At 74.2% G+C, this 115,343-nt stretch carries 95 protein-coding genes and 1 riboswitch (1 of these 96 running past the window's edge); of the genes, 29 read left to right on the top strand and 66 right to left on the bottom strand.

Annotated features, from left to right (window positions below):
• On the bottom strand, positions 1-1,631 hold the 5' portion of the coding sequence (locus AC5L3Z_RS27970; protein ID WP_494846216.1) for a Na+/H+ antiporter subunit A. 1,204 nt of this gene lie to the left of the window's left edge; 1,631 of the gene's 2,835 nt are visible here — the first part of the coding sequence; the start codon lies at positions 1,629-1,631; the stop codon falls past the left edge of the window.
• A gap of 440 nt (positions 1,632-2,071) precedes the next feature.
• Positions 2,072-2,458, bottom strand: coding sequence for a hypothetical protein (locus tag AC5L3Z_RS27965; protein WP_494846214.1), 387 nt, complete (start codon positions 2,456-2,458; stop codon positions 2,072-2,074).
• 171 nt (positions 2,459-2,629) lie between these two features.
• Here AC5L3Z_RS27965 and AC5L3Z_RS27960 point away from each other — a divergent pair, with 171 nt between their 5' ends.
• Positions 2,630-7,546, top strand: coding sequence for an Lhr family helicase (locus AC5L3Z_RS27960; RefSeq protein WP_494846213.1), 4,917 nt, complete (start codon positions 2,630-2,632; stop codon positions 7,544-7,546).
• A gap of 497 nt (positions 7,547-8,043) precedes the next feature.
• Here AC5L3Z_RS27960 and AC5L3Z_RS27955 read toward each other — a convergent pair whose 3' ends face one another.
• On the bottom strand, positions 8,044-8,595 hold the full coding sequence (locus AC5L3Z_RS27955) for a hypothetical protein (RefSeq protein WP_334523242.1): 552 nt from the start codon (positions 8,593-8,595) through the stop codon (positions 8,044-8,046).
• Between the two features lie 100 nt (positions 8,596-8,695).
• Between AC5L3Z_RS27955 and AC5L3Z_RS27950 the strand changes: the two genes are divergently transcribed.
• Positions 8,696-9,490, top strand: coding sequence for an SAM hydrolase/SAM-dependent halogenase family protein (locus AC5L3Z_RS27950; protein WP_494846212.1), 795 nt, complete (start codon positions 8,696-8,698; stop codon positions 9,488-9,490).
• Positions 9,491-9,525: 35 nt separating this feature from the next.
• Positions 9,526-9,768: a CPCC family cysteine-rich protein gene (locus AC5L3Z_RS27945; protein ID WP_334523237.1), complete on the top strand. Its 243-nt coding sequence runs from the start codon at positions 9,526-9,528 to the stop codon at positions 9,766-9,768.
• 58 nt (positions 9,769-9,826) lie between these two features.
• On the opposite strand, the gene AC5L3Z_RS27940 is transcribed toward AC5L3Z_RS27945, so the two are convergent.
• Entirely contained in the window at positions 9,827-11,110 is a 1,284-nt protein-coding gene (locus AC5L3Z_RS27940) for a DUF8814 domain-containing protein (protein WP_494846210.1), read from the bottom strand.
• Positions 11,111-11,218: 108 nt separating this feature from the next.
• Between AC5L3Z_RS27940 and AC5L3Z_RS27935 the strand changes: the two genes are divergently transcribed.
• Together AC5L3Z_RS27935 and AC5L3Z_RS27930 are read left to right on the top strand one after the other, a co-directional pair.
• On the top strand, positions 11,219-12,022 hold the full coding sequence (locus AC5L3Z_RS27935) for a DNA-formamidopyrimidine glycosylase family protein (protein WP_494846208.1): 804 nt from the start codon (positions 11,219-11,221) through the stop codon (positions 12,020-12,022).
• Positions 12,023-12,204: 182 nt separating this feature from the next.
• Entirely contained in the window at positions 12,205-15,780 is a 3,576-nt protein-coding gene (locus AC5L3Z_RS27930; RefSeq protein ID WP_494846235.1) for a hypothetical protein, read from the top strand.
• 12 nt (positions 15,781-15,792) lie between these two features.
• Here AC5L3Z_RS27930 and pspM read toward each other — a convergent pair whose 3' ends face one another.
• The 7 genes from pspM to AC5L3Z_RS27895 form a co-directional block, all read right to left on the bottom strand.
• Positions 15,793-16,578, bottom strand: coding sequence for a phage shock envelope stress response protein PspM (gene pspM, locus AC5L3Z_RS27925; protein ID WP_494846206.1), 786 nt, complete (start codon positions 16,576-16,578; stop codon positions 15,793-15,795).
• A gap of 23 nt (positions 16,579-16,601) precedes the next feature.
• Positions 16,602-17,474 (bottom strand): PspA/IM30 family protein, encoded by an 873-nt coding sequence (locus AC5L3Z_RS27920; protein ID WP_494846204.1) that lies wholly within the window; start codon positions 17,472-17,474, stop codon positions 16,602-16,604.
• A gap of 190 nt (positions 17,475-17,664) precedes the next feature.
• Positions 17,665-18,096 carry a helix-turn-helix domain-containing protein gene (locus AC5L3Z_RS27915; RefSeq protein ID WP_334523223.1) on the bottom strand — a complete coding sequence of 144 codons (432 nt, stop codon included), beginning with the start codon at positions 18,094-18,096 and terminating at the stop codon, positions 17,665-17,667.
• 164 nt (positions 18,097-18,260) lie between these two features.
• Complete coding sequence (locus AC5L3Z_RS27910) at positions 18,261-18,818, bottom strand: CinA family protein (RefSeq protein ID WP_494846202.1); 558 nt, start codon at positions 18,816-18,818, stop codon at positions 18,261-18,263.
• A 61-nt stretch (positions 18,819-18,879) separates the two neighbouring features.
• A complete protein-coding gene (gene pgsA, locus AC5L3Z_RS27905) occupies positions 18,880-19,467 on the bottom strand; it encodes a CDP-diacylglycerol--glycerol-3-phosphate 3-phosphatidyltransferase (protein WP_494846200.1) in 588 nt (195 codons plus the stop codon).
• Between the two features lie 71 nt (positions 19,468-19,538).
• The gene (gene rimO, locus AC5L3Z_RS27900) at positions 19,539-21,035 is read right to left on the bottom strand and encodes a 30S ribosomal protein S12 methylthiotransferase RimO (RefSeq protein ID WP_494846198.1); all 1,497 of its coding nucleotides are present in this window, start codon (positions 21,033-21,035) and stop codon (positions 19,539-19,541) included.
• A 76-nt stretch (positions 21,036-21,111) separates the two neighbouring features.
• Positions 21,112-22,035 carry an ornithine cyclodeaminase family protein gene (locus AC5L3Z_RS27895; protein ID WP_494846196.1) on the bottom strand — a complete coding sequence of 308 codons (924 nt, stop codon included), beginning with the start codon at positions 22,033-22,035 and terminating at the stop codon, positions 21,112-21,114.
• Between the two features lie 91 nt (positions 22,036-22,126).
• A riboswitch (guanidine-III (ykkC-III) riboswitch) is annotated at positions 22,127-22,190 on the top strand.
• Between the two features lie 63 nt (positions 22,191-22,253).
• Here AC5L3Z_RS27895 and AC5L3Z_RS27890 point away from each other — a divergent pair.
• Both AC5L3Z_RS27890 and AC5L3Z_RS27885 read left to right on the top strand, forming a co-directional pair.
• Entirely contained in the window at positions 22,254-22,568 is a 315-nt protein-coding gene (locus AC5L3Z_RS27890) for a DMT family transporter (RefSeq protein ID WP_494846194.1), read from the top strand.
• A gap of 111 nt (positions 22,569-22,679) precedes the next feature.
• On the top strand, positions 22,680-22,925 hold the full coding sequence (locus tag AC5L3Z_RS27885) for a hypothetical protein (protein ID WP_494846192.1): 246 nt from the start codon (positions 22,680-22,682) through the stop codon (positions 22,923-22,925).
• Positions 22,926-23,006: 81 nt separating this feature from the next.
• Here the strand turns inward: AC5L3Z_RS27885 and AC5L3Z_RS27880 are convergent, their stop codons facing one another.
• A complete protein-coding gene (locus tag AC5L3Z_RS27880) occupies positions 23,007-25,475 on the bottom strand; it encodes an FtsK/SpoIIIE family DNA translocase (protein ID WP_494846190.1) in 2,469 nt (822 codons plus the stop codon).
• Positions 25,476-25,588: 113 nt separating this feature from the next.
• Here AC5L3Z_RS27880 and AC5L3Z_RS27875 point away from each other — a divergent pair, with 113 nt between their 5' ends.
• Entirely contained in the window at positions 25,589-26,068 is a 480-nt protein-coding gene (locus tag AC5L3Z_RS27875) for a YbjN domain-containing protein (RefSeq protein ID WP_494846188.1), read from the top strand.
• A 230-nt stretch (positions 26,069-26,298) separates the two neighbouring features.
• Entirely contained in the window at positions 26,299-27,846 is a 1,548-nt protein-coding gene (locus AC5L3Z_RS27870) for a YbjN domain-containing protein (protein WP_494846234.1), read from the top strand.
• A 66-nt stretch (positions 27,847-27,912) separates the two neighbouring features.
• On the opposite strand, the gene AC5L3Z_RS27865 is transcribed toward AC5L3Z_RS27870, so the two are convergent.
• The 6 genes from AC5L3Z_RS27865 to AC5L3Z_RS27840 form a co-directional block, all read right to left on the bottom strand.
• A complete protein-coding gene (locus tag AC5L3Z_RS27865; RefSeq protein ID WP_494846187.1) occupies positions 27,913-29,490 on the bottom strand; it encodes a S1 family peptidase in 1,578 nt (525 codons plus the stop codon).
• Between the two features lie 190 nt (positions 29,491-29,680).
• On the bottom strand, positions 29,681-31,369 hold the full coding sequence (locus tag AC5L3Z_RS27860) for a ribonuclease J (protein WP_494846185.1): 1,689 nt from the start codon (positions 31,367-31,369) through the stop codon (positions 29,681-29,683).
• Positions 31,370-31,421: 52 nt separating this feature from the next.
• The gene (dapA, locus tag AC5L3Z_RS27855) at positions 31,422-32,348 is read right to left on the bottom strand and encodes a 4-hydroxy-tetrahydrodipicolinate synthase (protein ID WP_494846184.1); all 927 of its coding nucleotides are present in this window, start codon (positions 32,346-32,348) and stop codon (positions 31,422-31,424) included.
• A gap of 46 nt (positions 32,349-32,394) precedes the next feature.
• Positions 32,395-33,138, bottom strand: a complete 744-nt coding sequence (gene thyX / locus AC5L3Z_RS27850) for an FAD-dependent thymidylate synthase (protein ID WP_494846232.1) — start codon at positions 33,136-33,138, stop codon at positions 32,395-32,397.
• A 161-nt stretch (positions 33,139-33,299) separates the two neighbouring features.
• Entirely contained in the window at positions 33,300-33,950 is a 651-nt protein-coding gene (locus AC5L3Z_RS27845) for a DUF2752 domain-containing protein (protein ID WP_494846183.1), read from the bottom strand.
• A 4-nt stretch (positions 33,951-33,954) separates the two neighbouring features.
• A complete protein-coding gene (locus tag AC5L3Z_RS27840) occupies positions 33,955-35,184 on the bottom strand; it encodes a winged helix-turn-helix domain-containing protein (RefSeq protein WP_494846182.1) in 1,230 nt (409 codons plus the stop codon).
• A 121-nt stretch (positions 35,185-35,305) separates the two neighbouring features.
• Between AC5L3Z_RS27840 and AC5L3Z_RS27835 the strand changes: the two genes are divergently transcribed.
• Positions 35,306-35,857, top strand: coding sequence for a GNAT family N-acetyltransferase (locus AC5L3Z_RS27835; protein WP_494846180.1), 552 nt, complete (start codon positions 35,306-35,308; stop codon positions 35,855-35,857).
• On the opposite strand, the gene AC5L3Z_RS27830 is transcribed toward AC5L3Z_RS27835, so the two are convergent.
• Positions 35,756-37,066 carry a glycosyltransferase 87 family protein gene (locus AC5L3Z_RS27830; RefSeq protein WP_494846179.1) on the bottom strand — a complete coding sequence of 437 codons (1,311 nt, stop codon included), beginning with the start codon at positions 37,064-37,066 and terminating at the stop codon, positions 35,756-35,758. The genes AC5L3Z_RS27835 and AC5L3Z_RS27830 overlap by 102 nt on opposite strands.
• Before the next feature lie 36 nt (positions 37,067-37,102).
• Here AC5L3Z_RS27830 and AC5L3Z_RS27825 point away from each other — a divergent pair, with 36 nt between their 5' ends.
• Together AC5L3Z_RS27825 and AC5L3Z_RS27820 are read left to right on the top strand one after the other, a co-directional pair.
• Positions 37,103-37,684 carry a GNAT family N-acetyltransferase gene (locus AC5L3Z_RS27825; RefSeq protein WP_494846178.1) on the top strand — a complete coding sequence of 194 codons (582 nt, stop codon included), beginning with the start codon at positions 37,103-37,105 and terminating at the stop codon, positions 37,682-37,684.
• Between the two features lie 61 nt (positions 37,685-37,745).
• Positions 37,746-38,711 (top strand): sigma-70 family RNA polymerase sigma factor, encoded by a 966-nt coding sequence (locus tag AC5L3Z_RS27820; protein ID WP_494846176.1) that lies wholly within the window; start codon positions 37,746-37,748, stop codon positions 38,709-38,711.
• A gap of 67 nt (positions 38,712-38,778) precedes the next feature.
• Here AC5L3Z_RS27820 and AC5L3Z_RS27815 read toward each other — a convergent pair whose 3' ends face one another.
• From AC5L3Z_RS27815 to AC5L3Z_RS27800, 4 genes are all read right to left on the bottom strand, one after another.
• Complete coding sequence (locus AC5L3Z_RS27815) at positions 38,779-39,672, bottom strand: carbohydrate ABC transporter permease (RefSeq protein WP_494846175.1); 894 nt, start codon at positions 39,670-39,672, stop codon at positions 38,779-38,781.
• A complete protein-coding gene (locus AC5L3Z_RS27810; RefSeq protein WP_494846174.1) occupies positions 39,669-40,796 on the bottom strand; it encodes a carbohydrate ABC transporter permease in 1,128 nt (375 codons plus the stop codon). Before AC5L3Z_RS27810 ends, AC5L3Z_RS27815 begins: the two co-directional genes overlap by 4 nt.
• An 84-nt stretch (positions 40,797-40,880) precedes the next feature.
• On the bottom strand, positions 40,881-42,128 hold the full coding sequence (locus tag AC5L3Z_RS27805) for a sugar ABC transporter substrate-binding protein (protein WP_494846173.1): 1,248 nt from the start codon (positions 42,126-42,128) through the stop codon (positions 40,881-40,883).
• Between the two features lie 30 nt (positions 42,129-42,158).
• The gene (locus tag AC5L3Z_RS27800; RefSeq protein WP_494846171.1) at positions 42,159-43,151 is read right to left on the bottom strand and encodes a LacI family DNA-binding transcriptional regulator; all 993 of its coding nucleotides are present in this window, start codon (positions 43,149-43,151) and stop codon (positions 42,159-42,161) included.
• A 145-nt stretch (positions 43,152-43,296) separates the two neighbouring features.
• On the opposite strand from AC5L3Z_RS27800, the gene AC5L3Z_RS27795 reads away from it, so the two are divergent.
• Positions 43,297-45,408 (top strand): amylo-alpha-1,6-glucosidase, encoded by a 2,112-nt coding sequence (locus AC5L3Z_RS27795; RefSeq protein ID WP_494846169.1) that lies wholly within the window; start codon positions 43,297-43,299, stop codon positions 45,406-45,408.
• Between the two features lie 80 nt (positions 45,409-45,488).
• Here AC5L3Z_RS27795 and AC5L3Z_RS27790 read toward each other — a convergent pair whose 3' ends face one another.
• The 7 genes from AC5L3Z_RS27790 to truB form a co-directional block, all read right to left on the bottom strand.
• Entirely contained in the window at positions 45,489-45,959 is a 471-nt protein-coding gene (locus tag AC5L3Z_RS27790; protein ID WP_494846168.1) for a GNAT family N-acetyltransferase, read from the bottom strand.
• A 79-nt stretch (positions 45,960-46,038) separates the two neighbouring features.
• On the bottom strand, positions 46,039-46,812 hold the full coding sequence (gene dapB / locus AC5L3Z_RS27785) for a 4-hydroxy-tetrahydrodipicolinate reductase (protein WP_494846167.1): 774 nt from the start codon (positions 46,810-46,812) through the stop codon (positions 46,039-46,041).
• Positions 46,813-47,067: 255 nt separating this feature from the next.
• Positions 47,068-48,438: a M16 family metallopeptidase gene (locus AC5L3Z_RS27780; RefSeq protein WP_494846166.1), complete on the bottom strand. Its 1,371-nt coding sequence runs from the start codon at positions 48,436-48,438 to the stop codon at positions 47,068-47,070.
• A gap of 185 nt (positions 48,439-48,623) precedes the next feature.
• Positions 48,624-51,017 (bottom strand): polyribonucleotide nucleotidyltransferase, encoded by a 2,394-nt coding sequence (locus tag AC5L3Z_RS27775; RefSeq protein WP_494846164.1) that lies wholly within the window; start codon positions 51,015-51,017, stop codon positions 48,624-48,626.
• Between the two features lie 220 nt (positions 51,018-51,237).
• Positions 51,238-51,507: a 30S ribosomal protein S15 gene (gene rpsO / locus AC5L3Z_RS27770; protein ID WP_067302624.1), complete on the bottom strand. Its 270-nt coding sequence runs from the start codon at positions 51,505-51,507 to the stop codon at positions 51,238-51,240.
• 196 nt (positions 51,508-51,703) lie between these two features.
• Positions 51,704-52,633, bottom strand: coding sequence for a bifunctional riboflavin kinase/FAD synthetase (locus tag AC5L3Z_RS27765; RefSeq protein ID WP_494846162.1), 930 nt, complete (start codon positions 52,631-52,633; stop codon positions 51,704-51,706).
• Positions 52,634-52,730: 97 nt separating this feature from the next.
• Entirely contained in the window at positions 52,731-53,615 is an 885-nt protein-coding gene (truB, locus tag AC5L3Z_RS27760) for a tRNA pseudouridine(55) synthase TruB (RefSeq protein ID WP_494846161.1), read from the bottom strand.
• Positions 53,616-53,848: 233 nt separating this feature from the next.
• Between truB and AC5L3Z_RS27755 the strand changes: the two genes are divergently transcribed.
• Positions 53,849-54,178 (top strand): hypothetical protein, encoded by a 330-nt coding sequence (locus tag AC5L3Z_RS27755; RefSeq protein ID WP_494846159.1) that lies wholly within the window; start codon positions 53,849-53,851, stop codon positions 54,176-54,178.
• On the opposite strand, the gene AC5L3Z_RS27750 is transcribed toward AC5L3Z_RS27755, so the two are convergent.
• Positions 54,175-55,497, bottom strand: a complete 1,323-nt coding sequence (locus AC5L3Z_RS27750; protein WP_494846158.1) for an MATE family efflux transporter — start codon at positions 55,495-55,497, stop codon at positions 54,175-54,177. The two genes, AC5L3Z_RS27755 and AC5L3Z_RS27750, sit on opposite strands and share 4 nt — an antisense overlap.
• 122 nt (positions 55,498-55,619) lie before the next feature.
• Here AC5L3Z_RS27750 and AC5L3Z_RS27745 point away from each other — a divergent pair, with 122 nt between their 5' ends.
• Positions 55,620-55,910, top strand: coding sequence for a hypothetical protein (locus AC5L3Z_RS27745; protein WP_494846156.1), 291 nt, complete (start codon positions 55,620-55,622; stop codon positions 55,908-55,910).
• Positions 55,911-56,882: 972 nt separating this feature from the next.
• On the opposite strand, the gene AC5L3Z_RS27740 is transcribed toward AC5L3Z_RS27745, so the two are convergent.
• The 9 genes from AC5L3Z_RS27740 to rimP form a co-directional block, all read right to left on the bottom strand.
• Entirely contained in the window at positions 56,883-57,092 is a 210-nt protein-coding gene (locus AC5L3Z_RS27740; protein ID WP_494846231.1) for a DUF6186 family protein, read from the bottom strand.
• The gene (locus AC5L3Z_RS27735; RefSeq protein WP_494846155.1) at positions 57,092-57,499 is read right to left on the bottom strand and encodes a hypothetical protein; all 408 of its coding nucleotides are present in this window, start codon (positions 57,497-57,499) and stop codon (positions 57,092-57,094) included. The genes AC5L3Z_RS27740 and AC5L3Z_RS27735 overlap by 1 nt, the downstream gene beginning before the upstream one ends.
• A gap of 55 nt (positions 57,500-57,554) precedes the next feature.
• Positions 57,555-58,592 carry a DHH family phosphoesterase gene (locus AC5L3Z_RS27730; RefSeq protein ID WP_494846229.1) on the bottom strand — a complete coding sequence of 346 codons (1,038 nt, stop codon included), beginning with the start codon at positions 58,590-58,592 and terminating at the stop codon, positions 57,555-57,557.
• A 29-nt stretch (positions 58,593-58,621) separates the two neighbouring features.
• Positions 58,622-59,101, bottom strand: a complete 480-nt coding sequence (rbfA, locus tag AC5L3Z_RS27725) for a 30S ribosome-binding factor RbfA (protein WP_494846228.1) — start codon at positions 59,099-59,101, stop codon at positions 58,622-58,624.
• 139 nt (positions 59,102-59,240) lie between these two features.
• Positions 59,241-59,534, bottom strand: a complete 294-nt coding sequence (locus tag AC5L3Z_RS27720) for a DUF503 domain-containing protein (RefSeq protein WP_494846154.1) — start codon at positions 59,532-59,534, stop codon at positions 59,241-59,243.
• Positions 59,535-59,623: 89 nt separating this feature from the next.
• Positions 59,624-62,632 (bottom strand): translation initiation factor IF-2, encoded by a 3,009-nt coding sequence (infB, locus tag AC5L3Z_RS27715; protein WP_494846152.1) that lies wholly within the window; start codon positions 62,630-62,632, stop codon positions 59,624-59,626.
• A gap of 93 nt (positions 62,633-62,725) precedes the next feature.
• Positions 62,726-63,058 carry a YlxR family protein gene (locus AC5L3Z_RS27710; RefSeq protein ID WP_334523116.1) on the bottom strand — a complete coding sequence of 111 codons (333 nt, stop codon included), beginning with the start codon at positions 63,056-63,058 and terminating at the stop codon, positions 62,726-62,728.
• A 16-nt stretch (positions 63,059-63,074) separates the two neighbouring features.
• Entirely contained in the window at positions 63,075-64,118 is a 1,044-nt protein-coding gene (gene nusA, locus AC5L3Z_RS27705; RefSeq protein ID WP_334523113.1) for a transcription termination factor NusA, read from the bottom strand.
• A complete protein-coding gene (gene rimP, locus AC5L3Z_RS27700) occupies positions 64,115-64,843 on the bottom strand; it encodes a ribosome maturation factor RimP (protein ID WP_494846151.1) in 729 nt (242 codons plus the stop codon). The genes nusA and rimP overlap by 4 nt, the downstream gene beginning before the upstream one ends.
• Positions 64,844-65,074: 231 nt before the next feature.
• On the opposite strand from rimP, the gene AC5L3Z_RS27695 reads away from it, so the two are divergent.
• The 7 genes from AC5L3Z_RS27695 to AC5L3Z_RS27665 all read left to right on the top strand — a co-directional run bounded on the left by AC5L3Z_RS27695 (position 65,075) and on the right by AC5L3Z_RS27665 (position 71,563).
• Entirely contained in the window at positions 65,075-65,524 is a 450-nt protein-coding gene (locus tag AC5L3Z_RS27695) for a hypothetical protein (RefSeq protein ID WP_494846149.1), read from the top strand.
• Complete coding sequence (locus tag AC5L3Z_RS27690; RefSeq protein ID WP_494846147.1) at positions 65,521-65,970, top strand: ferritin-like domain-containing protein; 450 nt, start codon at positions 65,521-65,523, stop codon at positions 65,968-65,970. Before AC5L3Z_RS27695 ends, AC5L3Z_RS27690 begins: the two co-directional genes overlap by 4 nt.
• 58 nt (positions 65,971-66,028) lie before the next feature.
• Positions 66,029-66,607: a PadR family transcriptional regulator gene (locus tag AC5L3Z_RS27685; protein WP_494846146.1), complete on the top strand. Its 579-nt coding sequence runs from the start codon at positions 66,029-66,031 to the stop codon at positions 66,605-66,607.
• Positions 66,608-66,677: 70 nt separating this feature from the next.
• The gene (locus tag AC5L3Z_RS27680) at positions 66,678-67,412 is read left to right on the top strand and encodes an ABC transporter ATP-binding protein (RefSeq protein WP_494846144.1); all 735 of its coding nucleotides are present in this window, start codon (positions 66,678-66,680) and stop codon (positions 67,410-67,412) included.
• Entirely contained in the window at positions 67,409-70,129 is a 2,721-nt protein-coding gene (locus tag AC5L3Z_RS27675) for an FtsX-like permease family protein (protein WP_494846142.1), read from the top strand. The genes AC5L3Z_RS27680 and AC5L3Z_RS27675 overlap by 4 nt, the downstream gene beginning before the upstream one ends.
• Before the next feature lie 76 nt (positions 70,130-70,205).
• The gene (locus tag AC5L3Z_RS27670; protein ID WP_494846140.1) at positions 70,206-70,685 is read left to right on the top strand and encodes a nitroreductase/quinone reductase family protein; all 480 of its coding nucleotides are present in this window, start codon (positions 70,206-70,208) and stop codon (positions 70,683-70,685) included.
• Between the two features lie 140 nt (positions 70,686-70,825).
• Positions 70,826-71,563: a nucleotidyltransferase domain-containing protein gene (locus AC5L3Z_RS27665; protein WP_494846138.1), complete on the top strand. Its 738-nt coding sequence runs from the start codon at positions 70,826-70,828 to the stop codon at positions 71,561-71,563.
• A 47-nt stretch (positions 71,564-71,610) separates the two neighbouring features.
• On the opposite strand, the gene AC5L3Z_RS27660 is transcribed toward AC5L3Z_RS27665, so the two are convergent.
• Together AC5L3Z_RS27660 and map are read right to left on the bottom strand one after the other, a co-directional pair.
• Positions 71,611-72,324, bottom strand: a complete 714-nt coding sequence (locus AC5L3Z_RS27660; RefSeq protein WP_494846136.1) for a VIT1/CCC1 transporter family protein — start codon at positions 72,322-72,324, stop codon at positions 71,611-71,613.
• On the bottom strand, positions 72,321-73,178 hold the full coding sequence (gene map, locus AC5L3Z_RS27655; RefSeq protein ID WP_494846134.1) for a type I methionyl aminopeptidase: 858 nt from the start codon (positions 73,176-73,178) through the stop codon (positions 72,321-72,323). The genes AC5L3Z_RS27660 and map overlap by 4 nt, the downstream gene beginning before the upstream one ends.
• Before the next feature lie 95 nt (positions 73,179-73,273).
• On the opposite strand from map, the gene AC5L3Z_RS27650 reads away from it, so the two are divergent.
• Entirely contained in the window at positions 73,274-73,591 is a 318-nt protein-coding gene (locus tag AC5L3Z_RS27650) for an STAS domain-containing protein (protein WP_334523082.1), read from the top strand.
• A 123-nt stretch (positions 73,592-73,714) separates the two neighbouring features.
• Here the strand turns inward: AC5L3Z_RS27650 and AC5L3Z_RS27645 are convergent, their stop codons facing one another.
• From AC5L3Z_RS27645 to AC5L3Z_RS27620, 6 genes are all read right to left on the bottom strand, one after another.
• A complete protein-coding gene (locus AC5L3Z_RS27645; protein WP_494846132.1) occupies positions 73,715-77,374 on the bottom strand; it encodes a SpoIIE family protein phosphatase in 3,660 nt (1,219 codons plus the stop codon).
• A gap of 186 nt (positions 77,375-77,560) precedes the next feature.
• The gene (locus tag AC5L3Z_RS27640; protein ID WP_494846131.1) at positions 77,561-78,112 is read right to left on the bottom strand and encodes a pyridoxamine 5'-phosphate oxidase family protein; all 552 of its coding nucleotides are present in this window, start codon (positions 78,110-78,112) and stop codon (positions 77,561-77,563) included.
• 48 nt (positions 78,113-78,160) lie between these two features.
• Positions 78,161-78,853: a gamma-glutamyl-gamma-aminobutyrate hydrolase family protein gene (locus tag AC5L3Z_RS27635; RefSeq protein WP_494846129.1), complete on the bottom strand. Its 693-nt coding sequence runs from the start codon at positions 78,851-78,853 to the stop codon at positions 78,161-78,163.
• Positions 78,854-79,214: 361 nt separating this feature from the next.
• On the bottom strand, positions 79,215-79,982 hold the full coding sequence (locus AC5L3Z_RS27630; protein WP_334613327.1) for a 3-oxoacyl-ACP reductase: 768 nt from the start codon (positions 79,980-79,982) through the stop codon (positions 79,215-79,217).
• A gap of 5 nt (positions 79,983-79,987) precedes the next feature.
• Positions 79,988-81,343, bottom strand: a complete 1,356-nt coding sequence (locus AC5L3Z_RS27625; RefSeq protein WP_494846128.1) for an aldehyde dehydrogenase family protein — start codon at positions 81,341-81,343, stop codon at positions 79,988-79,990.
• Positions 81,344-81,415: 72 nt separating this feature from the next.
• Positions 81,416-82,780, bottom strand: a complete 1,365-nt coding sequence (locus AC5L3Z_RS27620; RefSeq protein WP_494846126.1) for a glutamine synthetase family protein — start codon at positions 82,778-82,780, stop codon at positions 81,416-81,418.
• Between the two features lie 91 nt (positions 82,781-82,871).
• Here AC5L3Z_RS27620 and AC5L3Z_RS27615 point away from each other — a divergent pair, with 91 nt between their 5' ends.
• Positions 82,872-84,017, top strand: coding sequence for a PQQ-dependent sugar dehydrogenase (locus AC5L3Z_RS27615; RefSeq protein ID WP_494846125.1), 1,146 nt, complete (start codon positions 82,872-82,874; stop codon positions 84,015-84,017).
• Positions 84,018-84,049: 32 nt separating this feature from the next.
• On the opposite strand, the gene AC5L3Z_RS27610 is transcribed toward AC5L3Z_RS27615, so the two are convergent.
• The 7 genes from AC5L3Z_RS27610 to pcaF all read right to left on the bottom strand — a co-directional run bounded on the left by AC5L3Z_RS27610 (position 84,050) and on the right by pcaF (position 92,329).
• Positions 84,050-85,642 carry an amino acid permease gene (locus AC5L3Z_RS27610; RefSeq protein WP_494846124.1) on the bottom strand — a complete coding sequence of 531 codons (1,593 nt, stop codon included), beginning with the start codon at positions 85,640-85,642 and terminating at the stop codon, positions 84,050-84,052.
• 330 nt (positions 85,643-85,972) lie between these two features.
• Complete coding sequence (locus tag AC5L3Z_RS27605; RefSeq protein WP_494846122.1) at positions 85,973-86,653, bottom strand: DUF1345 domain-containing protein; 681 nt, start codon at positions 86,651-86,653, stop codon at positions 85,973-85,975.
• 107 nt (positions 86,654-86,760) lie between these two features.
• Entirely contained in the window at positions 86,761-87,351 is a 591-nt protein-coding gene (locus tag AC5L3Z_RS27600; protein ID WP_494846120.1) for a DinB family protein, read from the bottom strand.
• 95 nt (positions 87,352-87,446) lie between these two features.
• Positions 87,447-87,947 (bottom strand): DUF456 domain-containing protein, encoded by a 501-nt coding sequence (locus tag AC5L3Z_RS27595; protein ID WP_494846118.1) that lies wholly within the window; start codon positions 87,945-87,947, stop codon positions 87,447-87,449.
• Positions 87,938-90,109, bottom strand: a complete 2,172-nt coding sequence (locus AC5L3Z_RS27590; RefSeq protein ID WP_494846117.1) for a putative bifunctional diguanylate cyclase/phosphodiesterase — start codon at positions 90,107-90,109, stop codon at positions 87,938-87,940. The genes AC5L3Z_RS27595 and AC5L3Z_RS27590 overlap by 10 nt, the downstream gene beginning before the upstream one ends.
• 6 nt (positions 90,110-90,115) lie before the next feature.
• Positions 90,116-90,934, bottom strand: coding sequence for an SAM-dependent methyltransferase (locus AC5L3Z_RS27585; protein ID WP_494846115.1), 819 nt, complete (start codon positions 90,932-90,934; stop codon positions 90,116-90,118).
• Positions 90,935-91,123: 189 nt separating this feature from the next.
• The gene (gene pcaF / locus AC5L3Z_RS27580) at positions 91,124-92,329 is read right to left on the bottom strand and encodes a 3-oxoadipyl-CoA thiolase (protein WP_494846114.1); all 1,206 of its coding nucleotides are present in this window, start codon (positions 92,327-92,329) and stop codon (positions 91,124-91,126) included.
• Between the two features lie 110 nt (positions 92,330-92,439).
• On the opposite strand from pcaF, the gene AC5L3Z_RS27575 reads away from it, so the two are divergent.
• The 5 genes from AC5L3Z_RS27575 (at position 92,440) to AC5L3Z_RS27555 (ending at position 101,331) form a co-directional block, all read left to right on the top strand.
• The gene (locus AC5L3Z_RS27575; protein WP_494846113.1) at positions 92,440-93,405 is read left to right on the top strand and encodes a glutathione S-transferase family protein; all 966 of its coding nucleotides are present in this window, start codon (positions 92,440-92,442) and stop codon (positions 93,403-93,405) included.
• Positions 93,398-94,066, top strand: a complete 669-nt coding sequence (locus tag AC5L3Z_RS27570; RefSeq protein ID WP_494846111.1) for a DUF998 domain-containing protein — start codon at positions 93,398-93,400, stop codon at positions 94,064-94,066. The genes AC5L3Z_RS27575 and AC5L3Z_RS27570 overlap by 8 nt, the downstream gene beginning before the upstream one ends.
• A 171-nt stretch (positions 94,067-94,237) precedes the next feature.
• On the top strand, positions 94,238-98,638 hold the full coding sequence (locus AC5L3Z_RS27565) for an FG-GAP-like repeat-containing protein (protein ID WP_494846110.1): 4,401 nt from the start codon (positions 94,238-94,240) through the stop codon (positions 98,636-98,638).
• A gap of 266 nt (positions 98,639-98,904) precedes the next feature.
• Positions 98,905-100,203, top strand: a complete 1,299-nt coding sequence (locus AC5L3Z_RS27560; protein WP_494846227.1) for a dicarboxylate/amino acid:cation symporter — start codon at positions 98,905-98,907, stop codon at positions 100,201-100,203.
• Between the two features lie 63 nt (positions 100,204-100,266).
• Positions 100,267-101,331: an NADH:flavin oxidoreductase/NADH oxidase gene (locus AC5L3Z_RS27555; protein ID WP_494846108.1), complete on the top strand. Its 1,065-nt coding sequence runs from the start codon at positions 100,267-100,269 to the stop codon at positions 101,329-101,331.
• An 18-nt stretch (positions 101,332-101,349) separates the two neighbouring features.
• Here AC5L3Z_RS27555 and AC5L3Z_RS27550 read toward each other — a convergent pair whose 3' ends face one another.
• The 11 genes from AC5L3Z_RS27550 to AC5L3Z_RS27500 form a co-directional block, all read right to left on the bottom strand.
• Positions 101,350-104,850, bottom strand: coding sequence for an ATP-binding cassette domain-containing protein (locus tag AC5L3Z_RS27550; protein ID WP_494846107.1), 3,501 nt, complete (start codon positions 104,848-104,850; stop codon positions 101,350-101,352).
• Between the two features lie 144 nt (positions 104,851-104,994).
• Positions 104,995-106,242, bottom strand: coding sequence for a sugar ABC transporter permease (locus tag AC5L3Z_RS27545; RefSeq protein WP_494846106.1), 1,248 nt, complete (start codon positions 106,240-106,242; stop codon positions 104,995-104,997).
• Between the two features lie 61 nt (positions 106,243-106,303).
• Complete coding sequence (locus tag AC5L3Z_RS27540; RefSeq protein WP_494846104.1) at positions 106,304-107,137, bottom strand: ATP-binding cassette domain-containing protein; 834 nt, start codon at positions 107,135-107,137, stop codon at positions 106,304-106,306.
• Positions 107,138-107,156: 19 nt separating this feature from the next.
• Positions 107,157-108,296: a sugar ABC transporter substrate-binding protein gene (locus AC5L3Z_RS27535; protein ID WP_494846102.1), complete on the bottom strand. Its 1,140-nt coding sequence runs from the start codon at positions 108,294-108,296 to the stop codon at positions 107,157-107,159.
• A gap of 198 nt (positions 108,297-108,494) precedes the next feature.
• Positions 108,495-109,334, bottom strand: coding sequence for a GNAT family N-acetyltransferase (locus tag AC5L3Z_RS27530; protein WP_494846101.1), 840 nt, complete (start codon positions 109,332-109,334; stop codon positions 108,495-108,497).
• 323 nt (positions 109,335-109,657) lie between these two features.
• Positions 109,658-110,833, bottom strand: coding sequence for a flavodoxin-dependent (E)-4-hydroxy-3-methylbut-2-enyl-diphosphate synthase (ispG, locus tag AC5L3Z_RS27525; protein ID WP_494846099.1), 1,176 nt, complete (start codon positions 110,831-110,833; stop codon positions 109,658-109,660).
• A gap of 9 nt (positions 110,834-110,842) precedes the next feature.
• Complete coding sequence (locus AC5L3Z_RS27520) at positions 110,843-112,093, bottom strand: M50 family metallopeptidase (RefSeq protein ID WP_494846097.1); 1,251 nt, start codon at positions 112,091-112,093, stop codon at positions 110,843-110,845.
• Positions 112,093-113,304, bottom strand: coding sequence for a 1-deoxy-D-xylulose-5-phosphate reductoisomerase (gene dxr, locus AC5L3Z_RS27515; RefSeq protein ID WP_494846096.1), 1,212 nt, complete (start codon positions 113,302-113,304; stop codon positions 112,093-112,095). Before dxr ends, AC5L3Z_RS27520 begins: the two co-directional genes overlap by 1 nt.
• Before the next feature lie 42 nt (positions 113,305-113,346).
• On the bottom strand, positions 113,347-113,952 hold the full coding sequence (locus AC5L3Z_RS27510) for a Uma2 family endonuclease (RefSeq protein ID WP_494846094.1): 606 nt from the start codon (positions 113,950-113,952) through the stop codon (positions 113,347-113,349).
• 190 nt (positions 113,953-114,142) lie between these two features.
• On the bottom strand, positions 114,143-114,322 hold the full coding sequence (locus AC5L3Z_RS27505) for a DUF397 domain-containing protein (RefSeq protein WP_494846093.1): 180 nt from the start codon (positions 114,320-114,322) through the stop codon (positions 114,143-114,145).
• 17 nt (positions 114,323-114,339) lie between these two features.
• A complete protein-coding gene (locus AC5L3Z_RS27500; protein WP_494846092.1) occupies positions 114,340-115,146 on the bottom strand; it encodes a helix-turn-helix domain-containing protein in 807 nt (268 codons plus the stop codon).
• Positions 115,147-115,343 lie beyond the last annotated feature (197 nt).

Here is a 115,343-nt window from a genome sequence, read left to right as displayed (position 1 = left end):
CCGGTGACCTCGATCGCCAGCCGGTCGAAGTGTCGGGTCACCCACTCGTACCCCTGGTTGCCGCCGACCGGGGAGCGCAGCCGCAGCAGCGCCGGGGCGAGCGGACCGCGCACCGCGTGCAGCCCCACGCCGCCGGCCACCGCCAGGGCCGACAACCCGAGGGCGGGGGTGAGGCCGTGCCAGAGCGCGAGGTGTTCGTGCGGCGCCCCGAAGAGCTCCGCGTACGGGCGCAGCAGGCCGTCCAGCGCGCCGGCGGCGGGGCCGGCGACCAGGCCGGCCACGGCGAGCAGGGCCGGCGGCGCCAGCATCGCCGCCGGGGGCTGCGCCATCTCGGTCGGCGCCACGTCCGGCCGGCTGGCGAAGGCCCCCCAGAGGAACCGGATGCTGTACGCGACGGTGAGCGCCGTGCCGGCGAGCACCCCGGCCAGCACCACCGGCTGCTCGGCCAGCGCGGCGAAGACCGCCTCCTTGGCGACGAAGCCGAGCAGTGGCGGCACGCCGGCCATGGAGAGCGCGGCGAGCGCGGCGATCCCCGCCAGCACCGGCGCCCGTCGGCCGAGGCGGCACAGCTCGCGCAGGTCGCGGGTGCCGACGTCGTGGTCGATGATCCCGACGACGAGGAAGAGCGCCGCCTTGAACAGGGCGTGGGCGAGCAGCATCGCCACCCCGGCGAGCGCGGCGTCGGCGGTGCCCGCGCCGATCACCACCGCGAGCAGGCCGAGCTGGCTGACCGTCCCGTACGCCAGCAGCAGCTTCAGGTCGCACTGCCGCAGCGCCGCCCAGCCGCCGGCGATCATGGTGACCAGGCCGAGGGTGAGCACCACCGGGCGCCACGGGCCGACGTCGGCGAGCGCCGGCCCGAGCAGCCCGAGGAGGTAGATTCCCGCCTTCACCATCGCCGCGGCGTGCAGGTAGGCGCTGACCGGGGTGGGCGCGGCCATCGCCACCGGCAGCCAGGCGTTGAACGGGACGATCGCCGACTTGGCCAGCGCGCCGGCCAGGATCAGCAGCACGGCGGCGACCTGGGCGCCTCCGGCGGGCAGCGGCCCGGCGGCGATCTCCGACCAGCGGTAGGTGCCGGCGTGCTCGCCGAGGATGAGGAAGCCCAACAGCATGCACAGGCCGCCCAGCGTGGTGACGGTCAGCGCCTGGGCGGCGGCCCACCGGCTGGACCGGCGTTCCGTGCTGTGCCCGATCAGCAGGTAGGAGAAGACCGTGGTCAGTTCCCAGAAGACGTAGAGGAGCAGCAGGTCGTCGGCGAGGACCAGACCGAGCATGGCTCCGGCGAAGGCCACCAGCACCGCCACGAACCGGGGCAGGCCGGCCGAGTCGCGGGAGAAGTACCGGCCGCAGTACACCAGCACCAGCGCGCCGACGCCACCGACTAGCAGGGTCATCAGCCAGGACAGCGTCGTCATCCGCAGCGCCACGTCGAGGTCCAGCTGGCCGATCCAGGAGTACGTCTCGACGACCGCGCCGCCGTCGCGCACGCTCGGGGTACGGACCAGCGCCCAGCCGCACCCGGCGGCCGGGACCAGCGCGAGCGGGTAGCAGGCGCGCGGACCCCACCGCCGGACCAGCAGCGGCGCGACGAGCGCCGCCACCAGGTGGAGGAGCAGCAGTACGAGCACGCGTCCTCTCCCGGTCGAGCTGGCGGCGTGCACCGGGGGAATATGTCCCGGTCAGCACCGATCAGACGTCAGATCACCCGCCGACGGGCGGTTTTGCCGAAATCGCCGCCGGCCGGACCGGCGGTGCCGTCGTTGGACGCTCAAGACCCGAAGTCGCGGACGGCCCAGCCCGTCGGGTCCGACCCACCCGCGGTGCCGTGCTGACGCTTTAGAGCTGATGTCGTTAACGACTCAGCCCGTCGACCGCACCTCCGATGCCCGGGTTCACGCTTTGGAGCTGATGTCGTAGACGACTCAGCCCGTCCGTGCGACGGGCCGGTGTTCACGCTTGCGAGCCGCTGCCCGTAGCCGACTCAGGTTCCGGGAGAGATGCATGATCCCGGGGCCGGCAGCCGTCGAACAGCAGCCTCCGAACGTGGCCGGCGAAAGATCGAGCGGCGTCAGCGCAGCGCGGCGTCGCCGGCGGGGACCCCGGTCTCGCGGGCCGGACGGTCACGCCGGGTCTCGACCAACAGCTCCGGACGACCGAGCTGACGGACGACCTTGTTGACCACGCGCTGGGCGGCGGCGAGGGACCGCACGGAGAGCAGGTTGCCCCGGCTCTCCCGGCGCAGCACGAAGTAGTGCACCGCCGCGCGCACCTGACCCCGGTCGGCGGCGCTGGCCTGGGCGGTGGAGATGACCAGCTCGCGCAGGGAGCGGGCGAGCTGCTCGGCGAGCTCCAGCTCGGGGCCGCGCAGGCTGCCCCGCAGCGCGGTGAGATGACTGTCGACCTTACGGATGAGCACGTCGGTGCCGGGCGCGAAGCCATGCTCCTCGACGGTCATCCGATCCCCTCCACCCGACGTTGCGTTGCGGGTGAAGTTACTTTATGTTGCAGGGCACAAGCAAGCAGTTAAGTGAGACTTAACACGTCAAGTGCCTCTTCCGCCACGTAAGGCTCGCAGCCGGACAGATCAGGCCACGGCCGCGACCGGATGTCGTACCGGCGAGGCAGGATGGGAGGCGTGGCGAGACACCAGGACGGGGCGGACGCGGCGCCGGTGATGGCCGGCTTCGGCGTGGCGACCCGGGAGTGGTTCACCGCCGCCTTCGAGGCGCCCACCGCGGCCCAGACCGGCGCGTGGCGGTCCGTGTCCGCCGGGCGCAACGCCCTCGTCGTGGCGCCGACCGGCTCCGGCAAGACGCTCGCCGCGTTCCTCTGGTCGCTCGACCGGCTGGCCAAGGAGCCGCCGCCCGCCGAGGCCCGGCGACGCTGCCGGGTGCTCTACGTCAGCCCGCTCAAGGCCCTGGCGGTGGACGTGGAGCGCAACCTGCGCACTCCCCTCACCGGCATCCGGCAGGCCGCCACCCGGCTCGGCGTCACCCCGCCGGAGATCACCGTGGGGATGCGCACCGGCGACACCCCCGCCGACGAGCGACGGGCCTTCGCCCGCACCCCGCCGGACATCCTCATCACCACCCCGGAGTCGCTGTTCCTGCTGCTCACCTCCGCTGCGCGGGACTCGCTGCGGGGCGTCGAGACGGTGATCGTCGACGAGGTGCACGCGGTCGCCGGGACGAAGCGCGGCGCTCACCTGGCGCTCTCCCTGGAGCGCCTCGACGAGCTGCTGGAACGGCCCGCGCAGCGGATCGGGCTCTCCGCGACGGTCCGACCGATCGACGCCTGCGCGCGGTTCCTGGGCGGCGCCCGCCCGGTTGACGTGGTGCAGCCGGCGACCCCCAAGACCATCGAGGTGACCGTCCAGGTCCCGGTGGAGGACATGACCCGCCTGGACGAGCAGGAGCAGCCGGAGGACGACCTCGGCGGCCCCGGTCCGCGTCGGGCGTCGATCTGGCCGGCCGTGGAGGAGCGGGTCCTCTCGCTGATCCGGTCGCACCGCTCAACCATCGTCTTCACCAACTCCCGGCGCAGCGCCGAACGGCTCTGCGCCCGCCTCAACGAGCTGGCCGCCGAGGAGCTGGCGGGCGCCGGCGGCCCGGGCGGCGGACGCCCGGCACTCGGCGGGGACTCACACGGCGTACCCGGCGGTTCGCCCTGGGACGACGGCCTGCCGCCCGGCGGGGCGGCGGACGGCGAGGCGACGGACGGCGAGGCGACGGACGGCGACGGATCCACGGCCGGGGACGGCGTGGCGCCCGGCGGCGCGGCAGACGGCGGCCTAGCGGCGGACGGCCGCCCGGCGGACGGCGACACGGCGGACGGCGACGCAGTGACCGGCGGCGCGGCGGACAGCGACACGGCGGACGGCGGCGCAACCCCGGCCGGGGACGGCGGGGCGGCGCGGCGAGCGCGGGGTGGTCCGGTCGGTCCGGTGCGGGCGGGACGGCCGCCCGCCGAGGTGATGGCGCAGTCCGGGGCGGCGACCGGGGCGCCGACGGTGATCGCCCGCGCCCACCACGGCAGCGTGTCCCGGGAGGAGCGCAAGCACATCGAGGAGGCGCTCAAGTCCGGACAGCTCCCCGCCGTGGTGGCCACCTCCAGCCTGGAACTGGGCATCGACATGGGCGCGGTCGACCTGGTCGTGCAGATCGAGGCCCCGCCCAGCGTCGCCGCCGGCCTGCAACGGGTCGGCCGGGCCGGGCACCAGGTCGGCGCGGTCTCCCGGGGCGTGGTCTTCCCCAAGCACCGGGGCGACCTGCTCTCCTGCACCGTGGTGGCCGAGCGGATGGCCGAGGGCGCCATCGAGGAGCTGCACTACCCGCGCAACCCCCTCGACGTGCTGGCCCAACAGGTCGTCGCCATGGTGGCCCTGGAACCGTGGCGGGTCGGCGACCTCGCCGTGCTGGTCCGCCGGGCCGCGCCCTTCGCCGAGCTGCCCGACTCGGCACTGCACGCCGTGCTCGACATGCTCTCCGGCCGCTACCCGTCCACCGCCTTCGCCGAGCTGCGCCCCCGGCTGGTCTGGGACCGCGCCGCCGACGTGCTCACCGGTCGCCCCGGCGCCCAGCGGCTGGCGGTGACCAGCGGCGGCACCATCCCCGACCGGGGGCTCTTCGGGGTCTTCCTGGCCGGGGCGGAACGCGCCGCCCGGGTCGGCGAGCTCGACGAGGAGATGGTCTACGAGTCCCGGGTCGGGGACGTCTTCCTGCTCGGCTCCTCCTCCTGGCGGATCGAGGAGATCACGCCTGACCGGGTGCTGGTCTCCCCCGCTCCCGGTCAGGCCGCCCGGATGCCGTTCTGGAAGGGCGACCAGCTGGGCCGCCCGGTCGAGCTGGGTCGGGCCATCGGCGCCCGGGTCCGCGCCCTGCTCCGGCAGGACGACGAGGCGGCGGTCGCCGCGCTGCGCGCCGGCGGGCTGGACGACTGGGCCGCCGGCAACCTGCTGGCCTACCTGCGCGAGCAGAAGGCCGCGACCCGCTCCCTGCCGGACGACCGGACGGTGGTGGTCGAGCGGTTCCGCGACGAGCTGGGCGACTGGCGGCTCGCCGTGCACAGCGTCCTCGGCGCCCGGGTCAACGGGCCGTGGGCGCTCGCCATCGGTCGGCGGCTGGCCGAACGGTACGGGGTGGACGCCCAGGTGATGCCCGCGGACGACGGGATCGTGGTGCGCCTGCCGGACACCGCCGAGGAGCCGCCCGGCGCCGACGTGGTGGTCTTCGAACCCGACGAGATCGCCCAGCTCGTCGAGGAGTCCGTCGGCACCTCCGCGCTCTTCGCCTCCCGGTTCCGGGAATGCGCCGCCCGGTCGCTGCTGCTGCCCCGCCGCGACCCGCGCCGCCGGCAGCCGCTCTGGCAGCAGCGCCAGCGGGCCGCCCAGCTGCTCGACGTCGCCCGCGAGTACGCCGACTTCCCGGTCACCCTGGAGGCCGCCCGGGAATGCCTTCAGGACGTCTTCGACCAGCCGGCCCTCGCGGAGCTGATGCGCGACCTGGGCAGCCGGAAGGTGCGCCTGGTCGAGGTGGAGACCGAACGCCCGTCGCCGTTCGCCCGCTCACTGCTCTTCGGGTACGTCGGCGCCTTCCTGTACGAGGGCGACGCGCCGCTGGCCGAGCGCCGGGCCGCCGCCCTCGCCCTCGACTCGGCCCTCCTCGGCGAGCTGCTCGGCCGGGTCGACCTGCGGGAGCTGCTCGACCCGGCGGTGCTCGTCGAGACCGAGCGGCAGCTGCGCTGGCGCACCGAGCAGCGCCGTCCCCGCGACGCGGAGGACGTGGTCGAGCTGCTCCGGGTGGTGGGCGACCTCTCCGAGGCGGAGCTGTCCGAACGCGGCGCGCCGGTGGCCTGGCTGGCCGAGCTGGAGGCGGCCCGCCGGGTGCTGCGGGTCCGCATCGCCGGGCAGGAACGCTGGATCGGCGTGGAGGACGCCGCCCGGCTGCGGGACGCCCTCGGCGTGGCGCTGCCCGTCGGGGTCGCCGAGGCGTACCTGGCGCCGGTGGCCGACCCGCTCGGCGACCTGGTGGCCCGGTACGCCCGCACCCACGGCCCGTTCGCGGCGGCGACCTGCGCCGCCCGGTTCGGGCTCGGGGTGTTCGTGGTGGAGCAGGCGCTACGGCGGCTGGCCGCCACCGGGCGGGTGGTCTCCGGCGAGTTCGCCCCGGACACCGTCGGCACCCAGTGGTGCGACGCCGAGGTGCTGCGGCTGCTGCGCCGGCGCAGCCTGGCCGCGTTGCGCCGGGAGATCGAGCCGGTGCCGCCGAAGGCCCTCGCCGCGTTCCTGCCGCGCTGGCAGCAGGTCGGGTCGTCGGCGCGGGGCGTGGAGGCGCTCGCCGCCACGCTCGAACAGCTGCAGGGGGCGGCGGTCCCGGCCTCCGCGCTGGAGCGGCTGGTGCTGCCCGCCCGGGTCGCCGACTACTCCCCCGCCCAGCTCGACGAGCTCTGCGCCAGCGGCGAGGTGCTCTGGGCGGGTTCCGGCGCGATCTCCGGCGGCGACGGCTGGGTGACGCTGGCGTACGCGGACGTCGCGCCGCTGCTGCTGCCCCCACCGGACGAGGCACTCACCCTCACCCCGCTGCACTCCTCGGTGCTCGACGCGCTCGCCGAGGGGCAGGCGCTCTTCTTCCGCTCGCTCTCCGACCGGATCGGCTCGACCGACGACACGGCGCTGACCGCGGCCCTGTGGGACCTGGTCTGGGCCGGTCACCTCACCAACGACACGCTCGCCCCGCTGCGGGCGGTGCTCGGCGGAGGTGGGGCGCACCGGTCCCGGCCGACCGCGCCGCGCACCCGCTACCGCCGCCCCGGCCGGGTCGCGCTGCCCACCCGGGGTGGCCCGCCCACCGTCGCCGGCCGCTGGTCCCGGCTGCCGGAACGCGACACCGACCCGACCCGGCGGGCCGCCGCCCTGGCCGACCTGCTGCTGGAACGGCACGGGGTGGTCACCCGGGGCGCGGTGATGGCCGAGCAGGTGGTCGGCGGCTTCGCCGCGGTCTACCCGGTGCTCTCCGCGCTGGAGGAGCGCGGTGCGGCCCGGCGCGGCTACTTCGTCGAAGGGCTGGGGGCGGCCCAGTTCGCGGTGCCCGGGGCGGTCGACCGGATCCGGGCGCTGGCCGATCCGGCCGACGGAGCGCGGGGCCGGGCGGCCGGTCCGACGCTGGTGCTCTCCGCCACCGACCCGGCCAGCCCGTACGGCGCGGCGCTGCCCTGGCCCGAGCGGGTCGTCGACTCCGGGGACGGCGCCGCCCCGGCGACCGGGCACCGGGCCGGACGCAAGGCCGGGGCGCTGGTCGTACTGGTCGGCGGGGACCTGGTGCTCTACGTCGAGCGGGGCGGACGGACCATCCTCTCCTTCACCGACGACGCCGAGGCGCTCGCCGGGGCGGGCAAGGCCCTGGCCGACGCCGTCCACTCCGGCGCGCTGGGGGCGATGTCGGTGGAGCGGGCCGACGGCGAGGCGGTGCACTCGTCGCCGCTGCGCGACGCGCTGACCGCCGCCGGTTTCCGGGCCACCCCCCGCGGGCTACGGCTACGCGGCTGACCCCGACCGCCCCGCCGCCGACCCCCGGCCCTTCCACTGCCTGACCCCACCACCGCCCGGCCCACGTTTGGGGCGGCCGGGGCCGCCACTGTCGGCGTGGCAGCGTCGGGCCGCCGTGTCCATCCTCGTGGGGCGTAGGTGCGCCGTTGCGCTCCTCGTCGTGGTCCCGCACGTCCCGACGACCGTCGCCGGCAGCGCTGCCCGGTCCGCTGGCCGTTGTCGGGCAGGGCGAAGGCGAGTTGAGCGTGATACCTCACAGTCATCAAGATGCCTCTGCGGTATCACGCTCAAGAAGAAATCGCGCCGGCCGCCGGCAGCCGACAGGGGCACACGAGCAAGGGGCAGCGAACACACGGGCAAGCGGGCAGCGTGGCAGCGGGGCGTCCTGGCCGCCGGCAGCGGGCTAGCGGGCCGCCGGCAGCCGGCCGCAGGTCGCCGGTCGGCCGCGGCCAGGCCCTGCGCAGGGTGAGGCGGCGTGTGGCGGGACCGACGCCGGCTCAGCCCAGCTTGGCGAGTACGTCGTTGTAGCGCTTCCGCTCGGCCGCCGCGGTCCGGGTGCCGAGGTAGTTCAGCACCACCGCCCCCTGCCGGTACGCGTCGGCGCCCCAGACGTCGCTCTGGTTGGTGGCGGTCGCCTCGTCCGGGAAGACGTACACCGAGACGGCGTCGCTGACGAGCAGTTGGGCGCAGCCGATGCCGCCCCCGTTCGGGCCGCAGTCCTTCGACCGGTCGCGGACGTCCGGCGCCTTCAGCCCGGCGGCCTTGAACGCGTCGACCACCTTCCGGGCGGTGGGCGCGCCGGCGGCCTTCTTCGGCATGGTGAAGGGCGGGGTGGACGGGCTTTCCGACGGCTTGCCGGCGGGCCTGCCCTGGGCGGCCTCGTTGGGCGCGTCTGCGGGGGCGGCGGCGCTGGTCGCGGGGGCCTTGGACCGGCCGTCGGCCCACGCCCCGCCGTCGGAGTCGTCCCCGGGGTCGCTGCCGCAGGCGGAGAGCCCGAGAGCGACCAGGACCGACAGGGCGACCGGCAGGGCACGGAGGCGTTTCGTCACCCCGGCAGTCTGCCTGACCGCCTCGGCGTGGCGGCACCCGCCGGTCGGCCAGGCTGCGTTCCCCGGTCAGCGCCGCCGGTACGCCGGCTAGCCTTCCGGCATGACCCCGACCGCGTGGATCTCGCTGACCACCGACTACGGCCTCGGCGACGGGTTCGTGGCCGCCTGCCACGGGGTGATCGCCCGGATCGCGCCGGCGGCGCGGGTGATCGACGTGACCCACCTGGTGCCCGCCGCCGACGTCCGGCGGGGCGCGGCGGTGCTCGCCCAGACCGTGCCGCACCTGCCGTACGGGGTGCACGTGGCGGTGGTCGACCCGGGGGTGGGCACCCCACGGCGCGGGATCGCGCTGGTCACCCCGGGCGGTCTGCTGGTGGGGCCGGACAACGGCCTGCTGCCACCGGCCGCGGCGGCGCTGGGCGGCGTCACCGCGGCGGTGGAGCTGACCAACCCGGAGTGGCTGGCGCCCGAGGTCTCCCGCACCTTCCACGGGCGGGATGTCTTCGCCCCGGTCGCGGCCCGGCTCGCTCTCGGCGCCCGGCCGTCCGACGCGGGACCGTCGGTCGACCCGTCCACCCTGGTCACGCTGCCCGCGCCGGTGGCGCGTCGGGACGGCGACGGGTGGACCGTGGAGGTGCTCACCGTGGACCACTTCGGCAACGTGCAGCTCGCAGCCGGCCCTGACCTGCTGGACGCGCTGGGCGACGCGCCCCGGGTCGCCGGTCGTCCGGCGGTGCGGGGCCGGACGTTCGGTGACGCCCCGGCCGGGGCGCTGGTGTTCTTCGTGGACTCCGCCGGTCGGCCGGCGGTGGCGGTCAACGGTGGTCGGGCGGCGGACCTGCTCGGCGTCGCCCCCGGTGACCTCGTGCGGCTTCGGCCGGAGCGGGACGGGTGAGTGCCGGTTCCGCTCCGGTGTGGAATGCTGCTCCGGTGGGTGAAGTGTGGGTTCCCGTCGCCTGTCCCTGCTGCGCGTCCCGGACCGGTGGCGGCACCTGCCCGGTCTGCTTCTGGACCGACGACGGGCAGGGTGACGCCGACGCCGAGGTGGTGCGCGGCGGCCCGAACGGCGAGCTGAGCCTGACCGACGCGCGGCTGAACTACGCGGTGTACGGCGCCAGCCACCCGCGTTACCAGGAGATGGTCCGCGCGCCCCACCCCGACGAGCGCCCCTGACCGGGACGCCCCGGCGGGCGCGTGACGGCGCCCGCCGGGGCGGCGGTCGGACGGTGGGTCAGCAGGGCGGGACGGTGCCGCCGTAGACGGCGGAGATGTACGCGTGGCTGACGTACTGCCCGCTGGCCAGCCGGTTCCATCGGGTGGTGGTGCGGTACGGCCCAATGATCCGCTGCCCGGTGACGTAGCACTGGATCGGCACGTTGGCCCGTTCCGCGGCGAGGCCCCGCACGCCGTACCCGGTGCCGGCGCCGGCGCGGATGTTGAGCGGGCCGTCGCCGACCACGCCGCGCGGCCCAGTGCCGGTCCACAGGTACGCCACGTCGACCCAGGCGTTGTCGGTCAGCAGCAGCCCGTCCCAGAACGTGCCGTCGGCCAGGTCGATGCCGGCCGGGTTGAGCACGGTACGCCCGAACTGGTCGCGTCCGCCGTTGTAGCCGTACTGGTAGGCGGCCTGCGCCTCGGGGCGGCCCTGCGTCAGGTTCTTCCAGTTCTCCCGCACGGCGCTGGGGTTCCAGTAGTCGTCGCGGGTGTTCCACGGGCCGACGTCCCAGACCGGGGCGTACTCGCAGCGGCTGCCGCTGGTGGTGCAGACCCGCACGGTGTAGTCGCCGGTGTTGATCGGGGAGAGGGACCGCCGGCTGGGCAGCGCCGCGAAGTGGTCGCGGGGCTGGACGGTGCGGCCGTTGGCGGTCACCCCGCCGATCAGGCCGATGCGGGTGGCGTAGACCCGGTAGACCCGGCCGGGGGTGGCGGCCGCGGCGACGGCGGCGGTGTCGGCGGTGAGCGCGACGGCGCGTACCGCCGCGGTGGCCCGCGGGTTGCGGGCGGTGAGCAGCACCCGGGCCTGGACCCGGGTCACCGGCCGGTCGAAGACCGCCGCCGTGGCGGCCTCGCGCCACTCGGTCCAGCCGGCGGCCCGCCAGCCGCGGACCTGGACCTGCGCCGCGCCGCCCCCGGCCAGGTCGGCGGTGACCGCGGCGCGGACCCGGGTGGCCGGGCGGGCGAGGACGCGCGGCGTGCCGAGCAGGGTGCCCTCGGCGACCGGTCCCCCGGCGGCGGCCGGGCGGGTGCGGGCGCCCGGGCGGGAGTCGGCGAGCCGGAGCCGGCCGGCGGTGACCCGGACGTTGACGTCGTCGCCGCCGGCGACGACGAGGTCGACGGACCAGCGTTCGGCGGCGGGGGCGCCGGACCAGGCGTCGGCGGGGGCGGCGGTCGCGGGTCGGGCGGTGGGGGCGGGCCGCGCCGCGGCGGGCGCGGCGGCGGGGGTGAGGGTCGCGGCGAGGGTGACGGTGAGCGCACCGACGAAGACGGATGATCGGGTACGACGGGTACAGGGCATGTCATTCTCCTCAGAACTCCCTGATAGTGCGTTGTCGGGAGATCCAGAGGAAGCGTCATACATATAGCGACACATGCGAATTTCGTTCGGGCGAGAGAGGATGGTGGGGTGCCCGAAGGCGACACCGTCTGGAACACCGCCCGCGTGCTGCACCGTGCGCTGGCCGGGGCGCGGCTCACCGGCAGCGACTTCCGGGTGCCGCGGCTGGCCACCACCGACCTGACCGGCTGGACGGTGCGCGAGTCGGCCAGCCGCGGCAAGCACCTGCTGCTGCGCCTGGCCGACCCCGGGGAGCGGTCCGGCCCGGAGCACTGGACGCTGCACTCGCACCTGCGGATGGACGGCGCCTGGCGGGCGTACGCGCCGGAGGAGCGCTGGACGGCCCGGCCGGCGCACCTGATCCGGGTGGTGCTGCGCAGCGCGGGCGCCGTCGCCGTCGGCTACCACCTGCACGAGCTGGCCCTGGTGCCGACGGCCGAGGAGGAGTCCCTGGTCGGCCACCTCGGCCCGGACCTGCTCGGCCCGGACTGGGATGCCGCCGAGGCGGTCCGCCGGCTCGCCGCCCACCCGGACGTCACGATCGGTGAGGCCCTGCTGGACCAGCGCAACCTGGCCGGGGTGGGCAACCTCTACAAGTGCGAGCTGCTCTTCCTGCGCGGCATCTCGCCGTGGACACCGGTCGGCGCGGTGCCGGACCTGGCCGCCACGGTCGCCCTCGCCCAGCGGCTGCTCGCCGCCAACCGGGGCCGCTGGACGCAGAGCACCACCGGTTCGCTGCTGCGCGGGCGGACCAGCTACGTCTACGGCCGGCGGGCGCAGCCGTGCCGGCGCTGCGGCACCGCCATCCGCAAGGAGGAGCTGGGCGAGCGGGTCACCTACTGGTGCCCGCGCTGCCAGCCCGAGCGCTCCTGACCGCCGTCCGCCGTGGAACTTCCACGAAACGGCAAGTTACCCCCAAGATACGGACGAACAGGTACTTCCCTCCCGGACCCCCGGCGTCGCATGCTGCGGTGAACCGCTCACCGATCGTCAGCAGCGGGTACGCCCACCACGCCGGGGTGGCGGGCGTACCGGCCCCGACCCCGGGGAGAGCCATGGCCCTGTTCCGCATGTTCCGGCCCGGCTGGGCGGGCCGTGCCGTCCGGACCGCCGCGCGCCCACCGTCCGCGCCCACCGCGCGCTCCTCGGAGGAGAACGGTCCCGCCCCGGCCAGCCTCGACCCGGCCGCCGTGCCGCGCTGCTTCGGCCCGGTTCCGAACTTCGCGTCCAGTCCCCTGCCGGCGCTCGACGCGCGCGGCCGGGTGGCCACCGGCACCGGCGTGCGCAAGTTCGTCGACGCGCTGCCGCTGCCCGGCCCGCTCGGCCGCAACGAGCTGGGCAGCCACCTGCCGGTCGCGGTGCCGGACACGATCAGCCACCCCGGCTGCGACTACTACGAGATCGGGCTGCGGGAGTACACCCAGCGGCTGCACCGCGACCTGCCGACCACCCGGCTGCGCGGCTACCGGCAACTCAACCTCGGCACCGACGCGGACGGCCACAACACCGTCGCGCCGCCGGGGCGGCCGTACCACCTGGGGCCGGTCATCATGGCGCGGCGGGGCCGGCCGGTCCGGGTCAAGTTCATCAACCAGCTTCCCACCGGGCGGGCCGGCGAACTCTTCCTGCCGGTCGATCCGACGCTGGACGGCGCCGGCACCGGGCCGCTGGACGGGCCGGCGCCCTACCCGCAGAACCGGGCGGTGCCGCACCTGGCCGGGGCGCACACCGGCTGGATCAGCGCCGGCAACCCGTGGCAGTGGGTCACCCCGGCGGGCGAGATCACCCCGTACCCGACCGGGCCGGGGCTGACCCACGTGCCGGACATGCCGCACCCGGGGGTCGGCGCCACCACGCTGTACTACCCGAACGAGCAGAGCGGCCGGCTGATGTGGCTGCACGACAACACCCTCGGGCTGTCCCGGTTGACCGTCCACTCCGGCCAGGTGGCGCTCTACCTGCTCACCGACCCGGCCGAGGAGCGGCTGGTCGCCGACGGGGTGCTCCCCGCCGACCAGCTGCCGCTGGTGATCCAGGACCGGACCTTCGTGCCCGACGACGCGCAGCTCGCCGCGCAGGACCCGACCTGGGACCGGGACCGGTGGGGGGCCCGCGGCAACCTCTGGCACCCGCACGTCTACCAGCCCCGGCAGAACCCGTACCAGGGTTCCGGGCGCAACCCGACCGGCCGCTGGGACTACGGCCCGTGGCTGCCCGGCCGCCTCGGCGACGCCTCGACCGTGGAGAACCCGCACCACGACCCGGTCGTCGCGCCGGAGGAGCCACCTCGGGCGCCCGGCGTGCCGCACCCGTCGGCGGTGCCCGACGCGTACGGCGACACCATGCTGGTCAACGGGACCGCGTACCCGTACCTGACGGTGCAGCCGAGGGCGTACCGGTTCCGGATCCTCAACGCCTGCGCCGACCGCAGCCTCAACCTGGCGCTCTACCGGGCCCGCTCGGACGGGCCGATGTGGCAGGCCGACGGCGGGCTGGCCGACGCCGGCGCCGGTGAGGTGCGGATGGTGGCGGCGGTGCGGATGCCGGGGCGGCCGGAGGGGTGGCCGACCGACGGACGCGAGGGCGGCGTGCCCGACCCCCGGACGGCCGGCCCCCGCATGATCCTGATCGGCAACGAGTGCGGGCTGCTCCCGGCGCCCGTGGTGGTGCCGAACCGCCCGATCGGCTACCGGTACGACCGCGGCGACCCGACGGTGCTCAACGTGGACGGGCACGCGCTGCTGCTCGCCCCCGGCGAGCGGGCCGACGTGGTCGTGGACTTCTCCACCGTGCCGCCGGGCGGCACCCTGATCCTCTACAACGACTGCCCGGCCCCGCTGCCCCGCTTCGACCCCCGGTACGACCACCACACCGACGCCCCGGACCGCACCGCCGAGGGTGGGCTCGTCGGCACCCGCCCCGGGTACGGCCCGAACACCCGCACGGTGCTCCAGATCCGGGTGGCCGGCGCCCCCGCCGCCCCGTACGACCTGGCCCGGCTGACCGACCGGCTCCCCGCGGCGTACGCGGCCAGCCAGCGGCCGCCGATCGTGCCGCAGCCCGAGTACGACCGGGCCTTCGGCACCCGCACCCCGGTGCGCACGGTGGTGCCGGCGCACGCCACCTCGGTCAGCTTCACCCCCACCGGCGCGCCCGCCCCGGTCACCCTGCCGGTGGAGGTGAAGAGCGTCGGGCAGGTCTTCGAGCCCGGCCACGGGCGGCTCGCCGGGCGGCTCGGCGTCGCCCAGCCGTCCGGGGGCGCGCTCGGTCCGACGGCCGTACCGCTGGATTCGACCGAACCGGCCACCGAGGTCCTCTTCGCGGCCGACCCGACGCTGCCGGTGGGCGGCGCGGCGGACGGCACCCAGCTGTGGCGGCTCTGCGGGACGGGCCGGCAGACCCATCCGGTGCACCTCAGCGGCGCCGACCTGCAGGTGGTCAACCGGGTCGGGTGGGACGGCACGGTCCGGCCGCCGGACCCGGGCGAGCTGGGCTGGAAGGAGACCGTGCGGGTGAACCCGGCCGAGGACGTGATCGTGGCGCTGCGCCCGTCGGTGCCGCCGCTGCCGTTCAAGGTCGGCGACAGCGTACGGCTGCTCGATCCGACCCGACCCGCCGGCGCCCGGGTCGGCGGCCCGCCGGACGGGCGGCCGGTGCTCAACCAGCTGGTCAACCTGGGCTGGGAGTACCGCTGGCAGAGCGCCGCGGCGGGGCTGCGGGACCTGGGCATGAGCCGGCCCCTGGTGCTGCGGGTCTCCCCCAGGGCGCCGACCGGGCTGACCGCCACGCCGGTGCCCGGCTCGGCGACCGCGCTGCCGGCGATCGCGCTGGCCTGGACGGGCAACGGCAGCCGGCCGCCGGCCACCAGCCACCTGCTCCAGCGGGCCACCGACGCCGGTTTCACCGCGGGGCTCACCGCGATCACCGTGGCCGCCACCGCGTCCCGGTACACCGACGCCACGGTGACCCCGGGGACGACCTACCACTACCGGATCCGGGCGGAGAACGCGGTGAGCTGCTCGGCCTGGTCGAACAGCGTGCCGGCCTCGGTCCGCCTCACCGCGCCCACCGGGCTGGCCTCGGCGATCCCGCCGGCCGCCCCGCTGCGGATCGCGCTGCGCTGGGCCAACCGTTCCTTCGCCACCGGCGTCGACGTGCAGCGGGCCACCAACCCGACGTTCACCAGCGGCCCGGGCACCACCGCGATCGGGGTGGCGGAGAACCACCTGGATCCGGTGGTGGCGCCGGACACCACCTACTACTACCGGGTGCGGACCACGTACCTCGGCGCCGCGTCGCCCTGGTCGACGGTCGCCACGGTGACCACCCCGCCCGCCCCGGCGGTGCCGACCGGAGTGGCCGCGGTCGTCAGCGCGCCCGCGCCGGACACCGCGACCGTGGTGCTGAGCTGGGCGGCCGGCAGCCCCGGCGGCCCGGGCTCGGGCGTCATCGTGCAGCGGGCGGTGGACGCGGCGTTCAGCCGCGACGTGGCCACCTTCACCGTGACCGGTCGCGTCTTCACCAACACCGGGCTGGCGCGCGGGGTCACCTACCACTACCGGATCCGCTCGTACAACGTGGTCGGCAGCTCACCGTTCAGCGGCCCGGTGCCGGTCAGCACCCCGCCCTGACCCGAGGTGCGGTCAGCGCGCGGGGAAACGCACCGGGCCCTTGCCGGCGCGCAGCTCCGCGAGGGCGGCGGCCACCCCGTGCAGGAGGTCGGTCGCCTCCGTCAGGCGGGAGGCCGCGACGTGCTCGCCGCTGGGGCGGACGTCCTCGGCGATGTACCCGGCGGCGGCGGCCACCAGCCCCTCGTAGGCGGTCACACCGGTCTCCAGCTGACCGACCAGGGCGCGGTGCGACTCGGCGAGCCGGGGCCGGGCCTCGACCGGCGCCAGCCGGAGGGCCCGTTCCACGCTGGCCACCCGGTTGGCCAGGTCGCGCAGGGAGCGGTCGGCGGCGGCGGCCTCCAGCACCGCCGGCTCGGCCAGCCCGGTCAACCGGGGCGTCATCCCGGCGAGGGTGAGCGCCGCCCGGTCCAGCCGGGCCCAGGACTCGGCGGCGGTGGTGCCGCGCAGGGCCAGCCGGGACCGCAGCCGCCGCGCCTCGGCCAGCACGCCGTGGCCGACGGGGAGCCGCTCGACCGCGGCGACCAGCCGGGCCCGGGAGCGGGCGGCGGCCTCGGCCGGGTCGAGCGCGGGCGGAGCCGGCAGGGCCGCGAGGGCCCGCAGGTCGACCCAGCGCCAGGCGGCCAGGACCACCGCGCTGCCCGCGGCGCCGGCCCAGGCCGCGTCGGGCAGCCCGAGCCCGGCGTACGGGGTCAGCACGGCGGCCGTGCCGCCGAGCCCACCGGCCATTACGCTCCACCGGCGGGCGGATCGCCGCAGCCGGCGCAGCCGTCGGAAGTGTCGCGTCCGCTCGTCCGCCACCCGTACCTCCTCGTGCCGTCGCCTCAGCTGGCGGCGGTGGTGTCTCCGGTGCCCCGCTCGCGGGTCATGCTGGACCGGATCTCGTCCAGCCGGGCCGCGGCGGCCGGGTCGCCGGCCGGTCTGGCCGGCTGGCCCTGCGGCGTCGCGGTCCGGTCCGGCGCGCCGGCGAGCTGCTCACCGGCCATGCTCGCCCGGATCTGCTCCAGCCGGGACGACCCGGCGCTGTCGAGGCTCGACTTCTGGACCTCCAGCATCCGCCCCTCGACGGAGTTGCCGGCCAGCTCCGCCCGGCCCATCGCGTTGGCGTAGCGCCGCTCGATGCGGTCCCGCACCTCGTCCAGAGAGGGGGTGTTGCCGGGGGCGGTCGTCGAGGACATCGACTCCAGGGAGCGGGCCACGCTCTCCTGCATCTTGGCCTGCTCCAGCTGGCTGAGCAGCTTGGTGCGCTCGGCGAGCTTCTGCTGGAGGATCATCGAGTTGTTCTCGACGGCGCGGCGGGCCTGGGCGGCCGCGCCGAGCGCCTGGTCGTGCAGGGTCTTGAGGTCCTCGGTGGCCTGCTCGGCGGAGACCAGTTGGGTGGCGAGCACCTGGGCGGTCTGCTCGTACCGGCCGGCCTCGGTCTCGTCGCCCCGGGCGCGGGCCTGGTCGGCGAGGACCAGGGCCTGCCGGGCCATGCCCTGGAGCTTTTCGACCTCGGACATCTGCCGGGAGAGCTTCATCTCCAGCTGACGCTGGTTGCCGATCACCGCGGCGGCCTGCTGCACCAGCGCCTGGTGCTGTCGCTGCGCCTCCTCGACGGCCTGCTGGATCTGCACCTTGGGATCGGCGTGCTCGTCGATCTTCGCACCGAAGAGCGCCATCAGGTAGTGCCAGCCCTTGACGAACGGGTTCGCCATCTCCGCGGTATCCCCTCAGTAGCGTCGCTGCGCCTCGCCCCGGGCGGACCGGGCCGATCGGCCGGCGCGCCGTGCCCCCATCGTCGCAGCCGGACGCCAACCGGGCATCCGTACCGCGGGAGTCGCCACACGGCCCGCGATCAACCCTACGCGGCGCGGAGCGCACCGGCCACGCGGCGAGGTGAGCCGCTCAGGCGGCGCAGACCACGTCCCGCTCGCTGGGGCGGACCCGGGTGCTGCGCAGGGTGGCCTTGAGCGGGGAGTCCTGGCGGACCTGGACGGCGACCTTGCCGTCCGAGCTCACCTGGCGCACGCCCCGGTTGGCCGGCTTGCGTACCGCGGTCGGCACCGGCTCGTCCTGCACCGGGACCAGCACGCCCGGCATCTGCTCGGCGAGGGCCACGGTGTCGCTGACCTCGCGCAGCAGCTCGGAGAGGCGGGCGCCGAGCGCGTCGCAGATGGCGGCCAGCAGCTCGCTGGAGGGCTCCTTCTGGCCGCGCTCGATCTCGGACAGGTAGCCGAGGCTGACGTTGGCGGCGGTGGAGACCTCGCGCAGGGTGCGGTGCTGACCCTGTCGGCGCGCCCGCAGTGCGTCACCGATGACTCGGCGTAGCAGGACCATGGCACCTCCCCCTGACGGGAAAACCTCCGCTCCGTCGCGCGGACCGGCGTCGGGCGCGGGCTTCCGCGCCGCCGCCGGCGTCGAGCGCCGGAGCCTTCCCGCAACCGTACCCGTTGCCCGGCCCGACGACATCCCACCCCGGCCGTCGGATCGCGTCACCGGGCTCACCGCCGCCCGGCGGGGGCGGCGTCGGCGTCGTCCACCGGACCGAACTCCGGCGCGGCGGCCTCGATCCGCTCGGCGAGCAGCCGGAGCGCCTCGATGACCGCGGCGGCGCGGATGTGGTCCCGCCCACCGTCGAGGTCCAGCCGACGCACCGTCGTGCCCGCCGGCCCGGCCGCCGCGACGTAGACCAGGCCGACCGGTTTGCCGTCCTGCGGCTCCGGCCCGGCCACGCCGGTGGTGGCGAGCCCCCAGTCGGCCCCGCACCGTCGCCGCCCGCCCTCGGCGAGCGCCGCCGCCACGTCGGGGTCGACCGGCCCGCGCTCGGCCAGCAGCTCCGCCGGCACGCCGGCCAGCTCCGACTTCAGCTCGGTGGCGTAGGTGACCAGGCCACCCCGGTAGACCCCGCTCACCCCGGCGATCTCGACGATCGCGGCGGAGAGCAACCCGCCGGTGAGGGATTCGACCGTGGCCAGCGTGCCGTGCCGCTCGTGCAGTTGGTGCACCACCCGGGCCGCCGGGCTGCCCGGTGGCCGTTCCCCGTTCGCGTCCGTACTCATGTCGGAGTTACCTTCCCCGCCGGGCCGCCGTTACTCGTCCTCCGCCCCGGTCGGTCCGGGTTCAGCGGGCGGGACGGCGCAGCCGCAGGGCCTGGGCGACGTAGTCGAAGCCGGTGACCACGGTGACCAGCACCGCGGCCCCCATGATCCAGGGGCCCACCACGGCGAGGGCGGCCGGCATCGGCCAGAGGTACCAGGTGATGGCGAGGATCTGGAGGGCAGTCTTGATCTTGCCGCCGCGGCTGGCCGCGATCACACCGTGCCGGATCACCCAGAAGCGCAGCAGGGTGATGCCCAGCTCCCGGGCGAGGATGACCGCGGTCACCCACCAGGGCAGCCGGTCGTACCAGGAGAGCAGCAGCAGGGCCGCGCCGGTGAGCGCCTTGTCGGCGATCGGGTCGGCGACCTTGCCGACCGAGGTGACCAGCCCGAACCGGCGGGCGATCCAGCCGTCCACCAGGTCGGTCGCCGAGGCGACCACGAAGATCAGACAGGCTGCCAGCTGCCAGCCGGCGTGGGTCATCGCCGAGACGATCACCGACACCGCGAAGACCGGCACCAGCACCAGCCGCAGGGCGGTCAGCGCGTTGGCCGCGTTGACCACCGGCACCCGGGGCACCACCGGCGCCGACTCCGTCGCGCCGGTCACGGCCGCACCGGGATCCGGCCGCGTACCTGGCAGCACACCACGTGCCTCCCCCGCTCCCTCCGGGCCCGCCGTCACCGTTCCGCGCCGGGCGCCGCCGAGATCATCTCATCCGGTACGGCGACCAGGTCGACACCCTCGGTCGCGGTGACCGTGGCGCGCACCAGATCACCGGGGCGCAGCGCGGCCAGGTCGACCCCGCCGCCGTCGGGCGCCACCAGGGTCGTCGAGCCGTCCACCTCCGGAGCCTGGTGGGCGGCCCGCCCCTCGACCACGCCGCCGTCGACCGAGTCGACCAGCACCTCGACCGTGCTGCCGAGCCGCTCCTCGGCCCGCTGCGAGCAGAGCTCGTCGGCGAGGGCGCTGAGCTTGTCGTACCGGCGCTTGATGGTGGCGGCGGAGACCTTGCCGGGCAGGCCGGCGGCCTCGGTGCCGTCCTCGTCGCTGTAGTCGAACATGCCGATCGCGTCGAGCCGCGCCTCGGTCAGGAAGCGGACCAGCTCGTCGATGTCGGCCCGGGTCTCGCCGGGGAAGCCGACGATGAAGTTGCTCCGCGCGCCGGCCTGCGGGGCCAGGGCGCGGGCGCCGGCCAGCAGCTCCAGGAACCGGTCGGTGGAGCCGAAACGGCGCATCCGGCGCAGCACCGGCTCGCTGGAGTGCTGGAACGACAGGTCGAAGTAGGGCGCCACCCCCGGCGTGGTGGCGATCGCCTCGACCAGGCCGGGCCGGGTCTCGGCGGGCTGGAGGTAGCTCGCCCGGACCCGGACGATGCCGTCGATCGCGGCGAGCTGCGGCAGCAGCTTCTCCAGCGCCCGCGGGTCACCCAGGTCCTTGCCGTACGAGGTGGAGTTCTCGCTGACCAGCACCAGTTCGCGGACACCGGTCTTGGCCAGCCACTCCGCCTCGGCGAGCAACTCGTCGGGGGTGCGGGAGACGAAGGCCCCGCGGAAGGCCGGGATGGCGCAGAACGCGCAGCGCCGGTCGCAGCCGCTGGCCAGCTTGAGCGAGGCGACCGGGCCGGTGTCGAGCCGGCGACGCAGCACCTGGCGCAGGTGGGCCGGGGTGTGCTCGTCGGTCTCCACCGCCGCCCGGGTGGGGGTGCCGTGGCCGGGCAACGACACCGCCGCGGCGCGCCGCTTGACCGGGGTGAGCGGCAGCAGCTCGCGGCGGTCGCGCGGGGTGTGCGCGGCCACCGTCTCGCCGGCCACGACCGCGTCCAGCCGGGCGGCGATGTCCGGGTAGTCGTCGAAGCTGAGCACGGCCTGCGCCTCGGGGAGGCTGTCGGCCAGCTCGCGCCCGTACCGCTCGGCCATGCAGCCGGCGGCGACCACCTTGGCGCCGGTGTCGGCGGCGGCGAGCAGGGTCTGGATCGAGTCCTGCTTGGCCTTCTCGACGAAGCCGCAGGTGTTGACGACCACCACGTCGGCGCCCTCGCCGTCGGTGGTGACCTGCCAGCCGTCGGCGTGCAGGCGGGCGGCCAGCTCCTCCGAGTCGACCTCGTTACGGGCGCAGCCCAGGGTCAACAGGGCGACACGGCGGCCGGCGGCAGGGGAGGAGGTGGCAGACACCATCCGAGGGTACCGGGCGGCGCGGCGGGGGCCGGCAACGGCGGGCCGCCGGCATCGGCCGGCTCACACCCCCGGCCGGTCAGAGCGCCGCCGCGCCCACCCGCACCAGCCGGTCGAGGAGGAAGACCTCGGTGCCGGCCAGGCCGGTGGAGCAGAAGAGCGAGACCTGGTCCGCGCCGGTCCGGCCGGGGACCGCCCCGGCCAGCACCGCGCCCAGGTCGCGCAGCCGTTCCGCGTACGGCGCGACGGCGGCGAGCATCGGCGGACGGTACGCCGCCGCCTGGGCCGGCGAGTCGGTGACCAGCACGTCGGCGACGTCGAGCAGGTCGGCGCCGAACTCGTGCCGGTCGGCCTGCTTGAAGCCGACCGCGTTGACGTGGGTGCCCGGGGCGAGGTCGGCGGCGTCGAGCACCGGGGTGGTGCTGGTGGTGGCGAGCACCACCACGTCCCGGTCCCGGGCCGCCTCCCGAGCGGTGCCGACCGCGCGGGCCGGCAGGCCCAGCTCGGCGCGGACCCGGGCGGCGAACGTCTCCCGCCGGGCGGCCGAGCGGCTGTGCACGGTGACCTCGCGCAGCGGGCGTACCGCCGCGGTGGCCCAGAGCTGGGTCCAGGCCTGCCGGCCGGAGCCGATCACGCCCAGGGTGGCCGCGTCGGGGCGGGCGAGGGCGTCCACCGCCACCCCACCCAGCCCGCCGGTCCGTCGGGAGCCCAGCTCCTCGCCGACGGCGACGGCCCGGACCGCGCCGGTACGCCCGTCGTGCAGCACGACCAGTTGCTCGCTCTCCGGCAGCCCGAAAGTGTCGTACGAGCGGAAGCCGTACCACTCGCCGGTGAGGTGGCCGGCGGTGAGGACCATCCGCCCGCCGCCCAGCGACGCGGCGGCCCGGGGCGGGGCGACGAGCCGCCCGGCGTGGGCGGCCAGCAGCGCGTCCCGCATCGCCGCCACGGTCGCGGGGGCGTCCAGGGCGGCGGCGACCTCCCGGTCGGTGAAGAGCAGCGTCATGCCGCCATGCTGCAATCTGAAGTCAACTTCAGCTCAACCCGATGGTGCGCCAGATCACCCCCGGCGCGGACGGGGCGGTGTTAGCGTCGGCGACGGCGGCTCCGGCCGTCCCGGACGAGTGGTGGGCGTACCCGGTCAGGCCAAGACGCCCCGCGACAGGCAGACCGACTCGTCCCGGCCGCGAGGGCCCGGGGCCCGCTCCATCGAGGTGATGACCCGTGGCCTGGATCGTGCTGGTGGTCTCCGGACTGCTGGAGACCGCGTGGGCGGTCTCGTTGGACCGCAGCGCCGGCTTCACCCGACCCCTCCCCTCCGTCGTCTTCCTGGTGACGCTGGTGCTGAGCATGGCCGGCCTGGCGTACGCGCTGCGGGAGATCCCGGTCGGCACCGGCTACGCCGTCTGGGTCGGCATCGGCGCGGTCGGCACCACCGTGGTCGGGATGGTGGCCCTGAACGAGTCGGCCAGCCTCCCCCGGATCGCCTGCCTGCTGCTGGTGGTCGCCGGCGTGGTGGGGCTGAAGCTCTTCCACTGACCCTCGGGCGGGCGCCCGGCGCCGGGCGCATCGACCCGGATGGGTAGCCCGAGGCCGGAGTGGGTAGACACCGGCCGAAGACCCACATCGGCTCTCATCCCGGAGGACGTCATGGCCGACATGCACGCGACCGCCCGCCCGCGCAGCAACGCCGCCCGGATCTGCACGATCCTGGCCTTCGTCTTCGCCGTCATCGCCATCTTCGTGGCGCCGGTGATCTTCGGTCTCGCCGGCCTCGCGCTCGGCATCGTCGGCGCGGTGCTCGGCGACAAGCCCCTCGGCTGGTACGCCGCTGCCGCGAGCGTCGTGGGCGCCGTCATCGGCATCGTCCTCGTCGCCGCCATCCTCAACAACTGACCCCACGACCTACGCGAAGAGGCCCGCCGGGATCCGGCGGGCCTCGTCGCGTCCGGGGGGGTGGAGCGGTGGCCCCGCCCGTCAGTCCTCGCCGCCGCGCAGGCCGGCCAGGACCTCCTCCAGCTCGTCCGGCTTGACCAGCACGTCCCGGGCCTTGGAACCCTCGGACGGGCCGACCACGCCCCGGGTCTCCATCAGGTCCATCAGCCGGCCCGCCTTGGCGAAGCCGACCCGCAGCTTGCGCTGCAGCATCGAGGTCGAACCGAACTGGGAGGTGACCACCAGCTCGACGGCCTGCACCAGCAGGTCCAGGTCGTCGCCGATGTCCTCGTCGATCTTCTTCTTGCTGTCCTGCGCCGGCGCGAGCACGTCCGGGCGGAACTCCGGCTCCCGCTGGTCCTTGCAGAACTTCACCACGTCGGCGATCTCGCGCTCGGTCACCCAGGCGCCCTGGATCCGGACCGGCTTCGAGGCGCCCATCGGCAGGAAGAGCCCGTCGCCGCGGCCGAGCAGCTTCTCCGCGCCCGGCTGGTCGAGGATGACCCGCGAGTCGGCCAGCGAGGAGGTGGCGAACGCCAGCCGGGACGGCACGTTCGCCTTGATCAGGCCGGTGACCACGTCGACCGAGGGTCGCTGGGTGGCCAGCACCAGGTGGATGCCGGCCGCGCGGGCCAGCTGGGTGATCCGGACGACCGAGTCCTCCACGTCGCGCGGCGCGACCATCATCAGGTCGGCCAGCTCGTCGACGATCACCAGCAGGTACGGGTACGGCCGCATCTCCCGCTCGCTGCCCGGCGGGGCCTTGATCTCGCCGTTGCGCACCTTGCGGTTGAAGTCGTCGATGTGCCGGACCCCGTTGGCGGCGAGGTCGTCGTAGCGCATGTCCATCTCGCGGACGACCCACTCCAGCGAGTCGGCGGCCTTCTTGGCGTTGGTCACGATCGGGGTGACCAGGTGCGGGATGCCCTCGTAGCCGGTCATCTCGACCCGCTTCGGGTCGATCAGCAGCAGCCGCACCTCGTCCGGGGTGGCCCGGGTGAGGATCGACACCAGCAGCGAGTTCAGGCAGGACGACTTGCCCGCGCCGGTCGCCCCGGCGATCAGGATGTGCGGCATCTTGGCCAGGTTGGCCACCACGAAGCCGCCCTCGATGTCCTTGCCCAACGCCACCACCATCGGATGGTGGTCGCTGGCGGCGGCCCGCGAGCGCAGCACGTCACCGAGGGCGACGTTCTCCGGGTCGGTGTTCGGGATCTCCACGCCGACCGCGCTCTTGCCCGGGATCGGGCTGAGGATCCGCACGTCCGGCGACTTCACCGCGTACGCGATGTTGCGGGAGAGCTGGGTGATCCGCTCGACCTTGACCCCGTGCCCCAGCTCGACCTCGTAGCGCGTCACCGTCGGTCCCCGGGTGAAGCCGGTGACCGCGGCGTCCACGTCGAACTGCTCGAAGACGCCGGTCAGCGCCGCGATCACCTCGTCGTTGGCCTTGCTCCGGGTCTTCGGCGCGGCGCCGCCGCTGAGCATGTTCGCCGGCGGCAGCGTGTAGTCGCCGTCCATCGCGGTGAGCGCGAGCTGCTCGGCCCGGGTCGGGGGCGGCGAGTGCTCCGGCGGCTCGACCGGCTTGCGGGTGGCGGGCACCTTCGCCGGCGGCTTCCGGGGCAGCACCAGCGTGTCCTGGAGGTTGACGCCGTCCAGCCCGTCCAGCTCGTCCAACTCGTCCGCGTCGAGCGGCGGCGGCGCGGTCCGCCGGGCCGGGCGGCGGCGGGCCGGTTTGCCGGCCCCCTCCTCGGCGTCGGGCTCCCCGGCCTCCGGGGGCGCGACCAGCGTGCCGGCGAGCAGGCCGAGCCGCTCGGGGATCTTGTTGATCGGGGTGGCGGTGACCACGAGCAGGCCGAAGACGAGCAGCAGGACCAGCAGCGGCACCGCCACCCAGGCCGTCACCGCCCGCTCCAGCAGGTCGCCGATCCCCGCGCCGACCAGGCCACCGGCGTAGTCGCGCTGCACCTGGTCCACCGGGTCCTGTCCGATGTGCAGCATCGCCGCGGTGGCGACCAGCATGGACCCCCAGCCCACCAGGCCGCGGCCGCGGTGCGCCGCGTCGACGGGGGTGCGCATCAGCCGCCAGGCGCCGATCATCAGCAGCACCGGCACCACGATCGCGATCGCGCCGAGGAAGAGCCGCACGGTGTCGGCGAGGCGGGCACCGAGCGGGCCGGCGCCGGAGAACCAGATCCCCACCCCGCTGAGGATCGCGAGGCCGAACAGGAGCAGCCCGGCGCCGTCGCGGCGGTGCTCGGGATCGAGGTCGCGGGCGGACGCGGCCTGCCGGCCGGCGGCGCGGACCGCCCAGCCGACTCCGTGCGCCAGCCCCATCCACACCGCACCGACCGCGCGGCCGACGAGGACCGCCGGGCCCGGCCGGGCCGCCGGTCGGCGCCGGGCGGTGGCCCGGGTGGCCTTCTTCGCCGGCTGGCGGGCACGGCTGTTGGTGTTACCGCGCGGCGACGCGCCGCGCCGCCGGCTCGCCTGAGAGGTACGGCCCGCCATAGAGTCACCGTAACGGCGTGGCCCGGAACATCGCCGCTTTTCCGGGTCGTGTCCGCGCGTCGCAGCGTGGATGACGCCCGCAGACGTGTTATTCGCCTCAGAAGGGATGCCCGATGGCGTCGCCTGCTTTCGAGGACGGTCCGCACGACCCCCTGGCCGGGCACCCGCACACGCTGCGGCCGCTGACCGGCGACCTGATCGCCGCGGTGCTGCGCAACCGGGGGTACGCGTACTCCGTGGACGCCGACGGCGACCTGGTCGGTCGCTGGGAGGACAGCCTGATCTGGTTCCTCCGCCCGGGTGCCGCCGGCGAGCTGCTCCAGGTACGCACCCTGGCCGCGCCGACCTTCGGCATCGAGCACGTCCCGGCGCTCTACGGCTTCTGCAACTCCTGGAACCACGACCGGCTCTGGCCCAAGGCGTTCGTGCACGTCGACGACGACGGGCGGGCCCGGGTCTGCGGCGAGGTGATCACCGACCTGGAACGTGGGGTCACCCCGCACCAGCTCGACCAGCTCATCGACTGCGGCGTCTCGACCGGCTGCCAGCTCGCCGCCGCCGTCGGTCGACTGCCGGGCGGGACGACCCCGTGACCGCCGGCGACTTCCTCCCCCACCCGGGCCGCCCCGCCACCGGCCAGGGTGGACGGCCGGGCCCGACGGGCGACCGCGGCGGACCAGGCGGCCCGACGGGCGACCGCGGCGGACCCGGCGGCCCGACGGGCGACCGGGACGCCGGCCGGGGCGGGCAGCCCGAGCCGCCCAGCGGCCGGGGCGGGCAGCCCGAGGCGCCGGCCGCTCCGGTCGGGCGCCGCGATCCGGACCTGGTCGCCGCGCTCGCCGACGCCCGCGACCTACCGGACGGCGAGCCCCGCTTCGCCGAACTGGAGCGCATCGCCGCCCGTGCCGACGCCGTGGGCGACGCGCGGTCGGCGCTGGACGCCCGGTTCGCGCTGGTCGAGGCGTATCTGTCGCACGGGGAGCGGTGGCGGGTGCCCGAGCCGGTGCGGCGCTGCCTCGCCACCGTCGACCGGCACCCGGGACTGCTCGACGCGCGACCGGGCGACGCCGAGCGGCTGCGCCGGCACCAGCGCTACGCGGTCGAGGCGGCCGTCGGCACGCCCCGGGTCGGGCTCGACCAGGCCCGCGCGCTCCTCGACGACCTGGCCGACCGGGCCGGCGGGGAGGCCGGGGTGGTCGCCCAGCTGCGCTGCCGGCTCGCCGACCACCTCGGCGACGAACCCGCCGCCCGGCGCTGGTACGACCACTGGTCCGCCACCGACCCCGACCCGGTCGCCGGCTGCCCCGGCTGCCTGCCCGCCCGACGGGCCGAGCTGCTGGCCGGCTGGGGCGACGACGCGGCGGCCCTGGCCGCGCTGCGCCCGGTGCTGGAGGGGGTGCTGGACTGCACCGACCAGCCGGAGCGGGCCATGGCGGCGGCGCTGCTGCCGTGGCTGCGCACCGGGCGGGCCGAGCGGGCCGGGTCGGCGCACCTGCGGGCGTACCGGCGGCACCGGCGGGAGCGGGCGGCCTTCCCGTACCTCGCGGCGCACCTGCGCTTCTGCGCGCTGGCCGGGCATCCGGAACGGGGGCTGGCGATCCTCGCCGAGCAGCTGCCCCGGCTGGACCACCCGTACGACGACCTCTCCGCGATGGAGTTCGCCGCCGCCGGGGCGCTGGTCTGCCTGCTGGCCGCCGAGGCGGGGCTGGGCGGGCGACGGGTGCCCCGCCCGGCGCACGGCGCCCGGCCGGCGGCCGAACCGGACGTGGAGACCCTCGGCACCGACCTGCTCGCGCTGGCCACCCGGCTCGCCGGCAGCTTCGACGCGCGCAACGGCACCGGGCACCAGTCCGGCCGGATCGCGTCCTGGCTGGCCGAGCGCCCGCTCGCCACGGCGGTGCCGCTGCCCGACGACGACGCCGGGGAGACCGACGACCCGGGTCCGGCCGCCCCCGCGCCGGACGAGCCGGTGCCGCTGACCCTGGCGATGATCACGGCCACCCTGGACCGGCGGGGCGACGTGTACGCGGTGGACGACGACGGCGTGGTGGTCGGCCGCTGGGACGACGCGGTGATCCAGTTCCGGCGGCTCGGGCGGCGCGGGGAGATCCTGCACGCCCGGGTGGTGGCCATCCGGCGGCTGCCGGTGGGGCGGCTGGCCGAGGCGTACGAGTTCTGCAACGCCTGGAACCACGACCGGCTGCTGCCCAAGTCGTACGTGCACGACCTGGGCGAGGGGGAGCTGGTGCTGGCCGGCGACATCAGCACCGACCTGGAACACGGGGTGGCCCCGACCCAGCTCGGCGTCCTGGTCGACGCGACCGTCGCCACCGGCGTCGCGTACGCCGAAGCGGTCGCCGCGCTGCCCTGACGCGGAGCGACCCCCGACCACCGGGCGGTGGTGGTCGGGGGTCGCGGCCCGCGGCGGGTCGCCGGATCAGGTGGCGGAGAACGCCAGGGTGTACGCGCCGGACCCGCTCAGCGCGGTGACCCGGTAGCGGTAGGCGCCGGCGGCGCCGTCGACGGCGAGCCGCGCGACCCCGTCCCGCGTGCCGGCCCGCGCCACCGTCTGGAAGCCGGTGCCGGACCAGCGCTGGAGCTCCAGCACCAGCTGGGCGCCGTCGGGGGCGTCCAGGCAGGCGCTCTGGGCACCGGCCTGGGCCAGGTACCAGCGGCCGTCCGGCTGGGCCTGCGAGCGGCCGGCGGCGATCTCACCGGTCCGGCTGACCTCACCGGTGCACACCGACGCCTCCCCGCCGGCGGCCGGCGGGGCGGTCGGGGCGGCGGTGGCCGGCGGCGCGGTGACGTCCCCACCGGCCGGCGGCTCGGCCGGCGCGGACTGGCCGTCCGCGGTGACCAGGGTCAGGTTGTTGCGCTGGAGGATCTCGGTGACCGGCTGGAAGAAGGTCACCCCGCCCCGGGTGCAGTCGCCGGAGCCGCCGGAGGTGACGCCCTGCGCCTGGTCGCCGGAGAGCCACGCCCCGCCGGAGTCGCCCGGTTCCGCGCAGACGTTCGTCCGGGTCAGCCCGGTGACCGTCCCCTCCGGATAGTTCACCGTGGCGTTCTTGGCCTGGATCACCCCGCACCGGGTGCCGGTGGTGGAGCCCGAGCGACAGATGGACGCGCCGACCGGCGCCTCGACGGAGCCGTTCACCGGCACCACGCCGCCGTTGAAGTCGTTCACCACGCCGGTCGGCGTCCACTCGGCGTTCACCTCGACGAAGGCCCAGTCGTCGCCGGGGAACGACGAGGCCCGGAAGGTGCCCTGCGCGACGCGGTTCGCGCCGGTGGTGCGGTCCCCCACCCCGCCGCAGTGCCCGGCGGTGACGAAGCCGCCCACCACCGAGAAGCCGACCGAGCAGCGGCCGGCGTTGTTGATCAGGTACGCGTCACCGCCGCGCACGTCGAAGAGGGGGCGCGGGGCCTCGGTGGACTCCTTGACCCGGACCGATCCCGCGGGCACGCCGCTGGCGGCGGCGAAGCGGCGGGCGGCGTCCCGGGCGCCGGGGCGGGCGAGCAGCACCACCGTGTTCGCGGCGACGTCGACGTACCAGCCGGCGATGTCGGGGGTGGCCTGCCGGCCGACGGAGTCGAGCCGGCCCTTCACCGCCTCCAGCTCCCTCACGCCCCGGTCGACCTGCTTCGGCACCGCGCCGGCCGCCTTCACCCGGGCCGCCCGGGCCGGGTCGGCGACCGCCACGGTCAGGGTGGCCCCGTCCGCGCTCAACCAGCTGCCGCCGTAGGCGGCGCCCAGTTCGGCGCGGAGTCGGTCGACCGTGCCGACGGCCCGGCGCTCGGCCGCCAACCGCCGCACCGCCTGCTCGCGGCTGAGCGATAGGTCGCGGCTCATCGCGGCCACCACCTCGGGGGCGACGCCGGCGGTCGCCGTCGCGTCGGCCGGTCCACCGGCGCGTGGGCCGGCGTTCTCACCGGCGAACGACGGCAGGGTCACCGCCGCCGTCACGCCCGCCACCGCCACCACCACGCCGATGGCTGTCATCCGTCTGCGGTCCATCCGCCACGCTCCTCCCGGCCGGCGCGGGGTACGCCTGCCGGGACGGAATACGGAGACGACCGCCGATCGGTTGAACGGAATCGCCGATGATCGACGCAGCGTGGTCGTCCGGTCACCGGTTCCGGGCGTACCCGGAGACGACGACGCCGGCCCACCGCGGACGGTGGACCGGCGTGCGGTGCCGGTGGGGTCAGACCTCGACGACCGTCGGGACGATCATCGGACGGCGGCGGTACTTGTCGTTGACCCAGCGCCCGACGGTGCGCCGGACGATCTGCTGGAGCTGGTGCGGGTCGGTGATGCCGTCCGCGGCGGCCCGGGTGAGCGCCTCGGTGACCAACGGGACCACCGGGTTGAACGCCTCCGGGTCCTCGGAGAAGCCCTTCGCCGACAGGGTCGGGCCGGCGACCACCTTGCCGGTGACCGAGTCGACCACCACGGTGGTGGCGATGAAACCGCCGTCGCCGAGGATCCGCCGCTCGGTGAGCAGCGACTCGCTGACGTCGCCGACGGCGAGCCCGTCGACGTAGACGTACCGGCTCTTCACGTGCCCGACCAGGCTCGCCCGGCCCTCGACCAGGTCGACCACGTCGCCGTCCTCGCAGAGCACCACCCGGTCGGGCGCGACCCCGGACTCGATGCCGAGCCGGGCGTGCGCGCGCAGGTGCCGCCACTCGCCGTGCACCGGCATCAGGTTGCTGGGGCGGACCACGTTGAGCAGGTAGAGCAGCTCACCGGCGGGGGCGTGACCGGAGACGTGCACCTTGGCGACGTCCTTGTGCACGACCACCGCGCCGGCCCGGGCCAGCCGGTTGATCACCCGGTAGACCGAGGTCTCGTTGCCGGGGACCAGCGAGCTGGCCAGCACCACCGTGTCGCCGGGGGCGATGGTGATGTGCCGGTGGTCGCCGCTGGCCATCCGGCCCAGCGCGCTCATCGGCTCACCCTGCGAACCGGTGGACATCAGCACGATCTGGTCGGGCGGCAGCGTGGTCGCCTCCTCGATGCCGATCACCAGGCCGGCCGGGATGTTGAGCAGGCCCAGGTCGCGGGCGATGCCCATGTTGCGGACCATCGACCGGCCGATCAGGGCGACCTTGCGGCCGTGCTCGGCGGCGGAGTCGAAGACCTGCTGCACCCGGTGCACGTGGGAGGCGAACGAGGCGACGATGATCCGCCCCCGGGCCTTCGCGAAGGTCGCGTCGAGCACCGGCCCGATCTCCCGCTCCGGGGTGACGAAGCCGGGGATCTCCGCGTTGGTGGAGTCCGACAGCAGCAGGTCCACGCCCTCGGCGCCGAGCCGGGCGAAGCCGGCCAGGTCGGTGATCCGGCCGTCCAGCGGGACCTGGTCCATCTTGAAGTCGCCGGTGTGCAGCACCAGGCCGGCCGGGGTGCGGATGGCCACCGCGAGCGCGTCCGGGATCGAGTGGTTGACCGCGAAGAACTCACACTCGAACGGGCCGAGCCGCTCGCGGCCCCCCTCCCGCACGGTCAGCGTGTACGGCTGGATCCGCCGCTCGGCCAGCTTCGCCTCGACCAGCGCCAGGGTGAACTGGGAACCGACGAGCGGGATGTCCGGTTTGTGGGCCAACAGGTACGGCACCGCGCCGATGTGGTCCTCGTGGCCGTGGGTGAGCACGATCGCCTGGACGTCGTTCAGCCGGTCCAGGATCGGCCCGAAGTCGGGGAGGATGAGGTCCACGCCGGGCTGCTCGACGTCGGGGAAGAGCACCCCGCAGTCGACGATCAGCAACTTCCCGTCGAACTCGAAGACGGTCATGTTCCGACCGATGGCGCCGAGCCCGCCGAGCGGGATGATCCGCAGGCCACCCTCCGGCAGCGGCGGGGGCAGTGCACCCTCGATGTGCGCCTCGGTCACGCGTCCACCTCATTCTGCGACGCCGTAACCCGGCGTCCGTCGTGTCGTTCGATCATTCGGGCAGCTCCAGGCCCGCCGCCGCGCAGTCCGCGCGCAGCTGGGCGATCTCGTCGGGGGTCGCGTCCACCAGGGGCGGGCGCACCGGACCGGCCGGCAGCCCCTTCGCCGCCAGGCCCGCCTTCACCAGGATCACGCCCTGGCTGCGGAAGATCCCGGTGAACAGCGGCAGCAGCCGCCGGTGCAGGGTCAGCGCGGTCGTGGTGTCGCCCCGGTCGTACGCCTCGATCATCTGCTTGGTCAGCGCGCCGGTGAAGTGGGTCGAGGTGCCCACCAGGCCGACGCTGCCGACGGCCAGCGCGGGCAGGGTGAGCGCGTCCTCGCCGCTGTAGAAGGCCAGGTCGCTGCGGCTGGTCACCCAGCTGGTGGCGGTCAGGTCGCCCTTGGCGTCCTTGACCGCGACGATCCGGCCGTGCTCGGCGAGGCGCACCAGCGTGTCGGTGGCGATCTCCACCCCGGCCCGGTGCGGGATGTCGTAGAGCATGACCGGCAGGCCGGTGGCGTCGGCGACCGCGGTGAAGTGTCGCAGCAGACCGCTCTGCGGCGGCTTGCTGTAGTACGGGGTCACCACCAGCAGGCCGTGCGCGCCGGCCTTCTCCGCCGAGGCGGCCAGCTCGATGGTGTGCCGGGTGTCGTTGGTGCCCACCCCGGCGACGATCCGGGCCCGGTCGCCGACCGCCTCGACCACCGCGCGGATCAGCCGTTCCTTCTCCGCGTCGGTGGTGGTGGGCGACTCGCCGGTGGTGCCGTTGAGCACGAGCGCGTCGTTGCCCTGCTCGTCGACGAGGTGGCCCGCGAGCCGTACGGCGCCGTCGAGGTCGAGGGAGCCGTCCGCGGTGAACGGGGTCACCATGGCCGTGAGCAGTCGCCCGAACGGGCGGGATACGCCCCGGTCAGGGGCGGCAGGGTGGTCGTGCGTCATGCTCACAACCTAGCGGACGACCACCGGACGACCGGCGGGGAAGGGCTCAGGACAGCTGGGCGTGGGGGCTGGTCGCCACCTCGGTGCCGTCCGGCAGCGTGGTGATGACGAAGTCGGCGAAGACGTTCGGCGCGACCCGCTGGAGCTGCCGCAGGCACTCCACCGCCAGCTCGCGGATCTCCACGTCGGCGTGCTCGGTGGCCCGCATCCCGATGAAGTGCCGCCAGGCGCGGTAGTTGCCGGTGACCACGATCCGGGTCTCGGTGGCGTTGGGCAGCACCGCGCGCGCGGCCTGCCGGGCCTGCTTGCGGCGCAGCGTCGGGTTGGGCTCGTCGGCGAAGCGCTGCTCCAGCCCCTCCAGCAGCTCCGTGTACGCCCGGACGCTGGCCTCGGCCGCCTCGACGAACTTCTTGTGCAGCTCCGGGTCCTCGGCGATCACCGCCGGCTCGACCATGGCGGCGTCCCGCTCCGGGACGTACCGCTGGGACAGCTGGGAGTACGAGAAGTGCCGGTGGCGGATCAGCTCGTGGGTGAACGAGCGGGAGACGCCGGTGAAGTAGAAGCTCACCGAGCCGTGCTCCAGCACGCTCAGGTGGCCCACCTCGAGGATGTGCGCCAGGTAGCCGGCGTTGGTGGCGGTGGCCGGGTTGGGCTTCTTCCAGCTCTGGTAGCAGGCCCGGCCGGCGAACTCGGCGAGGGCCTGCCCGCCGTCCGCGTCGGTCGACCACGGCACGTCGTCCGGGGCCTGGAACTGGGTCCACGCGATCAGCTTGACCTGGGGCTGCACCATCTCCGGCATTCCTGGCACTGTAGTGGCCCGACCCCGCCACGCGAAACTCGACCTACCGGCCGCGACACGGGCCTTCAGCTGCGAATCTTGGACAGTTTCCGTTCAGGCCGAACGGCAAGTGTCCAAGATCTCGCTGACGGCCCGTCGCGGGGCGGGCGGGGTCAGACGTAGAGGGCGGTGAACGGGGCCCAGGGGAGATTGCGGACGACCGAGAAGGCCAGCCAGGCTCCGAGGAAGCCGATGATCATCGGTGAGCTGATCCGCAGCTCCGGCAGGCGCCAGCCGAACGCCTGCTTCCCCGCCCAGGCGACGAAGAGGTACGCCAGGAAGGGCAGCGCGAAGACGAAGAGGAAGTGGTGCCGGGCGGCGGCGGGCAGGTCGGCGTGGAGCACGTACCAGAGCGCGCGGGTGCCCCCGCAGCCCGGGCAGTCCAGCCCGGTGGTGAGCTTGAGCAGGCAACTGGGGGCGGCGTCCGGTGCGCTGGTGGTCGGGTCGTTGACCAGGGCGTACGCCATGCCGAGGCCGACGCAGCCGAGCGCGGCCAGCGGCACCGCCCAGCGCGGTGAGCGCTCGTGGACCCGGAGCACGAACCGGGTCAGCCGGTCCGGCTCGACCGGCTGGTAGGCCACCGCCGCCTCGGTCGGCCAGCCGCCCGGTGCGGGGTGCGCCGGATCCGCCGTGGGAACGACGTGCGCCGTCGCGGAGCCGGGGGTCGGTGCGGCCGGCGCGTCCCCGGCGGGCCCGACCGGCGCCGCCTCGCCGTCGGCGCCCTGCTGACCCGGCCGGGCGGTGGACCCGTCAACGCTCGTCACGCGCTCACGGTACACCGGCCACGCCGCTCAGGGCGGCGGCCAGCGGACCGGCGAGATCCCCGGCGGCGGGTGGGGCCACCGCGTCCAGGCCCAGCCAGGCGGCCAGCCGGTGCAGCTCCGCGGCGAGCGCCACGGCGGTCTCCCCCGGGTCGACGCCGGGCTCCGCCCAGGCCGCCGGCACCAGCAGCACGCCCGCCTTCCGGTCGGCCTTGAGGTCGACCCGGGCGGTGAACCGCTCGCCCTGCAGGAACGGCAGCACGTAGTACCCGTACACCCGTTGCGGCGCCGGCACGTAGATCTCGATCCGGTAGCTGAAGTCGAAGAGCCGCTCGGTGCGGGCCCGCTCCCAGACCAGCGGGTCGAAGGGGCTGACCAGGGTGTTGGCCCGGACCCAGCGGGGCAACCGGGCGGCGTGGTGCAGCCAGGCCGGCTGCCGCCAGCCCTGCACCGCCACCGGGAGCAGCTCGCCGGCCTCGGCCAGCTCGGCGATCGCCTGCCGGGCCCCGGCCAGCGGCAGCCGGAAATAGTCGCGCAGCTCCGGCTCGGCGGCCACCCCCAGCGACCGGGCGGCCACCGCGACCAGGGTGCGGTACGCGTCGGCGTCGGTCGGCGTGGGCGCGTCCAGCACGGCCGCCGGCAGCACCCGCTCCGGCAGGTCGTAGCGGCGGGCGAAGGACGTGGTCCGTTCGGCGGCGGTGACCTCACCGGCCCAGAAGAGGAACTCCAGCGCCTGCTTCACCGCCGACCAGTTCCACCCCCAGTTGCCGGTCTCCCGGGGAGCGTCGTGCTCGATCTCGGCGGCGGTCAGCGGCCCCCGGGCGGCCACCTCGTCACGGACCCAGGCCACCAGCTCGGGCTGCTCCTGCACGATGCGGCGCATGCCACCCCAGGCGTGCTCCCGGGCCCGGGCCATCCGCCAGCGCAGCGCCGCGTGCAGCCCCACCGGCACCAGCGACGCCTCGTGGCCCCAGTATTCGAAGAGCTCCCGGGGCCGCCGGTAGGCGGCGGCGTCCAGCAGGGTCGTCGGGTAGGGCCCGAGCCGGCTGTAGAGCGGCAGGTAGTGCGCCCGTCGCAGCACGTTGACCGAGTCCATCTGGATCAACCCGACCCGGTCCAGCACCCGGCGCAGGTGCCGCCGGGTGGGCACGCCGGTGGGCGCGGGGTCGGCGAAGCCCTGGGCGGCGAGCGCCACCCGCCGGGCCTGGGCGAGCGAGAGCGAGTCCGGTGCGGCCATCGTCGGGCACCCTAGCCCAGCGGTACGACACCGGACCGCCCGCCGACCCGGCGCATGATCAATCGGTCCGTTCCCGGAGCGGCCGCTGGACCCACCGCCGGTCGGGGCATAGAACGGACACATGCTCACCATCCGCCGCGAAGAGCCCGAGGACGCCGAGGCGATCGCCCGGGTGCACATCCACGGCTGGCAGGCCGGCTACGCCGGGATCATGCCGGACGAGGTGCTGCGCCGACTCAACCCGGCGGCCTGGGCGCAGCGCCGGCGCGAGGTCGGCACGGCCGACCCGGAGCACCCGTTCACCACCCTGCTCGCCGAGGTCGACGGGGCGACGGTCGGCTTCACCACCTTCGGGCCGTACCGGAACAACCAGGACCGGGACGACCTGGACCCGGCCCACGGCGAGGTGGTGGCGATGTACGTCGAGCCGGCGCACTGGGGCGACGGCACCGCGCCGGCGCTGCTCGCCGCCGCCCGCGCGGGCCTGGCCGGGCGGGGTTGGCGGGAGTACCGGCTCTGGGTGCTGGCGGAGAACGCGCGGGCCCGCCGCTTCTACGAGCGGGCCGGGCTGTCAACCGACGGTGAGCGGTGCACCTACCCGGTGCCGCTCTCCGGCGGGCGCCCCCCGGTCCGGCTCGACGAGCTGCGGTACGCCGGCCGGCTCGACCGCTGACCCGGCCGGCTCCACCGGCCCGGACGGGCCGGCCGGCGCGGCGCGGGCCCACGGGCGGATCGGCAGCAGCACCAGCAGCGCCAGGCTGATCCAGACGTAGGTGTTGCTGCCGAGAAAGCCGTCCACCCCGGTGAAGTCCTTCTCCCACGCCCAGACGATCCGGCTGATCAGCAGGGCGTACGCGATCGCCGCGAAGGCCGCCAGGGCGCGGCGCCGCCGACTCCCGGCGGGCGCGGCGACGGCGTTGTCGACCAGCAGGATCAGCGCGGGGATCAGCCACACCAGGTGGTGCACCCAGGTCACCGGGCTGACCAGGCACATCACCGCGCCGGTCAGCGCCAGCCCGGTCGCCTCGTCGCCCACGGCCACCGCCGCCCGAGACCGCCGGACCCAGAGCGCCACGGTGGCCAGGACCAGCACCAGCCAGGCCAGCGTGCTCGGCTGCTCCGGGTCGAGCCGGGCCACCACGCCGCGCAGCGACTGGTTGGAGACGAACGCCAGCTCGCCGACCCGGCCGGTGTTCCACAGCGCCGTGGTCCAGAACTCCCGGGAGGCGTCGGGAAAGAGCGCGGCGGCGAGCAGCGTCGCGCCGACCGCGGTGGCCATCGAGGTGAACGCGGCCCGCCAGCGGCGGGTGACCAGCAGGTAGACGACGAAGACGGCCGGGGTCAGTTTGATCGCGGCGGCCAGCCCGATGCCGACCCCGGCCCACCGGCTGCCGGCCGGCAGCAGCCGGAGCAGGTCCACCGCGACCAGGAAGAGCAGCAGCATGTTGACCTGGCCGAAGTTGACCGTCTCGCGCATCGGCTCGAAGGCGGCGGCCAGGCAGAGCGCCACCGCCAGGGTGAACCAGCGGGTCCAGCCGGCCCGGCGGGCCACCGGGTCGAGCAGCCAACGGATCAGCACGGCGCTGACCACCACGCTGGCGGCCACGCTGACCGTGATCGCCGCCGGCCACGGCAGGTAGGCCATGGGGAGCATGACCAGGGCGGCGAAGGGCGGGTAGGTGAAGCCGTACTGGGTGCCGGGCTTGAGGTAGTCGTAGATCTCGCCGTGATCGTGCACCCAGAAGGTCAGCGCGCCGTAGTAGACCTTGAGGTCGAAGAAGCCGTGCCGGACGGCCGCCACGGAGAGGAAGGCCGTCACCGCGACGGCGAGCGCGACCACCCCCACGACCTGCCACGCCGTCCGCCTGGCACCCTGCGCCACCGTCGCCTCCCTCGCTGTGCCCTAGGCTTCCGTCCCATGGCCATGGGGTACGTCCGCCCGGCGCGTCCCGAGGACGCCGGCGAGATCGCACGCATCCAGCTCGCGACCTGGCGGGTCGCCTATCGCCGGATCCTGCCCCGGCACGTGCTCGACAACCTGGACGAGGCGTGGCTCGCCCGGCGGTGGAGCGCGGCGGTGCAGGAGCCGCCCTCCGACGCCCACCGCGTGCTGGTCGCCGTCGAACAGGCCGAGCAATCCTATCTGGTGGGGTTCGCCGCCTCCGGTCCGGCGGACGCCGAGGCGCTCGCTCCGGGCGAGCCGGCCGAGGCCCTCGGCACGGGCGTGGTGGCGGTGACCGACCTGCTGGTGGAGCCGCGGTGGGGCCGGCGCGGGCACGGCAGCCGGCTGCTCGCCGCCGCCGTGGACCTGTGGCGCTCCGACGGCTTCGCCCGGGCGGTGGCCTGGGCCTTCGACGGCGACGAGGCGACCCGGAAGTTCCTCACCAGCACCGGCTGGGAGCCGGACGGCGCGGCCCGGGCCCTGGACGTCGACGACATGCTGGTCCCGCAGGTGCGCCTGCACGTCGCGGTGCCCACCGAGCCGGTCGCCGGGGCCTGATCGGTCGGGCGCACGCGTCGTCGGTGTGCGCGGTGTCGGTGGGACTGCCTACGGTGGCCGCATGACCGCGACTTCGGCGGGCGACCCGGCGGAGCTGGACGGGTTCCGGGTCGAGCTGACCGGCTACGCCTACCGCATGCTCGGCTCGGTGCACGACGCCGAGGACGCCGTCCAGGAGACCCTGCTGCGGGCCTGGCGCGGCCTCGACCGCTTCGACGGCCGGTCCAGCCTGCGCACCTGGCTCTACCGGATCGCCAGCAACGTCTGCCTCGACCAGCTCCGGGCGCGGGGCCGCCGGGCGCTGCCGACGGACCTGGGGCTGCCGTTTTCGCCGGTCGCGGCCGCGCTCGGCGCACCGGAGCCGGCCGGGCGGTGGGTGGAGCCCGCCCCGGACGCGGCGGTGCTGGCCACCGTCGGCGACCCGGCGGAGCTGGCGGTGGCCCGCGAGTCGGTCCGGCTGGCGTTCGTCGCCGCGCTCCAGCACCTGCCGCCCCGGCAGCGCGCGGTGCTGATCCTGCGGGACGTGCTGCGGTGGCGGGCCGACGAGGTCGCCGGCCTGCTCGACGCGAGCGTGCCCGCGGTCAACAGCGCGCTGCAACGGGCCCGGGCCACGATGGCCGCCGGGGCCGCCGCCGCGCCGGGGCCGCCCCTGGACCGGGAGCACCGGGGCCTGCTCGACCGCTACGTCGAGGTCTTCGAACGGTACGACATCGACGCCCTGGTGGGCCTGCTGCGCGACGACGCGGTGCAGAGCATGCCGCCGTACCGGATGTGGCTGCGCGGGGCGGGCGACATCGGCCGGTGGCTGGCCGGGCCGGGCGCCGACTGCCGGGGTTCCCGGCTGGTTCGGGTGGCGGCCAACGGCGGCCCCGCCATGGCGCAGTACCGGCCCGACCCGGCCGGCGGGCACCGGTCCTTCTCGATCCAGCTGCTGGAGTTCTCCGGTGGCCGGATCAGCCGGCTCACCCACTTCCTCGACCCGCGGCTCTTCCCCCGCTTCGGCCTGCCCACCCGCCTCGACCCCTGACCGGGCCACGGCGGGCCGGCGGCGTCGGTGGCGGTTCCCGGTCGGCCGGGAACCGCCACCGGTCGGGTCAGCCCTTGTCGGCGCCCTCGTTGGCGCCCCGGACGAAGTAGCGCTGGAAGACCACGAACAGCACGGCGACCGGGATGGTGGCCAGCAGCGCCGCCCCGAGCTTCAGCGGATACTGCGTGCCCTTGCCGAGCGAGCCGCTGACCAGGTCGGCCAGGCCTCGCGGCAGGGTGAACAGGTCGGGGTCCTGCACCGCGACCAGGCTGTGCGGGAACTCGTTCCAGGAGCCCTGGAACGACAGGATGGTCAGGGTGATCAGCGCCGGCCGGGCCATCGGCAGCACCACCGACCAGTAGGTGCGGAAGATGCCGGCGCCGTCGATGCGGGCCGCCTCCTCCACGCTGACCGGGATCGACTCGAAGAACTGTTTCATGATGAAGACGCCGGCCGCGTCGGCGAGCAGCGGCACGACCAGCCCGGCGTAGCTGTTGTAGATGCCGAGCTGGTTGAGCACCAGGAACTTCGGGATCAGCAGCACCACGCCGGGCACCGCCATCACCGCGATGACCGCGGCGAAGAGCCCCGAGCGTCCCTTGAACCGCAGCCGGGCCAGCGCGTAGCCGGCGAGCGAGTCGAAGAAGACCCGGCCGAGGGTGACCAGCACGGTCACCAGCAGCGAGTTGCCGAGCCAGAGCGGGAAGTTGGTCCCGGCGAAGATCCGCTCGAAGCCGGCGAGGGTCACCGGGTCCGGGAAGGGCGAGAGCGGGTTGGCCGCCGCGTCCGGCTCGGTCTTGAAGGAGTTGCCGAGCTGGATGACGAACGGGTAGAGGAAGATCAGCCCGAAGAGGATCAGGGTGGCGTACCCGAGGATCCGGGTGGTCAGGGTGCGGGGGCCGCGGCCGCCGCGCCGGGCGGGCGCCGCCGCCACCGGCGGGCGGTCGGTGAGTGCGGTCATGACGACGACCCTCCCGGTACGCGTCGACGCCACCGGCCGCGCCGCGGCACGTCGGTGTCCCGCTCGGCGAGCATCCGGCGCTGGAGCACGGTGAAGACGATGATGATCAGGAACAGCACGAACGAGATCGCCGCGCCGGAGCCGTAGTCGAAGTCCCGGAACGCGGTCCGGTACGACAGGTAGGCCGGGGTGAGGGTGGTCTTGGCCGGCTCACCCTGGCTCATCACGTACACCTGGTCGAAGACCTGCCAGGAGCCGATCAGGCCGAGGGTGAGCACCAGGAACATGGTCGGCCTGATCATCGGCAGGGTGACGTACCGGAACCGCTGCCAGCGGCTCGCACCGTCCAGCATGCCCGCCTCGTCCAGCGCCACCGGGACGTTCTGCAGGGCGGCCAGGAACATCAGCATGAAGGTGCCGGAGGTGGTCCAGACGACCAGCGTGATGATCGAGATCATCGCGACGCTCGGCCCGGAGATCCACTCCCACCAGCTCAGCCCGAACGGCCCGCCGTCGGCGAGCGCGGCCGGTGCGGTGTCCAACCCGACCGCGCCGAGCAGCAGGTGCAGCACCCCCCGGGAGTCGGCGAACCACTGCGGCCCGGAGATGCCGAAGACGCCGAGCAGCGCGTTGACCGCGCCGGAGTTGGCGAACAGGAACAGGAAGACGACGCTGATCGCCACCGAGCTGGTCACCGACGGGAAGTAGAAGGCGCTGCGGAAGAAGCCCTTCCCCTTGAGCATCCGGTTGTTGACCACCAGCGCGAGGCCGAGGGCGAGCGCGGTCTGCACCGGTACGACGATCGCCACGTAGTAGAGGTTGTTGCGGATGCTGGTCATGAAGTCGCGGCGGGCCAGCCCGTCCTCGGTGAAGAGCCGGGTGTAGTTGTCCGCGCCGACGAACGGCACCCGGCCGGTGAACGGGCTGCCCTGGCCGTTCCAGTCGGTGAGGCTCACCCAGAGCGCCATCAGGATCGGCAGCAGCAGGAAGAGCCCGAGGATCACGAGCACCGGCGCGACGAAGAGCCAGCCGGCCACGTTCTCGTTGCTTCGGACGCCCCGTTTGGGACGGCGCGGCGGTCCACCGGCCGCGGTGGCCGGCGCCGCGAGCGCGTCGGTTGCCATGTCCACTCCTCCCTTCGGTCGGAGGTGCAGACAGGGGCCCCTGGTCGACGCCGGGGGCGCGGAGGAAGGGCCCCTGTCGTCACCTCAGCCGCCGAGCGCCGCCTTGGCGTTCTTGTCGAAGTTCTCCAGGACGGTCTTCGGGTCGCCGTTGGCCAGCCCCTGCAGGCCGGTGTCGAGGTCACCGACGACGCTGTCCATCTTGGGGGCGTTCACCGGGCCCTGGCCGTACGCGGCGCCGTCGATGAAGGGCTTGTCCGCCGGGAAGGCGGCGACGTACTGGTCGCGGACGGACTGCCGGGACGGCATGACGCCGAACGCCTTGGCGAAGGTGAGCTGCTGCTCGCCGGCGGTCATCGCCTCGACGAACTTGATCGCCTGCTCCTTGAACTTGCTCTTCGCGGCGATGCCCCAGCACTGGGTGAAGGAGAGCGTGCCCTGGCCCTTCGGCCCGGCGGGCAGCGGGACGACCTTGTACTTCACCTTCGGGAAGTCGTTCTGGAGGGCGCCCTTGATCCAGTTGCCCTCGATGGTCATCACGGCCTTGCCCTTGCCGAACGCCTCACCGGACCAGCCGGCGTCGAGCTGCTTCGGGTAGCGGGCCAGCCCCTCGGTGAGCAGCGACTTCACGTACGTCAGCGCGGCGAGGTTCTCCGGCGTGTCCGCGGTGGGCTGCTTGCCGTCCCTGCTCAGCAGCCAGCCACCGTTCTGCACCATGAACGCGCCGATCCGGTCCCGGGTGTCGCCCAGGGCAAGCGGCACCTGCCCGCTCGCCTTGATCTTCTTGGCGGTGGCGGTGAGCTGGTCCCAGGTGGTCGGGATGTCCGCGTCGGTCAGGCCGGCCTTCGTCCACAGCTCGGTGTTGATCTGGAGGGCGAGGGTGGAGAAGTCCTTGGGCGCGCAGTAGAGCTTGCCGTCGTAGGTGAAGGTGGTGCGCAGGCTCTCGTAGAAGTCGCCGGAGTTGCTGATCTTGTCGCCGTACGGCTCGAGGGCGCCGACGCTGGCGTAGTCGGCGAACCGGGCGGCGTCGACGTAGAAGACGTCGGGCGGGGTGCCGCCGGCGAGGGACTGCCCGAGCTGCTGGGTGAGGTCCTGGGCCGGGGTGACGGTCGCCTGGTTGCCCGAGCCGGTCGCCCACCTGGCCGCGGCGTCCTGCACGGCCTTGGTCTCGGCGTCGCCGGAGGAGCCGATCAGGATCTGCAGGTTGGCCGGCCCGCTGGACTGCGCGGCGCCGGAGTTCTCGTCGTCGTCGAAACCGCTGCCGCAGGCGGCGGTGCCGAGCAGCGCCAGCACGGCGACGCCGGCCAGCGCGGAACGGCGCAGGGATCGTGTCATCTTTCTCTCCTGGGTGGGGGATGCGGGGGATCAGGCGGTCTGGCGCCGCACCAGTGCGGGCTGGAGCAGCACGGGAGCGGGGGCTCCCCGGGTGCCGTCGAGCACGGCGGTGAGCAGGTCGACGCAGCGCGCGGCGGCCTCGCCGAGGGGTTGGCTGATGCTGGTCAGGCCGACCGCGGCGGCGACCGGGGTGTCGTCGAAGCCGATCACCGGCACGGCTGGCTCGACCTCGCGGACGGCCTGGAGGGCGCCCAGGGCCAGGGAGTCGCTGGCGCAGAGCAGGGCGGTCGGCGCCAGGTCGGCGGCGAGCAGGTCGCGGGCCTGCCGCTCGCCCTCGGCGATGCCGTCCGTCGCCTCGCGGTGCAGCCCGGTCGGGTCGACGCCGGCCGCGCGCAGGGTCTTCCGCCAGCCGGAGCACCGGTCGTCGCCGACGCCGGAGCCGGCGGGCCAGCCGATGAAGGCGATCCGGCGGTGCCCGGCGGCGAGCAGGTGCCGGGTGGCCTCGGCCGTCCCGGCGGCGCCGTCCACGTCGACCCAGCAGTGCGCGTCGAGGTCGTCCCAGGGCCGGCCGAAGGTCACGAAGGGCACGTCCCGACGGGCGAGCCAGGCGGTACGCGGGTCGCCGTGGTCGGTGCCGGTGAGGACGAAGCCGTCCAGGTCGTAGGAGCCGAGCAGGTCGTCGTAGGTGGCGATCTCCCGGGCGGTGTCGGCGGCGGTGTAGAGCATGGTGCGGTAGCCGGCCGCCTCGGCGGTCTCGGTGAGACCGTGCAGGAAGCGGTCGAGCACCGAGCCGTTGATCCCGTCCCGGGTCGGCTCGATCCGTACGGCGATCAGCTTGGAGCGGCCGGTGCGCATCTGGCGGGCGGCCTGGTTGGCCCGGTAGCCGAGGGCGGCGATGGCTTCCTGGACGCGCCGGCGGGTCTCCTCGCGCACGATGTGCGGGGCGTTGAGCACGTTGGACACGGTCTGCCGGCTCACCTGGGCGTGCTGGGCCACCGTCGCGATGGTCACCTTTTCGGGCACTTGATCCCTCTCGCCGTCTTGAACGATCCAATTCGTATACGGCAGTATTAGATCGTTCAAGTTGCTGGAATGTTTCGCACTTTGCACCGCCCCGGACGACTTGTCAAGACGTCGTCCGCACCCCACAGGAGCTGGAGCCGAAGCCGTGACCGAACGCCACCTGCAACCCCTGCTGCACGACCTGGTCGGGGTGGTCCACGCCCCCACCAGCGCGTTGGGTGACCGGGCCGGGCAGATCCGCCCGGCCGGCGTCCAGGGCGTCTTCCACGCCGACGCCCGGGTGCTCTCCCGGGCCGAGCTGCGGGTCGACGAGCGGGAGCCGGAGGCGCTGACGCACGGCCCGGACGGTCCGCACGGCGCCCGCTTCGTCGGCCTCGCCCGCTGGCTGGGCGACCCCGGCCCCGACCCGACCGTCCGTCTCGAGCGGGCCCGCCGGGCCGGCCCGCACGGGCTCGACGAGGAGGTACGGGTCGTCTCCACCGCCACAGCGCCGGTACGGGCCACGGTCAGCGTCGACCTCGGCTGCGACCTGGCCCCGATCGAGGTGGTGAAGTCCGGCGCGACGGGGACGCCCATCGAGGCGAAGGCGGACCAGCCCGGCGAGCTGAGCTGGTCGGCCGACGGCATCACGGTGACCGTCACCGGCGAGGACGCCCGGGCGCACCCCGGCCCCGCGCCCCGGCTCTCCTGGCCGGTCGACCTCGCCCCCGGCGGCGCCGTGACGCTGCGCTGGGGGTTGCGGGTCGACGACCCGCGCGCCGTGGTGGCCGCGCCGCGCGGCGAGCCGAGCTGGTCCCGGCCCGAGGTGCGCGCCGACGACCGGCGACTGGTCCGGCTGCTCGACCGCTCCCTGGACGACCTGCGGGGGCTACGGCTCACCGAGCCCGCCGCCCCCGGGGACGTCTTCCTCGGCGCCGGGGTGCCCTGGTTCCTCACCCTTTTCGGCCGGGACAGCCTCTGGGCGGCCCGGATGATGCTGCCGCTCGGCACCGAGCTGGCCGCCGGGACGCTGCGGGTGCTCGCCCGCCGGCAGGGCACCCGCATCGACCCGACCACCGGCGAGGCGCCCGGCAAGATCCTGCACGAGCTGCGCCGGCACGAGTTCGCCCTGGGTGACCAGGGGCTGCGACTGCCGCCGGCCTACTACGGCACCGTCGACGCCACCATGCTCTGGGTGGCGTTGCTGCACGACGCCTGGCGCTGGGGTCTGACCGCCGATGAGGTGGAGCCCCTGCTGCCGCACCTGGAGGCGGCGCTGGGCTGGCTCGGCGAGCACGCCGACGCCGACGGCGACGGGCTGGTCGAGTACGTCGACACCACCGGCCACGGCCTGGCCAACCAGGGCTGGAAGGACTCCGGGGACGCGGTCCGGTTCCGCGACGGCCGGCTCGCCGCGCCGCCGATCGCGCTGGCCGAGGTGCAGGGGTACGCGCACCAGGCGGCCGTCAACGGCGCCGACCTGCTCGACGCGTTCGACCGCCCGGGCGCCGACCGCTGGCGCGGGTACGCCGCACGGCTCGCCGCCCGGTTCCGCGCCACCTTCTGGGTCGACGGCGGCCCGGCGGGCCCCCGGCCCGCGCTCGCCCTGGACCGGGACAAGCGTCCGGTCGACGCGCTGACCAGCAACATCGGCCACCTGCTCGGCACCGGCCTGCTCTCCGGCGAGGAGGAGGCGCAGGTCGCCCGGCTGCTCACCGCCGACGCGCTGGCCGGCGGCTTCGGGCTGCGCACCATGTCCACCGACGACGCCGGGTTCAGCCCGCTGTCGTACCACTGCGGGTCGATCTGGACCCACGACACCGCGATCGTGCTCGCCGGACTGGCCCGGGCCGGTTTCCGGGAGGCGGCGCTCGGTCTGGCGGAGGGGCTGCTCGGGGCGGCCGAGGCGTTCGACCACCGGCTGCCCGAACTCTACGGCGGCGACGACCGTACGCTGCTCGGCCGGCCGGTGCCGTACCCGGCGGCGTGCCGGCCGCAGGCCTGGTCGGCGGCGGCCGCGGTGCTGCTGCTCCAGGCCGGCGCGGGTCTGCACCCCGACGTGCCGAACGGCCGGGTGGCGCTGCGTCCGCTCGCCGGCCCGGAACTGGGCGCCCTGACGGTCCACGGCTTCCGCGTCGCCGGCGCTCCCGTCGACGTCCACGTCGACCACGCCGGCCGGGCCACCGTCACCGGCCTCCCCGCCTCCCTGCGCCTGGCCCCGCCCGTTCCCACCCAGCGCCCCGCCCCCGACTCCTCCACCGTCCCCCACCGACCCTGACGATCATGAAGTTGGCGGCGAAGTCGATCGCGAAGAGTGCCGTCAACTTCATGATCGACGGGGGCGGGTGATCGGCGGGCTCAGGGGCGGAGTTCGGCGACCAGCTCGCCGTCCTCGAGCACGCCGGTGAGGGTGAAGCCCAGGGAGGTGTAGAGGCGGGCGGCGGAGACGTTGTCCGGGTGGTACGACAGGCGGACCGGGCAGCCGCCGTCCTGCCCGCCCAGCCACTCGGCGAGGGTACGGACGGCGGCGCGCCCGACGCCCCGGTCCTGCTCGGGCGCGTCGATCACCATCCCGCCGATCCAGCGGGAGCCGTCGTCGTCCACGCCCCACATGACGTGGCCGACCACCGCCTCGTCGGCGTACACCGCCAGCGAGGTCCAGACGTCCGACCGCATGGTCAGCAGCAGGTAGCGGGCGGCCAGCGCGGCCACCCACGCGCGCTGGTCGTCACGGGGGGCGACGTCGGCGACGGCCCGCCAGTTCCCGTCGTCGACCGGGCGCAACGTGACGTGGCGGCCGGCCCGGTCCCGCAGTGCGGCATCGATCACGGCGGCGAGCCTAGGGGCACCCCGCCCCGCCCGGCGACCGCATTTCCGGCGGTCCCCGGCGGGGCCGGCCGGCGCGGGCTCAGTCGAGCAGGGCGTCCAGGCCGATGGTCAGGCCGGGCCGGGTACGGACCGCGCGGACGGCCAGCAGCACCCCCGGCATGAAGGAGGCCCGGTCGTACGAGTCGTGCCGGATGGTGAGCGTCTCGCCGGTGGTGCCGAAGAGCACCTCCTGGTGCGCGACCAGGCCCATGGCGCGGACGGCGTGCACGCGTACCCCGTCGATGTCGGCGCCACGGGCGCCGGCCACCTCGTCGGCGGTCGCGTCCGGCGCGGGCGCCATCCCGGCGTCGGCGCGGGCCCGGGCGATCGCCCGCGCGGTGTGCGTGGCCGTGCCGCTGGGCGCGTCGAGCTTGCGCGGGTGGTGCTGCTCGATGATCTCGACGGACTCGAAGTGCCGGGCCGCCCGGGCGGCGAACTGCATCATCAGCACCGCGCCGATGCCGAAGTTGGGGGCGATCACCACGCCGACGCCGGGCTTGCGCTCCAGCCAGCCGCGCACCCGCTCGATGCGCTGCTCGGTGAAGCCGGTGGTGCCGACCACCGCGCTGATGCCCTGGTCGATGCACCAGTGCAGGTTGTCCATGACGACGTCCGGCGTGGTGAAGTCGACGACCACCTCGGCGCCGGCGTCGGAGGCGTTGAACAGCCAGTCGCCCTGGTCGACCATGGCCACCAGGTCCATGTCGGAGGCGGCGTCCACCGCCTTGCACACCTCGACGCCCATCCGGCCACGGGCACCCAGCACGCCGACCCGGATCGGCTCGTCCGGGCCCTTCTCCTGCTCGTCAGTCACGGGGCACAACCTATCCCAATCAGGACGCGGTCACCCGCCGGGACCACCCCACGTCCCACGGGGCGCCCGTGCTCCACCCCGACCGCGTCCCGCCGGCCGCCGGTGATCCACTCCACCCGCCCCAGGGCACTGCGGTGATCCACTCCGTTTGCGGCATGTCGCGCCTTCCGGCCGCACGGACACCGCGACACGCCGCAAAGCGCGGCCGGCCCCGACACGGCCGACCACGACGCGGCTGGCGGTCGAATCAGGCGGTCAGGCGGTGAAGTCGGTCTCGCCGAAGGGGCCGACCACGGCCAGGGACATCGGGCGGCTGAGCAGGTCGGCGGCGAGGGTGTTCACGTCCGCCACGGTGACCGCGTCGACCCGGGCCAGCAGCTCGTCGACCGGCATCAGGTCACCGTAGAGCAGCTCACCCTTGGCCAGCCGGCTCATCCGGGAACCGGTGTCCTCCAGGCCGAGCACGAACGAGCCCTTGCTCATGCCCTTGCCCCGGGCCACCTCGGCCTCGGTCAGGCCGTCGGCGGCCACCCGGGCCAGCTCGGCGCGGGTCAGTTGCAGCACCTCGTCGACCTTGCCGGGCGCGCAGCCGGCGTAGACGGCGAAGAGGCCGCTGTCGGCGTACTGGCTGGCGTAGGAGTAGACCGAGTAGGCCAGGCCGCGCTGCTCGCGGATCTCCTGGAACAGCCGGCTGGACATGCCGCCGCCCAGGACGTTGTTGAGTACGCCGAGGGCGAAGCGCCGCTCGTCGGTGCGGTCGATGCCGGGGCAGCCGAGGATGACGTGCGCCTGCTCGGTCTCCTTCGGCTCGACCAGGGTGCCGGCCGGCCGGGTGCGTACCGGCGGCGTGGCCGGCCGGTGCGCGGCGGGCGCGGCCGGGTCGCTGTCCAGCGGCGTGCCACGCAGCGCCTGCCGGACCAGCTTGACCACGGCGGCGTGGTCGAGGTTGCCGGCGGCGGCGATGACGATCTGCGGCGCGGTGTAGCGACCCCGGTAGAAGCTCTGGATCTGCCGCCGGGTCATCGGGGTGACCGTCTCCTCGGTGCCGGAGATCAGCCGGCCCAGCGGGTGGTCACCGTAGACGGCCCGGGCGAACAGGTCGTGCACCTCGTCGCCGGGCTCGTCGTCGTGCATGGCGATCTCTTCGAGGATGACGCCGCGCTCGGTCTCCACGTCCGCCGGCTCCAGCACCGAGTTCGCGACCGCGTCGCACATGACGTCGATGGCCAGCGGCAGGTCCTCGTCGAGCACCCGGGCGTAGTAGCAGGTGTATTCCTTCGTGGTGAAGGCGTTGGTCTCGCCGCCCACCGCCTCGATCTCGGAGGAGATCTCCAGCGCGCTGCGCTTCTGGGTGCCCTTGAAGAGCAGGTGCTCCAGGAAGTGCGCGGCGCCGGCCTCCGGCCCGGTCTCGTCACGGGAGCCGACGGCCACCCAGATGCCGAACGAGACGCTGCGCATCGCCGGGATCGCCTCGGTGAGCACGCGCAGCCCGCTGGGGAGCACGGTACGACGTACCGTGCCGCCCAGCGGGTCGTCGCTCAGCGTGCGGGTGACCGCCCGGGTCGTCCCGCCGGCCCGGCCGGGCGTTGCCCCGGTGGCGTGCCAGACGGCGCCGGACGGCGCCACCCCCCGTCGACGCGCAGGGAAAGACGAACGCTGGGCCCGACTCACGAAAACCTGCTCTCACTTCGACGAGGGGTGGGTGGTGCGGTGTCACGAGCGACGGCTCCAGCTCGGCGCGTCCCGCGCCGCGACCTGGAGCCGTCGACCGGCCGGGTGACGAACGACGTCGCCACCCGGCCGGGTACTACTCAGCTGTGCCGGGTACGACGGCGCGGACGCTCGCCGCCCTCGCCGCCCTCGCCGCCGCGCTCCGGGCCACGACCGCCCCGGTCGCCGCCCCGCTCGCGGTCACCGCGGTCACGCGGACCCCGGTCCCCGCCACGGTCGCGGCCGGCCGGACGGTCACCCTCGGCGGCCGCCTCGCCGGCAGCCTCACCGGCGGCCGGCGCGGCCGGCGCCTCGGCGCCCTCCGGGCGGACCTTGTCCAGGTAGATCTTGCCGCGGGCGTCGATGTCCGCGATCTCCACCTCGACCCGGTCACCGACGTTGAGGAAGTCCTCGACCCGCTCGACCCGCTTGCCGTCGCCCACCTTGGAGATGTGCAGCAGGCCGTCCCGGCCCGGCAGCAGCGAGATGAACGCGCCGAACGCGGCGGTCTTGACCACCGTGCCGAGGAACCGCTCGCCCTGCTTGGGCAGGGTCGGGTTGGCGATCCCGTTGATCCGGTCCACGGCCGCCTGGGCCGACGGACCGTTGGTGGCGCCGACGTAGATCGTGCCGTCGTCCTCGATGGAGATCTCGGCGCCGGTCTCGTCCTGGATGGCGTTGATGGTCTGGCCCTTCGGGCCGATCACCATGCCGATCTTGTCGACCGGGATCTTGACGGTGGTGACCCGCGGCGCGTACTCCGACATCTCGGCCGGACCCTCGATCGCCGCCCGCATCACCTCGAGGATGGTCTGCCGGGCCTCGTACGCCTGCTGCAACGCCGCCGCCAGCACGTCCGACGGGATGCCGTTGAGCTTGGTGTCGAGCTGCAGCGCGGTGACGAACTCCGGGGTACCGGCGACCTTGAAGTCCATGTCGCCGAACGCGTCCTCGGCGCCGAGGATGTCGGTCAGCGTCACGTACCGGGTCTTGCCGTCGACCTCGTCGGAGATGAGGCCCATGGCGATGCCGGCGACCGGCGCCTTCAGCGGCACACCGGCGCTGAGCAGGCCGAGCGTCGAGGCGCAGACCGAACCCATCGAGGTGGAGCCGTTGGAGCCGAGCGCCTCGGAGACCTGCCGGATGGCGTAGGGGAACTCCTCACGCGACGGCAGCACCGGGATCAGCGCCCGCTCGGCCAGCGCGCCGTGGCCGATCTCCCGCCGCTTCGGCGAGCCGACCCGGCCGGTCTCACCGGTCGAGTACGGCGGGAAGTTGTAGTTGTGCATGTAGCGCTTGCGGTTCTCCGGAGAGAGGGTGTCCACCATCTGCTCCATGCGCAGCATGTTCAGCGTGGTGACGCCCAGGATCTGGGTCTCGCCCCGCTCGAACAGCGCCGAGCCGTGCACCCGCGGCAGCACGCCGACCTCGGCGGTCAGCGGACGGATGTCGCGCGGGCCGCGGCCGTCGATGCGGATCTGCTCACGCAGCACCCGGTTGCGGACCTCGGACTTGGTCAGCGACCGGAAGGCGGCGCTGAGCTCCTTCTCCCGGCCCTCGAAGCGCGGGCCGAGCTCCTCGGCGACCTTGGCCTTGATCCGGTCCAGGGCCTCCTCGCGGTCGGCCTTGCCGGCGATCTGGAGGGCCTCGGCGACCTCGGCGCGGGTCAGGTCGGCGACCGCCTGGTAGACGTCGTCCTGGTAGTCGAGGAAGACCGGGAACTCGGCGACCGGCTTCGCGGCCACCTCGGCCAGCTCGCTCTGCGCGCGGCACAGCTCGCGGATCGCCGGCTTGGCGGCCTCCAGGCCGCTGGCGACGATCTCCTCGGTCGGGGCGGCGGCGCCGCCGGCGATCAGGGTGACGGCGTGCGGCGTCGCCTCGGCCTCGACCATCATGATCGCCACGTCGCCGTCGGGCAGCGCGCGGCCGGCCACGACCATGTCGAAGGTGGCCCGGGCCAGCTCCTCCAGGGTCGGGAAGGCGACCCACTGGCCCTCGACGTGCGCGACCCGGGTCGCCCCGATCGGGCCGGAGAACGGCAGGCCGGAGAGCTTGGTCGACATCGAGGCGGCGTTGATCGCCACGACGTCGTACGGGTGCTGCGGGTCGAGCGCGAGGATGGTCTCGACGACCTGGACCTCGTTGCGCAGGCCCTTGACGAACGACGGGCGCAGCGGCCGGTCGATCAGCCGGCAGGTGAGGATCGCGTCCTCGCTGGGGCGGCCCTCGCGGCGGAAGAACGAGCCGGGGATCCGGCCCGCGGCGTACATCCGCTCCTCGACGTCGACGGTCAGCGGGAAGAAGTCGAACTGCTCCTTCGGCTGCTTGCCGGCGGTGGTGGCGGAGAGGACGACCGTCTCGCCGAGCTGGGCGACGACGGAGCCGGCGGCCTGCCGGGCCAGCCGACCGGTGGAGAAGGTGATCTCACGGGTGCCGAAGGACCCGTTGTCGATCACGGCGGTGCGGGATTCGGTGCCGAGGTTGGTCTCGGTCATGTGCTGTCGTGCTCCTTCGCGTCGGGGGCCCACGACACGGGAGCTGCTCAGACGGCCGGTCTTCGATCGAAGCGCCCGGGTGCCGGCGTGATGCCAGGTTGCCCGGGGGCCACTACCGGAGACCGGTACGCTGACCGGCTCCCTTACGGGTGGTCGCGCGGCCCTGTTCCTTCATTGGTACCGGAACGGGGGAGCGGCCGCAGGCCGCTCCCCCGTCACGTCACCTCCGCAGGCCGAGCCGCTCGATGAGCGACCGGTAGCGGTTGATGTCCTTCTTCTGGACGTAGTTGAGCAGCCGGCGGCGACGGCCGACCAGCAGCAGCAGCCCACGGCGGCTGTGGTGGTCGTGCTTGTGCACCTTCAGGTGCTCGGTGAGCTCCGCGATCCGCTTGGTCAGGACCGCGACCTGCACCTCCGGCGAACCGGTGTCGCCCTCGGCGGTCGCGTACTCCGAACGGATCTTGGCCTTGGCTTCCTGGTCGAGCGCCATGTTCTCCCTGTTTCGATGGGTTGATCAGTGGTGTCCGTCGGTTCGGTCAGTGGACCGGAAACGGACCGGTACCTCGCACCCGCGGCGTCGTGCAGGCACGCGAGGCCCCACGTCGGTCAGCCGACGTCCCAGTCAGCCTACCAGCCCACGCCGGGACCGCCCGGTCAAGGGCGACGGGGCGGCCGGGCGGGAGCGCTCAGCCGACCGCGCGCCGGGTCCGCTCGACGTCCTCGGCCATCTGCGCGACGAGCGGCTCGATCGTCTCGTAACGGCGCTGTTCGCGCAGGTGGGCGACGAAGTCCAAGGCGAGCCGCTCGCCGTACAGGTCGCCGGAGAAGTCCAGCGCATACGCCTCCACCCGGCGCTCCCGGCCGGAGAAGGTCGGGTTCGTGCCGACCGACACCGCGGCCACCAGCGACTCCCCGTGCCCCCGGCGCAGCAGCCGGGCGGCGTACACCCCGTCGGCGGGCACCGCCGCGTACCGGTGGCAGAGCAGGTTGGCGGTGGGGTAACCCAGCTCACGTCCGCGCTGGTCGCCGCGGACCACCACCCCCTCCAGCCGGTGCGGCCGGCCCAGCGCGGCGGCCGCCGCGGCCACGTCGCCCGCGTCGACACAGGCCCGGATGTACGTGGAGGAGAAGACGGTGCTCCCGTCGGCGACCAGCGGCGCGCCCTCCACCCCGAAGCCGAAGGTCCGGCCGAGCCGCTCCAGCAGGCCGACGTCTCCGGCGGCCCGGTGCCCGAAGCGGAAGTTCCCTCCCACCACGACCAGCGCGGCGTGCAGGTGCTCGACCAGGATGTCGTGCACGAACGCCTCGGCGGTCAGCCGGGAGAATTCCTGGGTGAACGGCACCACGCAGAGCACGTCCACGCCGAGCGCCTCGATCAGCTCGGCCTTGCGGGCCGGCTCGGTGAGCACGGCGGGGTGCGAGCCGGGCCGCACCACCTCGGCGGGGTGCGGGTCGAAGGTGACCACGACCGACTTCACGCCCAGCTCCCGGGCCCGGGCCACGGCGTGTCCGATGGTCGCCTGGTGTCCCTTGTGCACCCCGTCGAAGACGCCGATGGTAACGACCGACCGCCCCCAGCCACCGGGCGTCGCCTCGTACCCCCGCCACCGCTGCATGCCGCTCCTCCCTGCTCCCCGCGCCGCGCGCGGGCTGCTGCGCCCATTTGCCGGGCCGATCTGCGCCGGTCAGGCCCGGCGAACCCCCGCCCCGCCGTCAGGCCGGGGCGAGCACGATCTCCGCGCGGGCCCGGCCGTCCCGCTCGCTGACGATAGCGATCAGGCCACCGTCGGGACCGAAGACGGCGTACGGCCCGGCGATGCCGGCCGGGTCCAGCGGGCCGCCGTGGGAGAGCACCTTCGCCTCGTCCGCGCTGGCCTCCCGACGCGGGAAGAACCGGTCGGCGGCCGCGTCGAGCGGCAGGTTGACCACCTCGGGGGCGCGCTGCTCCAGCTGGTCGAGGGTGGCCGCCTCGGCGAGGGTGAACCCGCCGACCGCGGTACGCCGCAGCGCGGTGAGGTGCCCGCCCACCCCGAGCGCCAGGCCGGCATCCCGGGCGATGGCCCGGATGTACGTGCCGGAGGAGCAGGTCACGTCGATGTCGACGTCCACCACGTCGGGGGTGTCCCGGCGGATCGCCAGCACCTCCAGGCGGGAGATGGTTACCCGGCGGGCGGGCAGCTCCACGCTCTCGCCCTCGCGTACCCGCTTGTACGCCCGCTGCCCGTCGATCTTGATGGCGCTGACCGCGCTCGGTACCTGGTCGACCTCGCCGGCGAGCGCGGCGAAGGCCGCCCGGATCGCGTCGTCGGCGAGCAGACCGGCCGGGGTGGTGGCGATCACGTCGCCCTCGGCGTCGTCGGTGACGGTGGCCTGCCCGAGCCGGACGGTGCCGGTGTAGCTCTTGCCCGCGCCGATCACGTACGTCAGCAGCCGGGTCGCCCGGCCCACCCCGATCACCAGCACGCCGGTGGCCATCGGGTCGAGCGTGCCGCCGTGCCCGACCCGGCGGGTCCGGGCCAGCCGGCGGATCCGCGCCACCACGTCGTGCGACGTCATGCCGCCGGGCTTGTCCACCACGATCAGACCGTCAGTGCTCACGACACCCAAGCCTGCCAGACGCCCCGTCGACGGCTGCGCCCGCCGGGTGCGACCGGGGAATCACCCCGGCCCGGCGCGGACGCCGCGTCGACCACGGGGCCACGCGGGGCAGCGCCCGGAGGTGCGGGGGTGCGAAGATCATGCGCCCCCACGACCCGCCGCTCACCGGGAACGACCCAGGACAGGCCCCCGTCCCACGAGCACCGCGCCCGGCACCGGAGCAGCTCAGTCGGGTGGGCGAACCGCGGGACCTGTTCGCCGGCACCCCGGCGGCCTCGTTCGCCGTGGAGCAGCGGGCGATCGTGCTGCCGCCGGCGAAGGCGACCGGGCCGTTCAGCAAGGCTCAGGTGGCTGCCGCGCTCGAATCCGTGCGCCGGGCTCTGATCGAGGGCCGACTGGACCTGGGCATGCTGCTCGGCGACACGGAGGCGTTCCTGAAGCTCTTCGACGGCTGGGTGCAGCCGCAGCGTTGGTCGCCGGCCGACGGCGACCAGCCCCCGGCTGGCGATCCAGGATCCTTCTTCGACCTGGACGCCCCCGCACCGACCCGGAACCGGTGCTAGCCCCGGACGGCACCGACCACCGCCCAGCCGCCGGAACGCAGCCGCAGCAGCAGGGCGGCCAGCCGGATCACCACGAACAGGGTGAGCCCGGCCCAGATCCCGCCCAGGCCCAGGTCGAGGCCGTAGGCGAGCCAGATCGCCGGCAGGAACCCGCCGAGCGCCGCGACGATGGTGAGGTTGCGCAGGTAGCGGGTGTCGCCGGCGCCGATCAGCACCCCGTCCAGGGCGAACACCACGCCGGCCAGGGGCTGCATCGCCACGAACCACGGCCAGGCGACCATCGCCTGGTCGCGTACCTGCGGGTCGGAGCTGAACCAGCCGGGCACCACGCCGGCGCCCGCGGCGATGAGGACCGCGAACGCCACGCCGGAGACCGCGCCGAGCAGGGCGAACCGCCGGGCCAGCGCCCGCGCCCCGGCGGCGTCGCCGGCGCCGAGCGCGGCGCCGATCAGCGACTGGGCGGCGATCGCCAGGGCGTCGAGCAGCAGCGCGGTGAAGAACCACAGTTGCAGCGCGATCTGGTGGGCGCCCACGGCGGCGGCGCCGAACCGGGCGGCCACCGCCGTGGCGGAGAGGAAGCTGGCTTGGAAGGCCAGCCCCCGGACCAGCAGGTCACGGCTGAGCACCAGCTGCTGCCGGATCAGCTCCGGCCGGGGTCGCAGGGGGACCCGCTCACGGAACAGGGCGGCGGCGAAGAGCCCGCCGGAGAGGGTCTGGGCGGCCGCGTTGGCCACCGCCGAGCCGGCCAGGCCCAGCCCGGCCGGGTAGACCAGCAGCGGGCAGAGCAGCGCGGAGAGCAGGTTGGGGGCGAGCACGAAGAGCAGCGGCCGGCGGGTGTCCTGGATGCCGCGCAGCCAGCCGTTGCCGGCGGCGGCGACCAGCAGGCCGGGGGCGCCGAGCGCCGCGATCCGCAGCCACTGCGCGGCCGCGCCGGCCACGTCGCCCCCACCACCGGCGAGGGTACGCGCCAGCGCGCCGCCGCCGAGCTGCATGCCGACCGCGACGAGCAGCCCGACGGTGAGGGCGAGCCAGGACGCCTGGACGCCCTCGGCCACCGCGGCGGCCCGGTCGCCAGAGCCGTACCGGCGGGCGGCCCGCCCGGTGATGCCGTAGGCCAGCACGGTGCCGAGCCAGGCGGTGAGGGTCATCACGGTGCCGCCGACGGCCAGCGCGGCCAGCGGCACCCGGCCGAGGTGCCCGACCACCGCGGTGTCGACCAGCACGTAGAGCGGCTCGGCGGCGAGCACCACTAGTGCGGGCAGGGCGAGGGCGGCGATCCGGCGCGCGGTGGCGGCGTCGGCGAGGGCGGGTCGGCTCATCGCCGCCGATCCTGACACGCCCCGGGTAAGGATCGCAATATCCCTGACCACTTACCCTGGGGCGGCGTCACCGCGCCGGCGGGCCGCACCCTGGGCCCCTGCCCCTGCCCCTGACGATGCCGGTGGCGACCGTCAACCGCCGCAGGGAGGACCTCACCGCCTCGCTCACCGCCCTCGGCCTGCTCTCCCGGTTCGAGGTGCTGGTCTTCGCCGAGGACTACGCGCACGCCAAGCCGCACCCCGAGCAGCGCGCCGCCGGCGAGCGGCGGGGTCAACCCGCGGCAGGGAGTCCCGCCAGCGGCGGACCTCGCGGCGGCCGCGCAGCCGGACCGCCGGCAACCACGGCGCGTACGCGGCGACGGCGGGCGAACACCCGCGGACGTGACGAGGTATCGACGGGCCGGCCGCGTTGATGCTGCCAAGGGCCGTCCCAGCGGGGACGGTACCGGTTGTCTGTCGTCCTTTAGAGCTGATGACCTAAACGACTCATCCCGGTCCGGAGCGTGAGTCGTTTACGTCATCAGCTCCAAAGGATGCAAGCCGAGTCTCGCGCAGCGCAGAGACGGACGCAGCACAGAGACGGACGCAGCACAGAGACGGACGCAGCGCCCAACCGGAGTCGCGAGCGGGCAGAGGCGCACGCAGCCCAGGAACTCGCGGTCGAGCCGCTCGGGGCAGGTCCGTCCGGCAGGTTCGGGCGGCCGGCGGCGCGACGTCTCAGTTGGGACGCACAACGCTGGCGAAGCAGAGCGGCCACGGCAGGTCGACCAGGACGAGCAGGTCGGCCCGGGGCAGCCGGAGGTCGAGCGTGTCGCCGTAGCTGGCGTCGTCACCCAACTCGGGCGGGCGACGCGGGCGGGCACCTCGGCGCGGAATTCCGCGCCGGTGGGGGCGAGCCAGCCGGGTGGCCAGTAGTGCCGGTCGAAGGGGATCAGCGGGAGGTCGAGCCGGCGGGCGACCTCCCGGGTGGGCGGTGACGTCGTCGACGTGGGACGTCGGCGACGTCACCGCCGGTCGGCCAGCGTCACTGGCGGGTGTCCATCGAGGTCTGCAGCGCGCGGCGCATCTGCTCGCGCGCCTCGTCGGTGGTCTCGGGCTTGGGCTTGGTCGCCATCGGAAGTCCCTTCCAGGGTGCGGACCACCGAGACACGGTGGCCCTACGGGCGGTCCTGCTGGGCACCGGGCGGCGGTCCGGGATCTCCGGAGCGGTCGCCTGGCAGCGTGAGCCCGGGTCGGTCTGACCCTGGAGGGAGGCGGCACCGGGTGTGGCGCCACCGCCCACGACCTGCGTCGCGGGGCGGCGCGGCCGTTAACCCAAATTAACGTTCAGTTCCATATGTTGCCCACTGTTCCCGAAATCTGGACACCCGCGTCGCCGGGCCGGCTCACCGGGCCAGGAAGTGCCAGCCCACCCACCACCAGAAGCTGAACAATCCGATCCGCCCGACGGGCACCGGCCCGATCTCGTACCGCATCAGGTACCCGCAGACGTCGCCCAGCGACGGCACCCGGGAGCCCTCCCGGCGGGAGGCCCACTCGACCGCGGCGAAGAGCAGCAGGGCGACCGAGAAGCCCGTGATGGCGAGGACCCGCATCATCGCCGGACCAGCCCCCAGAAGGCCGCCAGCCAGGCGAACCAGGCCCCGGAGCGGACCAGTTCGTCCTTGAGCAACGGATCGGCCAGCCGGGAGAAGGTGGGAAACGCGTCCCGCGCCGCGAGCGTGAACGTGGCGGCCTCGAAGAGACCGAAGATCGCGGCGGGCAGCACCCACCAGAGCGCACTCCGCCCCAACCGGCGGGGCGCCGGCCGCCGGGGCACCCGGTTGCCGAAGCCCAGCCAGATCAGCACCGCGCCGGCGACCAGCGTCCAGACACTGGCCTGCGTCGAGAAGGAGGGGAGTTGGCCACCCACCAGCGAGACGCAGGCGAGCACCGGCAGCGTGACCACCGGACGATCCCAGGCGCGCGGCGCCTCTACGGCCAACTCGTGGGGGTGATCCATCCTCCGATTCTGCCCGCGGTCACGCGGCGTGGGAAGACCGACACTCCTCGACGTCTCAGTGGGCGGTCAGGGCCTCGTCGAGCCGCGCGCGGATCCGCCCCACGATCTCCTCGGCGCCGCCCCGGCCGGTGAACCCGGCCGCGAACCGGTGGCCGCCACCGTCGAGCGCCACCGCCACCCGGCTCACGTCGACCGCGCCCTTGCTCCGCATGGAGACCGCCCACTCGTCGGCCGCGACCTGCTTCAGCACGCACGCCACGTCGGCCTCCGCGGTGCACCGGACCGAGTCGATCAACGCCTCCAGCACGTACGGTCGCTGGTCGTGCCGGGCCAGGTCGTCCAGGGTCGCGTACGTCCAGACCAGGCCGTGGCCCGCCGCGGCTGCCGGCTCCAGGCGGGCGCGGAGCAGCACCTCGCCGAAGAGCTGGACCGCTCCGAACGGCCGGGTGTCGAAGACCCGGCGGGAGATGTCGCCCGGGTTGATCCCGGTGGCGAGCAGCCGCGCGGCCAACCGGTGCACCGCCGGGGTGGTCGCCTCGAACCGGAACGAGCCGGTGTCCGTGGTCAGCGCGACGTAGAGCCCCACGGCGATCTCGGCGTCCAGCGGCACGTCCAACCGGGCGAGCAGCTCCACTGCCACGACGGAGGTCGCCGCGGCGCGGGGGTCCACGAGGTGGATGCCGCCGAAGCGGGTGTTCGAGGCGTGGTGGTCGAGGACCAGTGCGGCGCCGGCGGTGTCCAGCCGGTCCACCAGCTCGCCGAGGCGGGAGTCGCTCGCCGCGTCGAAGCAGATCACCAGGTCCGGATCGGGGTACGCCTCGACGGCCGGCACCAGCAGGTCGGCCCCCGGCAGCCAGCCGAGCGACTCGGGCAGCTCCGGCGGCCCCGGGAAGGTCGCCTGGAGCCGCCGTACGCCGAGCCGGCGCAGGCCCAGCCCGAAGCCGAGCATGCTGCCGAGCGCGTCCCCGTCGGGGTTGACATGGCAGATCAGCAGCACCCGGGCGTCGGCCGACAGCCCACGGACCGCCGCCACCGCGGCGGCCCAGTCGGCCTCGGTCGGGCCTCCGTCACCGGACGCGGGCCCGGTGAGCAGACCTCCGGCCGATCCGCCCGGGGCGTCGGTCACCGCCGGTCCGCTGCGGGCGGGGTCTCGTCGTCGGCGTCGTCGTCCGAGACGTCCTCGTCGGAGTCGACCCGGTACGGCTGGGGCTCACCCGCGTACTGCGCCCGGGCGGCCAGCCGCTGCACCTCGGCGTCGGCGTGGCGGGCCTGGGCGAGCAGGTCGTCGATCTGCTTGACCTGGTCCTGCACGTCGTCCAGGACGAAGGTCAGCGACGGCGAGTGGCGCAGCCCGAGGGCCTTGCCGACGGTGCTGCGCAGCATCCCCTTGGCGCTCTCCAGCGCGGCGGCGGTGCTGGCCTGGGCGGCCGCGTCGCCGAGCACGGTGTAGAAGACCGTGGCGTCGCGCAGATCCGCGGTGATCCGCGCGTCGGTGATCGTGATCATGCCGAGCCGGGGGTCCTTGATCTGGCTCCGCACCACCGACGCGACCAGTTCGCGGATGCGCTCCGCGTGCCGGCGTACCTTGGCCGGATCCGTCATCTCCCCCACCTCCAGGGCATCCTGCTCCCGACCGGACACGACGGCAGGCAACGCCGTCGGGACCGACCGCTCAACATCTCGAACACTACCCGCGCGGCCCCGGCCGTCGCGCGCCGCCGCCGGTGGCGACGGACAACGCTCAGTCGTCCTCGCCGTGCAGCCGGCGGCGGACCGAGAGCAGCTCGGTCTCGGGGCGAGCGGCGACCAGGCGCTCGCACGCGTCGAGCACCTCGTGGACGTGCGCCGCCTCGGCGGCCACCACGGCCACCCCGATCTCGGCCCGACCGTGCAGGTCGAGCGCACCCACCTCGGCGGCCGACACCTCGAAGCGGCGCAGCGCCGCAACGATCGGCCGTACATATGATCTTTTTGCCTTGAGCGACCGGGAGTCGCCCGGCAGCAGCAGGTCGAAGAGTGCGGTTCCGGTGAACATCACCCCGGACGTTACGACCACCCACCGACATGATCAAGGGGTTTACGCCGGAACGGCGTAAACCCCTTGATCACTGTGTCAGCACCGGATCAGGCGCGCGGCTTCTCCCGCATCTCGAAGGTCTCGATGATGTCGCCGACCTGGACGTTGTTGTAACCACCCAGGGTCAGACCACACTCGAAGCCCTCGCGGACCTCCGTCGCGTCATCCTTGAACCGCTTGAGCGAGCTGATCGTGAGGTTGTCCGCCACGACCGACCCGTCCCGCAGCAGCCGCGCCTTGGCGTTGCGGCGGATGATGCCCGACCGGACGATGCAGCCGGAGATGTTGCCGACCTTGGACGAGCGGAAGACGTCGCGGATCTCCGCGCTGCCCAGCTCGACCTCCTCGTACTCCGGCTTGAGCAGACCCTTGAGCGCGGCGTCGATCTCCTCGATGGCCTGGTAGATGACCGTGTAGTACCGGATCTCCACGCCCTCGCGGTCGGCGATCTCGCGGACCTTGTTGGCGGCCCGCACGTTGAAGCCGATGATCGTGACCGCCTCGGACGAGGCGCTCGCGAGCATGACGTCGCTCTCGGTGATCGCACCCACGCCCCGGTGGATGATCCGAAGCTGGACCTCCTCCGGGATGTCGAGGTTGAACAGCGCGTCCTCGAGGGCCTCCACGGAACCGGAGACATCGCCCTTGAGCACCAGGTTGAGCGAGGTCTTCTCGCCCTCCTTGAGCTGCTCCATGAGCGTCTCGAGGGTGGCCCGGCCGCGCGAGTTGGCGAAGGACGCCGCCCGCCGCCGTGCCTGCCGCTGCTCGGCGATCTGCCGCACCGTACGGTCGTCCGCCGCGGCGAGGAAGGTGTCGCCCGCGCCGGGCGGCGCGGTGAGACCGAGCACCATGACCGGACGGGCAGGGCCCGCCTCGACGACCTGGTTGCCGTTCTCGTCGAGCATCGCCCGGACCCGGCCGTGCGCCCCACCGGCGACGATCGAGTCGCCCGCCCGCAGGGTGCCCTTCTGCACCAGCACCGTCGCCACCGCACCGCGACCCTTGTCCAGGTGCGCCTCGATGGCCACACCCTGCGCCGGCCCGTCGATCGGAGCGGTCAGCTCCAGCGACGCGTCGGCGGTCAGCAGGACCGCCTCGAGCAGCTCGTCGATGCCGATGCCCGGCTTCGCCGCCACGTTGACGAACATGGTGTCGCCGCCGTACTCCTCGGCGACCAGCCCGTACTCGGTCAGCTGCTGGCGGACCTTGTCCGGGTTGGCCTCCGGCTTGTCGACCTTGTTGACCGCCACCACGATCGGCACGTCGGCCGCCTTGGCGTGGTTCAACGCCTCGATCGTCTGCGGCATCACGCCGTCGTCGGCCGCGACCACCAGCACCACGATGTCGGTGACCTGGGCACCACGGGCACGCATGGCGGTGAACGCCTCGTGACCCGGGGTGTCGATGAAGGTCACCGCCCGGTCCTCGCCCTCGTGCGGGACGTGGACCTGGTAGGCACCGATGTGCTGGGTGATGCCACCGGCCTCGCCGGCCACCACGTTCGCCTTACGGATCGCGTCGAGCAGCTTGGTCTTACCGTGGTCGACGTGACCCATGACGGTCACCACCGGCGCACGGCTGACCAGCCGCTCCTCCGCGACCTCGGCGTCGAGGTCGATGTTGAACTGCGCGAGCAGCTCGCGGTCCTCGTCCTCCGGGCTGACGATCTGCACGTCGAACCCGAGGTGCTCACCCAGCAGCTGCAGGGTCTCGTCCGAGCAGGACTGGGTCGCGGTGACCATCTCGCCCAGGTTGAACATCTCCTGGACCAGCGAACCCGGGTTGGCGTTGATCTTGTCGGCGAAGTCCGACAGCGAGGCGCCACGGGAGAGCCGGACGACCTGACCCTGACCCCGGGGAGCACCCGAGCTCATGGTCGGAGCCGACAGGTTGTCGAACTCCTGTCTGCGCTGCTTCTTGGACTTGCGACCACGGGTCGGCCGGCCACCCGGACGCCCGAAGGCACCCGCAGCGCCGCCGCCACGGCCACGACCGCCGCCACCGGGGCGACCGCCGCCACCGGCCGGAGCACCCGGACGGAAACCGCCACCCGGAGCACCGCCACCGCCGCCGCCACCGGGACCGCCACGGTAGCCACCGCCACCGCCGCCGCCACCGGGACCGCCGCGGAAGCCACCGCCACCGCCGCCGCCACCGGGACCGCCGCGGAAGCCACCGCCACCGCCGGCCGGACGACCCGCGCCGCCGCCGGGACCGCGACCGGCCCCACCGGGGCCGGGGCGACCGGTGGCCGGACGCTGGCTCGGCATGGACGCCGGGCTGGGCCGGGGCGGCATGGAGGCCGGGCTCGGCCGCGGCGGCATGCCCGCCGGGCTGGGCCGGGGGCCACCGGCACCGGCGGCCGGGGGCCGCTGCTGCTGTCCGCCCTGGATGCCGAACGGGTTGTTGCCGGCGCCGCGCGCCGGCGGACGACCGCCCGGACGGGCACCGGGGCCCGGGGCGGGCGCGCCGGGACGGCCGGCGGCCGGGGAACCCGGACGCGGCGGCACGGCACCCGGGCCGGGACGCGGACCCGGACGGGCCCCACCCTCGGCCGGGGGCTCCCGGCGGATGTTGTCACGCTGCTGCTGACGGGCGGCCTGGGCGGCCTTGACCGCGGCCTCCTGCTCAGCCTTCAGCGCGGCGGCACGCGCCTCGGCGGCCGCCACCTCGATGTCGTGTGCGCTCGCCGGCTTGGCGACCGGAGTCGCCGGCTGCGGCGGGCCGGGGACCGGGCCCTTGGGCTTCGGTCCGGGCGCCGGCGCGGCCGGCCGCCGGGGCGGCATCGGCTTGGCCGAGACCCGGGGGGCACCCGGGGTCGGGGACGGCGTCGGGGTCGGAGCCGGAGTCGGGGCGGCCGCCGCCGGAGCGGACGGCGCCGACGAACCACCGGCGGACGCGACGAATGCGCCACGCAGCCGTCGGGCGACGGGCGCCTCGACGGTGCTGGACGCGGACTTCACGAACTCGCCCATTTCCTTCAGCTTGGCGAGAACGGTCTTGCTTTCGACCCCGAGCTCTTTTGCCAGCTCGTGTACGCGGGCCTTACCTGCCACTGCACTCCTCACTCCGAGGTCGTGCGGGCAGTACCCGCAGCGACCTCACTCGTGCACTTGAAGCCTGGTCATTTCAGGGACTTCATCGTGTGCTCATGTCGGTCGTCCTACCTTGCTAGCGACCTTCGCCCGGTCGGGTTGACCGGACGTCGTGGTTGGCGCATCGACGTACTCCGCGACGGCGCCGTGGTCGGGGACCCCGGCTGTGCGCAGCGCACGCCCGAAGGCGCGACGCCTTACCGCCAGCGCGAAGCAGGCCGGATCCGGATGCATGTGCGCTCCCCGACCCGGCAGCCTGCGGGCCGGATCGGGCCGGAGGCTGTAGCCAGCCTCGTCACCGACCGCGACGATCCGCAGTAATTCGCTGGCCGGCGCGCGTCGCCGGCAACCCACACAGGTGCGCTCCGGCTGTACGCGTCGTACCACTGGAGGAAGTCTACCCCTAGCTGCCCGAGATCGCGCCGCCCGGCTCCGGGACGTGATCAGCCCCGCCCCGGCCGGCCGTGCCGTTCTGCTCCGCGTCCGACCGGATGTCGATCCGCCAACCGGTCAGTCGGGCGGCAAGCCGGGCATTCTGCCCCTCGCGCCCGATCGCCAGCGAGAGCTGGAAGTCCGGAACGGTCACCCGGGCCGCGCGGTTGGCCAGGTCGACGACCTCGACCCGCAGCGCCTTGGCCGGGGAGAGGGCGTTTCCGACGAAGGTCGCCGGGTCGTCCGACCAGTCGATGATGTCGATCTTCTCACCGTGCAGCTCGCTCATTACCGCACGCACCCGCTGACCCATCGGGCCGATGCAGGCGCCCTTGGCGTTGACGCCCTGGGTGGTGGAGCGTACGGCGATCTTGGTGCGGTGGCCCGCCTCGCGGGCGATCGCGCCGATCTCGACCGTGCCGTCGGCGATCTCCGGCACCTCCAGCGCGAAGAGCTTCTTCACCAGCGCCGGGTGGGAACGGGACAGGGTGATCTGCGGTCCGCGCATCCCCTTGGCCACGTGCACCACGACGCAGCGGATCCGCTCGCCGTGCGCGTACCGCTCGCCGGGCACCTGCTCGGACTGCGGCAGCACGCCCTCGAGCTTGCCCAGGTCGACGCTGACGATGCCCTTCTCGACCCGCGCCTCGTGCGCCTGCACCACACCGGTGACCAGGTCGCCCTCGCGGCCCACGTACTCGCCGAAGTGCACCTCGTCGGTGGCCTCCCGCAGTCGCTGGAGGATCACCTGCTTGGCGGTCATCGCGGCGATCCGGCCGAAGTCGTGCGGGGTGTCGTCCCACTCCCGCACCACGGTGCCGTCGGAATCCAGCTCCTGGGCGTAGACCAGGGCCGCGCCGGACTTACGGTCGATCTCCACCCGGGCGTGCGACTCGGCGCCCTCGGTGTGCCGGTAGGCGGTCAGCAACGCGGTCTCGATCGCCGCGAGGATCGTGTCGAACGGGATCTCCCGCTCGCGCTCGAGTGCGCGCAGCGCCGCGAGGTCGATGTTCACCTCTCCTCGTCCTCCACATCATCTTCGTCGTCGAAGTCGTCGGTGTCCTCGCCGGTCTCGCCGGCCTCGTCGGTGCTGTCGAACTCGTCCGCCTCGTCGATCTCGTCGAGGCGGGTGAACTCGACCTGCACCCGGCCGGGGCCGAGATCGGCGTAGCGGTGTTCCACGCGGCCGGAGTCGGTCTCCAGCACCACGCGTTCGTCGTCGGCCTCGACCACCCGGCCGGTGACCTGGCGGTCCCCGGTGGGCTGGTCGGCGCGCTGCTCGGCGGGGGCCGCGGCGGCCCGGGCGGTCACCTTGACCAGCCGGCCGACGTTGCGCCGCCAGTGCCGGGGCAGGGTCAGCGGGCGGTCCACGCCCGGGGAGCTGACCTCCAGCTGGTACTCCCCCGCCACGAGGTCGCCGCCGGACTCCTCGGCGGCGTCCAGCGCCGCCGAGACCGCGCGGGAGACCTCCGCCACGGCGTCCAGGTTGATCCCGCCGTCGGCGTCCACGATCACGCGGACGACGTGCCGGCGCCCGGCGCGGGAGACGGAGAGGTCCTCGAGGTCGTAGCCGGCCTGCCCGACCACCGGCTCGATCACCTCGCGCAGCCGGGCCCGCCGGGCCGCGAGGTCACCGCCGCCCCGGGGTGCGCCCGCGCGGTCCCCGCCCCGCGGACCGTCGGTACGACGGGTTCGCCCCGCCGGCCCCGTCGGCCTGGTGGCACGACCACGCTGCGTCATCTGCGCACCCTTCTCCTGATCGGCGGCGGCCGGATCGACCTGCCATGCCGGCACGCCACCGGGGCGGACGCGCCGGTGGCTGCGCAGAGCGTAACGCGCCGCCCCGGCGGCGGGCCGGGCGGCGCACCGACGCCGGTCGCCCACGTACCGGGGTGGATGGTGTTGACTTGTCCGGTGGCGACGGGCAGAACGACGGGGCATCGCGGTGGACCGGGGCATTCCCGGCGAAACGTGCTGCGGGCGGGGGCGCTCGTGGCGGTGGGCGGCGTCGCCGTCCCGCTGACCGGCTGTGATCTTTTCGACCGGGACGGGCCCCCGTCGCCGCCCGACCCGCTGGAGCCCCTCGCGGGTGAATCCCGCGACCTGGCCGCGCGGTACCGCGCCGCGATCGCCGCCGACCCCGGCCTGACCGACCGGCTCACCCCGATCGCCGAGGCGCACACCGCGCACGCCGACGAGTTGCAGCGGGTGATCGGACGGCCCGCGCCCTCCGGCTCGGCCTCCCCGGGCGCCCCCACCGCCCCCGCCGGGCGCGACGCGCTGCTCGCCGCGTTGCGCCAGGCGGAGCGGGCCGGGCGGGACAGCGCGGCGAAGGCCTGCGCCGAGGCCCCCGGCGAGCGGGCGGCGCTGCTCGGCTCGATCGCCGCGGCCCGGGCCACCCACCTGGAGGTGCTGCGATGACGCGACGGACGGCCCCCACCGACGCCGGCCGGGCCCTGGCCGACGCGCTCACCGCCGAGTACGCGGCGATCTACGCCTACGGCCCGATCGGGGTACGGCTGACCGACTCCGCCCGCCGGGACGCCCGCGCGGCCGAGGCGGCCCACCGCACCCGGCGGGACGCGCTGGTGCTCCAACTCGCCGCCGCCGGCGGTTCGGTGCCGCCGGACCGGGTCGGGTACGCGCTGCCCTTCCCGGTCACCGACCGGGCCAGCGCCCTGCGGCTGGCGGTCGAGGTCGAGGAGCGGACGGCGGCGTTCTGGCGGGCGGCGCTGCCGGTGACCGGCGGCGCCGACCGCAACCGGGCCCTGGCCGCGCTCACCGACTGCGCGCTGCGGGCCACCCGCTGGCGGCGGGCCGCCGGCGTGACTCCGCTCACCGTGCCCTTCCCGGGACGGCCTGTCTGAACGCGGTGCGCAGCCCTCCGGTTGCGAACCGCATACGGGGTATGCATACTCCGTTCCCATGTCCATCCGCCACGGCCTGCTCGCTCTGCTCGAGCGTGGCCAGATGTACGGCTACCAGCTACGGGCCGCGTTCGAGGAGTCGACCGGCTCGACCTGGCCGCTGAACATCGGGCAGGTCTACACCACCCTCAACCGGCTGGAACGCGACGGCCTGGTCCGTCCGCTGCCGGAGGGCGAGGGTGGGCAGCGGCCGTACGAGATCACCGACGCCGGGCGGGCGGACCTGGCGCTGTGGTTCGTCACCCCGATCAGCCGGGCCGACCGGCCCCGCGACGAGCTGTCCATCAAACTGGCGCTGGCGCTGACCACCCCCGGCGTCGACGTGCGGGCGGTGGTGCAGACCCAGCGCAGCGCCACCATGCGGACGTTGCAGGAGCTGACCCGGCTGAAGTACGCCAGCGACCGACCGGAGGACCTGCCCTGGCGGCTGGTGCTGGACGCGATGGTGTTCCAGGCCGAGGCGGAGATCCGCTGGCTGGACCACTGCGAGACGAGCCTGGTCCGGTACCGGCCGGCCCCGGGCGGGGCCACCCCGAGCCGGCTGGAGCAGCGCGACGACGAGCAGGTCCACCGGTGAGCCGGAACGGCCGCCCGGGTCCGGGCGGCACGGTCGGACCCGCCGTCGCCGCCCAACGGGAGGACGTGCGATGACCCCGGCGGGAGACGTGGTGCTCGACCTGCGCGACGTCCACCGCACCCATGGCAGCGGCGAGGCCGCCGTGCACGCCCTGCGCGGGGTCAGCCTCACCGTCCACGCCGGTGAACTGGTCGCCGTGATGGGCCCCTCCGGCTCCGGCAAGTCGACCCTGCTGACCCTCGCCGGCGGGCTCGACAGCCCCACCGCCGGCGAGGTCCGGGTCGAGGGGCAGCATCTCGGGGCGCTCGACCGGCGCCGGCTGGCCCAGGTACGCCGGCGCCAGATCGGCTACGTCTTTCAGGACCTCAACCTGCTGGGCAGCCTCACCGCGGCGGAGAACGTCGCGCTCCCCCTGGAACTGGACGGCGCCGGCGTACGGCAGGCCCGCCGGGCGGCGCTGGCGGCCCTCGACGAGGTGGGCCTGACCGGGCTGGGCGGGCGTTTCCCCGACCAGATGTCCGGCGGCCAGCAGCAGCGGGTGGCGATCGCCCGGGCGCTGGTCGGCGAGCGCCGACTGGTGCTGGCCGACGAGCCGACCGGGGCGCTGGACTCGCAGACCGGGGAGGCGGTGCTGCACCTGCTGCGCCGCCGGGTCGACGCGGGCGCCGCCGGCGTGCTGGTCACCCACGAGGCCCGGCACGCCGGCTGGGCGGACCGGGTGGTCTTCCTGCGCGACGGGGTCATGGTCGACTCCACCGCACCGCTGGTCGGCGTCGAGCAGCTGCTCTCCGGCAGCGACCGGTGAACCGGGAGCGGTTCCGCGGCGGGCTGGGCTCCTGGCGGGCGGCGCTGCGGATCGCTCGCCGGGAGGCGCTGCGGGCCCGCGGCCGGACCGCGCTGGTGCTCGCGATGATCACCCTGCCGGTGCTCGCCCTGGCCTTCGTCGCGGTCAGCGCCGACATGGCCGAGCTGACCCGCGCCGAGAGGTTCGACCGCCGGCTCGGGACCGCCGACGCCGAGCTGCGCTGGGTGACGGAGAACCCGGTGACCCAGGACGCCTGGGGTGAGGGCTACTGGGCCCGGCAGGGTGACGCGGTGACCCGCACCCGCCCGGTGGACGCCGCTGAACTGGCCGCGCTGCTTCCCGCGGGCAGCCGGCTCACCGAGGTGCGCTGGTGGGTGCCCCTCGACGTCCGGGTGGGCGACCGGAACGAGACGTTCCCCGCCCGCGCACTGGACCTGACCGACCCGCTCGCCCGCTCGCTGGTCCGGCTGCGCGCCGGCCGGGTGCCCAGCGCGCCCGACGAGATCATGCTCAGCGAACCGGCGCGGGACCGGCTCGACGCCCACATCGGCGGGACGGTCCGCACCGCCGACGGCAGCCGCACCTACCGACTGGTCGGAGTGGTGGAGTTCCCGGACGACCTGCGCGAGGTGGCCGCGCTGCACCCGGACGCGCCGGGCCCGCCTCGCGAGGCCAGCGACGCGAGCTGGCTGGTCGATCTGCCCGGGCCGGTGGACGCGGCCCTGGTGGACCGGCTCAACCGGCACGGCGTCACGATCGGTGGCCGGGAACCGGCCCCGGGCACGGAGGCACCCCGGGACGGCAGCCGGGTCGCCCTGCCGGACGCCGAGACGGCCGGCAACGCGGTGCTGATCGGCGGGCTCGGCCTGCTGGAGGTGGTGCTCCTGGCCGGTCCCGCCTTCGCGGTCGGCGTACGCCGGCGCCGCCGCGATCTCGCCCTGGTCGCGGTGGCCGGCGGTGACGCCGTCCACCTGCGCCGGATCGTGCTCGCCGACGGGTTGGTGCTCGGCGGCGCGGGGGCGGCGCTCGGGCTGCTGCTGGGCGTCGCCGCCGCGGTCGCCGGCCGGCCGCTCGTCGAGCAGTACGTGCTCCAGGCCCGCTCCGGCGGGTACCGGGTCTTCCCGGTGGCGCTGGTCGCGATCGGGGCGGTCGCCGTGCTGGCGGGGCTGCTCGCCGCGCTCGCCCCGGCCTGCACGGCGGCCCGGCAGGACGTGGTGGACGGGCTGTCCGGCCGGCGGACCGCGCCGCCGCACCGCCGCCGCTGGCTGGTCGTCGGAGTGGCGCTGACCGGGCTGGGCGCGGCGACCGCCGCGGTCGGGGCGCAGCGCGGCGGGCAGCTGGTGATCCTCACCGGCCTGATCCTGGGTGAGCTGGGACTGGTCTGCACCACTCCGACCCTGATCGGGCTGCTCGCCCGGGCCGGACGGATGCTGCCGCTGAGCCCCCGGATCGCGCTGCGCGACGCCAGCCGCAACCGCTCCTCCGCCGCACCGGCGATCTCCGCGGTGATGGCCGCGGTGGCCGGCAGCGTGGCCATCGGCGCCTATGTGGCCAGCGACGACGCCCGCGCCCGCGCGGACTGGCTGCCCGGGATGCCCCCGGGGCACGTGCTGCTGACGCCCTCCGAACCGACCGGCCGGGAGCCGCTGCCCGCCACGTCCGCGATCGCCGACGTGGTCCGGGCCGAGCTGGCCGGCGCCGGGGTCGCCCGGCTCGACGTGCCGGTCTGCGCCGCGCCGCGGCAGCCCGGCGACTACTGCGTCGTCGAGGCGGTCGTACCACCCGACCGGATGTGCCCGTACGACGCGGAGACGTCCGGCTCGCCGGAGGTGCGGCGCCGAGCCCTGGCCGATCCGCGCTGCCTGGCGCCGGCGCGCGGGCCCGACGGGATCTACCTGCCGACAGTGGTCGACGACGGTTCGGTCCTGCCCGGACTCACCGGCGCGCCGACGCAGGAGGTGGCGGCGGCCGCCGCCGTGCTGCGCGCCGGCGGCGCGGTCGTGACCGACCCGCGCCTGGTGGTCGACGGCCGGGTGACGCTCTCGGCCAGCCGCCTCGGGGAGAGCCCGGAGGTGCGGGCCCAGGTCACCCGCACCATCCCCGGGTACGTGCTGCGCGGCGGGCTCCCGGTCGACCGGCTGGTGCTCTCCGCCGCCGCCGCCGGGCAGCTCGACCTGGCCGCCGAGCCGACGGGTTACGTCGTCGACACCGCCGCCCCGCCGAGCGTCGCCCAGCGGAACCGGCTCTCCGCCGCGCTGCGCCCGGTCGCTTCGCTGGCGCTGGACGTGCAGCGGGAGGAGCCCGCGTCGGACCAGCGCCCGCTGCTGCTCCTGCTCGCCGTCGGCTCCGGTGTCATCACGGTCGGCGCCGCCGGGGTGGCCACCGGGCTCGCCGCCGCGGAGGGCCGCCGGGACCTGTCCACCCTCGCCGCGGTCGGTGCCAGTCCCCGGGTACGGCGGATGCTCTCGCTCTGCCAGGCCGGGGTGATCGCCGGGCTCGGCTCGGTGCTCGGCATCGTCGCCGGCCTCGGCACCGCACTGATCATCCTGACCTCCTTCAACCGGCAGTACGCCCGCTCCTGGCCGGTCGAGTCCCCGTACCCGCTGGTGATGCCCTGGCCGACCCTCGGCGTGCTGGTGCTGGTGCCGCTGGTGGCGATGCTCGGCGCGGCGCTGTTCACCCGGTCCCGACTGGCCGTGGAGCGCCGCCTGGACTGACCCAGGGTCGCCGACCGGACACCCGGCGCGAAATTCGGGGGTGCCGCCCGACGCGCCGAGCCGGCAGACTGTCGGCGTGTCCGCTATGGGAACCCTCACTCGCCGGCTCGGTCACCACGCCTGGTTCGGCGCGACCATGCGCCTGCTCGTCCCCGCCGACCGGGCGGTCGGCCGGCTCACCCGGGGCCGGGTGATCGCCTTCGGGCTGGTCCCCTCCCTGGTGATCACCACCACCGGCCGCCGCTCCGGCAAGCCGCGCAGCAACCCCCTGCTCTACGTGCGCGACGGCGACGCCTACGTGGTGATCGGCTCCAATTGGGGGCAGCGGCACCAGCCGGGCTGGGCGCTGAATCTGCTGGCCGACCCGGAGGCCGAGGTGGACGTCAAGGGGCGCCGGGTCCCGGTGCGCGCCGCGGTGGCCACCGGCGATGAACGGGAGCGGCTGTGGCGGCTGCTGGTCTCCGAGTGGCCGGCCTACCGGACGTACGTGGACCGGGCCGGCGGCCGGGAGATCCGCATCTTCCGGCTGGTCCCGACGGGCGGCGACCGGTCCTGACCCGGCCCCGCGCCGCCCCGTCCGGCCCGGGCGCGGCGGGCCGGCGCGGCCGGGTGTGGTGGCTAGGGTGGAGTTGGCGCCGGCCGGCGACGACCGCGCCGGCGGGCGGCCCGACGCAACGGTCGCGGGAGGTGGTCGCGGTGGAGCGGAGCAGCGCGCGGGTCGGCGCCGACCCGCACCTCGACGATCCACGGTGGAGGGTCGCCGACCGGGTGGCCGACGCGGCCCGCCGCCGCTTCCCCGCGGACATCCTGGCGGTCGCGGTGCACGGCCCGCTGGCCCACGGCGACGACGACGGGGGCGGCGACGGGGAGGTCGGGCTGCTGCTGGTCACCTACCGGCCCGCGACCGGGCCGGCCCCGTCGACCCGCCGGGTGGACGGGGTGCTGGTCGACCTGACCGTGGCCGGGGCGGAGGACTACCTGCGGCAGGCGCGGGGGCTGACCCCGCTCTGGCCGCTGACCGCCGACCGGTTCGTCACCACCACCGCCCTGTACGACCCGACGGACTGGCTGCGCGCGCTCCGCGACGAGCACCTCGGCCGGCTGGCCCGGGCCCGCCCGGCGGAGTTCAGCACCGCCGCGCGGCAGGCCTGGTACCGGGGCTGCGCGGCGCACGCCCGGGCCGCCCGGCTCGCCGAGTGGTACGAGACCGACCAGGCGCTGCTGATGCTCGCCGAGGCCCGGCTGGCGGCGGCCACGGTCACCGGCCTGCTCACCCGCACCTACTTCCGCGACCCGGGGGACGCGGTGCGGCGTACCGGGCTGGCCGGGGCGGACATGACGGAGGTGGGAATGGTGCTGTCCCGCCAGGCCGACGAGCTCGCCGCCCGCGGCCGGCCGGTCGACGGCACGGTGGACGACCTGCTCACCGCGTGAGCCTCCAACGGCCGGGGCCGCCGGAGGCGTCGACTGTGGGTCGTCGCCTAGCCGCCGGCCTGGATGCCGATGAGGGCGCCGACCAGGTAGGTCGCCGCGGCGGCGGCGGCGCCGAGCAGCAGTTGACGCAGGCCGCCGGACCACCAGGAGCGGTTGGTGAAGCGGGCGACGATCGCACCGGCCACGAAGAGCCCCACCCCGCCGACGCCGAGGGCCAGCCAGAGGTTGTCGAAGCCGAGCAGGTAGGTCAGCAGCGGCACCAGGGCGCCGACGGAGAAGCACAGCAGCGACGAGACCGCCGCCGCCCACGGGCTCGGCTGCTCGTCGGGGTCGACGCCCAGCTCCTCCCGGACGTGCACCCGCAGCGCCTCCTCCGGGTTGCGCCGGATCGCGTCGGCCATCTGGCGGGCCAGGTCCCGGGGCAGGCCCCGGGCCACCCACGCCTCGGCCAGCTCCCGGGCCTCGGCCTCGGGGTGCCGCTCCAGCTCCCGCCGCTCCTTGGCCACCTCGGCGGCGACCTGCTCGTTGGCCGATCGGACGCTGGTGTATTCGCCCAACCCCATCGAGATGGCGCCGGCGACCAGCCCGGCCGTGCCGGTGAGCACGATGCTGCGCGGGGAGACCCCGCCGCCCCCGACGCCCGCGATCAGGGCGATGTTGGTGACCAGGCCGTCCATGGCGCCGAACACCGCCGGCCGCAGCCAACCGCCGGAGACGTCCGCGTGGTGCGCCTCCCGCAGCGCGGCCGGGGTCTCGGTCACGGCAGGGTCAGGATCTCGTAGCCGTCGTCGGTGACGACGATGGTGTGCTCGAACTGCGCCGTCCACCGGCGGTCCTTGGTGACCACGGTCCAGCCGTCGTCCCACATGTCGTACTGGTAGGTGCCGAGGGTGATCATCGGCTCGATGGTGAAGGTCATGCCCGGTTCCATCACGTCGGTCGGGCGCGGGCTGTCGTAGTGCGGCACGTAGAGCCCGCTGTGGAACGCCTCGCCGATGCCGTGCCCGGTGAAGTCCCGCACCACGCCGTAGCCGAACCGCTTGGCGTACGACTCGATGACCCGGCCGATCACGTTGATCTGCCGGCCCGGCTTGACCGCCTTGATGCCCCGCATCATCGCCTCGTGGGTGCGCTCGACCAGCAGCCTGGCCTCCTCGCTCACCTCACCCACGCAGAAGGTGGCGTCGGTGTCGCCGTGCACCCCGTCGAGGTACGCCGTGACGTCCACGTTGATGATGTCGCCGTCCTGGATCACCGTGGAGTCGGGGATGCCGTGGCAGATCACCTCGTTGAGGCTGGTGCAGCAGGACTTCGGGAAGCCCTTGTAGCCCAGCGTCGAGGGGTAGGCCCCGTGATCGACGAGGAACTCGTGCACCACCCGGTCGATCTCGTCGGTGGTCACGCCCGGCTTGCAGTGCTCACCGGCGAGCTGGGTCGCCCGGGCGGCGAGCCGGCCGGCGACCCGCATCTTCTCGATGGTCTCCGGGGTCTGCACGTGCGAGCCACGCCACTGCTGCGGACGCTTCTTGCCCACGTACTCCGGACGGGCGATGTGGCCAGGAACCGCTCGCCACGGGGAGAGCGTGCCTGGGGTCAGCGGCGCACGGACGGTCATGACGACAGCCTATCGCCGAGCCTCGTGGTGACCCCCGCCACGGCCGGCCCCCGGCGGTTGTTGCCGTGGCAACCGGGCTGTGCCATTGTGGCTGCGTGGATCAAGGGGGCGCACCTCCCGTCTTCTCCGCGAGCGCGGAGCTCGACGGAGATCACCTCCGCGTACGCGTCACCGGCGAGGTCGACATGGCGACCGCCGACACGATGCTTCAGACCGCCCTCCGCGAGCCCGCCGAGCGGGTCACGCTCGACCTGCGCGGGGTCACCTTCTTCGACTCGGCGGCCATCCACGCGGTGGTCCAGCTGGCCCAGCGGTTCCCCACCGGCGGCCTGACGGTCTACCCGTCCCGGCAGGTCGCCCGGGTGCTGGAGATCTCCGGCCTGGCCGAGCAGTCCTGGCTCCACCGGACCTGACCGCGGCGACCGCGCCCCGCGGGCCGCGCCTCGGCCGCCGCCGTCCGCGGCGCGTTGCGGCATCCCGGCCACTCGGCACCGCGACACCCCGCACAGCGGGTCGGTCACCCCACGGCGGGCCGGTCAGTCCCGCAGCCGCCGGCGCAGCGTCACCTCGGTACCCGCCGCGGTACGGCTGACCGTCAGCTTGCCGAGCGCCTCGATCAGCGCCAGTCCCCGGCCACGGAACCCCGCGCCGGTCGACTCCCGCCACTGGCCGCTGTCGCGCACCGTCGCCACCACGGTGCGGTCCTCGATGGTCACCTCGACGGTGATCGTCGGATCGGTCGGCGTCACCGGATGCTCGATGGCGTTCGCGGCGGCCTCGGAGATGGCCACGGTGAGGTCGAACAGGTCGGTCTCGCCGACGCCGTGCGCGACGAGGAAGTCCTCCAGCCGCTTGCGCAGCACGCTCAGCCGGGTCGGGTCGGCGGGCAGCCGCAGCGCGAACCGGTTCAGCTCGGCCGCCTCCAGGGCGAGCACCGCGACGTCGTCGTGCCGGACCCGCGCGGCCACCCGCTCCACCACCGCGTCGACCAGGTCGGCGACGTGCTCGCCGCCGGTGCCCGCGTCGGCCCGCAGCTGGGCGAGGGCCGCGTCGATGCCGGCGTGCCGGTCCTCGATCAGCCCGTCGGTGTAGAGCAGCAGCCGGCCGCCGGGGGCGAGCTCGCCCTCGACGGTGCGGTAGCTGGTGTCGGTGATGGCGCCGATGGGTGGGCCGAGGGCCCGCTCGTGCAGGAACGCCACGTCGTCTCCTCGGATCAGCAGGGGGGACGGATGTCCGGCGCTGGCGTAGCGCAGCCGGCCGGTGCGGGGGGTGAACCAGAGGCAGACCACGGTGGCGAACATCTGGCGGTCGGTGGAGCCGACCAGGCGGTTGAGCCGGGTCAGCGCCTGCCCGGGGTGGTAGCCCTCCAGCAGGTAGGCGCGCAGCGCGTTGCGCAGCTGGCCCATCGCCGCCGCCGCGCGCACGCCCTTGCCGACGACGTCGCCGATGACCAGCACGACCTCGTCGTCGGCCACCCCGATCACGTCGTACCAGTCGCCGCCGACCTCCACGTCGGCGCTGCCGGGCAGGTAGCGGCTGGCCACCACGGCGCCGGGGAGCTGGGGCAGGGAGCGCGGCAGCAGGCTGTGCTGCAGGGTGGTGGCGATGCGGTGTTCGGCCTCGTAGAGCTGGGCGTTCTCCAGCCGTACGCCGACCAGGCGGGCGAGCTCGGTCAACGTGGCCTGCTCGGTGCCGTCGCCGTCGCGGCGCCACACCCGCAGTTCGCCCAGGGGCGTGCCGGCGGTGCCGGTCAGGGGCAGCACGTGGGAGGGCTCGGTCGTGACCGGCCCGCCGCCGTCGGCCTCGTAGCGGACGCCGGTGGCGGTGACCACCACCCGGGCCGCCTCGGTGAGGCTGAGCGCGTGCCGGGCGGCGACCTGCACCACGTCCGTGGTGGAGCGGGCGGTGTTGATCGCCACCGCGGCGTCGGCCAGGGCGCGCAGCCGACGGATGATCTGCCCGCGCAGCTGGCCCAGCTCGACGTTGGCCCGGACCCGGGCGATCAGCTCCTGGCCGGAGAAGGGCTTCGTCAGGTAGTCGTCGGCGCCGACCGACAGCCCGGCGACGGCCTCGGCGGAGCCGGCCCGGGCGGAGAGCAGCACGATCGGCACGTGCCGGGTACGCGGGTTGGCCCGCAGCGCGGTGACCAGCCCGAAGCCGTCCAGCCGGGGCATCATCACGTCGGTCAGCACCAGGTCGAAGGGGTGCTCCGTCGCCTGTTCGAGGGCGGCCACGCCGTCCGGCACGGCGACCACCTCGTAGCCGGGGCCGAGCAGCCGGGTGACGTGTTCGCGCAGGTCGGCGTTGTCGTCGGCGAGCAGGATCCGGCCCCCGCCGGAGTTGCCGCCGTTCGTCTCCGGCAGCGCCGCGGCCTCGCCGTCGGCGGTCCAGAGCGCGGTCTCCGAGACGTAGAGCGACGCCTGCGTCGGCTCGGTCAGCGGCGACGGGCTGCTCGCCACGCGGTCGGCGGGCAGGTGCGCGGAGCCGAACGGGACGGTCACCGTGAAGGTGGTGCCCGCACCCACCCGGCTGCACACCTCCACGTCCCCGCCGTGCATCTCGACCAGTTCGCGGACCAGCGCCAGCCCGATGCCGGTCCCCTCGTGGCTGCGCGAGCGCACCCCGGGCACCCGGTGGAACCGTTCGAAGACGTGCGGCAGCTCCTCGGCGACGATGCCGACGCCGGTGTCGACCACCTCCAGCCGGGCCATGCCCTCGGCCGCGCGGACCCGCACCCGGATCTCGCCGTCGAAGGTGAACTTCAGCGCGTTGGAGACCAGGTTGAGGACGATCTTCTCCCACATGTCCCGGTCGACGAAGACCGGCGCGGGCAGCGGCGGGCAGTCGACCACCAGGCGCAGCCCGGCCCGGTCGGTGGCGGACCGGAACGTGCTGGTCAGCCGGGACGTGTAGGCGGCGAGGTCGGTGGGCTGGTAGTGGGCGGCCAACCGGCCGGACTCCAGCCGGGAGAAGTCCAGCACGGTGTTGACCAGCTTCAGCAGGCGCAGCGCGTTGCGGTGCATGACGGTCATCCGGTCGGTGTACGCCGGGGGCAGCGCCGAGTCGGCGAGCAGGTCCTCCAGCGGCCCGAGGACCAACGTCAGCGGGGTGCGGAACTCGTGGCTGACGTTGGCGAAGAAGTTGGTCTTCGCGCGGTCCAGCGCGGCCAGTTCGGCGGCGCGCGCCCGCTCCTGCTCGTACGCCCGCTGCTGGCCGACGGCCCGGGAGATCTGCGCGGCGGCCAGGTCGAGGAAGGTCCGGTACTCGTCGCCGAGCGCGAGCCGGCGGGACACCCCGACCACCAGCACCCCGGACGGTTCGTTGGTGGCGACCAGCGGCAGCACCAGGGCCCGGTCGGCGGCGTGCGCGGGCACCGCACCGAGCAGTTCGGTCACGTCGACCTCGTCGGGGGCGCCGCCCGCGGCGACCCGGGCGAGCACGGGCGGCGGGTCGGCGGCAAGGCCCGCCGGGTCGGTGCCGCCGCAGCCGGCCAGGACGAGCCGGCCGTCGGAGTCGTGCAGGTGGACGAGGACGAACGGGACGTCGACCCGGTGGCCGTCGAGCACCTCGGCCGCGATGCGCCCGACCTCGGGCGCGCTGCGGGCCTCACCGAGCCGGGAGCCGAGTTCGGCCAGCGCCCGCAGCCGCCGTTCGCCGAGCACCCGGGCGGTGGTCTCGTTGACGAAGCAGAAGATGCCGTTGACGCTGCCGTCGGCGTCCCGGATCGGGTCGTAGGAGACGTCGAAGTAGACCTGCTCGACGAAGCCGTGCCGGTCGATCAGGAACGGGTGGTTCTCGCCGTGGTACGGCTCACCGGTGCGGAGCACCCCCTCCAGCACCGGGCCGAGCACGTCCCAGGTCTCCGCCCAGTGCTCGGCGGCCGGCTGGCCGATGACCGCCGGGTGCTTGGTGCCGATGGTGGGCAGGTAGGCGTCGTTGTAGAAGGTGCGGTGGTCGCTGCCCCAGAACATCGCGATCTGCGCCCGGGAGGAGAGCATCATGCCGACCGCGTGGCAGAGCGCCGCCGGCCAGGTCTCCGGGGGGCCGATCGGGGTGCCGGACCAGTCGAAGTCCCGCAGCCGCCGGCCCATCTCACCTCCGGCGGCGAACGCCTCGGCCAGCACCGGGGGCAGCGAGCCGTCGCCGGAACGCCCGGACGGAACCTGCCCGTCCTCGCCCAGCTGGGCCGAGCTCATGCACCCTCCCGCTCCGGCCGTGCCCCGTGACGCCTCGGCGTTCACCGGCCGCGCCCCGCCTTCTACCCAGACGGATCAGCAACGTAACGCATCGGTCCGCGCCAACGCTGGTTACCCGGATCTCATCCTGCCGTCATCGGCCGGACACCGCTCGCCGGCGGGGCCGCGCGAGCCGGGCGGAGACGGTCAGAGCGCCGGCAGGCCGTCGATGCTGGTGGCGTTCTTCCTGCCCCGATAGGCCGCCAGGTCCTCCTCGGTGCGGTGGGCGCCCCACTCGATCAGCAGGTCGCGCTCGCCGCGGTAGTCCATCAGCGGCACCGCGTACCCGCAGGCATCGCTGACCCGGTCGACCGTGACGCTGATCACACTCCGGACGGCGTGCCGGTCGGGCGCGTCCGGAAAGCCGGCCAGCAGCGACGCGAAGCCCGGGTCGGTGAGCGGGGTGACGACGCCGCGTCCGTGCAGCCGTACGACCTTGGGCGGACCGGTGAACGCGCAGAACATGACGGTGATCCGCCCGTTGTCCCGCAGGTGCGCGATCGTCTCCGCGCCGCTGCCGTGGTAGTCCAGCCAGGCCACGGTCAACGGATCGACGACGAGGAAGGTGCCGCGCATCCCCTTCGGAGAGACGTTGACGTGCCCGTCGGGGCCGGACGGGGCCGAGGCCACGAAGAAGATCGGCTGCGCCTCGATGAAGTCCCGCAGCCGCCCGCCGATCTCCGGATACACCTTCCCCATGCCGGCCATCGTCGCACCGAGGGCCGAGCAGTGGGACGCCCGTTCCCGTCAGGTGGACCGAGCGGCGCGGACCAGGGCGGTCACCGGGCGGGGGTCGGCCTCGTTCTCCGGGTGCCACTGCACCCCGAGCAGGAAGCGCCGCCGCGGATCCTCGATCGCCTCGACGACCCCGTCGTCGGCCCACCCGGTGACGACCAGGCGCCCCGGGTCGGCGACCCCCTGGTGGTGGTAGGAGTTGACCCGGTCCACCCCGGCCATCACCGTCCCCGCCAGACTGCCGGGGGCGAACCGGACCGGGTGCGCGCCGTACCGGCCCGGAGCCGGGCGGTGCCGGTCGTGGCCGACCAGGTCCGGCAGGTGCTGGTGCAGCGCCCCGCCGTGCGCCACCGCCAGCAGCTGCATCCCCCGGCAGATGCCGAGCACCGGCAGGTCGGCGGCGAGCGCCCCGGCGAGCAGCGCCAACTCCCCGGCGTCCCGGTCCGGGCGGGGCTCGGTACGCGGGTCGGGCCGCCGGCCGTACCGCTCCGGGCCGACGTCGGCCCCACCGGCCAGCACCAGCCCGTCGAGCACCCGGACCACGTCGGCGTCCACGTCGTCCGGAGGCAGCACCACGGCCCGGCCGCCGGCCGCGGTCACCGCCCGGACGTACGCCTGCGGCACCAGCGCCGCCGGCACGTCCCGCCACACCGCCCAGCCGGCCGGCTCGACGTACGCGGTGATCCCGATCAGCGGACGGCTCACCGGGCGCTCACAGGGCCAGCACCGTTCGCGACTGCGGGGCTCGCAGAACCGGCTCACTCCTCGCGCTCACCAGGCCCCCACCGATCCCGACTGCGGGGCTCGCAGAACCGGCTCACTCCTCGCGCTCACCAGGCCCCCACCGATCCCGACTGCGGGGCTCGCAGAACCGGCTCACTCCTCGCGCTCACCAGGCCCCCACCGATCCCGACTGCGGGGCTCGCAGAACCGGCTCACTCCTCGCGCTCACCAGGCCCCCACCGATCCCGACTGCGGGGCTCGCAGAACCGGCTCACTCCTCGCGCTCACCAGGCCCCCACCGATCCCGACTGCGGGGCTCGCAGAACCGGCTCACTCCTCGCGCTCACAGTGGGGTCACGTACGCGCCGGTGATCCCGCCGTCCACCACGAACTGCGCGGCGGTCATGAACGAGGAGTCGTCGCTGGCCAGGAAGGCCACCGCGGCGGCGATCTCCTCCGGCGCGCCGAACCGGCCCATCGGCACGTGCACCAGCCGGCGGGCGGCCCGCTCCGGGTCGGCGGCGAAGAGTTCGAGCAGCAGCGGCGTGGCGACCGGGCCGGGGCAGAGCGCGTTGACCCGGATCCCCTCCCGGGCGAACTGCACCCCCAGCTCCCGGGTCATCGCCAGCACCCCGCCCTTGCTCGCCGTGTACGCGATCTGCGAGGTGGCCGCCCCCATCAGCGCCACGAAGGAGGCGGTGTTGATGATCGAGCCCCGGCCCTGCCGGCGCATGTGCGGGATGACGTGCTTGCAGCAGAGGTAGACGCTGGTGGTGTTGACCCGCAGCACCCGCTCCCAGGCGTCCAGCCCGGTCTCCAGGATCGAGTCGTCGTCCGGCGGCGAGATGCCGGCGTTGTTGAACGCCACGTCGACCCGGCCGTGCCGCGCCACCACCCCGTCGAAGAGGTCCCGGACCGCCGCCTCGTCGGCCACGTCGGCCGCGACGAACTCCCCGGCCACCTCGTCGGCGGCCCGCTTCCCCGCCTCGGCGTCGATGTCGACGCAGACCACCCGGGCCCCCTCGGCGGCGAACCGCCGCACGGTGGCCAGCCCGATCCCGCTGCCCGCCCCGGTCACCACGGCGACCCGGTCCTGAAGTCGTCCCTGCACGGCGCTCACTCCTCTGTGCTGATGAAGACGTTCTTGACGTCGGTGAAGGCGTGCAGCGCGTCCGGACCCAGCTCGCGGCCGAGGCCGGAGCGCTTCATCCCGCCGAACGGGGTCCAGTAGCGCACCGAGGAGTGCGAGTTGACGCTGAGGTTGCCCGACTCCACCGCCCGGGCCATCCGCAGCGCCCGGCCGACGTCCCGGGTCCAGATCGAGCCGGAGAGGCCGTACTCGGTGTCGTTGGCGAGCCGGACCGCGTCGGCCTCGTCGTCGAAGGGCAGCACCGAGACGACCGGGCCGAAGACCTCCTCCCGCCAGTGCCGGTCGGCCGGGGAGTCGGCGAGCAGCACCGTCGGCGCGTGCCAGAAGCCCGGGCCGTCCGGGCGGGAGCCGGTGAAGGCGACCCGGGCGTCGTCGAGGTAGCCGGCCACGCGGTCGCGGTGGGCGGCGGAGATCAGCGGACCCATCTCGGCGGTGTCGCGGGCCGGGTCCTCCACCCGCACCGCGCGTACCGCCGGTTCGAGCAGCTCCAGGAAGCGGTCGTACACCGGTCGCTGGACCAGGATCCGGGACCGGGCGCAGCAGTCCTGCCCCGCGTTGTCGAAGACCGCGCCCGGGGCGGTGGCCGCGGCGCGTTCCAGGTCGGCGTCGGCGAAGACGATGTTGGCGCTCTTGCCGCCCAACTCCAGGGTGAGCCGCTTCACCTGCGCCGCGCAGCCGGCCATGATCCGGGTGCCCACCTCGGTGGAGCCGGTGAAGCAGATCTTGCGCACGGCCGGGTGGCTGACGAACCGTTCACCCACCACCGCGCCCCCACCCGGTACGACGGTGAACACGTCCCCGGGCAGGCCCGCCTCGCGGGCCAGCTCGGCCAGGCGCAGCGCGGTGAGCGGGGTCAACTCGGCGGGCTTGAGCACCACCGTGTTGCCGGCCGCGAGCGCCGGGGCGAACCCCCAGGCGGCGATGGGCATCGGGAAGTTCCACGGCACGATCACCCCGACCACGCCCAGCGGCTCGTGGAACGTGACGTCCAGTCCGCCGGGCACCGGAATCTGCCGGCCGGTCAGCCGCTCCGGCGCGCCCGCGTAGTAGTCCAGCACGTCGCGGACGTTGCCGGCCTCCCAGCGCGCGTTGCCGATGGTGTGCCCGGCGTTGCGCACCTCCAGCGCCGCCAACTCCTCCAGGTGCGCGTCGACGACCGCCGCGAACCGCCGCAGCAGCCGCGCCCGATCCCCCGGCGCCACCGCCCGCCACGACTCGAACGCCGCGGCCGCCCGCGCGATCGCCGCGTCCACCTCCCCCACCGAGGCCCCGGCAACCTCTTGAAAGCCCTCCCCGGTAGCCGGATCCACCACCACGGTCACCCGCTCCACCCCCCTTCGCCGATCATCGAGTTGTGGTGCTCAGGTGAGCCGTGAACCGCCGGTGGGGCGGGGTCAGAGGCGCTCGAAGCCACGGGTGAGTTCCCAGTCGGTGACGGCGGCGTCGAAGGACGCCAGCTCGACGCGGGCGTGGTTGGCGTAGTGGGCGGCCACCTCGTCGCCGAAGGCGTCGCGGGCCAGCTCGGAGGACTCCCAGAGGGTGAGGGCGTCACGGAGGGTGCCGGGGACCCGTTCGGCGGTCGGGTCGTCGTACGCGTTGCCGGTGCACTCCGGGCCCAGCTCCAGCTCCCGCTCGATGCCGTGCACCGCCCCGGCGACCAGGGCGGCGATCGCCAGGTAGGGGTTGACGTCCGCGCCGGGCACCCGGTTCTCCACCCGCATGCCCTGCCCGTGCCCGACCAGCCGCAGCGCGCAGGTCCGGTTGTCGGTGCCCCAGCGCAACGCGGTCGGGGCGAACGATCCGGGCTGGTAGCGCTTGTAGGAGTTGACGTTGGGGGCGAAGAAGAGGCTCAGCTCGCGCATCGAGGCGAGCAGCCCGGCGAGCACCCGCTGCCCGGTCACCGACAGGTGCGCCGGCCCGTCGCCGAGCATCGCCGAGCGGCCGTCGGCGTCGCGGAGCGAGAAGTGGATGTGGCAGGAGTTGCCCTCGCGGGCGTTCGGCTTGGCCATGAAGGTGATCGACATGCCCTCCTGGGCGGCGATCTCCTTCGCCCCGTTTTTGTAGATGACGTGGTGGTCGGCACAGGCCACGGCCTCGTCGTAGCGGAACGCGATCTCGTGCTGGCCGAGGTTGCACTCACCCTTGGCGCTCTCCGGGGTCAGCCCCGCGCCGGCCATCTCGGTGCGGATGCGGCGCAGCAGCGGCTCCACCCGGGCGGTGCCGAGCAGCGAGTAGTCCACGTTGTACTGGTTGGCCGGGGTCAGGTCTCGGTAGCCGCGGCGCCAGGCGTCCTCGTACGAGTCGCGGAAGAGCACGAACTCCAGCTCGGTGCCCGCGTACGCGGTCAGGCCGTGCGCGGCGAGGCGGTCCAGCTGGCGGCGCAGGATCTGCCGGGGCGAGGCGACCACCGGACCGGAGCCGTCCAGCCAGGCCAGGTCGGCCAGGAGCATGGCGCTGCCCGGCTGCCACGGCACCCGGCGCAGGGTGCGCAGGTCGGGCACCATGGCGAAGTCGCCGTACCCGCGCTCCCAGCTGGACATGGCGTACCCGTCGACGGTGTTCATGTCGACGTCGACGGCGAGCAGGTAGTTGCACCCCTCGCTGCCGTGGGCGACCACCTGGTCCAGGAAGAAGGGGGCGTGGAACCGTTTGCCCTGCAAGCGGCCCTGCATGTCGACCAGGGCCAGCACCACGGTGTCTATCTCGCCGCCGGCGACGGCGACCCGCAACTCTTCCAGCGTGAACGGCGTTCTGCTCATCAGCGGGCCTCCATCACCAAGGTCTACTGGCAATCCGGATCACCGTCAATGCCCCGGCGCCGTCGGCGGCAATCCTGTTCGAGGAGTCCACATGCGTCGTCGCGTCGTCCTGTCCGTCGTCACCGTCCTCGCCGTCGGCTTCAGCACCGCCACCGCCGGGGCCGCCGAACAGCCGGCAGGCGGACCGGCCGCACCGCCGGGAAGCCGACCGGCCACGCGGCCGGCGATCGGTCTGGTCCCGCAGCCGCCCTCCGAGGGCTTCGACCTCACCCGGCCCCAGGTGGTCGCGACCGGGCTCCAGGTCCCCTGGGGGCTGGACTTCCTGCCCGACGGCAGCGCCCTCGTCGCCCAGCGCGACCTGGGCACCGTCGTGCGGGTACGCCCCGGCGCGGTACCCCGGCAGGTGGCCCGGATCCCCGGGGTGGTCGCCGGCGGCGAGGCGGGCCTGCTCGGCCTGGCCGTCTCCCCCACGTTCCGGCGGGACCGGCTGGTCTACGTCTGCTTCACCACCGCGTCCGACCTGCGGATCGTGCGGTTCCGACTCGACCGGCCGCAGTCGGTGCAGGTGATCCTGAGCGGGGTCGCCCGCGCGTCGGTGCACGCCGGCGGCCGGATCGCGTTCGGGCCCGACGGAATGCTTTACGCCGGCATCGGCGACGCGGGCGCGCCCGCCACCGCCCCGGACCTGACCAGCCGCAACGGCAAGATCCTGCGGATGCGACCGGACGGCGGCGTGCCGGCGGGCAACCCGTTCGCGGGCTCGCTGGTCTACAGCTACGGCCACCGCAACGTGCAGGGTCTCACCTGGGACGCGCGGGGCCGGTTGTTCGCCACCGAGTTCGGCCAGAGCCGCTGGGACGAGGTGAACCGGATCGTCCCGGGCGGCAACTACGGCTGGCCGGTCGTGGAGGGCAGGAGCGGAGATCCCCGGTTCCGCGACCCGGTCGTCGTGTGGACCCCCGCCGAGGCGTCCCCGAGCGGCGCCGCCTACGCCGCCGGCAACCTCTTCGTCGCCGCGCTGCGGGGGGCCCGGCTCTGGGTCGTGCCCGTCGCCCCGTCCGGTCGGGTCGGCACCCCCTTCGCCGAACTGCGCGGCGCCCACGGCCGGCTCCGTACCGTCGAGGTGGCGCCGGACGGCGCGCTCTGGGTGGCCACCAGCAACCGCGACGGGCGCGGCACGCCGGTGACGGACGACGACCGGATCCTCCGCTTCACCGCCGGCGGGCGCCACCCGTAGCCGGCACGGGGCTACGGGTGGCGGGCGCCGGCTCAGGCCGGCTCGTCGGCCCGGGTGCCCTCCGGGGCCGGCCGCGGGGCGGGCAGGTCGACGGTACGGCGGGGGCCGGTGAACCACTTCCGGGCCGAGGCGTACCACCAGACGGCCACGAGCAGCAGCACGCCGCCCACGGCGAGCGGGGCGTAGTTCACCGCCGACCAGCTGAAGTCGGCGTTGCCGGGCACCCCGGCGGGGACGATCGGCAGCACGAAGTAGACCGAGATGACGGCGATCTCGATCACCGCGATCCAGCCGAGCAGCTTGTACTTCGGGCCGAGCGTCCACGGACCGGGCTGGAACCGGTCGCCCATCCGCAGCCGCAGCGCGATCGGGATGACGAAGGAGAGGTAGAGCCCGATCACCGCCACCGAGACCACCGCGTAGAAGGCGACCGGGATGCCGGACGGGCTCTGGTAGAGGGCGGGCAGGGTGAGCACCAGGCCGGCCGCCGTCGCCCCGATGATCGCGTTGACCGGGGTGCCGTTGCGGTCCACCCTCGACCAGAGCCGCCAGCCGGGCACCGCGCGGTCCCGGCTGAACGCGTACGCCATCCGGCTCATCGAGGTCACGCAGCTCATCCCGCAGAAGAACTGCCCGATGGTGGAGATGATGATGACGGTCTTGAAGAAGAACGGGGTCAGCGCCGACTCGAAGATCGCCCCGGAGAAGCCGCCGGCGGCGTTGACCGCCTCGACGTCGGTGGCGGCGAAGAGGAAGGCCAGCAGCAGGATCCAGCCGCCGACCGCCGAATAGAAGATCGACTGCCAGAGGCCGCGCGCGGCGGCCGACGAGGCGCCCCGGGTCTCCTCGGAGACGTGCGCGCAGGCGTCGAAGCCGGTGATTGTGTACTGGGTGAGCAGGAAGCCCAGCGGCAGCACGTAGAACCAGAAGGTCAGCCCGCCGGTGTCGCCGTCGCCGAAGCCGGAGTTGTTGAACCGCTCGGTGAAGACGAACCGGAAGCTCTGGTGGTCGTCCGGGACGAGGAGCAGGATGGCCACCACGGCGGCCGCCCCGGCCACGTGCCACCAGACCGAGACGTTCTGGAGTACGTCGATGATCCGGTGCCCGAAGATGTTGATCAGGCCGTGCAGCACCAGGATCACCACGAAGAGCACGAACGCCTGGCGCAGCGTGCCCGCCCAGCCGTCGAAGATCGCCGACAGGGTCAGGTTGAGGAAGGTCGCGCAGCCGTAGTCCACCGACGCCGTCACCGCGACCAGCCCGATCAGGTTGAGCCAGCCGGTGAACCAGCCGTGCACCGGCCGGCCCATCTTCGCCGCCCACCAGTAGATGCCGCCCGCCGTCGGGTAGGCCGAGACCAGCTCGGCAAGGCAGAAGCCGATGATCAGGATGAACAGCGAGATCAGCGGCCAGCCCCAGGAGACGGCGACCGGACCGCCGTTGTTCCACGCCTGGCCGAAGGTGGTGAAGCAGCCGGCCAGGATCGAGATGATCGAGAACGAGATGGCGAAGTTGGAGAAGCCGCTCCACTTGCGGCGCAGCTCCTGCTGGTAGCCGAGTTCGGCGAGCCGTCGGGCGTCGTCGTCCATCGGTTGCTCGGCGGTCGGCGAGGGCGTCGCGGCCACTGCACACCTCCCTGAGGTGATCCCCGGTACGAGTTCGCCCGAGTCTCGTCCGGTCGATCACGACGGTCAATCGGTCGCGGGTGCCGAACTCGCTAATTGCGTTGCCCTCCAGCCCCGTCCGGCCGCATTCTTGTGCCCGTGACCAGGCCCGATCGCGACGGGCCCACCCCCGGGCGCTCGGCAGGAGCCCGGGTGCGCGGCGGCGCGGGGCACCCATCTCTCTCTCACGTACGGCGTGCTCCGCCGTGCCCGACGGGTGCCCCGCGCCGCCGTCCCTCCGCCCGGCGGTGCGGACTGCTCAGCGCACCCGCACGGCGAGACCTGACCCGGTCAGCTGACCAGGTCGGCGATGAGGTTGACGGAACCCGCGACGATCACCACACCGAACACGTAGGACAGGACGGCGTGGGCGAGCACGGTGCCTCGGATCCGCGGATCGCGGATGGTCGTGTCCGACACCTGGTAGGTCATGCCGATCGTGAAGGCGACGTAGGCCAGGTCACGGTAGGTGGGCCCCTGCGCAGACTCGCCTTCGAAGCCGATCCCTCCGGTCGTCGATCCGTATTGCAGGTCGGCGTAGCGCAGGGTGAAGACCGTGTTCACAACGGTCCACGACAGCAGGACGGTCAGCACTGCGACGCCGACGAGCAGCACCCGCGTCGAGCCGCTCTGCCGGCCGGCGAGGCTGAGAGCGAGGCCGACGCCGAGCAGGCTGGTGACGCCCGCCCCTACCAGCAGCACTGCGGCGGTCACCCGCGTCTCGTCCTCACGCATGGCGAGCGTTTCGGTGTGGGAGCTGTCCGCTCGGATGATGACCGGCCAGATGGTGATGAGGAACGCGAGCGCGGCGGCGTCCCAGCCCCCCACCACGGCCAACTGCCACGTCATGGACGACAGGAGCGCCAGAGCGACGATGAACCCGATGCCGGCGACGATGACGGCTCGCCGCAGGGCTGGGGCGTGCCAGCCCAGGCATCGGTGATACCACGTCTGCCGGGGCATTTCGGTCATCGTCCGAGTGTCTCCCACCGCATCGCGTCGCGTGCCCATGACCGCCCAAAGCGAGCGGACTCCGCTCTCGCCGTCGCTCCGGGTCACGAACGCACCGACGGGACCGGCTATCCGAAGCGGTCAGCCAGCTTCGTCAGCTTGGTGACGTACGCCGGCCAGTCGTAGTCGTCGGGGATGCTGCTGCTCTCCCGCCGCAGGCCGATCGCCGTGTCGTGCTGCTCGCGCATGATGTCCGCGTGACCGGCGTGACGAGCGAGGTCGCAGGTCACGTGGACGATGATCCTTTGCAGCGTCACGTCCTGTCGCCCCGGCTGCCACCACGGCACCCGCCCCGGCGCGTCGAGGGGAAGCTCTTCGATCGTCTGGTCCGCGAACACCCCGACACGGCGATACAGGTCGATCAGCCCATCCTTCGTCTCGCCCTCCGACGCGTACCAGTCTGCCTGCGGGTCCGCCTCGAACGCCTGCATGGGGACCAGGTCCTCAGGCGTCGGGAACTCGCGCCCGAAGGTGGGCCCGAAGTAGCCGGCTTCGACATTGAGGCAATGCTTGAGGACTCCCAGCAGGTTGTTGCCGGTCGCGGTGCGGGGCAGCCTCGCCTCGCGTTCGCTCAGCCCGTCGAGCTTCCAGATCAGGTCTTCGCGCGTCGCCTGGAGGTAGTGGTGCAGCGCAGCCTTCGCATCGCCCAAGTCAGCCATGCCCGCCAGTCTCCCTCAGGCGCCGAGCCCACCGGGAACGGTGATCCGCATGGCGTCGGCCTGACCGGTGCCCACCTCCCGGACCGGCCGCCGGCTCAGGCGAACAGCAGGCCGGCGACCCAGAGGGCGGCCACGGTCAGGCCGGCCAGGAACTCCACCATCATCGACAGCCCGGCCGCCTTGAGCGCCTGCACCGTCGCCGGCCAGGCGAGCTGGTTGCTGCCGAGCCGCAGCCGCTCGGCGCCGAACACCCCGCCGACGAAGCCGAGCACCAGCCCCACCACCGGGATCACGAAGAACCCCACCAGCCCGAGCAGGCCGCCGGCCAGCAGCGACGAGGTGGGCACCCCGGTCCGCTTCAGGTTCCGCCCCGGCCAGGCGTACTTGACCAGGGTGCCGCCGACCGCGACCACGGTGGCCGCGGCGAGCACCGCCCACCGACCCGGGCCCGCGCCGCCGAAGACCGCCCAGACCAGCACGCCGCCCCAGCACAGCGGCAGGGCTGGCAGCCCGGGCACCACCACGCCGGCCAGCCCGGCGAGGATGGCCAGCGCGGCCACCACCGACACGGCCGCCTGCGCGTCCGTCAGGCCCACGTGGCCACCCCGTCCCGCAGCCGGGCGGTGATCCGGTCCGCCGGCTCCGGCGGGCCGAACCAGCGGCCCTGCCCGGTGTCGCAGCGCAGCGCCCGCAGCCGCTCGGCCTGCGTCCCGGTCTCCACCGCCTCGGCGGTCACCCACAGCTCCAGCGCGTGCGCCAGCCGGACCAGCGCGTCCACGATCCGCTCGTCCCGGTGGTCGCCGGGGGCGTCCGGGTCCTCGGCCTTGATGCCCTCCACGAACGGCCCGGCGAGCTTCAGGCAGTGGATCGGCAACCGGCGCAGGTACGCCAGGTTCGAGTAGCCGGTGCCGAAGTCGTCGATGGCGAGCCGGACACCGAGCGCGGCGAGGCGGCGCAGCGACCGCAGCGGCTCCCCCGCGGTGCCCATCACCGCGCTCTCGGTCAGCTCCAGCTGCAGCAGTTCCGCGGGCAGGCCGGTCCGGTCCAGGGCGGCGGCCACGGTGTCCACGATGGCCGGGTCGTCGGCCTGCCGGGCGGCCAGGTTGACGCTGACCACCAGCTTGGCCTCGGGGAAGTCACGATGCCACGCCCGGGCGTCCCGGCACGCCTGCCCGAGCACCCACTCGCCCAGCCGGACGATCAGGCCGGTCTCCTCGGCGAGCCCGATGAACCGGTCCGGGCCGACCAGGCCCAGCTCCGGGTGCCGCCAGCGGACCAGCGCCTCCACGGCCCGCATCGAGCCGTCCAGCAGCGACACGATCGGCTGGTAGTGGAGCACGAACTCACCCCGGTCCAGGGCGGCCGGCAGGCCGGCGGCGAGCGCGGACCGGGCGATGTCGGCGGCGCTGCGCTCCGGGTCGTACACCGCCCAACGGCCCCGGCCCTCCGCCTTGGCCCAGTAGAGGGTGGTGTCGGCGGCCTTCATCAGGTCGGAGACGCTGGTCTCCGCGGCCGGGCACTCGACCACGCCGACGCTCGCGGAGACGGCGAGCTGCTGGTCGCCGATCAGCACCGGGGCGGAGACGGCGGCGAGGGCCAGCTCGGCCACGCCGACGGCGTCGTCGATCCCCTCGCCACCGTCGACCAGGATGACGAACTCGTCGCCGCCCATCCGGGCGACCAGGTGGCCCAGACCGGCCACGCAGTCGGCGAGCCGCCGGGCGATGGTGATCAGCAGGCGGTCGCCCAGGTCGTGCCCGAGGCTGTCGTTGACCGCCTTGAATCCGTCCAGGTCGAGGAAACAGATGCCGATCCGCTGCTCCGGCCCGGCCGTCTCGAAGAGCTGCCCCAGGGTCTCGAAGAACAACGTCCGGTTGGGCAGACCGGTCAGCGGGTCGTGCAGCGCCTGGAAACGCAGCCGCTGCTGGAGTTCGTACCGCTCGGTGATGTCCTCGATCATCGCGACGGTGAACCGGGGCCGGCCGTCGTCGTGCCGGACCAGCGAGACGGCCAGGTCGGTCCAGACGACGCTGCCGTCCTTGCGGTGGTAGCGCTTCTCCACCCGGACCGTGTCGTGTTTGCCCTCGATCAGCTCCTGGTAGAGCTCCCACATGCCGGCGGCGTCGTCGGCGTGGAAGAGCGACGCCACGTTGATCTGCCGTAGCTCCTCGATGGTGTAGCCGAGCATCTCGGCGAAGGACTGATTGACGTCGATGATCCGCCCGTCGGTGCCGGCGATGCCGATCCCGATGGCCGCGCCGGTGAAGACCGCCCGGAACCGGGCCTCGCTGTCGCGCAGTGCCCGCTCCACCGCGTCCCGGGCCTGCCAGGCCGACCGGGCGATCCGCTCCTGCTGGCTGAACGTTCGGTCGCGCAGCGCCCGGGCGAAGCCGGCCGCGAGGGCCCCCTGCAACGCCGCCACCCGGTCGGCGGCCTCCGGCTCGCCCGCCCGGCCGGGCAGCACCCGCGCCAGGAACCGGTCACCGAGCGCGAGGACCGACCAGTCCAGCACCCGGGGCTCGGTCAGGTGCGCCTCCACCAGCGCCCGCCCCACGTCCTCCGCCGCGACCGCGGAGAACTCCGCGGCCAGCAGGGCCTGGCCGAGCCGTACGGTGTGCACGAGCAGCAGCCGCTCGGTCTCGTCCGCGCTGAGCGGCACGAAGGCGAGCCGGCGCACCGCCCGCGCCCACTCGGCGGCGTACCTCTGGGCGCCCGCGCGACTGAGGTCGTCCCCGTCGGGATCCGGGACGGCGGACATGTCGACTCAGCCGGCGGCGCGGTCGTATCGGGCCACCCCACCGAAGGCCCCGAACCGCTCGGGGTGGTCGTCCACGTCGGACGGCGAGTCGGGGCGCCAGAGCGGCATGTGCACCACGCCGGGCTCCAGGATCGTCCAGTCCCCGAAGAAGCCGGTGATCTCGGCGCGGGAGCGCAGCGTGATCTCGGTGGCGGTCCGCTTCGACAGCCGCTGCGCGTCGAGCATCTCCTGCGGCTGGTCCTCGAAGGTGGAGTGCGAGACGACCAGGAAGCTGCCCGGCACGGCGGCGGCCCGCAGGGCGGCCAGGATGTCCGCCGGACGGTCGACGTCCGGGATGAAGTGCACCACCCCGGCGAGCAGGATGCCCATCGGCCGGTCGAAGTCGATCAGGCCGCTGGACCGGGCCTCGTCGAGGATCAGCTTCGGCTCCCGCAGGTCCGCGCGGATGGCGGTGGCCCGGTCGTTGCCGGCCAGCAGCTCCCGACTGTGCGCCACGGCCACCGGGTCGATGTCGACGTAGACGATCCGCGCCTGCGGGTTGGCGGCCTGGGCCACCTCGTGCACGTTGCCGACGGTGGGAATGCCCGAGCCGATGTCGAGGAACTGGTCGATGCCGGCGTCCAGCAGCACCCGGACCGCCCGGCGCAGGAACTCCCGGCCCGAGCGCATGGTGGCCGCCAGGTTCGGCGTCATGCTGGCGATCTGCTCGGCGAGCTGCCGGTCGATCTCGAAGTTGTGCGCGCCGCCCAGGAAGTAGTCGTAGACCCGGGCGGCGCTCGGCCGGCTCAGGTCGATCTCGGCGGGAGTTCCGTCCGGCATCTGCATCGCTTCGCCCCAGTTCGTCGCCGCGGCGCGGGAGGGCACCGGTGCCCGGGGCGTGCGCGGGCACGCGGACGCGACACCGGCCGACCCGCGGATCGTGTGGTGCTGAACACTCTATGCGCGCGCGCCCTGACGCGGGAGATCGACTTTTCGGGCGGGCCGCGGGGATCCCGCGGCCCACCCGGCCACGACTCAGTCGGCGGACTCCAGCATCAGCGCGATGCCCTGCCCCACCCCGATACACATGGTGGCCAGCGCCCGCCGGCCGCCGCGGCGACGCAGCTCCAGCGCGGCGGTCAACGCCAGCCGGGCGCCGCTGGCGCCGAGCGGGTGGCCCAGCGCGATCGCGCCGCCGTTCGGGTTGACGTGCTCGGCGTCCTCCGGCAGGCCCAGTTCGCGCAGCACGGCGACGCCCTGCGCGGCGAACGCCTCGTTCAGCTCCACCACGTCGACGTCGCCGAGGCCGAGCCCGAGCCGGTCGAGCAGCCTGCGGGTGGCCGGCACCGGACCGATCCCCATGATCCGGGGCGGTACGCCCGCCGCGGCGGCGCCGCTGACCCGCGCGAGGGGGGTGAGCCCGTAGCGGGCCACCGCGTCCGCGGAGGCCACCAGCAGGGCCACCGCGCCGTCGTTGACGCCGGAGGAGTTGCCGGCGGTCACCGTCCCGCCCGCGCGGAACGGGGTGGGCAGCGCGGCGAGCTTCTCCAGCGAGGTCTCCCGGGGGTGCTCGTCGACCTCGACCAGCTTCGTCTCGCGCCGCCCCGCCGGCACCGTGACCGGCACGATCTCCTCGGCGAACCGGCCGTCGGCCTGGGCCTTGGCGGCCCGCTGCTGGGAGCGCAGCGCGAACGCGTCCTGGGCCGCCCGGTCGACGCCGAACTCGGCGGCCACGTTCTCCGCCGTCTCCGGCATCGAGTCGATGCCCCACCCCTGCTCCATCAGCGGGTTGACCAGCCGCCAGCCGAGCGTGGTGTCGTGGACCTCGGCGGCGCGGGAGAACGGCGTGGCCGCCTTCGGCAGCACGAAGGGCGCCCGGCTCATGCTCTCCACCCCTCCGGCGACCACTAGGTCGGCCTCGCCGGCCACGACGGCCCGCGCGGCGGTGGCGAGGGCGTCCAGGCCGGAGCCGCAGAGCCGGTTGACGGTGCTGCCGGGCACCTGCTCGGGCAGGCCGGCGAGGAGCGCCGCCATCCGGGCCACGTTGCGGTTGTCCTCGCCGGCCTGGTTGGCGCAGCCGAGCACCACGTCGTCGGTGCGGGCCCAGTCCACCGACGGGTGGCGGGCGACCAGTTCCCGGATCACGTGGGCGGCCAGGTCGTCGGGGCGTACCCCGGCGAGGGCGCCGGCGTACCGGCCGATCGGGGTGCGGACTCCGGCCACGAGGTATGCCACGGTCATCGGCGCTGTCCTTCGGGGGTGGGAAGGGGCTCGGGTGGCGGCGTCCGCCGGGTCGCGCCGGACGTCCCGGGCGCCAGGATATCCGCGTCCGGACCGGATAGGTTGACGGCATGGCCCGGCCCCAGTTCAACGCAGAGATTGCCGGCAGCGGCGAGTTCGTCCGCCAGCCCAACCGGTTCACCGGCCGGGTCACCCCGCACTCGACTGCGGCGGAGGGCGGTGGCCCGGACGAGCAGGACCGCTGGCCGCTGGAGGCCGGCCGGTACCGGCTGATCTGGTGCCGGGCGTGCCCGTGGGCGCACCGGGCCCGGATCGTCCGCGGCCTGCTCGGCCTCGACGAGGTCATCAGCCTCGGCACGGTCGACCCGATCCGGGACGAGCGGGGCTGGCGGTTCGCCCTCGACCCGGACGGCTTCGACCCGGTGCTCGGCATCGGCTACCTCTCCGAGGCGTACCTGGCCACCGATCCCGACTACACCGGGCGGGTCACCGTGCCGGCGCTGGTCGACACCCACACCGGGCGGGTGGTCACCAACGACTACCCGCAGCTCACCCTGGACCTCTCCACCGAGTGGCGCCGGTTCCACTCCCCGGACGCGCCCGACCTCTACCCGGTCGAGCTGCGCCCGGAGATGGACGCGCTGATGGCCGAGATCCACCGGGACGTCAACAACGGCGTGTACCGGTGCGGCTTCGCCACCTCCCAGCAGGCGTACGACGAGGCGTACGTCGCGCTCTTCGCGCGGCTGGACGCGCTGTCGGAGCGGCTGGCCGGGCGGCGCTACCTGATGGGCGACGCGATCACCGAGGCGGACGTGCGGCTCTTCACCACGCTCATCCGCTTCGACGTGGCGTACCACGGGCACTTCAAGTGCAACCGGCAGAAGCTGACCGAGATGCCGGTGCTCTGGGCGTACGCGAGGGACCTGTTCCAGACCCCGGGGTTCGGCGAGACGGTGGACTTCGACCACATCAAGCGGCACTACTACGGCACCCACCAGGAGATCAACCCGACCGGCGTCGTGCCGCTGGGCCCGGACACCTCCGGCTGGACGACGCCGCACGGGCGTGGCTGACCCGGACCGGTCCGCCGCGGCGACCACCACCCCGGCCCGGGCGGCCGCCGCGGCTGCCGCCGCCGGCTGCGGGCTGGCCGGCGCCGTGTCGGTGGCCGTCGCGGTGGCCGCCGGTCCCGGCCCGGGCCTGACCGGGTACATCAGCGAGGCCGCCATCACCCAGAGCGGCTACGCCCCGACGTACCGGATCGGGATCTTCTCCCTGGCCGCGGCGCTGCTGCTGCTGGCCACGGCGCTCCCGCCGGAGCTGCGCCGCGCGGCGGCGCTGCTCGGCACCGGCGCGGTCTGCACCGCGCTCTCCGGCGCGGTGACGTGCAGCGCCGGCTGCCCGCTGCCGCCGTTCGAGACGCCGACCGCCGCCGACCTGGTGCACGGCGGGGCGAGCATCGCGGCGGTGGGAGCGACGGTCTCCGCGATGCTGACGATCGCCGTCTCCGCGCGCGCGGCGCCCGGGCTGCGCCAGCTCGCCCGGCTCGGCGCGGCCGTATCGCTGCCGCTGGGCCTGGCCGTCGCCGTGGCGATCGTGACGGTCGGGCGGGGCGGCCTGGTGGGTGGCCTGGAACGGCTGTTGCTGGCGGTCGCCGCCGGTTGGGGTCTCGCCACCGCCACGGCGCTCGGAGCCGGACGAGCCGATCGCCGAGGGCGGAGCCTGAGCCGATAACGAATCCCTAACGAGTGGCGGCGCGACGCCGCCGCATACCAGGAGCAGAGTCCCCGAATGGGACAACCCTCCGTGACGGCGGGCGTTCCCTGCGACACATCGGACTGCTTCACTGTGGCCGACCATCGGGCACGATCCGGTGCCCGGGCCACCCACGGGGGGGATTCCATCGTGCTGCCCAGACAACGATCCCGACTTCATCGACGCCTGCTGGCATCGACGGCCGCCACCGGCATGCTTCTCGGCGCCGCCGCGCTCACCGCCGAGACCGGGCCGGTCGCCGCCGCGCCCGCCTCGAACGCACCCCGCTCGGAGCCGAGCGCCACCTCGCTCGGCATCGACCAGGCGATGGCCCGGGCGCGACGCACCGGCAAGCCGGTGGAGGCCGGCGCCGCCGGCACCTCGACCACCCTCGTCACCGCCCGTCCGGACGGCACCGTCGAGCTGACCCAGTCCGCCGTGCCGACGCGGACCCGGGTCGGCGGGACGTGGAAGGACCTGGACCCGACCCTGGTCCGGCACCCTGACGGCAGCATCACCGGCGCGGTCACCACCAACCCGGTCCGGCTCTCCCCGGGCGGCACCGGCCCGCTGGCCCAGTTGACCTCCGGCGATCGCTCTCTCGACGTGGGCACCCCGGTTCCGCTGCCCGCACCGACCCTCGCCGGCCCCACCGCCACCTACGCCGACGTCCTGCCCGGGGTCGACCTGACCGTCCGGATCACCGGCGAAGGCTCGTTCTCGCACGTCTTCGTCGTCCGGGACGCGGTGGCGGCGAAGCACCCGGCGCTGGCCACCCTCTCGTTGAGCACCCGCGCCAAGGGCTTCACCCTGGCCACGGACGCGGCCGGCAACATCGCCGGCCGGGACCGGACCGGCGCGGCGGTGCTCACCGCGCCCGCCCCGGTCATGTGGGACTCCTCCGCCGACGACACGGCCGTGTCCGCCGCGCCGGGCGCCGCCAGGTCCACCGTGACGGCGCCGGGCCGAGCCGCCCGCACCGCCCCGGTCAAGGTGGGGATCGGCAACGACCGACTGCGCCTCACCCCGGACCGCGGGTTGCTCACCGACGCCCGCACGGTCTACCCGGTCTACATCGACCCGACCTTCACCTGGACGCCGATCGGGCCCAAGATGTCCGGCTGGGCGACGATCTCCTACCAGCACCAGTCGACGAACTACTGGAAGGACACCCCCGACCTGATCGGGCGGATGCAGGTCGGCAACTCCGGCAGCCAGCGTTCCAACACGCTGATCAACTTCCCGGTCCCTCACAGCACCCTGACCGGGGCGGAGATCTCCGACGCGTACTTCAAGATCACCAACACCCGGTCGTGGAGCTGCGCCGACAAGACGGTCAACGTCTACGCCCCCGGCACGACACTGACCTCCAGCAACGCCACCTGGAACTACTGGGAGTCACAGAGCAAGGGCACGCTGGCCGCCTCCAAGAGCTTCGCCCACGGCTACAGCGGCTGCGACGCCGCCGCCGTCTCCTTCGACGTCACCAGCCAGATCCGCACCGACGTCAACGACAAGAAGCCCACCCGCACTTTCTGGATGGTCGCCGCCGGCGAGGCCAGCGACACCCAGAGCTGGAAGGAATTCCTGGAGACCAGCCCGACGCTGACCATCCGCTACAACCACAAGCCCAACCAGCCCACCGGCCTGACCACCTCGCCGAAGACGGTCTGCGCCGGCGGCTCCACGGTCGGCGACGCCTCGGTCACGCTCTACGCCCCGGTCTCCGACCGCAACGGTGGCACCCTCGGCGTCTCCTTCAAGCTCTGGAAGAGCTCCGACACCACGCAGACCCCGATCGCCACCTCGAACCCGAACCTGCTGACCTACTCCTCCGGTACCACTGCGGTGCTCGTCGTACCAGTCGCCGGCCTGCGCACCGCCGCCGGGGTCACCGGCACGCCGGGCAGCGGGCAACCGACCGCCTTCTCCTGGAAGGTCCAGGCGACCGACTTCCGCACCGCCGGCGAGTGGTCGGCCACCTGTACCTTCACCTTCGATCCCACCCGTCCGGGCAAGCCCGCGGTGGCCGAGCCGACCGGTCAGATCACGATCGGCCAGCCGATGACCCTCAGCGTCGGCCCGCCCGAGAGCGGCACCCCGCCGCGCGGGTACTTCTACCAGCTGAACGCCAGCGCGCCGGTCGAGGTGACCGCGCAGACCGACGGCAGCGCCTCGATCACCCTGTCGCCGACCCGGTTCACCAACACCGTCACCGTCACCAGCCTCTCCACCGGCGGAAACATCGGCGACAGCGCCAGCGTCACCTTCAACGCCCAGCCGGCTGCCACCGCCGTGGACGGGGACCTCACCGGCGACGACATCCCCGATCTGCTCACGGTGGGCGCCACGAACGGCGTCCCGCCCGGCCTCTGGCTGGCCAATGGGATCGGCACCGGCGGCATCCAGCCGGTCGCCAGCAACATCGGCGCCAACGGCAACGGCGTGACCGGCGCCAACGCCCCCACCGACTTCAACGGCTCCCAGGCGCTCACCGGCCACTTCGGCGGCACCGGGCTCCAGGACCTGCTGGTCTACTACCCCGGCGGCACCAACCCGGGTGGCGCGGGCGTCCTGCGCGCCAACGGGGACGGCTCCGTGCTGCGGCCCGAGGCCAGCGAGAACCAGCAGAGCATCGACCCCGCCCAGCTCGCCGACGGGAACGGCAACTCGCCGCGGCAACTCGCCAACGCCGGCGACAGCCGCCGCCTCGCCTCGCCCTACCCCGACCTCATCGGCACCAGCGGGGACGCCACCCACGGCTACCACCTGACCTACTACCCCAACCTCGGCTTCGTCGGCGGCTACTTCGAACCGGTCCCCCTCACGGCCACCACGCCGACCGGCGGCATGGACTGGGACCGCTGGACGATCACCACCGCCCAACTCGCCGGCGGCACCGCCATGTTCCTCTGGAACCGCGACACCAACGCCCTGCACCTGTGGACCGGGCTCACCGTCACCCCGGAGTCCGGACAGCTCACCTACACGGCGCACGCGCTGACCAACCCGGCCTGGAACCCGGGCTCCGGCGCCGTCCTGCGCGCCGGTGACCTCAACGGCGACGGGACGGCCGACCTGTGGACCACGACGGCCGGGGCGAAGAGCACCGCCTGGCTGGTCACCAACCTCGCTGCCGGCACGGGCACCATCACCGCCCAGGCCGACCAGACGATGATCACCGCCAGCCACGCCTGGCAGCTGAACGCCCTCACCACCGCGCCGGTGACCGCACGGGACGCGGTGGGCACCCTGCACGCCACCGCCAGCGGCAAGGTCGAGCTGAACACCGGTGACCTCTTCGACCCGGACGTCGCCCTCGACGGCACGGGCACCCTCGTCACCACCGGCGCGGCGGTCGACACCCGGTCCGAGTTCACCGTGTCGGCCTGGGTGAAGCCCGACGCGACCGGTGGGACCGTGCTCTCCCAGGACGGCACCGCCACGGCCGGGTTCCGGGTCTGGGCGGAGGCCAGCGACAGCTCGTGGCGGTTCGCGATGTCCCGCAGCGACGTGGCCGCTCCGGTGTGGGACACGGCGACCGCCGGCGCGAACAGCGCCCGGCTCGGCGTCTGGACCCAGCTCACCGCCACCTTCAAGCCGGGTGCCGGCAACCTGAGCACGATGTTCCTCTACGTCAACGGCCGCCAGGCGGGGTCCGCGTCGCACACCACGACCTGGAACGCCGCCGGCGGCCTGCGGATGGGCAGCCTGAGGACCGGCACGAGCAGCCACGGCGGCCACCTCCGGGGGCAGCTCTCGCTGGTGCAGACCTGGAACCAGGTGGTGGTGCACCCCACCCCGGCCGCTCATGACCTCACCGGCGACGGACGAGCGGACGTCGTGAGGGCGGACTCGTCGGGCGGGCTCTGGTTGCACCCCAACACCGGCAGCGGCGGCATGTCCACCTTCGGCGCGGCGGTGAAGATCGGCACCGGATGGAGCACTTACCGCTGGGACGTCCAGGACTGGAACCAGGACGGCCTGGCCGACCTGATGGCTGTCGACTCGTCCGGTCTGCTCTGGACCTATCCCAACGTCAACGGGGCACCGACCTACACGCAACGGAGGCAGGTCGGCGTCGGCTGGAGCAGCTACACGCACGCCACCGGGCACGCCGACGGGGACACCCGGCCCGACCACTTCGGCGTCAACAACGTGACCGGCCAGCTCTTCCACTACCCGGACGGGTGCTGCAAGGTGGAGATCGGTCGCGCCGGCTGGAGCAACTACCGGATCTTCCCCGCCGACTTCGACGGTGACGGGCTCGACGATGTCATCGCGATCGACACCGCTGGCGACATGTGGTACTACCCGAACACCGGCCAGTCGGGGTCGGCGATGCTCGGGGTCCGCAAGCAGATCGGTGCCAGCTGGACCAGCTACCGGGTGACGGTGACGGACCTGAACGGGGACCGGCGCCCCGACGTCGTGGCCGCGGACCCGAGCGGCAACCTCTGGCTGTACGCCAACAACGGCAACCTCGGCTGGAGCAACCGGGTGCAGGTCGCCAGCGGCTGGACCACGACCACGGCCAAGGCCATCGGTTAGGCGGTGTCGGTGGCCGCCCGTCCCGGGTGACCCGGGACGGGCGGCCACCGCGCTTCTGTAAGGAGCCTCACGCCGGTCGCTCCTTCTGTCCGGTGGCCGCCGGGAGTAGCCTCGGCTGGCGATGACCAATGTCTGGCACCTCACCGTCCGCCTGTATGTCGATCTCCGACTACAGGCCAGCGGCGTCTGTCCGGCGCAGCCTCGTTCCTGACGCTGCCCCGTTCCGACCCCTTCCAGACCTTGGACACCTCTTCATGGCTTCCGCCCTGCGCAAGTTCCCCTTCTCCGTGCAGATCCTGCTCGGCCTCGTCCTCGGCGTGGCGCTCGGTTTCCTCGCCCGCGCCAACGACCTGAGCTGGCTGGCCACCACCCTCGACACCGTCGGTGGCCTCTTCGTCCAGCTGCTCAAGCTGGCCGTGCCGCCGCTGGTCTTCACCGCCATCGTGGTCAGCGTGGTCAGCCTGCGCGGCGTGGCCAACGCCGCCCGGCTGGCGCTCAAGACGCTGCTCTGGTTCGGCGCGACCGCGCTGGTCGCGGTGGCCGTCGGCATCGGCCTCGGCCTGCTGACCGACCCGGGCCGGGGCGTGACCCTGGACACCGCCGGGGCCGCCGCGCCGAAGACGACCGGCTCGTGGACCGACTTCCTCACCGGCATCGTGCCGACCAACCCGGTCGGCGCTTTCGTCGAGGGCAACGTGCTCCAGATCGTCTTCCTCGCCCTGGTCGTCGGCGCCGCGGCGCTGCTGGTCGGCGACGCCGCCGAGCCGTTCGTCGCGCTCAACCGCGCGCTGCTGGAGATCGTGCAGAAGGCGCTCTGGTGGGTGATCCGGCTCGCCCCGATCGGCACGCTGGGCCTGATCGGCAACGCCGTCGCCTCGTACGGCTGGGACCTGCTGGCGCCGCTGGCGAAGTTCACCACCGCCGTCTACGTGGGCTGCGCGATCGTGCTCTTCGTGATCTACCCGCTGGTGCTGGTGGTCGCCGGCCGGCTCAACCCGCTGCGCTTCTTCGCCGGCGTCTGGCCGGCGATCGAGCTGGCGTTCGTCTCCCGCTCCTCGGTGGGCACCATGCCGGTGACCCAGCGCTCGGTCGAGCGGCTCGGCGTCCCCCGCGAGTACGCCTCCTTCGCGGTGCCCTTCGGCGCCACCACGAAGATGGACGGCTGCGCGTCGATCTACCCCGCCCTGGCGGCGATCTTCGTCGCGCAGATCTTCGGGGTGGACCTGGGCGTCACCGACTACCTGCTGATCGCCTTCGTCTCGGTGGTCGGCTCGGCCGCCACCGCCGGCCTCACCGGCGCGACCGTGATGCTCACCCTGACCCTGAGCACGCTGGGCCTGCCGCTGGCCGGCGCCGGTCTGCTGCTGGCGATCGACCCGATCCTGGACATGATCCGCACCGCCACCAACGTGGCCGGGCAGGCTCTGGTGCCGACCGTCGTCGCCGCCCGCGAGGGCACCCTGGACCGGGCCGCGTACGACTCGGCCGGCCGGCGTGAGCTGATCGACGCCGACGAGGCCGACCGGCCGGCCCGCTCCGACGAGCTGGCTCCCGTTCCCGCCTGACACCGCCGTACGTCGGGGAGGCCCCTCGGGGTCTCCCCGACGGCGCTGCTGGAGGATCACCGCATGAGTGCCCTGTTCACCCCGCTGACCCTGCGCGCGGTCACCCTGCCCAACCGGGTCGCCCTCGCCCCGATGTGCCAGTACAGCGCCGGCCCGGACGGCCTGCCCACCGACTGGCACCGGGTGCACCTCGGTTCCCGGGCCGTCGGCGGCGCCGGCCTGATCCTCACCGAGGCCACCGCGGTGGTGCCGGAGGGGCGGATCAGCCCGCAGGACACCGGGCTCTGGTCGGGCGCGCACGTGGACGCCTGGCGCCCGGTCACCGGATTCGTCGCCGCGCAGGGCGCGGTGCCGGCCGTGCAGCTCGCGCACGCCGGGTTCAAGGCGTCCACCTACCGGCCGTGGGACGGCCGGGGCGGCGTGCCGGACGCCGAGGGCGGCTGGACGCCGGTCGGCCCGGGCGACGAGCCGTTCCTCCCCGACCATCGGCGGCCGACCGCGCTCGACGAGAGCGGGATCGCCCGGGTGGTGGAGGCCTTCGCCGTCGCCGCGGCCCGGGCGCTGGACGCCGGCTTCGCCGCCGTGGAGATCCACGCCGCGCACGGCTACCTGCTGCACGAGTTCCTCTCCCCGCTGACCAACCACCGCACCGACGGCTACGGCGGCGACCGCGCCGCCCGGATGCGGCTCACCCTGGAGGTGGCCCGGGCGGTCCGCGCGGCGGTCGGCGAACAGACGCCGGTGCTGGCCCGGATCTCCGCCACCGACTGGGTCGAGGGCGGCTGGACGGTCGAGGACAGCGTGGTGCTCGCCGGCGAGCTGGCCGCCGCCGGGGTGGACCTGGTCGACGCCTCCTCCGGCGGCGCCTCGGCTCGGGCGGCCATTCCGGTCGGGCCCGGCTACCAGGTGCCCCTCGCGGCCCGGATCCGCCACGACGCGGGGGTGCTCACCGGCGCGGTGGGCCTGATCGTGGAGCCGGAGCAGGCCGAGGAGATCGTCGCCGGCGGCGAGGCCGACCTGGTGCTGCTCGGCCGCGAGCTGCTGCGCGACCCGTACTGGCCGCGCCGCGCCGCCGCCAAGCTGGGCGCGGAGCCGAGCTGGCCGGACCAGTACGCCCGCGCCTTCTGACCCGGACGCGGCTGCGGGTCAGCCGGCCAGGTGGCTCCAGTCGTCCTCGAGGTCGCGCCAGGGGCCCTGGGCGGCCACCGTGCCGTCGATGAGCACCACCACGTGGTCGGCCCGGACCAGCGCGGCCCGCTTCGACGTCGAGCCGACCACGGTCACCCCGTGCTCCCGCAGCGCCGCCCAGAGCGCCAGCTCGGTGGTGACGTCCAGCGCGGACGACACGTCGTCGGCGACCAGCAGCTCGGTCCGCGGCGCCAACGCCCGGGCCAGCGCCAGTCGCTGGAGCTGACCGCCGGAGAGCCGGGTCCCCTTGTGCCCGATGAGCAGCCCCAGCCCGCCGCCGGCCGCGAGGTCGTGCTCCAGCTGGGCGGTGGCCACCGCGCCGGCCGCGTCCACGTCGTGGCCGAGGGCGATGTTGTCGGCGACCGTGCCGGAGAGCACCCGGGGCAGCTGGCCGACGTACCCGACCTGCTGCGGGCGCAGGAACAGCTCCGGCTCGGTCACCGGTTCGCCGTTCCAGCGCAGCGTGCCGGTGTGGTGCACGATCCCGGCCAGCGCGCGCAGCAGCGACGACTTGCCGGCGCCCACCGGCCCGACCACCAGCACCAGCTGCCCGCGCTCGACGGTCAGGTCGACGTCCCGTACGGCGAACGTGCCGTCGGTGTGCAGCGCCCCGAAACCGGCCAGCTCCAGCCGGCGCAGCGGGCGCCGGGCCGGCGGCACCGGCGCGGGCGCGGTGCCGGCGACGATGTCCACCCCCGGCACCGCCGCCGAGTACGCCCCGACCCCGGACATCGCGGCCGTCCGGCGGGTCCACACCTTCGCCGACGGGTAGTGGGAGACCAGTGACGCGGTGGTCCAGGCGAACCAGCGCGCAGCGCCCAGCGTGGAGACCGCGACCAGGGTGGCGCCCGCGGTGAGCCCGCCGGACAGGTAGAGCGCCCACGCCCCGATCGGCAGCAGCCCGCTGAGCACCGACGGGGTGGACCGGGCCCACACCTGCATGGAGATCTCCCGGCGCTGCCGGTCGCTGCGGACGGTGTCCAACCCGGCCAGGTGGTCCAGCACCGGGCGGGTGGCGCCGGCGAGCTTCACCGTCCGGGCCGCCGAGAGCGTGGAGACCAGCGCGGTGGCGAAGGCGGCCCGGGCCTTGACCGTGCCCCGGGCGGAACGCTCCAGGCGGGGGCCGAAGAGCGTCGCGGCCAGCCCGGAGGCCACCATCGTGCCGACGAAGAAGAGCCCCGGCACGGGGCTGCCGGTCACCACGGTCATGGTCACCAGGAGCACCACGGCGATGAACTGGTCGACCAGGTTGTCGGCGAGCTCCACGACCCGTTCGGTGTCGCCACCCTGGGCCACCACCTCGGCCGGGGTGTGCGCGCTGACCCGGCGCGGGCCGGTCTGGCCGTGCACCAGGCGCAGGCTGATCCGCAGCATCTGGCGTACCCACCACTGCGGGAACCACAGGTTGGTGAAGTAGGGCACCGGGAGCACGACCAGCAGCGCGGCGACGATGCCGAGCGCCGGCAGCCAGGGGCTGCCGCCGTCGACCACGTCCGCCCAGAGCCAGGGCAGCACCGCGCCGTCCAGGCCGAGCAGCACCATGACGACGAACATGCCGACCGAGACCAGCCCGTACCGCGGGTCGTTCAGGGCCAGGCGCAGGATCTCCCGCATGGTCCGCGCGGGCGGCGGCGGGGGCGGGGGCGGCGGGTCGCCCCTGGGTACGACCACCGGCCGCGCGGACGGCGCCGGGGCGGGCTCGGGCAGCGGCTCGACGACGTCCCACTCCCCGCCCGCCGCGGGCAGCAGGTCCACCCCGCCGCGGGCCGCGCCGGCCGGAGCGTACGCGCCGGCGTGGCTGGTGGCGAGCAGTTCGGCGAAGCGTCGCGACCCGCGCAGCGGCCCGGCCTCCAGCACCGCGCCGTCGGCCATCACCACCACCTCGTCGCAGCGGCGCACCGAGGAGAGGCGGTGCGCGATGACGATGCCGATCCGGTCGGTGAGCAGGCGCTCGGTGGCCTGGCGTACCCGGGTCTCGGTGACCGGGTCCAGCCGGGCGGTGGCCTCGTCGAGGATCACCACGTGTGGGTCGCGGACCAGGATCCGGGCGAACGCCACCAACTGTTCCTGCCCGGCGGAGAGCACGTGCCCGCCCTCGCCCAGCCGGGTCCGCACCCCGTCGGGCAGCTCGGCGATCCAGCCGGCCAGGCCCAGCTCCTCCAGCGCCCGGGTGGCGTGGTCGAGCAGGCCGGGGTCGAAGAGCGCGACGTTCTCGGCGAGGGTGCCGGCCAGGATCTCGGTGCGCTGCGGCACCACGGCGATCCACCGGCGCAGCTCCTCGACGTCGAGGTCGAGCAGGTCGGTCTCGCCGAGGAGGACCGTGCCGCGCGGCACGTCGACGGCCCGGGTGAGCACCTTGGCCAGCGTCGACTTGCCCGACCCGGTCCGTCCGACCAGGGCGTACGAGCGGCCCCGGGCGAAGGTCAGGCTGACGTCGCGCAGCGCCGGCCCCCGGCCGGTGTCCTCGCTCTCCGGGTAGCGGAAGGTGAGCCCGCGCACGGTCAGGTCGCCCTCGACCGGGGCCAGTCCGCCGGCGGGTTCCTGCCGGGCGCCGGAGAGCAACTGCACCCGGGCCCAGGCGCCGAGCGCGTACTGCAGGTGCGGCACCCAGCGGGCGATGTGCTCGACGGTGGCCCCGAAGGCGATGGCGAGCAGCCAGATGGCGGTCATCCGGGCTCCGTCGATCCGGCCGGCGGTCAGCGCCCAGGCGCCGCCGAGCACCACGGCGGCGATCCCGACCCGGATGGCGCCGGCGGCGATGGTGGTGACCCGGGCCGACATCAGGAACACCCGACGTCCCCGGGCCAGCACCTCGGCGGCTCGACGGGCGTAGAGCCGCAGCACGTAGGGCCGGGCCAGGCTGGTCCGGACGTCGTCCTGGCCGTGGACCGCCTCCTCCATCACCGCGGCGAGGTCGGACCAGGCCTCCTCCTCGGCCATCCGGGCCGGGGCGATGGCCGTGGTGGGGCGGCGCAGCGCCACGGCGAGCAGCGCGGTCAGGGCGAGCATGCCGAGACCGGCCGGCCACCAGACGAAGATGGCGCTCACCGTGGCCAGCAGGCAGACGGCCAGTCCCTGGACGAGCCGTACGCCGGTGTTCCGCAGCTCCGCCGCGACCTGGTACACGTCGTTGTCGATGCGGTCGAGCAGCTCGCCGACCGGGGTGGTCTCCAGGGTGCCCAGGTCCTGCCCGAGCGCCACCCGGCAGAGGCGGCGGCGCACGTCGGCGGACCAGTCGGCGGTGAGGCCGGCCATCAGCAGCCCGATCACCAGGTCGGTGACCACGGCGGCGACGAGCGCGATGACCAGCGCGGCGAACCAGCCGGCCGACCGGTGCACCAGGACGGGACCGGCCAGCGCCGAGGCGGCCGCCTGTCCGGCGGCGCCGAGCACGATCAGCACGCCGACGATCGTGATCCGGCGGGGCGAGGTGACCCACAGGTCGCGGAGCAGGCGCATGGGTGGGTCCTCCGGATCGGGTGGCGGAGGTTCCAGCCTGCGGGGTGCGGCTCGGCTGCTCAACGCATTTACGCCGGCACCGCCGGGACGCGGCGGTGGGGCGGCCGACGGCGGTCCGCGCCGCCGTCCGGCCGCCCCGGGGCGTCAGGCCCGGCCGCTCGACCGCCTCCCCCGCCGGGACAGCGAGTCGAGGATGACCGCGGCGAGCAGCACCGCTGCGGTGATCATGAAGCGGACCGAGGAGTCGAGCTGCAACAGGAACATGCCCGAGGTGATCGACCCGAGCACCAGGCTGCCGAGCAGCGCCCCGTACGTCGAGCCGCGTCCGCCGAAGAGGCTCACCCCGCCGATCACCGCCGCGGCGATGGCCACCAGCAGGGTGTCCGCCGCGCCGGTGGACTGGCCGGCGGCGTACCCGCGGGAGGCGATCAGGATGCCGCCGAGCGCCGCCAGCGTGGAGGTGAGGGCGAAGACGGAGATCCTGATCAGCGTGACGTTGATGCCGGCGCGTCTGGCGGCCTCCACGTTGCCGCCGACGGCGAAGATGCCCCGCCCGTACCGGGTGCGGCGCAGCACCAGGTCGACGATCACCACCAGGGCGAGGAGGATGAGCAGCGCCGCCGGCACGCCCTGCCAGGCGTTGAGCACCGCCACGGTGATCCCGACCAGCACGGCCAGGCCGACGATCCGCAGCACGGAGCGGACCGGACTGCGGGTGGGCAGCCCGGCGGCGGCCCGGCGGCGGGTGTCGAGGAGCACCGCCGCCGCGTACGCCAGCACGGCGAGCGCCCCGATCAGCCAGCCGGTGGCGGGGCCGAGGTTGACGTGGGTGATCCGGCCGATGAAGCCGGTGTACGGCAGGTTGATCGTGCCCTCGGGCTTGAGCAGGAAGAGCTGGAGGCCCTGCCAGCCGATGTTGCCGGCGAGGGTGACCACGAAGGCGGGCACCCCGAGCCGGGCGAAGATGGAGCCCTGCAGGGCGCCGATCGCCATGCCCAGCAGCAGCGCCACGATGATCGCGGCCAGGTCGCCCCAGCCGTTGCGGACGGTCAGCACGGCCAGGGCCGCGGCGGCCACCCCCGCCACCGAGCCGACCGAGAGGTCGATCTCGCCGAGCAGCAGCACCAGCACCACGCCGATGCTGATGGTGCCGGTCGCGGCGATCTGGAGGGTGAGGTTGGAGAGGTTCTGCGGGCTGAGGAACCGTTCGTTGAGCGACTGGAAGACCACCCAGATCACGATCAGTCCGATGATGACCGGCCAGGCGCCCAGCTCACCGGTGCGCAGTCGGCGCCGGATCGCGGCCACCGGCGAGCGGTCGCCGCCACCTCCCGGCCCGGTCTGGACGCTGTCCCCGGCCGGCGGTTCCGGACTGGTCGTCGACGTGCTCAACGGGACACCTCCTGGTTGCGCTGCCCGACGGCGCCGGCCGGGTCGGGTGCCGGACGGCGGTTCACAACTGGTCCCGGGGGGTGGCCCGGTTCGCCGGGCCGCTGTCCTCGCCGCCCTGCTCCGGCAGCGGCGCGCCCCGGGACCGGCGCCGGCTGACCGCGTTGTCCAGCGCGCCGGTGATCGCCTGGACGATCTCCTCCTGGCTGGTCCGGCTCGGGTCGAACACCCCGCCGTTGCGCCCCAGCCGCAGGACCACCACCCGGTCCGCGACCGCCTTGACGTCGGCGAGGTTGTGGCTGATGAGCAGCACCCCGAGGCCGCGCTTCTTGAGCCGCTCGATCAGGTCGAGCACCTCGGCGGTCTGCGCGACGCCCAGTGCGGCGGTGGGCTCGTCGAGCAGCACCAGCCGGGGTTCGCCGAGCAGCGACCGGGCGATGGCGACCGACTGCCGTTGCCCGCCGGAGAGCGCGGCCACCGGCACCCGTACTGAAGGGATCTTGACCGAGAGGCTGGTGAGCAGCTCGCGCGCGCGTCGCTCCATGGCGATCTCGTCGAGCAGGCCGGCCCGGGTGAGTTCCCGCCCGAGGTAGAGGTTGGCGACCACGTCGAGGTTGTCGCAGAGCGCGAGGTCCTGGTAGACGGTGGCGATGCCGAGGGCGCTCGCGTCGGCGGGTCGACCGATCTGGACCTGCCGGCCCGTCCAACGGATCTCCCCGGTGTCGGCCGGGTTGACCCCGGCGATCACCTTGATCAGGGTCGACTTGCCGGCCCCGTTGTCGCCGACCAGCGCCACCACCTCGCCGGGGCGGACCTCCAGCGACACGTCGGAGAGCGCCTGCACCGCGCCGAACCGTTTCGAGATGCCCGACATCGCGAGCACGGGCGTTTCGCTCACCGTCACCCGTCCGCCCCTCTCAGGAGATGCCGGCTTCGTCGCACGCCTCGGCGAAGGCGCCGGAGCAGACCTGGTCCCGGGTGTAGAAGCGGTCCTCGATGACGGTCTCCTCGATGTTGTCCCGGGTGACCGGGACCGGGTCGAGGAGCACCGAGGGCACCTCCAGGGTGCCGTTGTTGCGCTGCTGGGTCGGTCGGCCGGTGTACTGCTGACCGGTCGCGGCGGAGACCGCCATCGAGGCGGCGATCTCCGCCTCCGGCTTGATCGCCTTGTAGACCGTCATGTACTGCTCCCCGGCGACGATGCGCTGCACGCCGGCGAGTTCGGCGTCCTGACCGGTGACCGGCGGCAGCGGGCTGGGGAAGCCACCGCCCTTCATCGCGGCGATCGCGCCGCCGGCGATGCCGTCGTTGGCCGCGTAGACGCCGATGATCTTCTCCCGGCCGAGCGCCGTGACGGCCTGCTCCATCTGCTGCTGAGCCCGGTCGGGCGACCAGTCCGGGGTGTCGTACTCCTGGCCGATGTTGACCTTGCCGTCCAGTACCGAGTGGGCGCCGGCCTTGAAGTCGGCGGCGTTCGGGTCCGTCGGTGAGCCGTTGAGCATGACGATCTGGCCCCGCTTCGGGTCACCGCCCTTGCTCAGCGCGTCGAGCAGCGCCTGGCCCTGCACCTGGCCGACCTTCCGGTTGTCGTACGAGACGTAGTAGGAGATCGGCCCCTCGGCCAGCCGGTCGTAGGAGACCACCGGGACGTTCTGCGATACCGCGTTGTTGACGATCGCGCCCGCTGCCTTGGCGTCCACCGGGTCGAGGATGAGCACCTTGACGCCCTGGGTGAGCATCGCCTCGGCCTGGGACTGCTGCTTGGCCGGGTCCTGGTCGGCGTTCTGGTAGAGCACCTGGCACTTGCTGCAGAGTTCGCGGAGCTTCTCCTGGATCAGCGGCCGGTCGAAGACCTCGTACCGGGTGGTCTTCGACTCCGGGAGCAGCAGGCCGATCTTGAAGCCGTTCGCCGTGTTCTCCTTGCCGGTGGGGGGCTTCTGGCCGCCCTCGCCACCGCCACGGTCGTCGTCGCCGCCCCCGCCACAGCCGGTGATCAGTAGGCAGGCGGTCAGCACGGCACCGGCCGCCGCCACCCGTCCGCGATGTCTCGTTGCCATCCGCCACCTCCTGGAGTCCGGCTGGCGGCGCCCCCGTGCGCCACTGCAACCACGACTGACCCTGTCAGCTTCGTCCAATTCAGGCGGCTTGATGGGGAATATGGACTTTCTTCCAGGAATGGCGGCGAGTGGTGCGGGGTTCCGGCACCGGGACGGTCAGGCGGAGGTGACCCCCGCCCTCGGCGGCGGTGGACCGGTTCAGAACAGAACGGTGGCCAGGGTGCCGACGGGGCGGAAGCCGCAGCGCTCGTAGACCCGGCGCGCGGGCAGGTTGAAGTCGTTGACGTAGAGGCTGACCGTCGGCGCGACCCGCTCCAGCGCGTCCCGCACGACCGCGGCCATCGCGGACGTCGCGATCCCGCGCCCGCGCCACTCGGGCGCCACCCACACCCCCTGGACCTGCGCGGTCCGCCGGGTCACCACCGCCAGCTCGGCCTTGAACACCACCCGGCCGTCGACCAGCCGGGCGTACGCGCGGCCGGCCCGGACCAGGTCGGTCACCCGGCGCCGGTAGGCCCGTCCGCCGTCATCGGCCAGCGGGGAGACGCCGACCTCCTCGGTGTACATGGCGACCGCCGCCGGGAAGAGCCGGTCGACCTCACCGGCCCGCACCGGGCGCACCTCCGGGTCGGGCGCCACCGGGGGCACCCGGTCGGTGGCGAGCAGGGGCTGGTTGGGACGGACGTCCCGGGCGGGCCCCCAGGCGTGGGCGAGGCGGTCCCAGAGGCCGAGCACGGCGTCGGCCCGCCCGACGATCGAGGAGCAGATCCTCTCCTCGGTGGCGAGCTGCTCGGCGAAGGCGGCGACGGCCGGTTCGGAGGCGAGCACCGGGGTGAGGTTGCCCCCGACCCAGCAGATCGACTCCAGGTTGCGCCGGGGCCCGTAGCCGAGGATCCGGCCCTCGGCCCGCCACCAGGCCAGGCCGCGGGCGGCGACCCGCTCGGCGACCTGCGCGCCCGCGAACGGGTCGAGGTCGAGCAGCCGCTCCACCGCGCGGCGCTCCGACTCACCCAGTTGACGTACCGGCAGCGTCAGCACGACTACCAGCCTGCCAGATGGGGACCGGGCCGCGCGGGCCGACCGCAGCACCCGCCCCCGATGTCAGCCCCCGCACACCGCCACCCCACCCCGGACCCGGTCGATCATGCACTTGTGGTGGTGGACGAACGCCGCGAAGCTCCACGAATCACACAGCACAACTGCATGATCGACGGGGCGCGACGGGGCGGCGGACGAAGATCGGCGGGCGGGCTGGCCGTTGACGGGCACCCGTGGCGGGAACGGAAGGAGTGGCCGTCCCGGGTGGGACGGCCACTCCTTCTCGGCTCAGGGGTGGCGGGCGTCGGTAAACGCCGGCGAGGTCAGTGGACGGTGACGGTGGCGCCGCCGGGGACCAGGCCGCGCAGCTCCTCGGGGAGCTCGGCGCCCATCTCGTCGGCGATCCGCAGCGCCTCCTCGATCAGCGTCTCCACGATCTGCGCCTCGGGGACGGTCTTCACGACCTTCCCCTTGACGAAGATCTGGCCCTTGCCGTTGCCGGAGGCGACCCCGAGGTCGGCCTCGCGGGCCTCACCCGGGCCGTTCACCACGCAGCCCATGACCGCGACGCGCAGCGGCACCGGCAGCCCCTCCAGGCCGGCGGTGACCTCCTCGGCGAGCTTGTAGACGTCGACCTGGGCCCGGCCGCAGGACGGGCAGGAGACGATCTCCAGGCCGCGCTCGCGCAGCCCGAGCGACTCCAGGATCTGGTTGCCGACCTTGATCTCCTCCACCGGCGGGGCGGAGAGCGAGACCCGGATGGTGTCGCCGATCCCCTCGGCCAGCAGCGCGCCGAAGGCGACCGCCGACTTGATGGTGCCCTGGAACGCCGGCCCGGCCTCGGTCACGCCCAGGTGCAGCGGGTAGTCGCACTTCTCGGCGAGCAGGCGGTAGGCCCGGATCATCACCACCGGGTCGTTGTGCTTCACCGAGATCTTGATGTCCCGGAAGCCGTGCTCCTCGAAGAGCGAGCACTCCCAGAGCGCCGACTCGACCAGCGCCTCCGCGGTGGCCTTGCCGTACTTGGCGAGCAGCCGCTTGTCCAGCGAGCCGGCGTTGACGCCGATCCGGATCGGCACCCCCGCGTCGCCGGCCGCGCGGGCGATCTCCTTGACCTTGTCGTCGAACTGCCGGATGTTGCCCGGGTTCACCCGGACCGCGGCGCAGCCGGCGTCGATCGCGGCGAAGACGTACTTCGGCTGGAAGTGGATGTCGGCGATCACCGGGATCTGCGACTTCCTGGCGATCGCCGGCAGCGCCTCCACGTCGTCCTGGCTGGGCACGGCGACCCGGACGATCTGGCAGCCGGAGGCGGTCAGCTCGGCGATCTGCTGGAGGGTGGCGTTGACGTCGGAGGTGAGGGTGGTGGTCATCGACTGCACCGAGACCGGCGCACCCCCACCGACCGGCACCGAGCCGACCATGATCTGGCGGCTGGCCCGACGCGGGGCGAGCGGCGGGGGCGGCACGGCGGGGATACCGAGACTGACAGCGGTCACTTCAGGCACTCACCTTGGGAAGAGCGTGATGGGGTTGACGACGTCCGCGGTGATCGTCAGCAGCGTGAACGCGCCACCGATCAGGATCACCGCGTACGTGAAGGGCATGAGCTTGAGGTAGTCCACTCGCCCGGGGTCGGCGCGGCCGATCCGGGCGTAGAGCCAGGAACGGGCCCGTTCGAACCAGATGATGGCGATGTGCCCGCCGTCGAGCGGCAGCAGCGGCAGCAGGTTGAAGACCCCGATGAAGAAGTTCAACCCGATGAACAGCGTCACGAAGAGCAGCCAGGCCTTGTTGGCGAACGCCTCACCACCGAGCCGGCTGGCGCCGACCACGCTGATCGGGGTGTCCACGTCCCGCTCGCCGCCGGTGATCGCGGTCCAGAGGGCGGGGACCTTCTGCGGCAGCCGCTGCAACGACTGCACCGTGCCGACGGCCAGCTCCTTGGTGAAGTCGGCGGTGGCCCCGAAGGCGGCCACCGGCCCGTACGTGACCCGGGTCGGGGTGCTGTACGTGAGCCCGACGCCGAGCGCGGCGACCGGGCCGACGGCGCCCTTCGGATCGTCCAGCGGCGGGCGCTGGGTCTTCCCGAGCACGGTGCTGGTGGTGCCCGGCTGGCCGTCGCGGACGTACCCGATCTGCGCGGTCGCGCCCGGCTGCAGGGCGCGCAGGCCGGTGAGCAGGTCGCCGTAGTTGTTGATCGGGGTGCCGTTGAGCGAGGTGATCCGGTCGCCGTCGCGCAGCTGGGCCTGTCCGGCCGGGCTGGCCGGGTCCCCGGGCGCGCACTCCCGCACGGCGGTGTCCGGGATCACGCAGCTCTGCACGGCGATGACCGCCGGCTCCTGACGCTCCTCCGCCGCGGTCCTGGGGAAGTCGGGGTTGGGCAGGCCCAGGGTGACGGCCGCCAGCCAGGTCGCGACCAGGGCCAGCGCGAAGTGGGTGGCCGAACCCGCGGACATCACGATCGTCCGCTTCCACACCGGGTAGCGCCACATCGCCCGGGGCTCGTCGGCCGGGTCGACGTCGTCGTCCTGCGGGGTCATCCCGACGATCTTGCAGAATCCGCCGAGCGGGATGCCCTTGACGCCGTACTCCGTCTCACCCCGGCGGAAGGACCAGAGGGTGGGACCGAAGCCGACGAAGTACCGGGTGACCTTCATCCCGAACGCCTTGGCGGTCAGCATGTGCCCCGCCTCGTGCAGGCTCACCGAGATGAGGATCGCTAGGGCGAAGAGCGCCACCCCGAGCAGGTTTGCCATCAAGCTCCTTCCACCGACGCCGCGATGATCTCCTGCGCGTGCGCGCGCGCCCACGACTCGGCCGCGAGCACGTCCTCGACGGTACCTGGTTCGCCGAAATCGGGAGCTTCCTCCAACACCCGCTGGAGGGTGTCGACGATGCCGAGGAAGGGCAGCCGGCCGGCGACGAACGCCGCGACGCACTCCTCGTTCGCCGCGTTGTAGATCGCCGGGCGGCAGCGGCCGGCCTCCCCGGCCGCCTTGGCCAGCGCCACCGCCGGGAACGCCGCGTCGTCGAGCGGCGCGAACTCCCAGGTGTGCGCCGTGGTCCAGTCCACTGCGGCGGCGGCCTCGGGCACCCGGTCCGGCCAGCCGATGCCCAGGGCGATCGGCAGCCGCATGTCCGGCGGGCTGGCCTGGGCGAGGGTGGAGCCGTCGACGAACTCGACCATCGAGTGGATCACCGACTGGGGGTGCACCATCACGGTGATGTCGGCGTAGGGCACGTCGAAGAGCTCGTGCGCCTCGATCACCTCCAACGCCTTGTTGACCATGGTGGCGGAGTTGATCGTGACGACCGGGCCCATGTTCCAGGTGGGGTGCGCCAGCGCCTGCTCCGGGGTGACGGCGGTCAGCTCGTCGCGCCGCCGGCCGCGGAACGGCCCGCCGCTGGCGGTGACCACCAGCCGGCGCACCTCACCCCGCGTCCCGCCGCGCAGGCACTGCGCCAGCGCCGAGTGCTCGGAGTCGACCGGGACGATCTGCCCCGGCCGCGTCACCGCGGCCTTGACCAGCGGGCCGCCGGCGACGAGGGACTCCTTGTTGGCCAGGGCGAGGGTACGACCGGCGCGCAGCGCGGCCAGGGTCGGCGCCAGCCCCAGCGAGCCGACCACCCCGTTGAGCACGATGTCGCAGGGCCACTCGGCCAGCTCGGTCATCGCCTCCGGCCCGGCGACGATCTTCGGCAGCCGGAAGTCCCCGGTGGCCCAGCCGCGCCGGCTCGCCTCGGCGTAGAAGGCGAGCTGGAGATCCTGCGCGGCGGACGCCTTCGCCACCCCCACCGCGTCCACGCCCAGCTCCAGGGCCTGGGCGGCGAGCAGCTCCACGTTGCCGCCACCGGCGCCGAGCGCCACCACCCGGAACCGGTCCGGGTTGCGCCGCACGATGTCGATGGCCTGGGTGCCGATCGAACCGGTGGAGCCGAGCAGGACGAGGTCGCGGCGAGAAGTCACGCGGCCATTCTGCCCGGCGTCACTGTGCGCCCGCCGGGAGCCTCAGCCCTCGGCGTCCGCGGCCTCCGCCGGGGCCTCCTCGTCCAGGAGATCGGCGGGGTCCACCGAGAACTCGAAGGGCTGCCGCATGACGAAGACCGCGCCCGCCGCAGCGGCGGAGACCGGCCGGTACTCGCCCTCGACGAGCTCGTAGAGGGCGATCGCCGGGACCCGGTTGCGCAGGTCGACCCGGAGGAAGAACGGAACCCCGGCGGCGGCGTACTCGCGGTGACGGTCGATCAGGCCGCATCCTCCGGCGGTGGACGAGCTGATCTCTCCCAGCAGCACGGCCGTCTCCACGGGCATGGCCTGACGCCCTCCGCCGGAGAGCCGCAGCACCGCGAGGTGCGGGATGAGCAGATCATCCCCTGCGATCAGGTTCACCGAGCGGTACGCCCACAACCCGTGCCGCCGGCCCGCTCGACCGACCCGGTAGGTCAGCTCCCGCTGGACGGTCCGCTGGTCGTAGTCACCGTCGGGCGAGATGACGACGCTTCCACGCAGCACCTCCACCCGGGGACCGTTGTTGGCGGGGAGGAGGTCGAGCGCCAGCCGCGCGCTCCACGGCTCGTTGCGCCGCCACAGAGCCTCGTGATGCCTCGTGTCCATGCCGCGCCCATCCTCCGTGAGGCTCCCCGACCTGCCGGTCACCACTGCGACGCCCGCCTCGGTCGGACAGGCGCGCAACAAGCGGGCGAAAGTCCCACAGCTTCCAGCGAGGTGGTCGCACAGCAGGTGCGACGGCCTTGTCCGGCCGTGAGCTGGGTCGGCTCGGCCCCCGGAGGGACCGGTGCCGTCATCAGGGGTGCGAGGTGAGGCTGTCGGTCGCGACGGCGTGGGCGAAGGCGGCCCAGGCCGCGGGCGGGAACGTCAGCGCCGGACCCTGCCGGTCCGTGCTGTCGCGTACCCCGACCACGTGCGCGAGGTTGGTGGCCACCTCGACGCAGGTGGAGCCGCCGTTCCCACTGCGGGTGGACACACGCCACACCGCGCCGGTCAGGTCCATGACTTCGCCAACTCCCGAATCAGCTCACGGGAGGCCCGCCGTGGCAACGCCTCGCCGCGCACGGCCTCCCACTTGCGTTGAAGGGTATCAACGTCCTCTGGGTTGTCCGTGACATGCGCTCGGAGCTGGTTGTCGAGGTGTGCCACCTCTGAACCGTCGGGAGTCCTGGCCAGGATGAACGGGCCGGCCAGCCCTGCGTGAGCGCCCGCGCCGGCTGGCACCACGTGCAGGTGGACGTGCGGCAGTTCCGTCACCCGCAACATGTGCTCAAACTGCTCGACCATCAGCGCCGGCTCTCCGACCGCCCTCCTCAAGGCGGCCTCGTCCACCAGCGCGATGAACTGAGGTGCCTTCTCCGTGGTCAAGACCGCCTGCCGTTCCAGCCGTGAGGTAAGCCTCTGCTCGACCTCCGGCAGCCGCAGCAGCCCGCCCCATTGAAGCACCGCCCGGGCGTATGCCTCGGTCTGTAACAGCCCGGGGATCAGGGACGGCTCGAACCAGCGGATCAGGGTCGCCTCCCGCTCCACGCTGATCCATTCGCGCAGCCACGGCGGCGCGGCGTCGGCGCGGACCAGGGCGAGCAGCCGTTCGAAGAGACCGCCCGCCTCCAACGCCGCGTCCACCCGCGCGATGAAGTCCTGCGACGGGGTGCGGTGGCCGATCTCCACCATGCCCACCAGCGACGACGAGTAGCTGATCCGCTGGGCCAGCTCCTCCTGGCTCAGCCCACGCTCCCGGCGGGCCCGCCGCAGCTCCGCGCCGAGGAACTCCAGCGTGGACATCGGACCGTTGCCCATCACACCTCCACCACACGCCGCTCGCGGATCGCCACCGACGACCACCGCGTCCCGGCCGGCCGGCACGGCGGGCACTGAGGGCGCTCGCCACCTTCCGACCGTAGTCGCGTCCACACCAGAGGGCGGTTTCAGGTGGCTGTTGCAACGAGGTACTTGTGGAGTGCTTGGGCGGGATTCTGCCAGTTGAGGGTTTGGCG

This window comes from Micromonospora sp. LZ37 (assembly GCF_059359015.1).
Note: the sequence above shows the minus strand (reverse complement) of the source record. Positions and strands in the feature narration are given on the sequence as shown.

Coding starts and splice junctions, on each gene's coding strand:
- AC5L3Z_RS27895 (WP_494846196.1), bottom strand. CDS start 22,035: ATGACGCTGCTCTTCACCGACCGGGAGGTCGCCGCCGCCCTGGACGCC.
- AC5L3Z_RS27600 (WP_494846120.1), bottom strand. CDS start 87,351: ATGGCTGACTTGGGCGATGCGAAGGCTGCGCTGCACCACTACCTCCAG.
- AC5L3Z_RS27765 (WP_494846162.1), bottom strand. CDS start 52,633: ATGCAGCGGTGGCGGGGGTACGAGGCGACGCCCGGTGGCTGGGGGCGG.
- rbfA (WP_494846228.1), bottom strand. CDS start 59,101: ATGACGGATCCGGCCAAGGTACGCCGGCACGCGGAGCGCATCCGCGAA.
- AC5L3Z_RS27810 (WP_494846174.1), bottom strand. CDS start 40,796: ATGGCAACCGACGCGCTCGCGGCGCCGGCCACCGCGGCCGGTGGACCG.
- AC5L3Z_RS27585 (WP_494846115.1), bottom strand. CDS start 90,934: ATGCAGATGCCGGACGGAACTCCCGCCGAGATCGACCTGAGCCGGCCG.
- AC5L3Z_RS27590 (WP_494846117.1), bottom strand. CDS start 90,109: ATGTCCGCCGTCCCGGATCCCGACGGGGACGACCTCAGTCGCGCGGGC.
- pcaF (WP_494846114.1), bottom strand. CDS start 92,329: ATGACCGTGGCATACCTCGTGGCCGGAGTCCGCACCCCGATCGGCCGG.
- AC5L3Z_RS27915 (WP_334523223.1), bottom strand. CDS start 18,096: ATGGTCCTGCTACGCCGAGTCATCGGTGACGCACTGCGGGCGCGCCGA.
- AC5L3Z_RS27740 (WP_494846231.1), bottom strand. CDS start 57,092: ATGCGGGTCCTCGCCATCACGGGCTTCTCGGTCGCCCTGCTGCTCTTC.
- AC5L3Z_RS27615 (WP_494846125.1), top strand. CDS start 82,872: ATGCGTCGTCGCGTCGTCCTGTCCGTCGTCACCGTCCTCGCCGTCGGC.
- AC5L3Z_RS27820 (WP_494846176.1), top strand. CDS start 37,746: ATGACCGCGACTTCGGCGGGCGACCCGGCGGAGCTGGACGGGTTCCGG.
- AC5L3Z_RS27910 (WP_494846202.1), bottom strand. CDS start 18,818: ATGAGTACGGACGCGAACGGGGAACGGCCACCGGGCAGCCCGGCGGCC.
- rimP (WP_494846151.1), bottom strand. CDS start 64,843: ATGACGCAGCGTGGTCGTGCCACCAGGCCGACGGGGCCGGCGGGGCGA.
- AC5L3Z_RS27750 (WP_494846158.1), bottom strand. CDS start 55,497: ATGAGCCGACCCGCCCTCGCCGACGCCGCCACCGCGCGCCGGATCGCC.
- thyX (WP_494846232.1), bottom strand. CDS start 33,138: ATGGTGCAGCCCCAGGTCAAGCTGATCGCGTGGACCCAGTTCCAGGCC.
- AC5L3Z_RS27960 (WP_494846213.1), top strand. CDS start 2,630: ATGGGAGGCGTGGCGAGACACCAGGACGGGGCGGACGCGGCGCCGGTG.
- rpsO (WP_067302624.1), bottom strand. CDS start 51,507: ATGGCGCTCGACCAGGAAGCCAAGGCCAAGATCCGTTCGGAGTACGCG.
- AC5L3Z_RS27550 (WP_494846107.1), bottom strand. CDS start 104,850: ATGCGCCTGCTCCGCGACCTGTGGGTCACCTCGCCCCGCCGGATCACG.
- AC5L3Z_RS27735 (WP_494846155.1), bottom strand. CDS start 57,499: ATGGATCACCCCCACGAGTTGGCCGTAGAGGCGCCGCGCGCCTGGGAT.
- AC5L3Z_RS27645 (WP_494846132.1), bottom strand. CDS start 77,374: ATGAGCTCGGCCCAGCTGGGCGAGGACGGGCAGGTTCCGTCCGGGCGT.
- AC5L3Z_RS27690 (WP_494846147.1), top strand. CDS start 65,521: ATGACGCGACGGACGGCCCCCACCGACGCCGGCCGGGCCCTGGCCGAC.
- AC5L3Z_RS27500 (WP_494846092.1), bottom strand. CDS start 115,146: ATGGGCAACGGTCCGATGTCCACGCTGGAGTTCCTCGGCGCGGAGCTG.
- AC5L3Z_RS27680 (WP_494846144.1), top strand. CDS start 66,678: ATGACCCCGGCGGGAGACGTGGTGCTCGACCTGCGCGACGTCCACCGC.
- AC5L3Z_RS27930 (WP_494846235.1), top strand. CDS start 12,205: ATGGCCCTGTTCCGCATGTTCCGGCCCGGCTGGGCGGGCCGTGCCGTC.
- AC5L3Z_RS27950 (WP_494846212.1), top strand. CDS start 8,696: ATGACCCCGACCGCGTGGATCTCGCTGACCACCGACTACGGCCTCGGC.
- AC5L3Z_RS27775 (WP_494846164.1), bottom strand. CDS start 51,017: ATGACCGAGACCAACCTCGGCACCGAATCCCGCACCGCCGTGATCGAC.
- AC5L3Z_RS27720 (WP_494846154.1), bottom strand. CDS start 59,534: ATGTTCACCGGAACCGCACTCTTCGACCTGCTGCTGCCGGGCGACTCC.
- AC5L3Z_RS27835 (WP_494846180.1), top strand. CDS start 35,306: ATGCTCACCATCCGCCGCGAAGAGCCCGAGGACGCCGAGGCGATCGCC.
- AC5L3Z_RS27685 (WP_494846146.1), top strand. CDS start 66,029: ATGTCCATCCGCCACGGCCTGCTCGCTCTGCTCGAGCGTGGCCAGATG.
- AC5L3Z_RS27865 (WP_494846187.1), bottom strand. CDS start 29,490: ATGGACCGCAGACGGATGACAGCCATCGGCGTGGTGGTGGCGGTGGCG.
- AC5L3Z_RS27940 (WP_494846210.1), bottom strand. CDS start 11,110: ATGCCCTGTACCCGTCGTACCCGATCATCCGTCTTCGTCGGTGCGCTC.
- AC5L3Z_RS27620 (WP_494846126.1), bottom strand. CDS start 82,780: ATGAGCAGAACGCCGTTCACGCTGGAAGAGTTGCGGGTCGCCGTCGCC.
- AC5L3Z_RS27965 (WP_494846214.1), bottom strand. CDS start 2,458: ATGACCGTCGAGGAGCATGGCTTCGCGCCCGGCACCGACGTGCTCATC.
- AC5L3Z_RS27520 (WP_494846097.1), bottom strand. CDS start 112,093: ATGGCAAACCTGCTCGGGGTGGCGCTCTTCGCCCTAGCGATCCTCATC.
- AC5L3Z_RS27875 (WP_494846188.1), top strand. CDS start 25,589: ATGGCGTCGCCTGCTTTCGAGGACGGTCCGCACGACCCCCTGGCCGGG.
- AC5L3Z_RS27510 (WP_494846094.1), bottom strand. CDS start 113,952: ATGGACACGAGGCATCACGAGGCTCTGTGGCGGCGCAACGAGCCGTGG.
- AC5L3Z_RS27805 (WP_494846173.1), bottom strand. CDS start 42,128: ATGACACGATCCCTGCGCCGTTCCGCGCTGGCCGGCGTCGCCGTGCTG.
- AC5L3Z_RS27575 (WP_494846113.1), top strand. CDS start 92,440: ATGGCCCGGCCCCAGTTCAACGCAGAGATTGCCGGCAGCGGCGAGTTC.
- AC5L3Z_RS27840 (WP_494846182.1), bottom strand. CDS start 35,184: ATGGCCGCACCGGACTCGCTCTCGCTCGCCCAGGCCCGGCGGGTGGCG.
- map (WP_494846134.1), bottom strand. CDS start 73,178: ATGACCGTCCGTGCGCCGCTGACCCCAGGCACGCTCTCCCCGTGGCGA.
- AC5L3Z_RS27555 (WP_494846108.1), top strand. CDS start 100,267: ATGAGTGCCCTGTTCACCCCGCTGACCCTGCGCGCGGTCACCCTGCCC.
- AC5L3Z_RS27605 (WP_494846122.1), bottom strand. CDS start 86,653: ATGACCGAAATGCCCCGGCAGACGTGGTATCACCGATGCCTGGGCTGG.
- rimO (WP_494846198.1), bottom strand. CDS start 21,035: ATGGTGTCTGCCACCTCCTCCCCTGCCGCCGGCCGCCGTGTCGCCCTG.
- AC5L3Z_RS27880 (WP_494846190.1), bottom strand. CDS start 25,475: ATGGCGGGCCGTACCTCTCAGGCGAGCCGGCGGCGCGGCGCGTCGCCG.
- AC5L3Z_RS27825 (WP_494846178.1), top strand. CDS start 37,103: ATGGCCATGGGGTACGTCCGCCCGGCGCGTCCCGAGGACGCCGGCGAG.
- AC5L3Z_RS27640 (WP_494846131.1), bottom strand. CDS start 78,112: ATGGGGAAGGTGTATCCGGAGATCGGCGGGCGGCTGCGGGACTTCATC.
- AC5L3Z_RS27920 (WP_494846204.1), bottom strand. CDS start 17,474: ATGGCGAACCCGTTCGTCAAGGGCTGGCACTACCTGATGGCGCTCTTC.
- AC5L3Z_RS27535 (WP_494846102.1), bottom strand. CDS start 108,296: ATGGCAACGAGACATCGCGGACGGGTGGCGGCGGCCGGTGCCGTGCTG.
- AC5L3Z_RS27885 (WP_494846192.1), top strand. CDS start 22,680: ATGGCCGACATGCACGCGACCGCCCGCCCGCGCAGCAACGCCGCCCGG.
- dapA (WP_494846184.1), bottom strand. CDS start 32,348: ATGACGCACGACCACCCTGCCGCCCCTGACCGGGGCGTATCCCGCCCG.
- AC5L3Z_RS27815 (WP_494846175.1), bottom strand. CDS start 39,672: ATGACCGCACTCACCGACCGCCCGCCGGTGGCGGCGGCGCCCGCCCGG.